Below are 115,343 nucleotides of genomic sequence, written 5' to 3'. Positions count from 1 at the left end.
ATAAACCTGGCTCGTGCACCAAATAGGTACGGGCATACGCAATAAACTGCCGGTGCCAATCCCGGAAATAGGCAGCTTCCGGAACCGGGGCGGGATCCAGAATCGGTGCGGCGTCGGAAATCGGGGAAACCTCGGAAACCGGGGCAACCTCGGAAATCGGGGCGGCGTCGCTGGTTGCGTCCGCTACTACGTGGCTTACCGCGCTCGCGGTTGTAATCATTTCCGGGTGGGTTTCACTGTAGGTAGCAAAAGCGGCGGCGGCACTAATTGCTTCGCAGACTGTCCAATGCATGCGTTCATGCACGATCGGTTTCCGATCCGGCGCGATCGTGTACACGAAACCGGGAGCACCGTCTATGTTCCATCCGTCGCGAATCGCGGTGGCAAATAATTGGTGTGCCAGCTGGGGAAGCTGCGCAAAAACCCGCGCCGGTAACTTGCCGAAGGGGGAGCCAGTATCGGCGTCACTGCGGGCCGTCCCGCTAGGTGTTGGCGCTTCGCTAGATATTGCTACTTTGTTCGACGTCGCTACCGCACCCGCAGTATCCGCGAGCGCCGCAGCCTGCTGGGCATGAGTTTCTACCGCGGCCCAGAACTGCAAAATCAACCGCGACCATTCCACGCCGTGCCCGGGCGTATAACCGTAGGGCCGGAAGGGATCGGCGGGATTATCGCGGTTGAAATCGGGGAGGGGCTGCCAGGTGGCGCTGAAATGCTCTGGAATATGCCAGCCGGTACAGGCGGCCTGCCCGAGCACGAAATTAATGATTTGTGAGGCTTTGGCTAGCCAGCGCGGGTTGCCAGTGGCGTCCCAGGCCGCCAAACTTGCCTCCAAAGTGTGCATATTCGCGTTCACGCCGCGATAGTTTTCCGATTCCGTGAACGCCCGGTCCCAAGATTCGCAGACCAGGCCGTACTGTTCTTCCCAGAAGAAATTCTCGTGTGCCGTGAAGGCTAAAGCGAAAAGTTCTTCCGCACCGGTAATTCCCGCCTGAATGCCGGAACTGGCGGCTAACAACACGAAAGCGTGGGCGTAGGCTTCTTTGCGGTCAGCGCCCGGGCCGGAAGGCAGACCGGTAGCGGCCGTGAGGCGGGAGAAAAACCCGCCGTGGGCGGTATCGAAGAAGTGCTCGCGCAAACACTTAATCCCAAAAGTTGCCAGCTGCCGGGCAGAATGCGGGCCCGGTTCCGCTTCTGCCTGTTCCCGCAAAGCTGCCAGGCAGAAAACATGCGTCATGCGGCAGTTGATCCATAATTCGAGGTCGTGGTCAGGATCTAGCTGACCGTCATAATCTAAATACCCAAACCCGAAGCGGGTGCGCGATTGGGCGGCGCGCGCTACCAAAGCACGAAACTCACTTTTTTCCCAAGCGCTAATTTCTGGGGCGGTTGGCACCATATGCGTCTCCCTTGACGATGCTCTACTAAACCGTTGTAGTACACGTTAGCACCGCTAAGTGCGTCTCGAAAAGGGGCGAATGTGCACCCGCGCCACCCCTGAGACGAAAGTCCTAGATGTTTGCTTGGGTGTGCGTACTGCTTTCTGTGCCCCGTAAAAGGTATGGTGAGGGGGTGCAAATTTGGCGTAGGCCGGAAGACATCCCGGCAGACTTGAGTGCAACAGCTGTAACGTTCGGTATCTTCGACGGCGTACATCGCGGCCATCGGGCGATTTTACGGCGGACCGTAGAAATGGCCCGCACCCATGGGTGGATGCCGGTGGTCCTCACTTTTGATCCGCATCCAGCAACAATTCACAACCCGAAGAGCAAGGTCCCGCTCATTATCAACTTAGAAGACCGGCTCAATCGCATTGCCGCCTCCGGGATCGGTGCTACCTATGTGCAGGATTATTCACTCGCCTATGCGCAAGCCTCCCCGCAGGAGTTTTTTACCCGCCAGCTGATGGGCCAATTGCGGGCCCGCGGAGTTGTTGTTGGTGAAGATGCTCGGTTCGGGCGCGGTAACGCCGGCGATACGCGTGCCCTTCTCAGCCTGGGGCAACGCTTCGGTGTGGATATCGACGTCGTGAGCGACCTGTGCGGGCCGGATGGGCAGCGTTGGTCTTCTACAAAAGTTCGGGAACTCCTCGAAGCTGGAAATGTTAGCGATGCCGCCGAAATCTTAGGGCGCCCACACCGTATCCGTGGCGTGGTGGAACATGGCGCTAAGCGGGGACGGGAACTTGGATTCCCCACCGCGAACCTTTCCGGAAGCGAGTTGGGGGAAGTTCCTGCCGACGGCGTCTATGCCGGTTGGCTGGTACGAGCGGTGCCAGGCACGCGCGCCACCGAGTATCTTCCGGCCGCGATTTCCGTGGGCAGTAATCCGCAATTCGGGGCGAAGAGCCGCACGGTAGAAGCACATGTGCTCGGACGTTCGGATCTAAATCTGTACGGCGAAGAAATTTCCGTGGAATTTATTGCTTATATCCGGCCCATGATGAAATTTGATGAGGTGAGCGGTCTGCAAGCCCGCATGGATCAGGACTTGCTAGAAGTGGCGGACAAATTAGGAGTTCCGCCTGCCGTCCGCCTCGCGCCCGGGCAAGTAACCGCGCAGTAAGCAACTCCGCTAACCGCGCAGTAAGCAACCCCCGCAACCGCGCAGTAAATGGTGGTAAATAACCGCGCAATGAGCGGCTGCGTTGCTTCAGGAATCACCTTCGCCTCACCTGAATCGTCCGCACCCTGCCGGCCTTGCTTGCGAGCAGTGTCGACCTTGCTTGCGAGCAGTACCACAAGCGGGAGGGTATGCACGGGTGCTAAGATATTTGATTGCCGTCGATCGGCCGCGGTAGCGTCATGCTCGGGAGAACAGGCCCCGCTGCTCCGCGCAACGGATACTAAAGGAGAATCGCATGTCCCTCTCTACTGAGGAAAAGCAGAAGATCATTGCCGAATACGCGACCCACGAGGGAGACACCGGTTCGCCGGAGGTCCAGGTGGCTCTGCTCTCGGCTCGTATTAAGAACCTGACGGAGCATTTCCGCACTCACGTTCACGATCACCATTCGCGGCGCGGTTTGATGCTCTTGATCGGGCAACGCCGTCGTTTGCTGACGTACCTGGCCGATGAGGATATTGAACGTTACCGTTCTCTCATTTCGCGCCTAGGACTGCGTCGCTAGGAGAAAATCGTGGGCGGCTCGGAGTAGTTCCGGGCCGCTTTCAGTATGCCATGAGGGTTTTCCAGTTTCGTCCAGAAATCTGGCCTCGTGTGCAAACACTAATAGAAGATATAGATAGCAGGAGATCCCGTGTGGTCTTCGGTGATAGCTTCCGGAGAATGCAAAGAATATATAAGCCGGCCGCAAGCGCATTGCTGCGAGCCGCTCACTCCGTGAGTTTTTACTGACGACCGCGGCGGGAAAAGATAAGAAACAAGAACAAGGAGGTCCCGTGGAGGGTCCTAACGTACATTCCGTGGAAGCCGTGATCGATAACGGCTCCTTCGGTACCCGCACGATTCGTTTTGAAACTGGGTTGCTCGCCCAGCAGGCGTCGGGAAGCGCCTTGGCCTACCTGGACGGAGAAACTACTGTCCTTTCGGCCACCACCGCTTCCAGCGCCCCGAAAGAGCATTTTGACTTCTTCCCGCTCACCGTTGATGTAGAAGAACGCCAATACGCCGTGGGCCGGATCCCCGGTAGCTTCTTCCGCCGGGAAGGGCGTCCCTCAACGGACGCTATTTTGGCTTGCCGGATTATCGATCGGCCTTTGCGTCCACTGTTTACCAAGGGGATGCGTAACGAAGTGCAGATCGTGGCAACCGTGCTTTCGGTAGCCCCGGACGATGCTTATGACGTACTCGCTATCAATGCGGCTTCGCTTTCCACTTCGCTTTCCGATCTACCCTTTGCCGGGCCGGTAGGCGGCACCCGCCTTGCCCTGGTAGATGGCCAGTGGGTGGCATTCCCGCGCTATTCGGAAATTGCCCGTTCCACCTTCACGATGGATATTGCGGGCCGCGTGGTGGGTAACGACGTCGCTATCACCACGATCGAAGCGCAAGCGCCAGAAAAGACCGAAGAAAACATTACTTCCGGCGGGATTGCACCCACCGAAGCGATCGTTTCCCAAGGTATTGAAGCCGCCAAGCCAGTGATTCGCACCCTGTGCGAAGCCCAGCAAAAGCTCATTGACGAATGCGGTAAGGAAAAGGTGGAATACCCGATCTTCCCCGATTACGCGGAAGAACAGTACGCCGCCGTCGAAAAGCAACTGGGTGATCGCTTCGATGGCATTTTGGGCATTGTGGATAAGCAGGAACGTGATAACGCGCTCAACGAGCTTACCGAAGCGGTGGTCAGCGAACTGACCAGCGGAGACGATGCTGCTTATGACGAAGAAGAAGACGCGAAGGCACTAAGCGCGGCAGTAAACGCTAGCTTCAAGCAGGTTATGCGCGAACACGTGCTTACCCAGGGTGTGCGTATGGACGGGCGCGGCCCGCGCGATATTCGGTCTCTCTACGCCGATGTGGCAGTGCTTCCGCGCGTGCATGGATCTTCTATCTTCCAGCGCGGCGAAACCCAGGTTTTGGGTGTTACCACGCTTAATATGCTGAAGATGGAACAGCAGCTTGATAACCTTTTGCCGATAACGGCAAAGCGTTACATGCACCACTACAACTTCCCGCCCTACTGCACCGGCGAAACCGGCCGCGTAGGTTCGCCCAAGCGGCGCGAAATCGGGCACGGGCACCTCGCGGAAATGGCACTCGAATCGCAGTTGCCCTCCCGTGAAGAATTCCCGTACGCCATCCGGCAGGTATCGGAAACCATGGGGTCGAATGGTTCTTCCTCCATGGCATCCGTGTGTGCCTCTACGCTTTCCTTGCTCAACGCGGGCGTGCCGCTGCGCGCCCCGGTGGCCGGTATTGCCATGGGTCTGATCACCGCCGAAATCGACGGCGAAATGCGTTCGGTAGCGCTTACCGATATCCTCGGCGCGGAAGACGCCCTGGGAGATATGGACTTCAAGGTGGCTGGCACCAAGCAGTACATCACCGCCCTGCAGCTTGATACCAAGCTCGACGGGATTCCGGCAGACGTACTTTCTAGCGCGCTGGACCAAGCCCGGGACGCACGGGTGGCAATCCTCGACTTCATGAGCGGAGCAATTGACAGCCCGGACGAAATGGCTCCCACCGCGCCGCGGATCCTTACCGTGAACATCCCGGTGGATAAGATCGGTGAAGTGATCGGCCCGAAGGGCAAGATGATCAACCAGATCCAAGACGAAACGGGCGCCGAAATCACCATTGAAGAAGACGGCACTGTTTTCATTGGCGCTACCGATGGTCCGGCCGCGGAAGCCGCTCGGGATATGGTCAACGAGATCGCCAACCCGCAACTACCGGAAGTGGGCGAACGCTACGTAGGTACCGTGGTCAAGACCACCACCTTTGGCGCTTTCATTTCCCTCACTCCGGGCCGCGACGGCCTTCTCCACATCTCGCAAATCCGCCGCCTCGTAGGTGGTAAGCGCGTGGAGCAGGTAGAAGACGTGCTCAACGTGGGTGACAAGGTAGAGGTAGAAATTACCGAGATCGATGATCGCGGAAAGGTTTCCCTCGCCGTTGCCGGGGGCGCCGACGCCGAAAGCACGGATGCCGAAAACCACGGCACGGAAGAAGAAACCGAGGAAGCATCGGAAGCTAAGGAAGCATCGGAAGCTGAGGAAGCACCGGAAGCTAAGGAATCGGCTTCCAATTCGCGCGGATCGCGGCGCAGCCGCACCCGCCGGCGCACCTCCACCCGTTCTTCTGCCACGGCCGATTCGGCTGAATCTGCACCTTCCGCCACTTCCGCGGAAGAAGCAGAAGAAAACGACGGTGAGGCTGCATCCGAAGAAAACGGTGAAGCACGGCAAGGTGGGCGCGGTTCGCGCCGTACTACGCGGGGAAGCCGGGGCAGCCGGCGTCGCCGCCGCACGCACACCAAGCCGGCTGAAGGCTAAAAACAGATTACATACGCGGCGCTACCGGCCCGCGTAAACTCGCGGTCCCCGGGTGGGCAGGGCAGTAGCCCCGCCACCCGGGGACCGCCGTGCTGTTACCGAAACTCACGGGCATCTGCTGGCGCCCCACTCCCCGGGCAACGGAATCGGCGTGTGCGGAAATGGAAACTCCCGCACCCGTGCTAGCGAACCAATACTTGTATACGTTCCGCTACATGTATGAGCACCGCTAGCGGTTGTATCTGCACCGCTAGCAGGAAAAAACAGTTAGGCTGGTCCGGTGCATTATTCGCTAATTGATCTCCCCTTGGAAACAGGGCACAGCTTAGACCTAGATGATGAAGGCGCGCGGGTGCGCCGCTCCGTACTACCCGGCGGTTTGCGGGTTTTGACTTCGGCTTTGCCGCATGTGCGGTCCACCCATGTCGCATTTTGGGTAGGGGCCGGTTCGCGTGATGAAACTCCCGGTACGGAAGGTTCCACGCATTTCTTGGAACACCTGCTCTTTAAAGGTACTGCCACGCGCAGCGCGCAAGATATTGCGGCCGAAAGTGACTATTTGGGTGGCGGTTTTAACGCCGCCACTTCCAAGCAATACACCTGCTATTACGGGCATGTAATTGACGAAGATCTGCCGCAAGCTATTGCTTTGCTAGCGGATATGATCACTTCCGCCAAACTTGCCGAAGTGGATTTCCAGACCGAACGCGGCGTGATCCTAGAAGAGCTCGCCATGTACGCCGATGATGCGTCCATGGTGGCCATGGAAAAACTACCCGAGCTAGTGTTCGGGAAACATCCTTTGGGCCGGCCAATTGGCGGCACCCCAGAAGATATTAAATCCTTAGCGCACACGGCCCTCACCTCGCACTACCACGCCGTGTACCGGCCCGCAGAGCTAGTAGTAACCGCGGCCGGGGCAGTGGACCATGAAGATTTTTGCCGCCGTGTAGTAGATGCCTTGGAAAATGGTGGCTGGAAGTTTGCGGCTACCGAAAATCCGGCCACCCGCCGGGAAAGCGACAGCATCCAATATCCGGCCGGGCAAGACGTGCGACTCCAAAAAGACGTCGAACAAGCCGCGGTACTCATTGGCATGCCGGGTTTGGATGTGCGAGATGAGCGCCTGCCGGTGCTGTTCGCCTTGAATGCGATCCTCGGCGGAGGTAGCTCTTCCCGGCTCTTCCAAGAGATACGCGAAAAGCGCGGCCTGGCTTATTCGGTCTATTCGTTCCTGAACGCATACCGGGAAGGCGGTATGTACGGTTTGAGCGCCGGGTGTGCGAACGAAAACGCGCCTGCAGTTATGGAACTTATGCATAGCGAACTGGATCGTTTAGCTCGCGACGGTGTAAGCGCCGAAGAAGTGGAATCGGCATTCCGGCGGGTGCGGGCCGATATCGTCTTCAGCGGGGAATCCGTGAACGCGGAAATGCAACGTTTAGGCACCTCCGAACTAACCCGCGGCCAGCTCATTTCCAAAGGTGAACATATTCGCCGGGCGCGGGCAGTTACGGCCGCAGATATCGCGGAATTGGCGCGCGAGCTTGCCAGCGGGCCGCGTTCCAGCGTCATCGTGGGCGCCGCGCAGTAAACAGCGTGGACGCCGCGTCATTATTCGCCCTTACAAACAACGAAAAAGAACCCGGCTGGGAATCTCGGTTGTACTAGAGATTCCCAGCCGGGTTGCAGTATTGCAATAAACGAGGTGAGCGGCCCTACCCCAGGAGAGCTGTTCTACCTACCCCAGGAGAGCTGTCCCAACTTAAGGGAAGCGGCTCTAAGTTAGGGGAGCGGCCCTAAATTCGGTTTGCCAGTTAGGCCGGTTTGCCAGTTTTAGGGAAACCGGGGAACTGGTTTTTCGCGAAACAGCTCCATGAACCCGCAGTGCTGGTTTTAGGCTTCCACGCCCTCGCGGATCATATGGTTGAAGGCGCCGAGCGCCGCGGTAGCGCCGGATCCCAAAGCGGTCGAAACCTGCTTGAAGGGACCATCGGTACAATCTCCGGCGGCATACACTCCCTCGAGCGAGGTAGCGCCTTGCTTATCCACAATGATTTCGCCAGCCCGGTTGCGTTCCACAGTATCGCCCAACCAGGCGGTTGCAGGAACCAGGCCGATCTGAACGAAAACGCCGGAAAGGTCAATTTCGTGGCGTTCACCAGAGGCACGATCATTCCAGGCCAGGCCGGTTACCTTTTCGCCGTCGCCGAGCACTTCGCTCACTGCCGCATTCACGTGAATATCAATGTTTTCCGTGGCTTCGGCCTTCTTGATGAGTACCGAATCGGCGTTGAGGTGGTCTTGGAACTCGAAGAGGGAAACGTGGCTGGCTACGCCCGCCAAATCGATGGCGGCTTCCACGCCGGAGTTACCTCCACCCACCACCGCCAGCGGTTTGCCGGCGAACATGGGGCCATCGCAGTGCGCGCAGAAGGAAACGCCCTTCGTGCGGTATTCGGATTCGCCCGGCACTCCGAGCAAACGCCAGCTCGCACCCAGCGCCAAAATTGCCGACCGGCCGCGCAGCTCCCCACCGCCGGCGAAGGTCACGTGGATCTTACCGGCATCGGTACGCTCCAAACCGGTGGCTTCTACCGATTCGTAAATATCGATCTCGTAATCTCCGAGGTGGCGTTCAATGGCTGCCCCAAAGTCAACACCTTCGATATGCGGGGTGCCGGTAATGTTTTCGATATCGGTGGTTTCCAATACCTGACCGCCGATCGTGCCGGTAGCCAAAGCCGTCTTCAAACCCTTGCGGGCAGAATAGATCGCGGCCGTCGCACCGGCCGGGCCGCCACCGATCACGAGCACGTCGTAATCATCGGCCTTATCCATACGCCGTTCCGCGATGGGGCGTAGCGTGCCGTCCGGCGTCGTACCCGAAGCATCTGCGAGCTTGCCGGATTCGGCCAGCTTCGCGATGATTTTCTCCACGCCCATGCGCCCTTGTGCGAATTCTTCCCCATTCAGGTAGATCGTGGGCACACTGAGCACACCCAAACGTTCTACTTCGGCGCGATGCGAGCTGCCTTCTACCGCGGTGTGGCGAATCTTTGGGTTGAGTACGCTCATCGCGTTCAAAGCTTGTACCACTACCGGGCAGTTTTGGCAGGTCTGGGAAATGTAGGTGGTGAATTCCAGGGCAGGAAGTTCGCGTACGGCTTGCGCTACATCCTCGTCGATCTTTACGGGATGCCCGCCTACCTGGAGTACGGCCAGCAGGAAGGACTCGAACTCCCTCCCGCCCGGATAGCCGGCGAAAGTTACCGCTACATCGGTACCGGTACGGCTAATCCGAAAAGCAGGGGCCCGCTCACCAGTAACTTCGCGCACCGTAATCTTTTCGGAAATCGCCGCGGTTTCCTCCAGGAAGGCACGCAACTTTGCCGATTCCGGAGACTCATCAGCCACGAGTTCAAGTTCGATCGGTTCGCGGATGAGCTCGAAATACTTCTTCAGCTGCGCTGTTGTTTGTGCATCCAAAACTGTCATTTAGATCTTCCCCGAGAGGTCGAAGGACGGAGTGAGGGTCTCATCGCCCTCTTCCCAGTTGGCCGGGCAGACCTGGTCCGGATGTGCCCGTACGTGCTGGGCGGCCTTGACCTTGCGGAGCAGTTCCTTAGCGTTGCGGCCCACACCCTCCGAGGTGGTTTCGATGTATTGGATGATGCCGTCCGGATCGATGAGGTAAGTGGAACGATCCGCCAGGCCAGTGGGACGCATATTGTCGAAAGCCTGCGTGATTTCGCCCTTCACATCGCCAATCATCGGGTAGGTGACCTTAGAAACGTCGGGCGAAGTTTCGTGCCAAGCCTTGTGCACGAAGTGCGAATCACGGGAAACCGAATAAACATCTACGCCGATCTCCTGCAGTTCGGGGTAGATCTCTTCCAGATCTGCCAGTTCCGTGGGGCAGACGAAGGTGAAATCACCCGGGTAGAAGAAGACGATCACCCAGCGCCCGGCAAAATCTTCGGTCGAAACATCGATGAACTTGCCGTTGTGGTAAGCCTGCGATTCCCAGGGCTGAATCTGGGTATTAATAAGCGACATGTACTCTCCTTGCTAAAAATCGGGCTTTTCGGCTCGATTGAGCCATGCGATGCGACTCTTTTCATCGCCTGTGCATCCACTATAGATGCTTTTCTGGAATGATTCCAGTCTTATCGCTGGGCGCCTAAATGTGGCGTCCGGAACGTAAAAATACAGAAGTCGGTAGGCGAAGTGTTTTCTGTCCAGTTGCGGGTAGCCCGTGTTCTTTGTGGATTGCGCGCGCTGTGGACGGCGCTCTTTGTAGCTTGCGCTCGCTGTGGACGGCGCGCGCTCGTGGGCAGGCGTCCGGGTAGGCTCAGTACATGATTAAAGTTGCGGTTGTAGGCGCCTCGGGGCGTATGGGTAAAACTGTGTGCGACGCGGTCACGGCGGCCGCGGATCTGAAATTGGTGGCCCGGCTTGACCATGGCGATCCGCTCACCGCGGAGAACCTGAACGGCGCCACAGTAGCGGTGGAATTCACCGTTCCGGATGCCACGAAGGCTAATGTGCTCGCCCTGCTCGAAGCGGGTGTTGATGTGGTGGTGGGAACCAGTGGGTGGGACGACGCCGACCTTGCGGAAGTAAAAACCCGGGCACAAGAAACTGGGCAAAGCGTGTTAGTGGCCCCAAACTTTGGGCTTTCCGCGGTATTAGCCATGAAATTTGCGGAACTGGCAGCGCCGTATTTTGAATCCGTGGAAGTGCTCGAAATGCATCACCCTGACAAAGTGGACGCGCCTTCCGGTACTGCTTTTGCTACCGCGCAACGTATTGCCCAAGCCCGGCAAAAGGCCGGGGTGCCGGCCAGTCCTGATGCGACGACGATTGATCCGGAAGGTGCGCGCGGGGCCGTGATCGATGACGTGCACGTGCACGCGGTCCGTTTGCGCGGGCTGAATGCGCACGAAGAAATATTGCTGGGCAACCCGGCAGAACAATTGGTAATCCGGCAAGATTCTTTCGACCGCACGAGCTTTATGCCCGGAGTTTTGCTGGCCGTGCGGAAGATTTCTGGCCGCGGCGGGCTTACCTACGGGCTGGAAGATCTTCTTGACCTGTAGCTGTGGAAAACTCCCGGGGCTTGCAAGTAATTAGGCGGATCAGCTGAGGTTATGGGGCGAGCTGAGGAAACGTACTGGTTATGCCAGTGCTTTACCTCTAAAATGACAGGAAGGTTGGAGAATGGATTTGTAGGATATTTCCAAAAATGAAGGATCCTATGGCTTCTAATTGGCGGCGAAGCCGCTGCGCCGGCCGATAACACCCCGTTCCCACCCCTTGGGAAACTTGGGAAACAACACTATCCCTGGGAAACAGAAACACTGTCCCTGGGGAAACACTGTCCCTGGGGAAACAAACACTGCCCCTTGAGAAACCCTGCCCCTTGAGAAACTCTCTCTGCGGCAAGAAAATCTTCGCGCATAAGCCTTCGCGAGATAGCTATCGCGGGAGAGCTTTTCCGGTAATGAAATGAACAGGAAGCTATCCCGGGAACATAGGACTTCCGAGGAAGTGTTTCCTGCGGGAAACCGCTTTTCCGTAAGGAAAGGTTTTGCCGGAAGTATTTCCAGGAAATCGGTTTTCCAACGGAAAAGCGGAGCGGGGAAAACTGGGAAGCGAAATAAACGAGGAAAAATATGAGCCAGAACGACGAATCGACTACGCAAAATGGAGCGACGCCGCTCGGCGGCATGCCTCCCTCGCCGCAATCGGCCGGTGCGCCGCAAGGCCCCGAAGTAGGTTCCGGGGCCGGCGCCCCCGGAACCGGGCAACCGCAGGCGGGTCAGCCAAATGCGTGGCAACCGCAGGCGGGCCAGCCGCAGGCAGCTCAGCCGGGTGCCGGCCAGCCGGGCGGGGAGCGGCCAGACCAAGGCCAGGCCTACCCGGGCCAGCCGCCAGTAACTGCGGGAGCCGGAACTACCGGTACCTCTGCCTTTTCTGCCCAGCCGGGGTCAACTCCTTTCTCTCCGCAACCGGGGTCAACACCTTTCTCTCCGCAACCGAAGAAAAAGAAGACCGGCCTCATTGTGGGCATTATCGTGGCGATTATCGTCATCATCGCGATAGTGGCCGCAGCTTTCTACTTCCTTGGCAAGGGCAATGGCGGAGCCGAAAGGTGGAAGCCGATCTTAGAGCTACAGGCCGAGTTTGATCCTGGGTACGACCAGGCAAACATCGACAAGGATGCCAAGTGCTTGGCGAAGGAAACCGACGGCAAGATCTCGGATAATTTCTTTGCCATGATGGACGTAGTTCTCTCGGATAATTACGACGAATCGAAGATTCCCACGGATTACAGCTTCGATCAAATGGAAAAGGACGCCCAGGAAGTTGACCGCGCCATGGTGGCTTGCGGACTGCAAGAAGAATACGACCCCGATTTTGAACAAGAAATAATCGACGGCGAAGAACCGGGTGGCGACGATGCATTTGGTAGCGATGATGCATTTGACGGCGAAGATGCACCTGGTAGCGGAGCGGGCAAGAGAAACAATTCCAGCAACTAAGAGACGAACCCAAAAACTCTGGTTTGCCTAGGAAGCAAAAGCTCCGGCCTGTCTAAGAGCCAAAAGTTCGAGCTGGTTCAGGAAACCAAAAGCTCGGATTTGCTCGGGAAACAACTCAATAGCAATAAACTAGCTGCGATGCTGGTGTGTAAGGAGTTTTTCGTACACACCGGCATCGTTTTTGCCATATGAACAATTGCCGCGTACCTGCGCGCAGCCAGCTACAATGCGATCATGCACAAGGAAATTGCTCGCCCATTTGGTTCGGTTTCAGTGGCGATGGTTACGCCGTTCAATGAAGACGGCTCGCTGGATGTAGATAGCGCTGTGAAGCTGGCGAATAAGCTCGTTGATGATGGGTGTGACGCCCTGTTGCTCAATGGCACCACGGGAGAAGCGCCCACTACCCACCAGCCAGAAAAAGACACCCTGGTACGGGAAGTGGTAGCGGCCGTAGGTGAGCGCGCACTTGTTTATGCTGGCGCCGGTTCGAATGACACCGCCCACGCCGTCCGGATTGCCAAGGGTGCCCAGGCGAATGGTGCTCGGGGGATCCTCGTCGTCGCCCCGTACTACAACCGCCCCTCCCAAGAAGGCGTGTACCAGCACATTACGGCGGTTACTGAAGCTACCGACCTACCGGTCATGATCTACGACATTCCGGGCCGTACCGGCGTAAAAATTGAACTTGATACGCTCAAACGGCTTGCGGAACACCCGCGCATTGTGGCAGTGAAAGATGCCACTGGGGACGTGGCGAGCGGTTTCGTGAAAATCGCGGAAACCGGGCTTGCCTACTATTCGGGGGATGATGCCCTCAACTTTGCGTGGCTTGCTCACGGTGCTTCCGGGGTGGTTTCCGTTGCTGGGCATGTAATTGCCGATCGCTTGCGGGCCCTGGCACAGGAGGTCGACGCCGGGGATCTGCCGGCCGCGCGGGAAGAATTTGCCGGCCAAATGCAGCTCATCCACGCGATTATGGGTAGCGGGCAAGGCGCGGTAATGGCGAAGGAAGCTCTCAAACTGCAAGGTGTTTTGCCTTCTGCCACACTCCGTTTGCCGCTAGTTGGAGCCTCAAATTCGCAAATTACCGAGCTCGCAAATGTGATGCGAGAAGAAAACCTCCTGCCTGCGTAAAGTAAATCACCCCGTAATAACCAGGTCATGAGAGAATGACGGGGTGAATAAAGATAGCAAGGGCGTACCACCCGCCCAGGATGCCGTGCGGATTGTGCCGCTCGGTGGCCTGGGTGAGGTCGGTCGAAACTGTAACATTATTGAATACAAGGGTAAACTGGTAGTGGCAGATTGCGGGGTGCTCTTCCCCGAAGAAACCCAACCGGGCGTAGATCTCATCTTGCCGAACCTTGATTACCTGGAAGATCGGCTCGATGACATTGTGGCCATCGTGCTCACACACGGGCATGAAGACCATATCGGCGCCGTACCGTATCTGCTGAAAATGCGCGAAGACATCCCGGTGGTAGGTTCACAACTCACGATCGCTTTCGTGGAAGCCAAACTACAAGAACACCGGATCCGCGCCCGCACCCAGATTGTGGCAGAAGGCGATGTGCTGGAAATTGCCGGCATGGAATTCGAATTCATTGCCGTCAACCACTCCATCCCCGATGCGCTAGCCATGTTCGTCCGCACCCCGGAAGGAAATATCCTCATTACCGGGGACTTTAAGATGGACCAGCTACCCGTGGACGGGCGCCTTACCGACCTGCGGGCCTTCGCGGCCGCCGGCGAAGAAGGCGTAGACCTATACATGGTGGATTCCACCAACGCGGAAGTGCCCGGCTTTGTCCACTCGGAAGCTGAAATCGCTCCCGTGATCGACCGCGTAATCGAAAACGCGCAAGGGCAAGTAGTAGTCGCTTCCTTCGCCAGCCACGTACACCGCGTGCAACAAGTTCTTAACGCGGCCGCAAATCATGGCCGTAAAGTTGCTTTCGTGGGCCGGTCGATGGTGCGCAATATGGGGATTGCGGAAGAACTCGGCTATCTGGATATACCGGAAAACACCGTGATCGACGTGCGGAATATGGATTCGGTAGCACCCAATAAGCGCATCTACATGTCTACGGGAAGCCAAGGGGAACCAATGGCGGTGTTGGCGCGGCTCGCCAACCGTTCCCATAATCGAATTTCCATTGGGGAAGGCGATACCGTACTTTTGGCCTCTTCTCTCATTCCCGGTAATGAAAACGCGGTGTTCCGTGTAATTAACGGGCTAATCAAGCTCGGCGCGCAAGTAATCCACCAGGGCAATGAGCGGGTACACGTTTCCGGGCACGCCGCCCAAGGCGAACTGCTCTACACGTACAACATTTTGCAACCTGCCTATGCGATGCCGGTGCACGGGGAAGTGCGTCACCTGGTAGCTAATGGGAAGATTGCGGTGGAAACCGGGGTGCCGCCCGAAAACGTAATCTTGGCCGAAAATGGTTCCGTAATCGATATGCTCGACGGCGAATGCAAACTCGTCGGCTCGGTACCTTTCCAAAACATTTATGTAGACGGAGGTTCGATCGGTACTCTCACCGAATCTGAACTCAAAGACCGGCAAGTGCTTTCTTCGGAAGGGTTTATCGTGGTCTTCGCCGTTGTAGACCCGAACGAGAAGAGTATCGTTACCGGTCCGCATATCCAAGCGCGGGCCATGGCGGAAGAAGACGCCGTCTTCGACGATATTCAAGACGACGTACAACAAGCCCTCGAAGAAGCACTTGATAAGGGCATGGATGCGTACGGCATGCAACAGGCAATGCGCCGGGTAATTGGCCGGTGGGCTTCCCGCAAGCTGCGCCGCGCACCCATGATTATCCCGACCGTTGTAGAGATATAACCGAGCTGGTGGATCTGCAGAAACGGCGGACCAATGTCTATCTAGCTAATAAATAGCTAGATAGACAATAAAGAGTGTTGGCGCCACGGGCGATGATAAAGTCGATTACTACGCGGAGAAGCGCCAAAGATCTTCCTGATCCGAACACGAAGGAGAATCGTGAATCAGAACCAAAGGCCCGAATACGGGCGGGGCAATTATCCGGGTCCGGAGCAAAACGGCGCCGGCACTCCAGGCCAGTACCCGGGCGGGCAGAATCCTGCCGGGCAGTACTCCGCGGGGCAAAACTCCGCGGGGCAGTATCCCTCCGGGCAGTATCCTCCAGAGCCATATCAGGCTAATCAATATCAAAGCGGACAGTATCCCGGCGCGCAGTACCCGACCGGACAACCCGGTGCGCAGTATCCGGGTGGGCAAGCTAGCGCGCAGTACTCGGCTGGCCAAACTCCGAATCCTGCTGGCGGTTATGGCGGTTCGCCTTTCAGTTCGCCCCAACCGGAAACGAAACGGAAGAACGGCGTCGTAATTGCGATTGTGGTGGCCGTCTTGGTGCTAGCTGTGGTGATTCTCGGCGTCGTTTATGCAATGAATAAGACTGACGCTGCAGACGACGCTACCGCCACCACCACACCGGTAGCAGAAGCAACTACGCCTGCCACCACGCCCGCCGCTACGCCTACGCCCGCGGCTCCAACCACTCCAGCAGCTACTGAAAAACAGGCCGGTGGGGCTAGCGGGGACATTTCTGCCACCACATATGACGAAGCTAAACACTTGGAAACGTGGAAGGCACTCCTGCCTTTGCTTTACCTAGGCACGGGCGAGGAATCCTTAAACGCGGCCAAGCACCCCGATTTGGTGCAGTGCATGGCAGAAAACACGGTTGGCAAGATATCTGACCATACAATCGACGCTTTCAGCAAGGTCACGGAAGGCGATATGACGGGCCTAGAACAATTGCAAAACGGAGATCCGCAATTGGAAAAGGATGGCTTGGCCATGTTAAACGCCATGTCAAAGTGCGGCGTTGACGCCTCTTCTCTCCTGCAGCAGGGAGCGGCAAACTAAAGCCGCTGGAAAGGCCGGTTGATGGGCATGTATAACGCCTGCCAACCGGCCTTTTCTGGCATTTCCGGGAGGATGTGAGGTCATCCCGAAAGTGTGGTGGGGGCGGCGGGCAGCGCGGGGCGCGGCTACAATTCGGAACGTGGCATCCCGTAACAAGAATTCTCGAAGAAGTAGAAGTGCGTCGCCGCGTGCCTCGCGGCGCGGTAGCGGCGCGGCGTCCCCAAAACGCCAACGAAACGCGGAGCCCACCCGTAAACTTCCCGCGGAAGGTGAGGAGACGAGCCGCTTGTCCGCAAATCAACGCAATGCTTTCTTCTTCGTATTCTTAGCCCTAGCGATCCTAGTGGCACTACGCGAATGGTTCGGTATGGGCGGAGTGCTAGGCGGCATCATTCATCATGCCACCGCCGGGGTAGTGGGCCTACTGTCGGTACTCGTGCCGGTATTGTGCCTGGCCATGGCGGTACGCCTCATCGTTCCCGACCGCACTAACGCCAGCCAAAGAATGGCCATTGGCCTGGGCATTATCCTCACCGCAGTAGCCGGAATTTTGCATGTTGCGATCAACCCGGTAAGCCCCGTAGACGATTTCAGCGGGATTGAAAAGGCCGGCGGCCTGCTCGGCTGGATCTCCGGCGGCATCCTAAATATGTTGCTATCCGCGTGGGGTGCAATTCCGATCCTAGTGCTCGCCATTTTATGGGCACTGCTTTACATGACTAACACTTCGATCCAGGTGCTGGCGCAAAACTTCCTCGAATGGAGGGAGCAGCGGCGGGAAGACCGTGCCGAAGCGGCTAGTGCCCACGAGGCAGATATAGCAAACCAGGGTGCTTCCGCCTCTGTACCTTACGATTCACCCGCAACGCTCGACGACGCCGAACCTACCACCGAGCTAAAACCGCGCAAGAAACGCCGTTGGGCCGCGGCTCTCTCTAAGAACTCCGGCCAGGTAGGAGACTCTACGGCAGCGGCGAGCACCCCGAGCGCGGCTTCGCCCGGTGATGCGGGCCGAGATGGTAATGCCGGGGATGCCATGGCAACGCAAGTTTTGACGGCGCAGCGCGCCGCCGCCGGAACGGAAGCTCCCACCCGCAAGCTGGACGGGCCTGCCGAAAGCGGTGCCACGCCGGGGGCGGCCACGGCTCCGGGACGCACCCAAACGGTAAAAACGAAACGCCAAGAACCTATTGCGGGAACAGAACCGGCAGGCTTGCCGGCACCGCAGGGTGGGGCGCCGATCCAGCGCACACAGCAATTGGCGCTCGATCCGAGCGTGAAATATGAACTGCCTTCCCCGGACTGTTTGGTTTTGGGTGGCAACCACGCCGAACGGACCGAAGCGAATGACGAAGTAGTTGCCGCGCTCACGCAGGTTTTCGCAGATTTCAATGTGGATGCGCACGTAGTCGGTTTTTCGCGCGGGCCCACGGTTACCCAGTATGAGGTCGAACTTGGCCCGGGCGTTAAGGTGGAGCGAATTACCCAGCTTTCGAAGAATATTGCCTATGCGGTAGCCAGCGCGGACGTGCGTATTCTTTCGCCGATCCCCGGCAAATCGGCGATTGGTATTGAGATTCCGAATGCGGACCGCGAGGTAGTGCATTTGGGAGATGTATTGGCTTCGGAAGTGGCGCATAAAGATACGCATCCGCTAACCGTGGGTGTGGGGAAGAACGTGCGCGGGCGGTTTGTGGTCACAAATCTGGCGAAAATGCCGCACTTGTTGGTGGCGGGCGCTACCGGGTCCGGGAAGTCGAGCTTCATCAACTCGATGATTACGTCCATTATGATGCGGGCAACGCCGGACCAAGTGCGGATGATTCTGATCGATCCGAAACGCGTGGAATTGACGATTTATGCCGGTATTCCGCATCTGATTACGCCCATCATTACCAACCCGAAGAAGGCTGCGGAAGCTTTGGAATGGGTAGTGAAAGAAATGGATGCGCGCTATGACGATATGGCGGCCTACCATTTCAAGAACATTACTGATTTCAATGCGGCGATTCGGGCAGGGAAGGTGCAGGCGCATGATCCCAATCGGAAGCTGGCGCCCTACCCGTATCTGCTGGTTGTGGTAGACGAATTGGCAGACATGATGATGGTGGCCCCGCGTGACGTGGAATCCTCCATCCAGCGTATTACCCAGCTGGCACGTGCGGCCGGTATCCATTTGGTGTTGGCCACGCAGCGGCCCTCTGTGGACGTAGTGACTGGTCTGATTAAGGCGAATATTCCTTCGCGTTTGGCTTTCATGACTTCCTCCATCGCTGATTCGCGCACGATTCTAGATATGGGCGGGGCGGAAAAGCTGATTGGCCAGGGCGATGCGCTATTTATGCCGGGCGGTAAGCAGCCGATGCGGTTGCAGGGCGCCTGGGTGGGCGAAGATGAAATCGAAAAAGTGGTGGAGCATGTGAAGGCGCAACTGCGCCCGCAATACCGCGAAGATTTCGAAGAGACCGTGCAAGAAGTGCGCGCCGTCAAAAAGCAGCGCGAAGAAATCGGCGACGACCTGGAAACTCTCCTGCAGGCCGCCGAAATCGTGGTTACCACCCAGTTTGGTTCCACTTCGATGTTGCAACGTAAACTCCGCATCGGTTTCGCGAAGGCCGGCCGCATGATGGACCTGTTGGAGCAATACGAAATCGTGGGGCCTTCCCTCGGTTCGAAGGCCCGCGATGTGCTGGTGTCACCCGAACGCGTGGAGGATGCCTTGGCCGTGCTCCGGGGCGAAAAGGAATCCGTGTACGAAGATGATGAAGCTGGTGGCGCGGGAGGCCCGGCTGGTGGTGCGGGTGCCGCGGGCGGTGCAGGCGCTGGTTATGGTGCCGGTGGGGTAGCTGGTGGCCCTTCATCGAGTGCCAGTGCCGACGACGCCGATTATTCCCACGGTGTTTATCCGGCCGGAAACGCGGGTGGTTCGCCGGGAAAAGCTAATGCCGGGCCAGGGATGAGCCCGGACCAAGCGCTCAGCACGCACAGCGCAAATAGCTATGCCGGTTCGTATTACGACCGCTACGCTACGGACCCGCTGGCGGAAGAAAACCAGGAACCGGTTGCCAAAAACTGGTATGACGACGACTTTGACGCTGAAGGGGAATCTGGCGAAGATGCCTGGCAACTAACCGGCAGGTAAAACAAAGCTAGCCCGCTTAGACGGTGTAGCGCTAGTGACGCATCTGAGTGGTGTGTGCGGTAACGATGGGGCCGGGCGCTGAGCTGTTAACTCGACTGGGCTGGGCTGGGCTTTGGGCTGTGCGCTGGGAAGGAAGGCCGCGCAGTTTTCGTCCTGTGGATAGGCAGTGGTTGTATACCGGGGAAGCGGCTACTCTTCGCGGTATGAAGCCTAGATTTGTGTGGCGGCCTGCCGCGTGGCGCTATGCCGCTCTTGGATTGTCTATTTTGTTTGTCTTGCCGGTTCTGGTTGGCTGTGGTTCGACTGATTCAAGCCCGCCGAGCCCGACCCTGACGGTGGTACCTCCGGAGTCGTTGCAAACTAGCGATGCCGCGAACAAGGAATCTGTGGAAACCAACAATGACGCTGATTCCACAACAGCCGTGAAGGAAGCTGGCGAAGCGGAAAAACCAGTCCCGCCGGCCGCAATGGAAAACGTCGATGCCGACGGCGCTATCGCCGCGGCTGAATATTATTTGCTACTCACCTTGTATGGTGCCACGACTTTGGAAACAGAAGACCTCGAAAAAATGTCGGGTGCCGAGTGTGCATGGTGCCAGGAAGAAATTCGGCGACTAAAAGGGTGGACTGGGTATCTGGAAACGATGCCTGAGTTCGAAATATACGAACGACAAGGATGGTATGACGCTGAACAAAACGATTTTGTCGTTGCCCTTGCAGGAAAGCGAGGCTCGAGTCAACTCAATTCCCCTGAAGGCACCAGCGAAGCACGTGCGCAAGAATTTAAGGTAGGAATGATTCTCGAGAATCATTCGGATCAATGGGTTGTTACTGACATCTATATGGAGCTCCCGGAAGATGGGATTTCGGAGGACGGTGCAGAGCAATAATGCTGGAGCATCCGAAGCCCTTAAAGAGGTGGAATAGCCATACTTATTGGAAGGTCGCGTTAGCTTTCGGTCTGCTAGCTTCCTGCATGTTTATTATCCCGAAAGTAGAAGCAAATGGTTTTGACCGTAATTGGCTAGCGACCGGGAACAAGGCTACCGTGACAATCGTGCACCGCGATGTCAGAAGCAATAGCGCCGCGGAAGCTATACGACACCACGGTTCCCCAAAGAGTTCCGGTAGTGGCCTGTGGCGTAGCGGAAAGAAACCAGGGTCTGGTTCTAGTCGCCGTGTCTACCACTTGTTACAGCCGGCGGAGTGGGAGTTGGATTCGCAGGAGCAGGTGGGGATGGCTTGGTTGGGTCGGTCGCGGTTTAAGCCGCGGGGGACTGCAGATTCTGCCAATCCAGCGGCAGTAGGTACGGAGGAAACCGCGCCGGTGATGGAGATTGATGCGGCGTCGTTGGTGACCATTGAGGATGTGGCTTCTTTGGTTACTGATGGTGGAAGTTTCGAGATTTCCCCAGCGGATTCTTGGGTGTTGATAAACAAGCCGGTGTATTTCATGTCCTCGGTGCAGGCGCATACTCGCCAGGTAGAGGTCTATGGGTTCCCAGTGGTGGTGGAACTGATGCCGGTGCGTTATGAGTGGAATCCTGGTGACGGAAGCCCGGTTTTCCACAGTACGGTTCCGGGTGATACCTGGCCGCAGGGGACGGTGACGCATACGTATTTGCGGCCCGGGATGTATTCCCCGCAGGTTGCGGTTACTTGGCGGGCACAATTCACGGTTGAGGGCTATACCTATCCTGTGGATGGGGAAGTAACTACCCGCGCGCAGGCCACGCCTTTCGAGGTGATCGAAGCCCGTGCCCGTATCACCCGCTAAGTCCGGAAAGTATAATCTCGCGCCGAGCCACAAGTTTCGCGGCTGGGCACGGTAGGCTGGGCCACATGACCGAAAAGCAAAATCAGGGCTCAACTGAAGTACCCATTGTGAATATTGCGAACGCTTTCACTATGTTACGCGTTATTCTCATCCCCGTTTTTATCTGGGCGTATTGGGAACCAACCCCAGGCCGTGCCTTCGCCGCCTGGGCGATCTTCGTTATCGCCGCTGCCACCGATAAGCTCGACGGTCACCTCGCCCGTAGCCGCGGCCTCATCACCAACTTCGGCAAACTCGCCGATTCTATTGCGGATAAAGGTCTAATCGCGGCGGCGCTTATCATGCTTTCCTGGCACGGCCGGCTCTGGTGGTGGGTCACCATCTTGCTCATCGCCCGCGAACTTTACATCACGATCGTGCGCATGACGGTCGTGAAAAAGAAAGTCATGGCCGCCGGCACCCTCGGCAAATACAAAATGGTCGCCCAATCCGTGGGGGCCGGTTGGCTGATCGTCCCGTGGGACTCCTGGTTTGCGGCCACGCCCATGCTTGCCCAAGCCTGCATGTGGGTGGGGTGGATAATCCTCGGGGTAGCGTTGGTATTGTCCATCTGGTCTGCCATTGGGTACACGCGCGACGCCGTCGCTATCGCCCACGAAGGAAACCCGAATGAAAATTGAGGCGACCGCACAACTTACTGAGACGGTACACGAACTCGAAAAACGAGGCCTGACCATTGCCTGCGCCGAATCATTAACCGGGGGAGCACTTACTGCTACCTTCGTGGAAGTCCCCGGAGTTTCGAGCGTGCTGCGGGGCGGTATATGTACTTATGCCACGGCAACAAAAGCCAGCATTCTTGGCGTCAGCGAGCAACGACTGGCACAAACCGGACCGGTTGACCAGATAGTCGCCCGGCAAATGGCGGCCGGCGCATGCCACCTATATGACGCCACAGTCGCCCTTGCCACCACCGGGGTTGCCGGGCCCGGACCTGCCGATGGCCATCCGGCCGGAACCGTGTGGATCGCGATTAGCGGGAGCCTGGGCAGTGCGGAACGCGAGCTACATTTACCGGGAGGGCGCGAGGAAGTACGTGCCGGCGCAGTGTGGCAGGCGATCCGGCTGTTGCGAGAAAAACTCGGCCTGGATCCAGCCGTGTAGACTGGGAGTACTACCATGTACAAGATGTTTTTGCCTTCGCGCATAGGTAGTTGGTAAAGCACGATACGGAAAATCTAATTGGGAGTTTTCTGGCAGACTCCCAGCAAATCTCCAGTCACAAGTGGCGTACTTAATACTGGAAGCAGAACAGATGGCTACTAAGGGAGCCATCAGGGATGCGAAAGCGCTGCGAAACTCGGGGAAACACAATATCTCAGAGATATTTCGCCAGGCGGGGAATAAAGTGCACAGCGAAGGCGTTAGAAAGTAATGATGACAGAAAATACTCGGACCGGCCTGAACCGGAAGAATAATGTTCCTACAACGGAGCAACGTGAGGCAACGCAGCCTGCGCTCCTTCGCGTGGAATTGGGAGAAGTCCTACGTGCGTATCGGCAACGCCAGGGCCGTACTTTGCGGGAAGTCTCTTCGGATGCACGCGTCTCCTTGGGTTACCTTTCCGAAGTTGAACGCGGCCAAAAGGAAGCATCCTCAGAACTGCTTTCTTCAATTTGCCGCGCGTTGAACGTACCGCTGAGTCAAGTATTGCGCTTGGCAGCAGACCGCGTAGATATTCACGAAGGGCGCATTCCAGCCCATATGCGTATCCCGGATGCCATTCCGGAAGAAATGGTCCGCCGCGAATACGCCAAGATGGGCCGCTAAAAGCCTCTTCGTAAGCAGACTACTGCGCAGGCTGGGTTGCCGGCCTGCTAAAAGGAAGCCCGCGCCCGGTGCGCGGGCTTTTCTATGCCCCACCACGGGTGGGGGTTTAGGATGAAGCGCGTGCGCGAATCAGAATTTTGGGCAAACCTGGAATGGGTTTTTGGCGACCGTGGCCATAGCGTGGCCCAAGACATGGTACTTTCCGCCCTAGACGGCCGGTCTCTAGCGGAAGCCGTGGAAGACGGCGTCGAACCCCAAAAAGTGTGGGACGCCCTGTGTGAAAACATGGGCTTCCCCGAAAAATACCGGTACCTACACCGCATAAAACCAAACGAGCGTGGTCTGCCTCCACACTAAAAAAACCTGCCGTGCTGCCGCAGATAAACACGCGCGGCCGCTGCAGACGAATATGTGCGCCGCCGCCGGCAAGTAGGTGTGCGCGAAGGTCGGCCTGGAAGTACGGGCGCCTGGGAAGTCTGGGTGGCGGGGAAGAATGGGGAGCGTGGCGCCGGGAGGTTTGGGCGCGGGTGATATTCCTCTAGCGCAACACGCCAAAACCGAGCTTCCCTCGAACACCCGTTCGGATTAGAGTGTTCCACAGGTCGCAAAAGCGCCGGCGATATCAACAGATTGGTTCGCGGCGTCTTTTTATGTCGGAGGCTGGACGTACCTTAGAAACAGAGCTTGTTCGGAGAGGGCAAGCGGAGGGCGATCGCGAAGTACCCGGAGAGGGAAAGCTTCGCTAGAAGCCTGTTCTGTAGGAATATCGAGTAAAGGACCGGGAATGGCCGAAAAGAAGGACGCCGAAAATAAGGACGAGCGGCAACGCGCAATTGATGCGGCGCTCGCGCAAATTGATAAGCAGTTCGGTAAAGGTTCAGTGATGCGGCTGGGGGACCGGCCAGCACGCCGCGTTGAGGTGATCCCTACCGGGTCCCTTGCTTTGGATATTGCACTCGGAGTGGGCGGTTTGCCACGCGGGCGCGTAGTGGAGATTTATGGTCCGGAATCTTCCGGTAAAACCACGGTGGCCTTGCATGTGGTAGCGGAAGCCCAAAAACAAGGCGGGATCGCTGCTTTTATCGACGCCGAACACGCTCTGGATCCCGAATACGCACGCAAACTCGGGGTGAATACCGATGAGCTCATCGTCTCCCAGCCAGATACGGGAGAACAAGCCCTGGAAATTATGGACATGCTGGTGCGTTCCGGAGCTATCGACGTCGTGGTGGTAGATTCCGTGGCCGCGCTCGTTCCCAAAGCCGAAATTGAAGGAGATATGGGCGATGCGCACGTGGGCCTGCAAGCCCGGCTTATGAGCCAGGCCTTGCGGAAGATTACCGGGGCGCTGTCTTCTACCCGTACCACTGCGATTTTCATTAACCAGCTGCGCGAAAAAATTGGGGTGTTCTTCGGGAACCCGGAAACCACCACCGGTGGAAAGGCACTCAAGTTCTACTCTTCGGTGCGTTTGGATGTGCGGCGCGGGGAAGCTCTGAAAGTAGGAGGAAACCCGATCGGGAATCGCACCCGCGTGAAGGTCGTAAAAAACAAGATGGCGCCGCCCTTCAAACAAGCCGAATTTGACCTTATTTACGGCGAAGGTATTTCTCGCGAAGGCGGAATTATTGACATGGGTGTAGAAGCCGGAATTATTCGCAAGTCCGGGGCCTGGTTCACCTATGAAGGCGATCAACTCGGCCAGGGTAAGGAAAGGGCACGCCAGTTCTTGGTCGATAACCCGGACCTTGCCGCAGAACTCGAAAATAAGATCCTAATTGCCGTGGGCGTGCGCGAAGATCCGGAAGCTGCCGTGGCGGAGGCAGCAGAAAAGGAAGCCGCGAGTACCGCCAAGAAGGAAACAGCCACTTCCGCGAAGGAAAAGAAGGCCGCAGCTACTACCAAAACTAAGACGGCGGAGAAGGAGCCGGTGAAAAGCTAGATGGCGAGGCGGAAAAGCCGCGGGCCTGATCTAAGTGAGCTCCCTCGGGAAGAGCAAGTTAAAAAAGCGCGAGAAATTGCCTATCGTCGCCTCGGTATGCGGGACTATGCGCGGGCGGAGTTAGGGGAGGTGATGGCCAAACGCGGCCTTCCCGAAGGAGTTATTCTCCAGACCTTGGCAGAAATGGAAGCGGCCGGCTATGTGGATGATGCCCGGTTCGCCCAGGAATACGTGCGGCGCCGACTGGCCGTCAAACCGATGTCGCGCCGCGTGCTCGGGATCGAACTACGCCGCAAAGGGATCAGTGAAGAACTGATTAGCGCCGCGCTTTCCGAACTAGCACCGGAAACTGAACTGGCCGGGGCGATCAGTTTGGCAGAGAATCGTCTGCTAGCAGCTTCAGGTAACCCGGACACTTTGGAGCAACGCGTGTATGCCATGTTGGCGCGGCGCGGCTACACCTATGAGCAGTGCACGAAGGCTCTACGTATTGCGCGGGAAAACGTGCGCGCCGAATGAAGATAGGCTAACTGAGTGATTATCGCGATTGTCGGGCCCACGGCGAGCGGCAAAACCGCTATTTCCTTAGAGCTGGCGGAAATGCTGGGTGGCGGGCGCCGAGTAGAAATTATTTCCGCGGATGCCTTCCAACTGTATCGGGGCATGGATATTGGGACGGCGAAAGCCACCCCGGCGGAAAGGCAAAGAATTCGCCACCACCTGATAGACGTGCTCGACATTAGCGAAGAAGCATCGGTGGCTGCCTACCAGAAACAGGCGCGAGCCGCACTCGCAAATATTATGCAGCGCGGCAAGATCCCGCTGGTAGTGGGCGGTTCAGGACTATACGTTTCCGCTTTGCTCGATGAGCTCGATTTTCCGGGTACCGATCCGCAAGTACGAGCCCAAGTAGAAAAAGAAGCCACGGCGGACTATCCAGCAATCTTGCGCGAACTTGCCACCCGTGATCCGCAAGCCTACGAAACGCTTGACCACCGCAACCGGCGGCGGGTTATCCGGGCCGTAGAAATAATCCGCTTGCGCGGCCACTACACTTCCCGGTTCCCGCGGCATACCTCCCATTATCCGGAGGTATATATGCATGGCATCAACCGGGAACGGGCCGTATTACACGCAGGTATTCACAAACGCGTGGAGGAAATGTTTGCGGCCGGGCTACTTACTGAAGTTGCCGAACTATTAGAACAAGGGCTGGCTAATACTCCCACGGCGCGCCGAGCTACGGGATACGCGCAAGCTATTGAAGTGCTCGCCGGAAGAATGAGTCAAAGCGAAGCAATCGAAAAAATCACGGTTGCTACCCGCCAGCTTGCCCGCAAACAAATCAGCTGGTTCACCGCCGATCCGCGGCTCACCTGGCACGACAATACTGCCGGCCAAGCCGCAAAAATAGCCGCGCAAATCTATGCTTCGCTACCGGGGCAAACACCAGCGCCCGGCAACGAGCCAGCGCCCGGCAATGAGCCAGCGCTCGGCAACACGCCAGCGCCCGAGAACTAGCCAGCGCCCGATAGGCGATAACGGCTTGCGCTACATCCTCGTCGATCTGTAAACGCTATTTGTAGCCCTAGCGGTAGGAGAGCATCCAGAAAGAGCAGCCAGAAAGAACGTCCAGAAAGCACGTTGAAAAAGAGCAGCCAGAAACGGGCCACGGGCTTAAAGCTTCGGGTTACGCGTTCTTAGCTACGGGCTACTCGCAGAATACGGAAGCCTTTCGCAGAACCGATCTTGGCGCACTCCCATCCCGTTTCGCGTAGCCAGCGAGCCAAAGAATCAGCACCCAGGTTCTTTTGCACCACCAGGAAAGCTTCCCCATCGGCGGAAAGTTTTGCCAACCAAGTACCGAGCAATTCGTGCAGAGCTGCTTTGCCAATACGGATAGGAGGATTAGACCAAATCAGCCGAATCTCCCGGTCAGCTAGTTGTGCTAGAGCATCTTCAGGAGTAGCGACATGGGCTTTCACACCGGCGGCATGCGTATTACGTTTCGTCAACGAAAGCGCCCGCTCATTCACATCCACTGCCCACAGTTCCGCTTGCGGCGCATGCGCACCCAGCGCGATAGTGAGCGGACCCCAGCCACACCCCAAATCAAGGGCGATCTGCCCGGCTTCCACCTGCGGATCGGGAACCTTGTCCAAAAACACCGAGGTGCCCTTATCAACACGGTTGCCGGCAAAGACGCCGTCGGACCCGGTTACCTGATACTCGCGGCCCCGCAAACGCACCTTCATCGGGTGTTCATGCGCCGCAGATTCCGGGTTGGAGGAAAAATAGTGCTCGCTCATACCCCTGATTTTAAAACACCAGATACTCGGCCCGCGGCAGGGGTGAGAAACCCGGCGCGCCGAGATAGCGCCGGCGAAGTACGGCGACCGGCAGACCGGAATAGTACGGCGCCCTGCAAAGTACAGCGACCGGTAAAGTACGGTGACGCGCAAAGTACGGTGACGCGCAAAACACGCATCGTGATACGTATCGTTGGCGCGCCGGCGTCTTCGTGGGAAAATGGGCAGAACAGTTAAGGAGCAGGTACGAACAATAAGCATTATTCCGCAGGCGAGGAAGCCGCGGAACACGTCCAAACAGCACCAGGAAAGGAATACAGTTTGCACAAAGAGGACCAACGGCTTACCGATTCTGCCGCGAACACCGAGAAGGAAACTCCATACCGGGAAGAAAAAACGGGGCACCAGGAAGAAATAGCAGGCACGGTTGATCTCAGTTCGCTGGAGGGAACCTCCCTACAAGAAACAGCCGAAGAACGGTGGGCATGGTCCGGGGACACTTTGGAGCGTGAACAGCGCCAAAAATTCCAGCGGGTAAGCGGTGTGCACCGCGACCTTTCTGAAGATGAAGCTCTCGAACTTGAATACCGGCAAGTCCGCTTGGAACGAGTGGTCCTGGTTGGTATCTACGAGTTTTCGCGTGAAGAAGCAGAAGAATCATTGCGCGAACTTGCCGCGCTCGCCCACACCGCTGGCTCCCAGGTACTCGAAGGGGTATTGCAACGGCGCGATACACCCGATAAGGCCACTTTCTTAGGGAAAGGGAAAGCCCATGAACTGGCCGAACTGGTTGCGAGCGTGGGTGCGGATACGGTGATTGTTGATTCCGAATTGGCGCCTTCGCAACGGCGTGGTTTGGAAGATATCGTCGACGTAAAAGTGGTAGACCGTACCGCGGTGGTGCTTGATATTTTCGCCCGCCATGCCAAATCCAAAGAAGGTAAAGCCCAAGTGGAGCTAGCCCAGCTGGAATACCTTTTGCCGCGTTTGCGTGGCTGGGGTGAATCGATGTCCCGGCAAGCTGGTGGCCAGGCAGCAGGTGGTGCTGGTATTGGGTCGCGCGGTCCGGGTGAAACCCAGTTGGAACTGGATCGGCGCCGCATCCGCTTCCGCATGGCAAAGCTGCGCCGCGATATCAAGAAAATGAAACCTGCCCGCGATACTCGCCGTGCCGAACGTGAACGCACAGGTATTCCATCCGTTGTAATCGTGGGCTACACAAATGCTGGGAAATCGTCTTTGCTCAACCGGCTTACCGGGGCTGGAGTGCTCGTAGATAACCTGCTTTTCGCGACCCTGGATCCCACGGTACGGCGGGCCCGCACGGCCACCGACCGCGAGTTCACACTTTCCGATACGGTCGGGTTTGTGCGCAATTTACCCACTCAACTTGTGGAAGCTTTCCGCTCCACCTTGGAAGAAGTGGGCAGCGCCGATGTGCTCTTGCACGCTGTTGATTCCTCCCACTCCGATCCGGTAGGGCAGATCCGCGCGGTACACGAAGTACTCGAAACCGTGCCGGGGGCACGCGAAGTTCCCGAACTCATGGTGTTCACCAAAAAAGACCTCGCCGATCCGGTAGATCTAGCTGCACTAGAAACCCGCTATCCGGATTCGGTAGCAGTTTCGGCCCTCACCGGGGAAGGTCTGGAAGAGCTACGCGAAAAACTCGACGAGATTTTGCCGCGGCCAAGCCATGAGCTCGAAGCAATCGTACCGTTTGATCGCGGCGAACTAGTGTCGCTGATTTACGAACGTGGAGAACTGCTAGCTCCCGTCGAATACCGGGCTACCGGCACCTACGTGCATGCCCTCGTACCGGAAGAACTCGCCGCAGAATTCTCCCCCGCTTGGCAAGAAGCTGCCCAGGAAGACCAGGTTTCTCATGCATGAGGAAGAACAAAACCCAGCTTCTAGCACTGAAGAATCCACAAACACCGCCAGCGGGCAATACTTACAGTCCAGTAACGAAGAATACGCACAGTCCGGTGGAGGGGAGTACATACAGTCCAACACTACGGAAACTTTAAACGTAAGTGCGGCAAGTTGTGCGCAAATCCTGCAGGAAGCCGTTAGTGAGCTAGGCGGGCAATCTCGCCCCGGCCAAGAAGAAATGGTTGCGGCAGTTGCTCGCACGCTGGAAGAAGACGGACATTTGCTCGTACAAGCCGGTACCGGCACCGGGAAATCTTTGGGCTATTTAGTGCCGGTAATGGAATGGGCCGCGCGCACGGGAAAACGGGCGATCATTTCTACCGCCACCCTGGCTTTGCAACGCCAAATCGTGCGTCATGACGCCCCGCTTGCCGCTAGCGCCACCCAGAAAATATTGGGCAAAAAACCAAGTTTTGCTTTGCTTAAAGGTTGGAACAACTATGTGTGCCTACGCAAAGTGGCCGGCGGCTATCCGGAAGATGATTCGCTCCTTTCCCGGGCGGAAGGAACCTACGGTGCCTCGGCCCTGGGGGAGGAAGTACTCCGCATCCGCGATTGGGCGAACGAAACCGAAACGGGAGACCGCGACGACCTCATCCCCGGTGCTTCCGATCGAGCATGGCGCCAGGTCTCGGTTTCTAAACGGGAATGTTTAGGTTCGCGTTGCCCTCTATACGAAAGTTGCTTTGCTTTCCAGGCGCGGGAAACCGCGGCCGGCGCCGATATCGTGGTCACGAACCATTCGATGCTCGGCGTCCAAAGTCAGGGCACGCCTGTTTTACCGGAAGCTGATGCGTACGTCGTCGACGAAGCACACGAACTAACAAGCCGGGTAACCTCCCAACTCACGGTAGGCATTTCGGCGATGCAATTGCGTAGCCTGGCCCGCCTATTGCGCCGCGAAAATGTTTTGCCCGGCAAATTGGAAGACGCCGCGGGCGGCCTCGAAGACGTATTGACCGATATTCCAGATGGCCGGCTTGCCGGTTTGCCCCCGCATTTGCAAGATTCGCTGGTCCTCGTGCTGCGCGAACTACAAAACGCGCAGGAAGATATCGCGGACCTGCCCGGTAAGGATCCGAATGATGCGGCCGCGAAATCCGTGCTGCGGGCCCGCGTGGCAGAAATCGTAGACGTTGTGGAACAGTTGCTCTCTGAACGCGTGGGCAACGGTTTGGTGCCGTGGATTGCACGCGATATGGAAGCACGCCCCACTTTGTACGTGGCGCCTTTGGATGTTTCCGGGGCGCTCGCGAATGAACTATTCGAAGATACCCCGGTGATTTTGACTTCCGCTACTTTGCAAATTGGTGGGCGGTTTGAGCACGCGGCGCGCGAGGTCGGTTTTCTGTATCCTTCGCAAGGTCCGTGGGAGGGGATCGACGTCGGTTCGCCTTTCGATCCGGCCCGTCAAGCGATTCTTTACGTGGCGAGCCACTTACCAGCTCCGGGCCGCGACGGTTACGGAAATGAGAACTTGGAAGAGTTGGTGCGGCTTATCGAAGCTTCCCAGGGTGGGGCTTTGTGTCTGTTTACCTCGCGGCGCGGCGCCGAAAACGCAGCTGAGTTTGCCCGGGAGCGGCTTGAAACCCCGGTCTTATTGCAAGGCGAGGAATCTTTGCCGGCACTTATTTCCGCTTTTGCGGCCGATGACGCAGCATCTTTATTTGGCACGCTGTCTTTGTGGCAGGGAGTGGACGTGCCCGGGCATACTTGCCGGCTGGTGATTATTGATCGAATTCCGTTCCCACGCCCCAATGATGCTTTGGTGCAGGCTCGCACGCAGGAAGCGGAGAAGGCTGGCCGGAGCGGTTTCATGGAAGTCTCGGTGGCCCAAGCAGCTTTGCTATTGGCGCAGGGCGCGGGCAGGTTATTGCGTAAAAGTGATGATCGGGGAGTAGTGGCAGTACTCGATTCCCGGCTCACCACTAAGCGTTACGGAAGTTTCCTGATGGCTTCAATGCCGCGCATGTGGACGACGACGAATCCCGAAACCGTGCAAGGTGCGCTACAACGTTTAGCCGCGGCCGGTGGCAACACTGGTACTGGCGCGGCATAAATACAGCTGCTGGTGGCGCATAACGCTGCCGGTGATGCATAACGCTGCCGGTGATGCATAACGCTGCCGGTGATGCATAACGCTGCCGGCGGGCCGCGCTATGCGCAGCAATTACAGCCGGCGCATTACCATGACAACCCGGCCCAATACCTGTGCTTCATCAGCCGGGATCGGATCATAGTTTTCATTGCGGGGAAGCAAAGTAATATGGCCGTTGCGGCGGTCGAGCACTTTTACAGTAGCTTCGCCGTCAATCATGGCTGCCACAATTTCGCCATTATTAGCCACCGGTTGGCGGCGAACTACCACCCAGTCGCCATCGCAGATGGCGGCATCCATCATTGAATCCCCGGAAACCTTCAACGTAAACAGCTCGCCGCTTCCCGTGAGCTGGCGGGGAAGTGGGAATACATCTTCGATCTGCTGGTCTGCCAGAATCGGAGCGCCTGCCGCAATTCTTCCCACCACCGGCACATTTACCGCTTCCGGTATTTCTACTTCACCTGACTCATCCACATAGGTGGCATGCGAAAGCGGAGAAACAGTACCGGTCGGAGCCGGAGAACCACCCGAAGCATATGCACCGGTTTCAGCATCAGCACCGGTCACACTACGTAAAGGCAATACCGGTGCCAACCCCGCCGCCTCGGAAGTGGCATTTCGACCGGAAAGAAAGCCCTCGCCAGGCACGGAATCACTACCGGATATCAAGCCATGCCTTTCCAGAGCGAGCTCCGTTAGTTCGATTTTGCGGGGGCGATGCGCATCGCGGGAGATATATCCCAGGCGTTCCAAAGAATCTAGCTGGTGCTTCACCGAAGAAGGGGAAGAAAGCCCTACCTCTTTACAGATTTCCCTAATAGTGGGCGGCATATGCCGCTGCGTTATCGCCTTAATGATGCAGGAAAGAACGGATGCCTGACGCTCGGTGAGTTCGGGAAGGCGGGACATTATTACTCCGTTCATCACGCGCACCAACTAATTCTGTCGGAGGTGCCTGCTGTTATGGATACATCAAGGGTAGAGCCAGAACGGAGCTCTTTCAAACAATTGTTCGCCACGCGTGTCGAACAATTGTTCTAGACAGTGCGCCGCCAAGGCGATAGTATTCGTACAGACGTTCGACGAACATGTGTTCGAATAGGATCGGGGGAGTCGCATGAGTGTTGCGGAAGTACTGCGATATGAAGACCAAGAAGCACCGGTGCGGCGCGTGGCACCAGCGCCGCAGCTCCGGCTGGTGCCACCGCTTGCAGCAGCGGATAAAAACCCGGCGGCACAGAGCTTTGCGTCAGGTAAAGCAGGTAAAGATGCAGCGAATGGGCAAGCGGTCAACAAACATGCCGCGCGCGGCCAGGTTGCGCGCGGCCAGGTGGCGCGCGGCCATAGCGAACCCGAAGATAGCGAACGCGGGCATGCAGTGCGCGGGTATGCAGTACGCAGGCGTGTAGTACGCGGATATGTGGCCCCCGGGTATTCAGTGCGCGGGATTGCGGATCTGGAACGCACGGTCCTGGCGGGCATGAAAGCTGCGCTCTACGTTTTTGTCGCGGCCGTAGTCCTGAGCATGGGGTTGCTCATCGGCTCTGTGTTTGGTGTAGAAAGCGGGGGAGCGGTCACCGTGCAGACTGGAGATACTTTGAGTTCGATCGCCGCCCAGATTGTTGATGCTCCCGATCATGCCACTGCCTTGGCGGATTTACAGCGAATCAATGGGCTTTCTTCTGAACAACTTATGCCTGGGCAAGTCTTGCAAATTCCGGCCTATTGATAACCGGCCCAATAAGAAGATACGACCTATGCCGGTTTACTGTGAGCCGCGAATTACCGCGAACTGAGAACGAACTGAGAAGCGGCTAAATACAGGGAACCACGCGGACTTTCCAGAAAGCGCGAGATAAGCACGAGATAGTATGGGTAAGCACGAGATAGTAAATGCGCGTGAGTAAAAAGCTACTAATAGCAATGCATCCGGAAACTCCTAATGGCTGTGAAATGAACAACTGTTAAATAGGGCAGCTGTTGAATAGATCTGAGCGGAGCTGGAGGCCTGGATGGTCTCGTAATGAGGCCCGGATGGTCTCGCATTAGTGCGCGCGCGTGCAAATAGTTCGCGCGCGGTTCTACATGCCCAGCTATTTGCTGATAAACATGCCGTGCTAGTAGCGTTTAAGCATGCATTGTCCATTTTGCCGGAATCCGGATTCAAAAGTAGTCGATACCCGGACCACAGACGACGGCATATCTATCCGTCGTCGCCGGGAGTGCCTCAAGTGTCATCGCCGATTTACCACTATTGAATCCGCGTCTCTTGTTGTTATTAAAAGATCGGGGGCAACGGAGCCCTTCTCGCGGGACAAAATCATTAGCGGTGTAGGTAGAGCCTGCCAAGGCCGCCCGGTCACCGAAGACCAACTCGCCCTACTCGCTTCCCAAGTAGAAGAAGAAGTTCGCTCCGCTGGCGGATCCCAAATAAATTCGCATGATGTGGGACTCGCTATCCTCGAACCTCTCAAAAAACTAGACGAGGTTGCCTACCTGCGTTTCGCTTCCGTGTACTCCAACTACGACTCCGTGGACGATTTCCAAGCTGCCATCGACGAGTTACGCCGCGAACGCGCCGAACGCGAAGCGCAAGCCTAACCCGCGGCCAAGCCAAACGCGCAAGCCGGGGGCCGGCCTAACCCGCAAGCCGGCCGGGGCTGCTAACCCACGGCGGGCCTAACACCCGCTATGGCTGGGGCCTAACACCCGCTATGGCCGGGGCCTAATCGGTGAAGCCAGCGGGCAGTTCCCCGGAGTAAACGACGCGGAGTTTTTGGGTAGGACGGGTCATGGCCACATACAGGTTGCCTGGCCCTTCCGCCAAAATCTCCTGTGGTTCCACCAAAACCACGGCGTCGTATTCGAGGCCCTTCGCGTCCACTGCGTCCAAAAGCTGAATCCTGGCCGTCACGTCAACGCCGCCGGTATCGCGCCGCCACGCCGCCAGCTCCACAGCACTATCTAACACTTCCGCAAATTCGGTACGCCGCGCACTGGCCACAATCACTGCCGCCGTACCGCCATCCTGTCCGTACAGATCATCCATATGCAGGCAAGCTTCCCGCACGGTTTCCACCACTACCCGTTGCCGGGCCGGCGCCCCGCCTTCCTTCGCCACCGGCACCAAAGTAAGGGAATCTTCGGCATCCCGGGCGGCGGTTACCGGCCGCACTTGCACTCCCGCCGCGGCCAAAACACGTTGGGCGGCTCGCAAAATCGGGGCTGGCGTACGGTAAGAAATCGTCAAATGTTCTTCCCGCACCTGCGCGGACAACCGGCCCAAAAGTTCTTTCCAGCCGCCTTCCGGTGCTCCCGCGGGGCGCTGATCCACATCGCCCACAATCGTCATCGAACGGGAAGGGTTGCGGCGAATAATCATTTCCCACTGCATAGGGGAGAGCTCTTGAGCTTCGTCGATCACCACATGGCCGTAGGTCCAAGTGCGGTCTGCGGCGGCACGTTCTGCCAAAGAATCACGATGCTGCTGATCCTTCATCCGTTCCGCCAACATTTCCGCGGTCACAATTCCGCCGCCCAGGCCCATACCTTCCATCGCATCCTGAGTGAACTGGTCAATTTCCGCTTCCGCGGCCCGCTGGGAACGCCGCTCCCGCCGGTCAATATCAGAATCGAAAACCCCTAAATGCTCGGAAAGCTCATCAATGATCGCAATATCGGCGTCGGTCCATCCACCCCCGGGCGCGTGGTACAAACTTTCCCGTTCCGCTTCCGTCAACTCGGGTGCAACCTGGGCAAGCAGAGCCGGGCGTTTATACAAACGTTCCAATAATTCGGCTGCCGAAGAAGGTAGCCAGTGCAAATTGATTTCCCGCCGCGCATCCACCGAAGCTGCCACATCGGCCACAATCCACTGGTTATCGGCTAGTTCTACTTCGTTTTCGCGGGCAATCTGCTCAGCCAAAATCGTTACCAAATGCTTCGCATAAGTATCGCGGGCCTCATTATGCGGCCGGCCGGTACGCCGGGCCCGGGCTTGTGCTTCTTGCACATCTCGCGGCCGCAAACGCACCGTCACCCCGCCGATATCAAATACCACTTGCTCCCGCAAAGGCTTTTCCAACAGCTCGGTTACCGCCCGCCGCGCAATATCACGCCACACTAGGCGGCCTTTAAGTTCCGCCAGTGCCGGTGTTTCCGTACGGGTGGCCCGCACACCCGGCACGAGCCCGCCAATCGTCGTCGAAACCACATCAGATTCGCCCAAAGAAGGCAAAACCTCATCGATATAGCGCAAAAACACGGGAGAAGGCCCAATAATAAGCACTCCGGAACGGGACAGCCGCTCCCGCAAGGTGTAGAGCAGATAGGCAGCGCGATGCAAGGCCACCGCTGTTTTCCCGGTACCGGGCCCACCTTGCACCACCAAAATGCCGTGCGCGTCGGAGCGAATAATCCGGTCCTGTTCGGCCTGAATAGTGGCCACAATATCGCCCATTTTGCCGTCACGCGCCTTGTTCATGGCGGCCATGAGCGCACCTTCCCCGGTCAGATTCAGCTCATCGTCCGCGTTTGCGTGCGTGGCGTCCAAAAGCTCATCTTCCACCCCGGTAACCGTGCGCAAACGGGTCTGAATATGGCGTCGGCGCCGCACCCCACCCGGGTTAGCGGCAGTTGCCCGGTAGAAAGGTTCAGATTGCGGGGCCCGCCAATCCAAAAGAATGATCTCTTGCGCATCATTCTTGAGACCAATCCGGCCAATATGTTCCGGAGCGCGCTCATCGGTGTAATCAAGACGGCCCAAAACCAAACGGTTCTCCACATTGCGCAAGCGGATGAGGTTGTCTTCATAGTGGGTGGCAAACGAATCGCGTTCGCTCATTTCCCCAGCCGATTCCTGGCCGGTCTGTGCCCGCACCCGATCAAGCCGCTCCTGGTAAGTATCGCGTTGTTGGTCGAGCGCAGCATACGCAGTATCGACGAAAGACTGTTCTTCGCCAATAGCGCGCTGCCGGGGGGACTGTTCAGTGCCTGTCACTATATACAACTCCTCAGGAGAGACCGCAAGAAAATGCGCAATTCTTGGCACGGTTACGCACGGCATGCGTGAACCACAAGCACGCACCGCCAGCTACAGCCGCCAGCTACAGCTGTGCACCATCAGTACGCACCCTGGTTACGCAACTCGTGGAAGCAGTACCGGCTTCGTGGAAATAACTACCGCAAGCACGCCGCGAGCAAAACGGGTGCGTGCGGAAAATGTATTCTGCACGCAAACCGCATATGATCGAAACTTCGGTGCCGAGAATTTGACATGCAATTATCGCGAAAAATCCTCGCCTCCGTTGTGTCCCAGGCCACCACGCTGGGCAGGCAAATGCGCTTGTAACGAAATCAATCAGATTTCGGGCATATGAGAAGATTGATGGCGTTGAGGCCCCTGAGGGCACGCACAGGAAGGAGATCACGTGGGCAGGTTTATTGATGCCGCAACCGGCGATTTTCCAGACCAGTTAGATACTCTGGTGGTGAACCTGACGGATCCTTTGAACGACGCCGGCTCAGTTTCGGATCTGGTCCGTTCAGAACTACTTACTTTGGATACGGTACGCGCGGCCCGTATAGATGTTGATCCCCTTTTGGACTACCGGGCCCAACGCCCCCGCGTCAATTACATAAATGGCGAGCTGGTGGGGCTGTTCCGGCCAGCTATCGACCTTTATATCGTGCGGGATATGGAAGGCCGGCCCTTCCTGCTCCTTACCGGTACGGAACCGGATTTCTACTGGGATACTTTCGCTGCCGATCTTGTGGATACTCTCCACTATTTCGGAATTAAACGGGTTTTCTCAGTCGGTTCTATTCCGGCGGGGCTGCCGCACACACGCCAACCGGATATGCTCGTGCGGTCCCACAACCGGGAGAAAGTTGCCCCGGCTTTGCAGGCAAATGTGTGGTATTCGGCTTCGTTTTCGGATTTCTTTGAGTACAACATTGCCCAGTTCGGGATGGAATCGGTGGCGCTTACCGTGCGCGTGCCGGTGTACCTGACGGGAAACCGGTATTCTGCCGGCGCGGTTTCGGGTCTTTCTATGCTGGCTTCGGTTTCTGGGTTCTCTTTCCCGCTGGGTGATCTGGAAGTTTCGGCGCGGGAAGAAAACGAAGCTTTGGAAACCATGATGAAGCAAAACGAGCAGTTGCGGGAGATAGTTACTGCTTTCGAAGAAGAATACGATAAGTCCGACGCCGATCCGGGCCTGGTACAGGCACCGCGCACGAGCGCTGATGTGCCTTCGGTAGAAGAAATTGGCCGCGCGGCCGAACAATTCCTTGCCCAATACGAAGCTTCGAAACAAAAAGATCAGGCGCGGGCTGGCGAGGATACCGAGTTTGAATCCCTGGGCGGGATTGCCGAACAGCTGGAAGCTTTCCGCCGCGCGCGTGGCTACCGTACCGGGCCTTCGCCGCGAGCTTCGGCGGCCTCGCGCGGGCAGTGGCCAGCCGTTAACTTGAACCATGCCGAAGATGCCGGGATTACGTATAGCGCGCCGGCTGCGGGGGATGGGCAGTTCGTGGCGCGTCAGTTCCCCCTGCCTCCCGGGATGGTGCAGCGTGGCCAAGCCCAGTTCCCGGGTAGCTCACAAGGGTACGACGCCGATGGCGCCCCGCAAGTGCAAACCGGCCCCGAAAATGCGCCCACCGCCGGAGACGCTGGTACGGCCCGGCCGGTGCTGAGCACAGCCGCCGACCACCCGGCCGCGGGCACCGAACAAACGGTAGCCGGCGATAACCTTCCGGCTGAGGATACCGGCCAGGCAGCATCATCACCGCAGGGCGAAGAAGCAACGGCGGCAGAAACCCCGGCGGATGAAGAGCCGAATAACGGCACAGTCGAAGAGCCAACTAATGGCACAGCTTACGACGCCGAAAACTCTTCCGAAACTGACCCCGGCCAGCAGCCGCGGCGCGGCCGGCACGCGGCAGACTAAATAAAGGCAGCCGGTACACGGCGGTCCACGGAGGCGAGTGGTGCCCTCGGAGGTGGAGCGGCGGCCCTAAGAAACAACCGGTCGCCTGGAGGCTTTCGCGTCCGGCGTCGTTCAGAAACATCGGGCCGTTCGGAAACGCTCGGTTGCTCGGAAGCTCTCGCGTCCGGCGTCGTGCTTAGGGGTGTGCTCCTGTTTAGGGGTGTGCTCCTGGCACCCAACCAACTTCGGCATCTCGGGCGGGTTGGGCACCGCGCGCCCGCGCCCGTAAGTCTTCCGGATCTACTAGCCGCGTGGGCAGGGGAAGGCTGCGCACTTTTCGCTCCAGTTCGTACAGCGGCAGTTCGTCATTAGAAGCAACAAGCACAATATTGCCAAAGCGCCGGCCCCGTAAAATTGCCGGGTCGGTAATCGCGGTTACGTATTTGAAAGCGGTAAACAAGGCGGCGGCTTCTGCGTTCAAACGGTTCAACCCGGCCGAAGCAATGGAATTGAGCAGATAAACCCCACCGGGAGCGAGGATGCGCGCTGCTTCCCGCGCGCTTTCTACCGTGCGCAAATGGCTAGGAACTTCCACGCCTTGGAAAGCGTCGCGAATGATCACGTCCCAAGCGGGGTTGATCGTATCGAGGGTGTGCCGGGCATCTTCCACGCGAATCCGCAAGCGCGGGGAACGGGGTAGATCAAACCACTGCCGGGCGTATTCGGCCAGCCGCCGGTCAATTTCGATTGCGAGCTGGCGCGAACCGGGGCGCAAGGCATCTAAAGCCCGTGCAAAGGCACACCCAGCCCCTCCTAAATGTAAGGCTTTGAGCGGCTGCTTGGGGGGAAAAACGGCGTCTACCGCGCACCGAAAATGCTGCATGTACTCAAATTCGAGGTACGTTGGATCATCCAAATCAAGTGCCGAAGATTCCACCCCGGAAAGAAAAAGAGTTACTAAAGAGGGGCGATCTCGATGTCGTTCCAGCTCGGCCACCGAAAAATCAGTCACAACAGGTTCTACAGGAAAATCAGCCACACAAATAGTTTACTAGATCACGGAAAATAATGTTATTTTCGCTCATTTGTGGCTAAAAAGCCGCCTTTCGCTCCCGCGTATCGCGCGCTCGCGTTGCCGGGTATCGCGCGCATGCGTTGCCGGGTATTGCGCGCTCGCGTTGCCGGGTATCGCGGGTTTGTGTTGCCGAGTATCGCGCGCTCCTGTTACCAAATAAAGCGCGTTTGCGTTACCCAGTACGGTCGCTTTCCGTTTCCGGGTGTCGTTGGCTTCCGTTGCCTAGTACCGTTCGCGCCGCGGATCGGCGATAATACAGGGAGGGAGGAATCCGATATGTCACGAGGACCGCGAGTCAAAAGCGCCCGGCATTCTTGGGGGACGGACGATTCGGACACCCCGATTCTCCACGTGGATATGGACGCTTTTTTCGTGGCGGTGGAACTGCTAGACCATCCGGAGTTGCGCGGTCGGCCCGTGGCCGTAGGCGGGCAGGAACGCGGCGTGGTTGCCGCCGCTTCTTATGAGGCTCGGGAATGCGGGGTCAACTCGGCCATGCCCGTGGGTTTGGCTTACCGGCGGTGCCCACAGCTGGTGATGTTGCCCGTGCGCGGCGAAAAATATCAGGCGGTTTCGGCCCGCATTATGGATATTTTGCGGCAGGTCACGCCCGCGGTGGAGCAGGTTTCTGTAGACGAAGCTTTCCTCGATGTTTCCGGAGCGCGCCGCCTCTTTGGGTCCCCGGTGGAAATCGCGCAAATGATTCGCGCGCAAATCCGTGCCCAGGAAGGAGTGCCTGCCTCGGTTGGAATCGCCGCCACCAAACACGTGGCCAAAATTGCTTCTGCCCAGGCTAAACCGGACGGGTGGATGCTTATTTCCGCCGCCCAAACCCTGCCTTTCCTGCACTCTTTACCGGTCGGCGTGCTGTGGGGAGTAGGTGATCGCACACGCGAACGGCTTGACCGGGAAGGTGTGGATACCGTGGGTGATCTGGTCCGGCTTGGCCCGGAGCGCCTGATTCGCGTGTTGGGTCAAGCTGCCGGCACCCACTTGTACGAACTTGCGATGGGGCACGACCCGCGCCCGGTAGAAACCACGCGGGAAGAAAAATCCATGGGCCGGGAGACCACATTTTTCGAACACGTGGCTGAACGTACCCAACTCCACCAGGTTTTACTCGCCCACGCTCACGACGCCGCCCGCCGCCTGCGCCAAGCCGGCCTGGCCGCGCGCACGGTTTCCATCAAAGTACGTTTCGCCGATTTTCGCACCATCACCCGCTCCGCCACTTTCGACCAACCCACCCAAGTAGCCCAAGACCTTTACGACCGCGCGGTAGAACTTCTCCGTCCCATCGAGATCCGCCCGCCCGGCTTGCGCCTACTGGGTTTGCGTGCTGAACAGCTCTGCCCGGAAGGCGAGGGTGTCCAACTTGCTTTCGACGACGACGCCCGCCGCTCCGCTGCTGAAAAAACCATGGACTCCATTCGCGCCCGGTTTGGAGATAGTGTGCTAAGCCCGGCCAGTCTGCTCGGCACCAAGGCAGACCCGCACGCCCCAGATGCTGCACGTGCGCCGGACAAGCCGGGCAGTCCAGATGGTTCGCGCGCCCCGGACAAACCGGGCAGCCCGGCTGCTTAGCGCATCCAGACCAAACCGGGAACTCCAGACGCTCCACTTCGTGCCCCTGCGGCCGGCCTAAACAAAACCGAGTAAGCGGCCGGCCCCAACAAAATCGAGTAAGCGGCCGGCCCCAACAAAATCGAGTAAGCGGCCGATCCCAACAAAACCGAGTAAATCGCGCCATAGTCTGGAAAACCACGCCTGACTCTTGAACATTTGTCGATCTGCGGCGCGGAACCGGCTATGGTTGAGCGGGACTAACAAGCTAAACTGGTACGAGACTTTTCGGTAAGGAGGCCCCATGGCTCTGTCTGATTACGAGCGCAAGATGCTCGAGGAGCTCGAGGCACAACTGGCGGATGAGGATCCGAGCTTCGCTCAGAACATGAAGCCGAAGGAAGTTCGGGAAACCGTCACGCGGCAGCTGTCCATTCGGCATCTCGTGCTCGGTTTACTCGCGCTGGTATGCGGAATCGCCTTGCTCGTATGGGGTGTGGCGGCAAGCATGCTGTGGATTTCCGGGGGTGGTGTGATCATCATGTTCGGCGGGGTGTGGTATGCGCTCGCGGGTATCACCACCCAGAAAGTAGAGCAGCCAGTAGGTGGTGATTCCAATACGGAATCACCGGGTGCCAAGGCACGCGGTTTCATGGCGCGCCAAGTAGAAGAATGGAACCGGCGGCGGCGCGATTTTGGTGGCGCCTAGCCTATTTTTGCCGGCGCATAGCCTAACTACAGCGGCGCCTAGCCCAAAATCGACGGTGCCTGGCTCAAATTCGGCGGCGCCTAGCCTACTGGCATAATGAGAACAAAATAACTGAAAGCCTAGGACAAAAGGCATATCGCGGTGGGCCCGTGGTTTTCTCCCCGAAATAACTGGTGGAGAAGACCACGGGCCCACTGTTTTTTAATCCGCGGCAATGCTACTACCGCTTTCCCACCCCGCTCCTAAAACCGCCAGATTTCGCGGTTTAGTGGGGAGGCGGCGCGCCTGGATTAGCGCTTCGATTCCGGCCAAAAACGTTTGCCGCAACGGCGTCCACGCGTTTTTTCGTACACCTTTTCGCGCGGGCGCAAACACGCCGTGAGCTATCCGGCGCCCACCTTCCTCCACCCCGTAAAACCGCGCAAATATGCTATTTTGCTTGCTGTTGGCCAGCATTTTTGAAATGCTGAGGGAGCAAAGTGGAGTATTGTGGAGTGGAGCGCCACGGGAAAGGGGGTGCGAGATGTTCCTAGGAACTTACGAGCCGAAGCTCGATGAGAAAGGCCGGATCATCTTGCCCGCCAAATTCCGTGGCCAACTGCAGGGAGGTCTGGTCATGACCCGCGGCCAAGAACACTGCATCTACGTTTTTCCACTTCAGGAATTTGCGGAAATGCAGCAAACCTTGGCTAAGGCTCCACTTACCTCCAAGGAGGCACGTTCGTATACACGAATGTTGCTTTCCGGTGCAGTTGATGATGTTCCCGATAAACAGGGACGCATCACCATTCCGGCGATGCTCCGCAAATATGCGGGTTTGGAACGGGATTTGGCAGTGATCGGTACGGGAAACCGCGTGGAGATCTGGAACGCCGAATCCTGGGCCACGTATCTGGAAGAACAAGAATCGGCATTCGCCGAACGGGAAGAAGAAGTCATTCCGGGGCTCTTCTAACCGCCACTACACCGGAAAACCAGGAAACGAAGATCTCACGCTGGTAGCAGCACACGAGGATCCTGCCTCGGGGATGATCTTCTCCGTCTGGCTCTGAGGCAATTCCCCAGCTTCAGAACCGCGGAGGGGATCTTTTCCGAGGAGGGAATGCGGGGAGGCACAAAATGAGCAACGGAGAAGGACGGGCGGCGCACAACGCCTTGCACCAGCCCGTTCTCGCCGATGTGTGCCTCGACCTCCTAGCCCCCGCTTTCTCCTCGGAAAAGCCTATTCTCATCGACTGCACGCTCGGCATGGGCGGGCATAGCGAAGCGGCGCTCACCCGCTTCCCGCAACTTACGGTGATCGGCATCGACCGTGATCCGCAAGCCATCGCCTTGGCCAGTGAACGCTTGGCACCTTTCGGGGAGCGTTTCCGGCCCGTACAGGCGGTGTACGACGCCGTCGCCGATATAGCGGCTACTTATGCTCCGGGTGGGGTAGCTGGCATCCTCATGGATCTGGGAGTTTCTTCCCTGCAACTGGATGCCACCGAACGCGGATTTTCCTATAGCCATGACGCACCTTTGGATATGCGCATGGACCAGGAGAGTGGTATTACCGCGGCCGAGCTTTTAGCCCAGGCATCCGAAAAAGAACTGGTGCGGATTTTGCGCCGTTACGGAGAAGAAAGATTCGCCCCGCGTATTGCCCGGGAAATTGTGCGCCAGCGGGCCAAGGAGCCGCTTACCCGCACCGGCCAGCTAGTGGACATTGTGCGCGCGGCTATACCGGCGCCGGCGCGGCGCACCGGCGGTAATCCAGCTAAGCGTACTTTCCAGGCCTTGCGGATTGCGGTCAATGATGAATTGGGCGCTTTGGAGCGGGCCCTGCCGGCAGCGATTTCTGCTTTGCGAGTGGGCGGGCGGATCGTCGTCGAGTCCTACCAGTCTTTGGAAGACAAAATCGTTAAACAAGTTTTGGGAGATGCTTCCCGTTCCACAACGCCGCGTGGGCTTCCGGTAGAACTGGCCGGCCATGAACCCGTGCTGCGGTTATTGACACGCGGGGCCCGCCAGGCCACCCCGGAAGAAATAGCCGAAAATCCGCGCTCTGCTTCGGTGCGTTTACGCGCTGCCGAAAAAATGCGCGATAACACGATGCGCGATGGAGGTGCACAGTGAGTCAAGCAGTACGCCGTCTCGAAACCGAGGCCCGGCCCGAACCACGCCGTGTAATTGATGGCAAACCCCATCTCACCGTGGTACCCACCCCCACCGCGAGTCGCGGTTTTGGGTGGACGATCGCGATTTGTGCGCTGCTGTTCATCGGTTCTTTGATAACCGTCTTTTCGCTGAATACAGCCATGGTAGGAACCGCCTACGAAATTCGTTCGGTACAGCAAGGCATTGCCGAAGAATCTGCTCACGAAGCAACTTTGCGGGACCAAGTGGTGGCAGCCTCTACGCCGGGCGGTTTGCTGGAGCGGGCCAAAGAACTCGGCCTGGAACCGGCGCCAAATGTGCAACACATTGATCTGGCACAGGGTCGCGTTATCACCCCGCATACCAACACGCCTTAGCAGTTATCTGCCGATCTCGACGCGATGATCGGGATCTTGGCTAGGTTGGGAAAAGGTAGAAAACTAGGTTGAGGAACCAGCAGCGCCCAGAAAACGAGTAGCGGTGGGAGGAAGGAAAGTGAAGGAAGGGTGATGAGTAAGCTTCACGGCACGGCGCGTACGGCACGGCCCGTACGCCGCCCGCTGTTTAGCAGCCGGATGCGCACACTCGTCGTAATTTTCGCGGTCTGTTCCCTCGTGCTCGGAATCCGACTTTTTGACCTGCAGTTCTTACGGTCCGAACAGCTTTCCGCCGCGGCTGATGCTTTCCGTACCCGTACCTATACCCTGCACGCCCAGCGCGGCGATATTCGGGATTCTTCCGGCGCGGTACTAGCTACCTCCGTGGAACGTTACAACATCGGCGTCAACCAGAAACTCATCGGCGATTACGTACACTACGCCACCGATGCGGAAGGCAATCTGCAACGCGACGCTACCGGTGCGCCCGTCGTTGCCGGTACCGGGGCCGCGGAAGCCGCGAAAGTACTAGCTCCGATCCTCAAAACTGACCGCGCCGAACTGGGCGGGAAAATGATCGGCGGGGAAAAGAAATCCACCTTCGTCTATATCGCCAAAGATATTTCCCCTGAAACTTGGCGGGAAATCGCTTCCCTCGGCATCCCCGGTATTGAACCCGAACAATACATGAAACGGGATTATCCGAACGGGCCGGTGGCCGGAAATATTCTCGGGTACGTGGGCGAAACTGCCGAACAACCCGAATCAGTAGGACAAGCCGGAATTGAACGCACGCAAGAAGATATTCTCGCGGGTAAAGACGGCGAATACACGGTGCAAGTGGCCGGCGGCGGGGCCGTGGTACCCAACGGTACGGCTACCCGCGTAGAACCGGAGAATGGCCGGTCCGTCACGTTAACTATTGATCGGGATTTACAAAACTCCCTCATGGCGGCGCTCGATAAATCGGTAGACGCAAACCAAGCACAATGGGGTTCTGCAGTAGTTATCGAAATTGGGACCGGGCGCACCCTCGCCCTAGCAGATTCGCATTCGCCGGATCCTTCAAACCTGGCGGGCACGAGCCCCGAAAACTGGGGTTCACGAGCGGTCCAAGCTCCCGTAGAACCGGGCTCTACCGGCAAGATCCCCACCTTTGCGGCGGCTATCGACCAAGGGTCCGTGACCCCGCTAAGTACTTTCGGCGTGCCCGATAAGATCACCATGCCCAATGGGGAAACCATTTCGGACAATGACGAACACCCGAACCGGCAAATGACGGTAGCCGGGATTATGGCGCTGTCTTATAACACCGGGTTGGTCCAAGTGGGCGATACCGTGCCGGATGAAACCCGTTTCGAATACATGAAATCTTTCGGGATCGGCACCCCTACCGGGATTGAATTGCCTGCCGAATCGGCCGGTATTTTGCGGGATCCTTCCACCTGGGATAACCGCACCCGCTACACCACTATGTTCGGGCAAGGCTGGGCGGCCACCACCGTACAACTGGGGCAAATTGCCGCCACGATCGGCAACCACGGCGTTTACGTGCCCTTGCGGATTATTGACGCGGTTTCCGATCCAGACGGCGCCCAAATACCCACCGGGCCCGGAGAATCCCACCGCGTGATTTCCGAAGAATCAGCGGCAACCATGCTGAATATGATGCAGGGGGTCACCCAGCCTGGTTCTACGGGGTGGGCGGCGCGCGTAGACGGCTACAATGTGGCGGGTAAAACCGGAACCGCGCAGGTCCCGGACGCAGCTGGTAACCTCACCGAGCGGGTAGGTACCTTTATCGGCGTCGTGCCGGCAGAAAACCCGCAGATCGCAATTGCGGGTACCGTTTACGGTGGGGCTGGGGCCGGTTACGGCGGGGAAACCGCGGCGCCCGTGTTCAAGGAGGTTGCGCAGTTCGCTACCCGGCAGCTGGGCATTCCCCCTTCGGAGGTGCCGCTGTACAAATACCCGTGGTACGCATCAGATATTGGCTAAGCAGGAAGCAGGAAGTAGGTACAGGACGTGGTACAAGAACCGCAACGGGCGCAGGCAATGCCCTTGGGCGAACTGACCGAAACGGCTCCGCGTGGCGCCAATCCACTCGTCACCGGGGTTACCGCTAATTCGCGCCTGGCCGGCCCGGGAGACCTCTTCGCGGCCCTGCCAGGTACAAAAGTGCATGGCGCCACTTTTGCGCCTGCCGCGGTAGCTCAAGGAGCAGTAGCTATCTATACCGATGCGGCCGGCGCAGAAATTATTGCGGGCTCCGGTATCGGTGCGGGTTTTAGTGCCGTTTTCGTAAACACTGCTGCAGGTGCCGGTGCTGGTTCTGATGCCGGCGTAAGTTACGGTTCTAAAAACCGCGCACGGGTTTCTGGAACCTCTGCCCAGGTGCCCGAAAACTCCACCCCGGTTCCGGTGGTGGTGGCACAGTCGCCGCAAACCCATCTGGGGGAACTAGCCGCAAAACTGTACGGCTACCCAGCCCACAGTTTCCTTTCCTGCGGGGTTACCGGTACCAACGGAAAAACGACGACGGCGTACATCCTGGACTTTTTACTTCGCCAGGCCGAGAAAAAGCCGGCCCTAATCGGCACCGTGGAAGTACGGGTCGGCGGGGAAACCGTGCCCGCGCATTTGACCACGCCCATGCCCGATGAATTGCAAAAACTCTTGGCCACCCACCGGCAGTGGGGAGGGGATGCGCTAGTTATGGAAGTTTCTTCCCACGCTTTGGCGCAAGGCCGTACCGATCCGATTTGTTTTGACGTGGCCGGTTTTACCAACTTGAGCCAAGACCACCTGGATTTCCACCAGACCATGGAAAGCTACTACCAGGCCAAACGTACTTTCTTCACCCCGCAGCGGGCGCGCCGCGCGGTTATTCGCAGCGGAAGCGAGTGGGGCAAGCGCCTGCTGCGCGAAGCTGAAATCCCGGCCACCCAGCTAATACTGCCGGGTGAAGAAAGCGTGCCCGGATTCCCCACCTGGGAAGTTACCCGCGTACAACCCGGCCATCGCACGCAGATTGCTTTGCGTAGCCCGGCCGGAGAAGAACACGTGTTTAGCACTTCGTTGCCTGGTTCCTTCAATGTGGAAAATGTGGCTTTGGCGGTGGCAATGGCCGCGGAAGCGGGCGTGGATATCCGCCCGGTACTGGCGGGCGGAGTGGATCCGGTAGTGCCCGGACGCATGGAAATCATTTCCCAACAGCCGCGCGTAGTGGTGGATTTTGCACATAATACGGCGGCCCTGGAAAATGCGATGGCGGCCCTGCGCGATACTGTTTCCGGCAAGTTTATTGTGCTTACCGGTTCGGCCGGAGAGCGCGACGCCGATAAACGCCCGGCTATGGGCCGGGCGGTGGCCGCCGCAGCAGACCTCGTGTATATCACCGATGACGATCCGCATGAGGAAGATCCGGCGCAAATTCGTGCCGACCTTTTGCGGGGTACCGCGGCGGGCCCGGCCCGCGTAATAGAAATTCCGGACCGGCGCGAAGCTATTCACGCCGCCATTTGCGGTGCGGACGCGGCCGATACCGTGCTGCTGGCCGGGCGTGGCCATGAAACTCACCAGCCGGTGCGCGGCGGAGAAGTAGAACTTGATGACCGTGTAGAAGCACGCCGCGCCCTCACGCTCCGGGAAAACCGCGCCGCCCGCCGGGAAGCTGGCGCGGCCGGGGCAGAAGGTGCTGGCACTGTGGGCCACAAAGGAGACTTCGCATGATTGAAATGACTCTCGCCCAGGTAGCGCAGGCCGCGGAAGGCTATTTAACCACTCGCGGCCACGAAAATGTGCGGGCCCGGGCAGTGGTGCGCGATAACCGGGAAGTCACGCCGGGAGCAATTTTTGCTGCCATTAAAGGTGCGCGCGTGGACGGGGCTAAGTTTGCCGGCCCGGCTCTGCAAGCGGGCGCAGCCGCCGTGCTCACCACCGATCCGGAATGTGCTACCGCCAGCGGCGCCGATCCGCGCCGCCTCATCGTGGTGGAAGACGTACCGGCCGCCCTAGGTAAATTAGCTCGGGAAAACTTGCGGCTCGCTCGCGCCGCAAACCCCCAGCTACGCGTAGTGGCAGTAACCGGCAGCGTGGGTAAAACCACCACCAAAGATCTACTGGCACGTATCCTGGTAAGCCGCGGCGAAGTAGTAGCCCCGCCGGGTTCCTTGAACAACGAGATCGGCTTGCCGCTCACGGTATTGCGGGTAGACGAAAACACCGCCACCCTGGTAGCCGAAATGGGAGCGGACCGCATCGGCAATATTTCCTACCTGTGTTCCATTGCGCCTCCCGATGTGGCAGTGGTTCTCGCGGTAGCCCGCGCCCACCTCGGCGTTTTTGGCGGTATTGAAAACGTGGCGCGTGCCAAATCCGAACTGGTGAGCAACTTGCGGCCCGGTGGCACCGCTGTCTTAAACTGCGACGATCCGCGGGTGGCCACCATGGCCAGCCTGGCCCCCGGCAAAGTATGGCGTTTTTCGGCAGCCGGCAACTCGGAAGCAGATTTCGTGGCCGAAAATGTGCGGCTCGATGAAAACGACCGAGCCCATTTCCGGCTCCGCGGCCCTGCCGGATACGGCTCCCAAGACGTCAAACTCGGCTTGGTGGGCGCGCACCAAGTCAGTAACGCCTTGGCGGCTGCGGCTGGCGCCTACGCTTTGGGTTTGGCCGGAGAAGAAATCGCGGCCGGCCTGGCCGCTCCTGCCGCCTCCCCGCACCGCATGGACGTGCAGTGGCGAAGCGGAGGCAAATACCTGGTAATCGATGATTCTTACAACGCCAACCCGGATTCCATGCGCGCTGGTATTGCTGCGCTGGGCCGGATTGGTACCGGCCGGCGCAAAATCGCCGTGCTGGGTGCCATGCTTGAACTAGGAGAAGCTAGCGCGGCCGAACACCGCGCCCTGGCCGCACCACTGGCAGCAGCCGGCGTCGACTATCTCCTCACCGTGGGTGCGGAAACCACACCGCTGGCGGAAAGTGCCCGCACACATGGCATTACCGTGGTGGAGGCGGCGAACGCTTCCGGCGCACAAGCCGAGCTAGCGGGTATGCTCAGAGCCGGCGATGCGGTTTTGCTCAAAGGCTCGCACAGTTCGGGTGTGTGGCAGATCGCTAATAGTTTCGCGGAAGATTCCGCGAGCGGGTCGAATGAAAATAATGCGGCCGGGGCGGGGCAAGCTTCGGACTCGGCCGTTACGAGCTCGAAAGAGAGGGAGAGATGCTAGCGATTCTCATCGCGTTCGCGGTGTCACTCGTGGTAACGCTGTTGGGCACGCCCCTCTTCATAAAATTCTTGGTGTCCCGGCAGTTCGGCCAGTTCATCCGGCAAGACGGCCCTACTTCGCACCTCACTAAACGCGGCACGCCCACCATGGGCGGGGTAATGATTATCTTCGCCGTGGTAGTTGCCTACCTGGTAGCCAACCTGGCCACCGGCCGCACCCCGGGAGTATCCGGGATATTGTTGCTGGCCCTGATGTTTGGCATGGGAGCGGTGGGATTCGCCGATGATTTCACCAAGATCCGCAAGAAACAATCTTTGGGGCTCACCCCGATCGCAAAAATTATTGGGCTGGCGGTCGTGGGGATTGCCTGGTCGATAGCCGTGCTCATGTTCCCCAATGAACATGGCCGCACACCTGCATCCACCGCGCTTTCGGTGATGCGGGAAACTAAATTCGACCTGGCTTTTGCGGGCGCGGTGGGCGCCGTGATCCTTTTCGTTTTGTGGGCGAATTTCTTGATTACCGCGTGGTCGAATGCGGTGAACTTGACGGATGGTTTGGACGGCTTGGCTTCCGGGGCGAGCGCAATTGCTTTCGCGGCCTATGCCGGTATTGCGATGTGGCAGTCCAACCATGCTTGCTTGGGCGTGGTCGATGCCGCCCCCGGCTGCTATACCGTGCGCGACCCGCGGGATATGGCGATTATTGCGATTGCGGTAGTGGGTGCCGTAATTGGTTTCCTGTGGTGGAACACGAACCCGGCGCAAATCTTTATGGGAGATACCGGTTCGCTCGCCCTGGGCGGGACCTTCGCGGGTATCTCTATCCTCACCCACACTGAGTTTTTGGCCTTGCTTATCGGCGGGCTTTTCGTCTTCGAAATCGTTTCTGACGTCATTCAAATATCAGTATTCAAAGCCACCGGAAAACGCGTTTTCCGCATGGCCCCGATACATCACCATTTCGAGCTCAAAGGCTGGAATGAGATCACGGTTACCGTCAGATTCTGGCTTATTGAAGCGCTTTGTGCCTGCGTGGGAGTGGGCTTGTTCTATGCCGAATGGTTGGCGATGCAGTAATGGAAAACGACTACGACCTTCTGGACACCACGAGCTTGCACATTCCGGGTGCAGAAAGCATGGCGGGGATGCGAATCGCCGTCGTCGGCCTCGGAAAATCGGGGCAAGCCGCCGCAAGTGCCCTGTGTAACACCACGCAAGCACAGGTTTCCGCGTGGGATTCCGATATATCTAAACTCGCAGCGGTAACTACTTTGCCGCTCGCCACTGCCGGTTCGGATGCGGATGCGGAAGAATTAGCAGAAAAGGTGCTCCGCTGGCGTCCAGACCTGATCGTGCCTGCCCCGGCCATCCGGGAAACCTCCCCGCTCTTCACCCTCGCGCAAGAAAACGGGGTGGAACTAGCCTCCGAAATAGAATTGGCGTGGCGTTTGCGTGCCTGCGATAGCGCCGGGCGGTGGGCGCCCTGGTTGGCGGTTACGGGTACCAATGGGAAGACGACGACGGTCACCATGGCTGCCCGTATTTTAGGGCAGGCAGGTTTGGGCGGGACCCCGGTAGGCAATATCGGCAACCCCGCAATCACCGAAACAATCCGCACGGATAACGATGCTCCGCGGGCCCTGGCCTTAGAACTATCCAGCTTCCAATTACGAACCACGAACACGGCTTCTCCGCACGCCGCGGTCTGCCTCAATATTGACGATGACCACCTGGAATGGCATGGCAACCGAGAATCATATTGGCGTGCCAAAGCGCGGGTCTACCACAATGTGCGCCGGGCAGCGATCTATCCGGTAGGGGACAAAACGGTACAAAATATGGTCGATGGGGCCGATGTGGTAGAAGGTGCCCGGGCGATTGGATATACCGCGGGCGTGCCGCAAGTGGGCCAGCTCGGCGTGGTAGACGGCATCGTGGTAGACCGCGCCTTTGGGGCTGACCGTTGGAATACGGCCACCGAACTGTATGAACTAGCCGATTTGGCGCAGCTTGCCCCGGATGCGGAAGTAGTTCCGGAACATATTGTGGCTGATGCTTTGGCGGCTACAGCGCTCACCCGGGCATTGGGGATTTCCGCGCAGTCGATCCGGGCCGGCCTGCGATCCATGCTGCCCGGCAAACATCGCATTGAAACCGTAACCGTGAAAGACGGGGTGCGATATATCGACGATTCGAAAGCCACCAATGCTCACGCGGCGCGGGCTTCTTTGCTCGCCCAAGCCGATGGGACGGTGGTGTGGATCGCCGGTGGGCAACCGAAGGGGGCCCACTTCACAAACTTGGTGCGCGAAGTGGAAAGCAAACTGCGGGCCGTGGTGGTGATCGGTACGGAACAAGAAGAATGGCATGAGGCCTTAGCGGAGCTGACCATTCCGGTGTACTACATTTCCGCGCTGGCCACCGCTCCCATGCAAGAAGCGATCACCTGGGCCCGGCAAATTGCCCAGCCGGGCGATACCGTGCTCCTAGCGCCGGCCGCCGCTTCCATGGACCAATTCACTTCTTATGCCGATCGCGGGGACGCCTTCGCCCGGGAAGCGAGGAAATAACAACATGGCAAAAACCGGTGGCACCCACGATGCCGCGACCCGTCACGATGCCCCGACCCGTGCCACACGCCGCGGGTCACGCGGCGCTACGGGCCAGGCCCGCCGCCGTACCCCGAAAGGCAAACCAGTAACGGGCGCTACCCGCCTGCCGGCAGAAAACGCCGAAAAAGTGCGTGACGTAATGCGCCATTCGATCATTATGCTCGCGGTGGCCACCCTCGTGCTCACGGTTTTGGGTCTCGTTATGGTGTTTTCCGCGGTCACGCCCGGCGCGATGCGAAGCGCCGCGGCGGGAGCTACCAACACTTTCCGCGGGGTTTACCTGCAAATTTTCTATGCCTGCGTGGGAATAGTAGTCGCGGCAATTCTGTCTCGTTTCCCCATTGAGTTCTTCCGCAAATCCTGGGCCGCATTCTGGGCGGGGGCCTTACTTTTGCAATGCTTGGTATTTTCACCCCTCGGCGTGGCAGTAGCCGGTAACCGCAACTGGGTGGCGCTAGGCCCTATCCGTATGCAACCCTCCGAGTTTTTGAAACTAGCCACGATTATTGCGCTAGCCGCCACCTTGGTCAATGTTCGCGGGGCAGCAAGCGTCAACTTGCTGCGCCGGGAAGAATGGGAAGACATAAAAAACTGGGTGTGGCCCATTGCTATCTTCCTGCTCTCCGCCGGGCTGGTAGGCCTGGGCCACGATATGGGAACCGTACTGGTTTTTGCTTTGTTCACGGCCGGAATGCTCTGGCTAGCCGGCATGGCCTGGCAATGGTTTGCGGTAGGCGGCCTGGCTGGCATCCTGGGTACGGCCCTCGCCATTGCGGTGAGCCTTTCCCGCTTGGCCCGCGTGCAAGACTTCTTCGAAAACATTTTTACTTTGCCTGCCGGGGGTTCTCCCACCCAAGCGGATTATGCGCTGTGGGCTTTCGGTTCGGGTGGCCTGGGCGGATCGGGCTTGGGCACCGGGATTGAAAAATGGCCGGGCAATCTAGCCGAAGCTCAAACCGATTTCATTTTCGCCGTCGTGGGCGAAGAGCTGGGCTTCTTAGGATGCGCGGCGGTAGTGATCCTATTCCTAATGGTGGGGATATCCCTAGTGCGTATTTGCATACACCACCCTTCCCGCTTCGCCAAGCTTACGGTGGGCGGGATTGCCCTGTGGCTGTGCGGGCAAGCCTTGGCGAATATGCTAGTGGTAACTTCCATGCTTCCAGTATTCGGGGTTCCACTACCATTCATGAGCCAAGGAGGATCTTCGGTGATCTCCTGCCTGATGGCCGTGGGAGTGGCAATTAGCGCCGCATTCTCCGTAGAGGGAGTACGCGCTTCCTTCAAACAGCGGCCCCACTTGGTCAAACGCGTGGTATCAATCGTTAGCAAAACAAGGTGAAGCAACCAGAGGAGGCAGCTATGGCGTTACGGATCGTTCTTGCCGGGGGCGGTACCGCTGGCCACATTAATCCCATGCTGGCAACGGCCCGCCAGCTGCGGGAATGGGGGCACGAAGTAACCGCGATAGGAACCGCCGAAGGTATGGAATCGCGCCTGGTGCCCGAAGCGGGAATTCCTTTCGAAGTAATCCCGCGGGTTCCTTTCCCGCGCCGGCCCAATGCGGATCTGTTCCGCTTCCCGGTGCGCTACCCGCGCGCTATCAAACGCTGTAAAGAGATTTTGCGGCGAACCAATGCGGACGTGGCGGTAGGTTTTGGAGGATACACTTCCACGCCCCTCTATGCGGCAGCGCGTGCCTTAAAAGTTCCCTTCGTGATACACGAACAAAATGCTTTGCCCGGGTTGGCAAACCGGCTCGGCGCACGCCATGCAGCCGCCGTGTGCCTAGCTTTTGCCACTACCCGTTTGCGTGCCCGCAACGGTACCACCCAGTTTGTGGGCCTGCCGCTCCGCCCTGAAATAGCGAAGCTGGCAGAAGATAATGACCGCAGCGAACGCCGGAAAGCGGCGGCCGCCCGTTTCGGTTTGGATCCCGAAATGCGCACTGTGGTGGTAACCGGCGGATCGCTAGGAGCCGCACATATTAATGAGGTAGTGGCTGAAAACGCGGAGGCCCTCGCGGAAGCTGAGATCCAGGTGCTGCATTTGACGGGCCGCGGGAAAGACGGCCCGGTACGGGAACGGGTTGCCGGCTACGAACACTATGCGGTGCTCGAATATCTCTCCGAAATGGAGGAAGCCTATGCGGTAGCCGACTGGGTGATTAGCCGGGCCGGTGCCGGAACCGTTTCGGAAGTTTGTGCGCTGGGCATTCCGGCCATGTTCGTACCGCTTCCCATCGGGAACGGGGAACAAGCACTCAACGCGAAAGACGCCCAGGAAAAGGGTGGTTCTTTGCTGGTCAAGGATGAAGAGTTTTGCGCAGAAAGCATAGCTTTAGTAGTTCGCACTCTCCACGATCCGGAGCAGCTCGAGCGCATGCGGCTCGCACAGCGCGGTATTAGCCCGCGCGATGGGGCCTACCGTTTGGGCCGTGTGATTGAAGAAGTTGCAGCAGAACGCGAGGCACAATGACAACACCGCAGTTAGCACAGGCCACTTCCGCCCGCACATCAGCGCGGCGGCACTTCCACATGATTGGGATTGGTGGGGCCGGCATGTCTGTCGTCGCCGCCTTGTTACTGGCCGAAGGGCACACTGTTACCGGTTCGGATGCGCGTGAATCAGAAAATACGCAGCGTTTGCGGGAAACAGGCGCGCGGGTAGCTATCGGCCAGCGGGCAGAAAATGTGCCGGCAGGCGCGATTGTGGTGCGCTCTACCGCGATTCACGAAGATAACCCGGAATTGACGGTGGCCCGCCAGCGGGGGCAAGAAGTATGGCACCGTTCCCAAGCTTTGGCTTTTGCCGCTGGGGCGCGGGATTTTGTGGCGGTTGCGGGCGCACATGGCAAAACCACCAGTTCGGCCATGCTCGCCATGGCTTTGCGAACTGCCGGGCAAGACCCTTCGTGGGCGATTGGCGGAAGCATTCGCGCGGCCGATGGCAGCCATTTGAGTGGCGGCCATTTGGGTAGCGGCAATGTTTTGGTAGCGGAAGCCGATGAATCGGATGCGTCTTTCTTGAACTATGCGCCGCGGGCAGCACTGGTCACCAATATTGAGCCGGACCACCTCGATTTTTATGGCACGCAGGAAGCCTTCGCGGCCGCTTTCGAGGAATTTGCGGCGCGGATCGTACCGGGCGGGCTTCTTGTTGTGTGCGCGGATGACCCTGGGGCACGCCACCTTGCCGCTGCGGCCGGGGCGCGTAACATTCGCGTGGCCAGCTATGGCCGCGGCACGCCGGCACCGGGGGCTCGCCAGCACGTAGTGGTACGCGGGCACGGCCAGTGCGTGATAGAAACACCGGAAGGAGAAACCCTGGCCCGGTTTACCTTGCAGGTTCCGGGCGCGCACAATGAACTAAATGCCACCGGAGTGTGGCTTACCGGGGTAGACCTGGGCGTAGACCCAGCGGTTATGGCTAAGGCCTTGGAAAGCTATACCGGAACCGGGCGGCGTTTCGAACCGCGCGGGGAAGTGTGCGGCATTCGGCTTTTCGACGACTACGCTCACCATCCCACCGAGGTGGCCGCCACTTTGCAGGCCGCGCGGGAAAAAGCGGGAAGCGGAGCCGTGCGGGTGCTATTCCAACCCCACCTGTATTCGCGGACCAAGAATTTCGCGGCCGAATTTGCCCGCGCCCTGGCCGGTGCGGATACGGCGATCGTTACCGGCGTGTACGGGGCGCGTGAAGAACCGATGCCGGGAGTGGAAGGTGATCTAATCACCACCCAAATGGACGGGCACGGCACCTTTATTGCCAGTAAAGAGGAAGCAGCCCGGACCTTGGCACGCTGCGCCACCCCGGGGGATCTGCTACTCACCATGGGTGCCGGGGACGTTACCGAACTCTGCCCGCTCATCGTGGAAACCTTGCAGCATCGTTTCAAGGAGGCCGGGTGAGAGGCCGCAGAAACGAACCAGCGGAGCCTACCGTTCCCGCACCGGATGCGGCGAGTGGAAGCTCCCAGGTACGCCGACGCCGTACCGCGCGCGATCTCAACCCGCGCCGCGCCGCCAGCCGGCCGCGCGGCAGCGAATCCCCGCGCGGCAGCGAATCTCCGCGTGAGCCGCGCGAGCGCGCGGGCACCCCGCGGCAGCACAAGTCGCGTGAGCCACATAAATCACGTGAGTCATACGAGCACGCGGCCGTGCCGCAATCACGCGCGGCCGTGCCGCAACCGCACAAGGGCGCACGGCAACCGCGCCCGGCGCAGGGCACAGCCGCGCACCGGCCTCGCAAAACCGATGCTCAACCGGTTACACCCACGGCTGTCACCGCGCCGGTGGTCTACGAAGATTCTTTCTTTGAACTGGCCGATATTTCGCCCAGCGAGGCGGCTGGAGAGCTACACCAGCGCCGGGAAAGCCCGAGCGGTTCGGGCACGCGGCCCCCGGATTTAGCGGAAAGACGCCGGGAACGGCGCCGCGAAAAACGCCGCGTAGTGTGGCGCAAAACCCTGGGCCTGGGGGCTGTGGTCGGGGCGGGCCTGTTCGCTCTTTGGCTGATATTTTTCAGCCCGGTCTTTGCTTTGCATGAGGATCGTATTAGCGTCTCTGAGGTATCTGCCCAAGCCGTGGTAAGCGATGCCGATATTGCAGAACTACTTAACCAATTTGCGGGTATCCCACTTACGCGTTTAGGGCTGGGGAAGGTGACCAGCACCCTCCAGGAGGAGATCCCGGAATTAGCTAGCGTGAACGCGCATAAGGAGTATCCGCATGGTTTGAGTGTGGAACTTTCGTGGCGTGAAGCCGTGGCCTGCTTGGGCCGCGGTGCGGAATGCACGCCGGTGGACGGTCAGGGGGAAGAAATGCGGGTGACGGAAGAAGCCAGGGCCGCCCTGCCCCGCATCGGGGCTGCCACCGAGACTAATCCGGCGGCAGTGAGTACGGCTTTGGAAGTTTTGCGCGGCCTGGATCCAGATATTCGGGCCCTGGTGGAGAGCACTAAATTAGATAATGCGGGCCGGGTGGTGCTGGCCTTGACGGAAGGTCGAACTGTGGTGTGGGGAGATGCTTCGCAAGGTCAGGAAAAACTCGGAGTTTTGCGCGTGCTGCTCGGCCAGCCGGGCACCGTTTTCGATATCTCCGAACCCGCCGCAGCGGTAATTAAATAGTTAGAAAGAAGGGCATTAAAGCGTGACTTTATGCGGGACTGAAAGTTGCCCGCGCGTCAGAATTGCATCACTATCATTTCGCCAATATCTTTTGCGCGAAGTCAGAGGCGTAAAACCTCAAGTTTTACTTGAGGTTCGGGAGGGAAACAGATGACGGTAAATCATAATGTCGCCGATATTAAGGTCATCGGCGTTGGAGGCGGTGGCGTAAACGCGATTGACCGAATGATTCAAGATGGCCTAGCCGGCGTCGAATTCATTGCCGTAAACACGGATTCGCAGTCGCTCGTCAAATCGGAAGCGGAAACCAAGCTCGATATTGGGCGCGATGTTTCTAATGGCCTGGGTGCGGGAGCTGATCCTTCCGTGGGAAAACGGGCGGCGGAAGAAAACACCGAAATTATTGAAGACGCCGTGCAGGGAGCGGATATGGTCTTCGTGACCGCCGGTGAAGGTGGCGGTACCGGAACCGGTGCGGCTCCCGTGGTGGCACGCATTGCCCGGGATGCCGGGGCGTTGACGGTCGGCGTCGTTACCCGCCCCTTCGAATTCGAAGGCGCCCAGCGTGCCCGGAATGCGGAAAGCGGGATTGCGGAACTGCGCAAGGCTGTAGATACCCTCATCGTTATTCCCAATGACCGTTTGCTGGAGATCAGCGAACAAGATCTGACGATTATTGAGGCTTATAACCTGGCTGATGAAGTGCTGCGTTCCGGCGTGAAGGGGATCTCTGATCTGATTACGATTCCCGGCCTGGTAAACCTGGACTTTGCGGACGTCAAGGCGATTATGAAGGATGCTGGCACCGCCCTGATGGGGATCGGCACCGCTTCTGGGGAAGACCGGGCCATGCGGGCTACCGAAAACGCGATCGCCTCCCCGTTGCTGGAAGCGAAGATCGACGGCGCCCACGGCGTCTTGCTCAGCTTCCAGGCCGGGGAAGATTTCGGCATGAAGGAACTGGCGAAAGCTTCGAAGCTGGTCAAGGAATCGGTGGATCCGAACGCGAATATTATCGTGGGGCAGATCATCGACGAATCTCTGGGTGATGAAGTGCGCGTTACGGTGATCGCCGCTGGTTTTGATGAAAACCAGGATCGCGGTGTTCCCGCGGCGGAACCGCAAGCAGTGCCGGAAGTACCGGTGGCGCAGCAGGTTCCGGAAATCCCGGTGGAAGACGCGGTACCGGCGGGCATTCCGGATACCGTGGCCAGCCCCGCCCACCCAATTGCGGGTCCGCAACACGCGGCCGAAACCGAAGCGAATCGTTACCGTTACGAATCGCGCAATGTGGAACTGCCGCGCCGCGTGGAAGAACCGCGCCGCGCCGATCTAGACATTCCCTCCTTCCTTTTCGAAGAGGACTAGTTCATGCTCGTGCGGTGGGTGTGCGAACGGGAAATCTCTGGCTATGTGGTGAAAGCAGGATTTACCTCCCGCGCTGGCGGAGTCTCTGAAAGCCCGTTTGAATCCTGCAATCTGGGCCACCACGTAGGAGATAACCCGGGCCGAGTTTCCCGCAATCGGGAGCTACTTGCCCGCGAACTAGGCACCCGCCCCGTGTTCATGGACCAAGTACATGGCACGCGCATTGCCGACGCCGCAGCCCTAGCGGAATCTGGTTGTTACGCCTCGCCAGAAACCGATGGGCTCACGTTGGCACCTCCCGCCGCGGCTAATGACGGCAAAGCGTCCTTCGCCGCGGCCGTTATGGTGGCGGACTGCATGCCGGTACTTTTGGTAGGGAAAACCAGCCCGCGCGCAGCGGCTGTACATGCGGGCCGGCGCGGTCTGCTCGCCGGTATCGTGCCGGCCGCGATCGAGCGGCTCGGCGTTCCCGTTGATGTTTATGTGGGTCCGTGCATTTGCCCGGCTTGCTATGAGGTAAGCGCGCAAATGCAGGAAGACTCCGCAGCGATACTGCCCGGGGTGGGTGCTTCGAGCCGGTGGGGCACGCCCGCCCTGGATATGCGGGCTGGTTTGCGTGCCCAACTGGCCGGAAATCCGCTCGTTGGGCAAATATACGATAACGAGCCGTGCACCTACGAAGACCCCACGTATTATTCGTACCGCCGTGCCACCCATGTAGCGCAACGCAGCGGGGAAGGTGCGCAACCTCGCACCGGAAGGTTTGCGGGAATCGTCACGCTCGAAGAGCGGGGCTAGAATTGGGGAAGTAGGCGCCGGCCTGCTTAATGCTGCATACCGGGGCAGTAGTGTTAGTTCCCTCCGGGGCGACACGCCCGCGGTACATGAGTGACAAGCAGGCCAAACTCACCTACCTTGAGGCTCAGGGAAACTGTGAAAGGGTAGCCATGGGAATGTTCAAAAGAATAGTCAACCGGGCAGCTCTCAATGATGATGAATATCTTGATGAGTTCGACGACGCCGAAGAATACTACGAGGATGACCACCACGAAGAGGAAGCAGAAGTAAGCTCCTTGCGCGCGGTGGATTCCGGACCGGATTTCTCCCGTATTATCACCGCTAAGCCGCGGGCATTCACGGATGTACGGGGTTTTGCGGAGCAGTTCCGCAATGGCTTGCCGGTAATTATCAACCTTGCGGAAGCTGACGATTCAGCACGCAATCGGATCGTCGATTTTGCTACCGGTTTGTGCTTTGGTCTGCACGGAGATCTCAACAAGATCTCTTCGGAAGTGCTGTTGATGACCCCGCATTCGGTTCGCATGGAAATGCAACGCCGGGAGTCTACCGATAGCTTCTAATGACAGTTCTTGGCACTATATTATCGCTCCTCATACAGACATACTTGTTGATCCTCGTGGGGCGAGTAATTGTAGACATTGTGGTAATCACCGCCCGAGACTGGCGTCCCAGCGGTGTTTTGTTGGTGATAATCAACCTGATTTACAAACTCACTGATCCGCCGTTGCGCTTATTAGCGCGATATATCCCGCCCTTGCGGCTCGGTGGTATCTCTCTCGATATCGGTTTCCTCATTTTGTTTTTCGGCCTGCAGATTCTCAATTCGATCATTATTCGAGTGTTCTGAGGGCATAATCCCGGGCCAGAAGCATAACTAGCCATGGCGGATATGTTCCAAAGGTCTGGGAACACGGTTAGGATTAACGGGTACTCTAGGTCCTATGGGACTTTGTCCCGAGGAATATTTAGACATATAGAAACTTCAGAGGTGAGGAATGGCGTTGCTCACGGAACAAGATGTTTTAAACATCCGCTTTAAGCGACCCGCAAGCGTTGATACGGGGTATGACGAGGATGAGGTAGATTTCTTCCTCGACGAGGTTGCCGAAACGATTCGCGAGCTAACGGCTGCCCGCGAGGATGCGGAGAACCGGGCGAAGACGGCAGAAGCTCGTGCAGCCCAGAATCAGCAAGCAGGTCTTTCTGCGAATTTGGCCGGTCCCGATCAGGCAAGCACCACGGCTTCCTTCGCGGGCCAGGCACCAAGCGAACAGGCTGGCACTTCCGCCGCGGCGGTATTGCAGATGGCGCAGGAAACCTACGAACAGTTGGTGGCCCGTGGCCAATCCGAATCGGACCAGCTTGTTGCCGAAGCCAAGGCCAAGAGCCAGCAGATCGTGGCAGATGCGGAACAAAAGTCGAACCGCACTTTGGCCAACCTGGAACAGGAACGTGGCTTGGTGGAACGCAAGATCTCCGAACTGCGGGATTTCGAGCGCGACTATCGTACGCGTCTACGCAGCTACCTGGAGTCTTTGTTGAACAACGTCGAATCCGGCGCCCAAGATCCAAACCAGACCAAGTAGTGTTAATGAAAAGCGGCGGCCTATACCCTAATGTGGTAGGCCGCCGCTTCTCCGTGCCAAAAAGAATATGTTGTTGCCCGGTAGCTGCTTGCGATTGCGAGCCGATACCGGCGAGATGCGAGCGAGAAGCGGGCGAAATGCAGGTGACAGTACCCTGGTAGTTCGGCAATAGTATCCTGGTAGCTCGGTAGTAACAGGAAGCGAAGCGGTGTCCGCCCGCAATTTCAGCGAAGCGGGCGGAGGTAGGTGGCATGATGAAGAAAACGGAAACGGCCAGTAATGAGGCGGAACCAGCCGCCGCGCCCAAACTCGCCGCACCGGAATCAGCTGGAACGAAGCCAGCCGAACCAGAAATAGCTGGAACGAAGCCAGCCGAACCAGAAATAGCTGGAACGAAGCCAGCCGAACCGGAAACGGCTGGAACGAAGCCAGCCGCACCGGAAACAGCTGGAACGAAGACAGCCGAACCGGAAACGGTTGGAATAGAACCAACCGGGCTAGATGCGCGGCTTCCGCAATGGCTAGGCGTAGCCGTAATTGCCCTCAGCATCGTGATCGTAGACCAGATTACGAAACGGGTGGCTTTAGCAAACCTGGATCCGGGGGAACGGATCCCTCTGCTTGGCGATCTGTTTGGCCTGCAACTGGTTTTCAATCCGGGTGCCGCTTTCTCTATGGGTGCGGGCGCCACCCGGGTGATTACCGTTTTTGCTTTGGTGGTTTGCGTAGTAGTAATTCCCTGGCTTCTTTCCCGGCCGGTGGGGCGGCTCACCCGGATTGCGTTCGCGCTGATTTGGGGTGGCGCGATCGGTAATGTGATCGATCGTTTGTTCTTCCCACCCGGAAAACTGGCCGGGCACGTCGTCGATTTCCTGGCCTATGCGGATTGGTTTGTAGGCAATATTGCCGATATTGCGATCGTGGGCGGCGTCGTTCTTTTGCTAATACAAGCCTTCCGGGCCGAAAACACGGAAACCAGCAACAAGTTGGCCACCGCGGATACGCCTGGCACTGGAGAACTGGAAACCAGCAGCAAGCTGGATAACGCTAGTGTGCCTACAACGGACAAAACAGAAGAAGCAACCGCAGCGCACGTTAGTGAAACATCTACGGAGAGGAGAGAAACGGAGGGATGCCGATGACGGAGCGGCGTGTCTACCCGATCCCGGATTCTTTTGACGGGGAGCGTATTGATCTAGTACTAGCCCGTATCACCGGTATGTCACGTTCTTCGATTGCACGCATTATTGATGAGGGGCAGGCGCGCCTCGACGGCCAGCAGGCGGTGAAGTCGGACGTGGTGACAGCGGGAAACGTGGTGGAAATTAATCTTCCGGCGCCGCGGCAGGTAGAACCGATCGGGGGAGTGGAAATTCCCTTGCTGTATGAAGATCAAGATGTAGTGGTGGTCGATAAGCCGGCCGGATTAGCCGCGCATCCATCTTTGAATTTTGAGGGTCCGGACGTATTAGGTGCTTTGCAGGAAGCGGGAATACCGGTGGCAAAATCGGGGCCACCGGAGCGGCACGGAATCGTGCACCGGCTTGATGTGGGAACTTCGGGATGCATGGTTGTTGCTAAATCGGAGCGGGCCTATAGCCTCCTCAAACGCGAATTTCATGATCGCATCCCGGTGAAGATTTATCATGCGGTAGTGCAAGGCCATCCCGATCCGCTTTCGGGCACGATAGATGCCCCGATCAAACGCGACCGGCGCCACCAGTGGAAAATGGCGGTGCAAAAGGGCGGGCGGCACGCCGTCACCCACTACGACACGCTCGAAGCTATGGCCGGGGGCACGCTCGTGGAAGTACATCTCGAAACCGGGCGCACCCACCAGATCCGCGTCCACATGTCTGCCCTGAACCATCCGTGTGTGGGTGATGAAATGTATGGTGCCGATCCCGTATTAGCAAAGAAACTAGGTTTGGAGCGCCAGTGGCTACACGCCACCCGGCTTGGATTCGAACATCCAGACGGTACGTGGCGTGAGTTCACTTCCCAATATCCGGCAGATCTGCAAGGCGCCCTCGACCTCATGCGCGAAGGCGTGTTCAAATAGGAACGCGCGCAAATAGGAACGCGCGCAAATAGGAACGCGTGCAAATAGGAACGCGTGCAAATAAGAACGCGTGCAAATAGGAATAGGCAAGTAAAAACATGCAAATAGGTGCCGAAACTGGAATGCAAGCGGGGCAGCGAGCCGAAATATTGCGCCGCGCCCGGGAAATCCGCCAGCAGGTTTTTATTGCAGAGCAGGGCGTTTCCCCGGAAGAAGAATGGGACAGTGCCGATCACGATGAGCGCACGATCCACCTAGTGGTCACCGATCCCATAAAAGGCCACGACGCCGGCACAGCCCGGGTGCTCCCTCCGGATGAGTTCCTCAACCGCGCGCAGTTGCAAGAATATTGGTTCGGGTTACCTGGGGTAGGGAAGAATCCGGCTAGCGTGCCCATAGTGACCGCACCCGCTGCAAACTTCGACGCCACGTGGTGCCCCCGCTCCTCCACGCTGCCGGCCACCAAAGCAGACGCGATACCTAGCACGCGGTCCTACCCGCAAGGTTCCGGTGTGCAAGCTTCGGGCGCGCAGTCTTATCCGCAAGCTTCGGGCGCGCAACCACCTACGCGAGTTTTGGTCTCGGAATCAGACGTGCAAGTACAACTAATACAAGCCGAAGTAGCTACGTTGGTTCCCGTTGTACATATTGGCCGCGTGGCAACCTGCGCGCACGCGCGCGGGCAGGGAATTGGGCGGCGCGTTATGGAGGCTGCAGAGGCTGCCGCTGTGGCTACCTGGGACCTTGGGGATGGAATACTCATTGAACTGTCAGCCCAAACCCGCGCCTTGGGGTTTTACGAAAAACTGGGCTATGTGGCAGATCCGGGCCAAGAATACCTGGACGCGGGGATACCGCATCGCACCGCCCGTAAATATTTGCGCGGCTAACTACCACTTGCGCTCTTCTGGAAACGTGAGACATGCCCGGGCCCATTAGCAGCTCTGTATGCGTGCGGTAGGATCGGCCGCATGGCAGCTCCTAAAGATTTCGCGCACTTGCATGTTCACACTGATTATTCTCTGCTAGACGGAGCCGCAAAGATTCAAAAGCTTGTAGCGGAAGCTAAACGGCTCGGGCAAAGCGCTATCGCTATCACCGATCACGGTTACCTTTTTGGTGCCTACGAGTTTTACAAGGAATGTAAAGCTCAGGGGGTGAAGCCGATCATTGGTATTGAAGCTTATATGACCCCGGGAACTTCCCGCTTCGGGCAAGATCGCGTGCTGTGGGGAACCGAAGAACAACGTGCCGATGATGTTTCTGCCCGTGGTGCTTACACGCATCTCACTTTGCTGTCCTATAACAATACGGGCCTGCACAACCTCTTCCGCATGGGTTCCCAAGCTTCCCTCGAAGGTCAAATGGGTAAATGGCCGCGCATGGATATGGACCTGCTGGAGCAATATCACGAGGGCATGATTGCCACGGCTGGCTGCCCTTCCGGGGAAGTACAAACCCGGTTGCGGCTCGGCCAAGAAAAAGAAGCGCTGGAAGCGGCCGGGCAAATGCAAGATCTCTTCGGGAAAGAAAACTATTTCGTGGAGATCATGGACCACAATAACCAGGTGGAACGCCGCGTGCGTAACGCCCTGCTAGATCTGGCAAAAAAGATCGACGCCCCGCTTATCGCCACCAATGATTCTCACTATGTAAGCAAGGAAGACGCCGAAATCCAAGACGCTATGCTCTGCATTAATTCCGGCTCCACCCTGCAAGATCCCACCCGTTTCAAGTTCGACGGCGAAGGGTACCATCTGCGTTCCACCCAGGAAATGTATGATCTTTTCGGAGATTTGCCCGGGGCCATGGAAAACACCTTGCTCATTGCCGAACGCTGCGAAGTCTCTTTCCAAACCGCGGCGGAAGGGGCGAACTATATGCCCGTATTCCCCGTCCCTGCGGGTGAAGATATTACTTCCTGGTTTGTCAAAGAAGTAGAACGCGGCCTGCATGAACGCTACGGCGAAAAAATTCCGGCAGACGTGCGCAAACGTGCCGACTATGAAGTTGGCGTGATCTGCGAAATGGGATTCCCCGGGTACTTCCTGGTAGTAGCCGATTACATTAATTGGGCTCGCGATAATGGTATCCGCGTGGGGCCGGGCCGTGGTTCGGGTGCCGGTTCGATGGTTGCTTATGCGCTGGGAATCACCCAACTTGATCCGATCAAACACGGCTTGCTTTTCGAACGGTTCTTGAACCCGGAACGAGTATCCATGCCGGATATCGACGTCGACTTTGATGAGCGGCGGCGCGGTGAAGTTATCGAATACGTGGAAGAAAAATATGGCCACGATAAGGTTTCCCAAGTGGTCACCTTCGGTACCATCAAAACCAAGCAAGCGCTCAAAGACGCTTCCCGCGTGCTCGGCTACCCCTACGAAATGGGGGATCGGCTCACCAAGGCACTTCCACCCGCGGTGATGGGCAACGATATTAAACTCTCGGAAGTTTTTGACGAAAACGCGCCGCGTTACAACGAAGCCGTAGAGTTCCGGGAAACGGTGAAGGGTGATCCGGATGCCCAACGTGTGTTTTCTTTGGCGCAAGGAATTGAAGGCCTGACCAGGCAGTGGGGTGTGCATGCGTGTGCGGTGCTGATGAGTTCGGTCCCGCTCACCGATGTTATTCCGCTTATGAAACGCCCGGCCGACGGCGCCGTTATCACCCAGTTCGAATACCCACTATGCGAAGAACTGGGCATTTTGAAGATGGACTTCCTGGGCCTTTCCAACCTGACCACGATTGACGATGCCCTGCAGAATATCGTTGATAATGGCAAAGAACCGGTGGTAATCGAGGAAGTCGATTTTGAAGACCAAACCACGATGGAGCTTTTGCAACGCGGGGAAACCCTGGGCATATTCCAGCTGGATGGGTCGGGTATGCGTACGCTCCTGCGGCAAATGAAACCCACCGGGTTCGATGATATTTCCGCGGTTTCGGCCCTGTACCGGCCCGGCCCGATGGGCATGAATTCGCATACCAACTATGCCTTGCGGAAGAACGGGATGCAGAAAATTGAGCCTATCCATCCCGAACTCGATGAGCCTTTGCACGAAATTTTGGGGCCCACCTACGGCTTGATCGTCTACCAGGAACAGATCATGCAGATTGCCCGGAAAGTGGCTGGTTTCTCCATGGGGCAAGCCGATTCCTTGCGGAAAGCCATGGGCAAAAAGAAGAAACACGAGATGGATAAAATGTACGTGGACTTCGAAACAGGCATGAAGGAGAATGGCTATTCGAAGGAAGCGGTGCAGGCTCTGTGGGGAACCATGGAACCATTCGCCTCGTACGCGTTCAACAAGTCGCACTCGGCGGCCTATGGCGTGATTTCCATGTGGACGGCGTGGCTTAAGGCCCACTATCCGGTGGAATATATGGCCGCGGTTCTTACTTCCCGGCGCGATAACCGCAATAAACTCTCGCTGTATTTGGGGGAGACGCGGCGCATGGGCATCCGCGTGCTAGTGCCAGACGTAAACGAATCGCAAATGAATTTCTCTGCCGTGGGTGAGGAAATCCGTTTCGGCCTTTCCGCGGTAAAAAATGTGGGTATCCCGATCGTGGAAGGGATTGTGCAAGCCCGGAAAGAAAAGGGCCGTTTTGAATCCTTCCAAGACTTTTTGGACAAGGTGCCGATCCAGGTACTCAATAAGCGGGCGATTGAATCACTGGTCAAGGCTGGAGCTTTCGATAGTTTTGGGTATTCGCGCCGCGCTTTGCTATCCCGCGTGGATGAGGCAGTAGATTCCGTGGCCGCTTTGAAAAAGAACGAAGCAGTAGGCCAGTTCGACCTCTTTGGCGGCACTTCGGTGCAAGAAGGCGTGGAAGTAACCATTCCGGAAATTCCCGAATGGGATAAACGCGAAAAGCTCAATAAAGAACGTGACGTTTTGGGGCTGTATGTTTCGGACCATCCGCTTTCCGGAATGGAACACATTCTGGACCGGGCCGCTGATACAACGATCGTGCGGCTGATGAATGAAGAGACCATTCCGGATGGGGCTTCGCTTTCGCTGGCCGGGCTGATCACCAAAGTAGAAACCCGGATTTCCAAGAAAAACGGGCGTATGTGGGCCACGGTGGTACTCGAAGACCTCACCGGTTCCGCGGAAATCAACTTCTTCCCGAACACCTACCAGCAAGTTTCGGGGAATCTGCAGACCGACCAGGTAGCGATCGTGCGCTGCCGGGTTTCAGACCGGGACGGCAACCTACAACTAGCCGCCCAAGAAATGACGCTACCTTCGCACGATCTCATGCCGGATTCCCCGGTTGATTTGCAGCTCGGGGAGCGGATGTGCACGAGTTCCTTGATGGATTCCTTGCGGCAAGTGCTCCAGAACTATCCGGGTTCAGCGCCCGTGCGTTTGCATGTGCGGTGCCCCGGAAAAACCGTGGTGGTACAGGTGGCGCAAAAGTTCTATGTGAACCCGGTCAGCGCGCTCTTCTCCGACCTGCGGGTACTGCTCGGCCGTAACTGCATTATGAGCTAGTTATGAAGTGAGGTACGCCGCCGCGCGCCGCCGCCGTTGCCGGTGGCCCTGGGCCGGTTGCCCGAGAAGGCAACGGGCCCAGGCGGCTGGACACGATTGCGATGGCACTAAGCGGTAGCCCTAGGTGGTAAGCCCTAGGCGCTAGGCCTTAGACGGCGGTGAGGGTTTTCCCGCCCTCGGTGGCGCCGAGTGGGCGGGCGAGGGGCGAGAGCGCTAAATCGTAGGTGCCCGGATATTCTTCTACGCGGCCATTGAGCCAGCGTTTGAACCGGATTACCGGGGCATCGGGCGCGGTTTCGTCCCAAATTCCCGAAACCGCGAAAGTGTTGTAAATATCGAGTTGCCGATCGCAGGCCCACTTGAAGGCAGCTCTTTCTACCGGGTAGTCCCGCGCGAACTGGGTGAAACGCTTGTCCATACCACCCAGAAGCAAGATCAGTTCCTGATTGCATTGGAAACCGAGGGCCGAATTGATCGGAATGTTATCCCCGTATTTTTCGTGCACTTCCTGGGCCGCGGCGATTTGCTCCGCGGTGTGGGTCAAGGTTTTATCCAATTCCGCAAGCTCGCGATCTCGCGCCTTCGTTTGTTTGCGTTCTTGCAATACTTCGATGCGTGCCAGGCTTTCTTCCCGGGTGGTTTCCAGTTGGCTGATATAAGCAACCGGGGAGAAGAAAGCCACGCAGACGAAGGAACGTTCCCGGCCCAAATGTTTCATGAGCGAAATATATAGGCGGCGGGAATCTTCCGAAATCGTGGGCATGCCTTCCACGCGGTCCGTCGTCGACTCGTGCAAACCATCCAGGTACCCGAAATCTTCGGGACCTAAGAACTTCACGGTCACCCCGTAACGGCCCTCATTGTGGAAACGCCGCCGCAAACCTTTCGCCAAAGTAGCGGTAGCTTCCTCAAAATCTAGACCCGCAATATCTTTCACATAAATAAAACGGCCCGGAATATCCCCGCGGTCAAAGAACTCAATATTCACCCGCTGGAAACCTATTTGAGAAAGCACATCTAAAGCCGGCCCGGCCGCCGGATTATCGGCAACGATCTTAATATCTTCATAGGTGTGCATATCCAGCCGTGGCGTGACCCGCAGCGAAAGCACTCGCTTTTGTTTCGCCAAATATTCACGCAAGCCGGCAAAGAAGAACTTTACGAGCGGCAGATCAGACCAGTCAATCGTGGGGCCGTACTGGATATGAGTGCGCCAGAAGAAGCGCCGCCACGGCTGGTAGCGAATCGAAGCGGCCGCCAAAACCCGCGGTTCGCCGGCCTGGCCGTCCGGGCCCGGAGTTTCTTCCACAACTCCCACAAATTCGACGCGGGAGCCAAGTTCGGTACGCGCCTGGGCGTACTCGGGTAACTGCTGCACGAAAAGGCGCGGTGCAGTTTTGACGAAATTCGTGTATTCCGAAGCGGTGAGAGGTCTGAAGCGCATCATAATCCCAGCATTATAGTGAAACAACGGAAAAGAGAATGGGTGCAGGTGCCCCCGCAGAGAGTCTACGATCTTTCGGCCACGCGTACCGCGAGCACGTATTCGCCGTCGTCAAATTCTACGACGTCGCCTCCGTACAGCTGGCGCCCCCGTTCGGAAACCGGCTCGCCGTTTACGAATACGTACCCGGCTTGAATAACTTCGCGTGCCTCTCCGCCCGTGCCCACAAAACTCGCAAGCTTGACGAACTGGCCCAGTTTGATGGGCACGCGAACTTCAATTTCTGGAAGATCTTCCTGCATGATGCCTAGTATTGCACGCTTAGGCGTGCGGTGCTTCGCGCGTTGAAGATTGTGCGGTCTGTGCCACCGTATCGGCGGTCGCAAGGTTCGCCGCCTTCGAGATTGCCGAATCGGGGTTTTCAGTTTCCGCAGTGATGCGCGCGGTAGCATCTTGGTTTTCGATGCGCTGCGTTCTCCGGTACCGCCGCATAAACACGTAGCTACCCGCGGCAATAATGAGCACCGCAATGATTCCGATGCCCCACCAGGAACCGAGGATGGCGGACCAGACGGCGGCCAGCGCGGCCATGCCCACCGTGGAATAGATAAGTGCCCAACCAACCCAACCGAAGAAAGCGGCAGCGGTAAAACGCCAGGCCCGCATGCGGGTTAGCCCTGCGCCGATAAGGATCACCGTCTGGATACCAATCGTGTAGAAGCAGAGGGTGACCAGCGGCCAGCCGCGGCGCTGGATGCGATCTGCAGCCGCCAAAGTTTTGGGATTATGGGCCCAGGACCAAGCGTAATTTGCAATGCGATTACTGGGCTCTTTTTGTTTTAGCACCAAATATGCGGCGTAGCGGCCGAGCCAAAACGTAGCGGTGGAACGCAAAGAAACCACTAGAAAAAGCACTAAATAGACGATGATAAAAGGTTTTCCGGCGAGAAAGGAGTACCCATCCATGCAGGGTACCCTAACTGAAAATTTAGCGACAGTAAACGCTTTTTTGTCTCAAGTTGTTAGTGGGTTTCGCTTAACTGGCTGGGTTTATTCCGCGTGGCGCGCCGGGCCTGTTTCAGCACGCTGTTGTTTCACGGCCGCGACTTTGGGCGCACACTTGGAGCACAGCCCAATGAGTTCCAAAGTGTGTTCCACATCCGAAAAGCCGGCCTGGGCAGCCACCCTGGTGAACCAATTTTCGGTGTTGGGCGGAATGATCTCTACGGTCTTTCCGCAGATCCGGCACACTAGGTGGTGGTGGTGATCGGTGGTTTCGCAGGCCCGGTACAGGGTTTGGCCTTCTTCGATAATGGTATCCAGGCTCCCCTCATCCACTAGCGATTGCAGGGTGCGATACACCGTTGCCAACCCGATCCGGGTGCCTTCCTCGGTGAGCTTATCGTGGAGGTCTTGTGCAGAAATAAACTGATCCGTGCCTTCCAGAACAGCGATAATGGCTCGCCGCTGGGCAGTAACACGTTGCCTCGGCGCGGTCATGGTCATCTCCTAACGCAAAAAACTTGAATACGGGCACTGCCTAAACAAACCGGTACGGGTGACGGGGTACTGGCGCTATTTGCGGCCTGCACGTAGCCCAAACCGGCTATCCCTTAGCTTAGCCGTCCCCGTTCGGGAACGTTACTGGCACCCCAGTCCGGCGCGTAGCGACTGCAGATTTTCTTCCATGCCGCTCAAATAGTCACCTTCTGCCGGGGGAGTGGAAAGAGAATCCAGGCTTGCCACTTGGGTGCCGGTTTCACCGGCTAGTTGCGCTATTGCTTCGCTGTTACCGCCTTCCGTAAAAACTGTGCCCACGTGATTGGCGTTGATCTCGAGTTTTACGTTTCGGATATCTTTTGCGGTGGGAGTGATCGCGGGGTCCATCGCCTGCACTGCTACTTGCTGTAGATGGTAACGGTCTGTCATATAAGCGTAGGCGGGCCGGTAGGTGACGACGGTGCGCGTGGCACACTGGGCTAGCCCGGCAGCATAATGCGCATCCAGCTCATTGAGCTTCCCGGTAAGCGAATCCAGTGCCTGCGCGTATTCGGTGGCATGCGCCGGATCCATATTGCTCAAAGCCTCGCGCACGGCGCCGGCCAGGCGGGTAAGTCTTTCGGTATCGTGCCAGAAATACGGATCGAGCTGGCGGCCTGCTTCTCCGGATTCATCACCGTGGTTACCGGCCAAAGCACGATGGTGGACGAGCTGCACGTGCGGGGCTAAATCAACCGCGGGCGTACTCACCTGTGCCAGATTTTCATCTAGGGCCGGCTGGAAACCCGCAACATAGAACAGCACATCGGAAGCCTCACCCAGTTGCGCCAGCTCTTCCGGTGTATAAGCATAAAGTAAAGGATCGACGCCGGCCGGGGTGGCCATGCTAACGGTGGCATATTCGCCGCCAATCTGTTCTGCCACCCAGGCAATGGGATAACTAGTGGCAGTTACCCGAATTTTCGGCGTAGCGGGGGTTTGCACAGTGTCTGAGTCAGCTGCAGGGCCGGAAGAAGAAGCAGCCGGGCTGGGCGGCGGCGTCGTACAACCAGCAAGGCTAAGCATACAAACCGTTGCAAGTGCGCTGAGGCGGCGAAGAAAAGTACTCACGTAACTTATCGTGCCGATTCACGCTAATCTTGTCAAAGCGGCAGGTGGATACCCGCGTATTTGGCACGAAGCGCGGATCGGGTGGCGGTAAAAACTCGGCACTCCGGGAGGTTTGGCATACTGCTTAGGCGGCGCAACCCGTACAATGGCCTCGCGCGCATCAGCCGGATGCGCGGGAAAGGATAATAGTAAGGTGGCGAAAAAAGCTCCCACGCGTCTCGATAACGTCATTGCCCTCGCAAAACGGCGAGGTTTTGTGTTCCAATCCGGTGAAATCTACGGGGGCTCACGCTCCGCGTGGGACTACGGTCCGCTGGGGACCGAGTTAAAGGAAAATATTAAGCGCCAGTGGTGGAAATACATGGTGCAAAGCCGGGGTGATGTGGTGGGGCTAGACTCCGCGATTATCCTTCCCCGGGAAGTTTGGGTGGCCTCCGGCCACGTGGGCGTCTTTAACGACCCGCTTATCGAATGCTTGAACTGTAACCGCCGCTTCCGCATGGACCAGCTGCAAGAAGAACAGGCAAGCAAGCACGATATTGCTGAACCGGAAAGCATCGAACTGGCAGAACTACAGTGCCCGGCGTGCGGGGTAACCGGAAAATGGACGGAACCGCGCGATTTCAACATGATGCTTAAAACCTATCTGGGGCCGGTGCAAGACGAATCCGCACTGCACTATCTGCGCCCGGAAACCGCGCAGGGAATTTTCACAAACTTCTCTAATGTGCAACAGTCTTCCCGCATGAAGCCGCCCTTCGGGATCGGGCAGATCGGAAAATCTTTCCGGAACGAAATCACGCCCGGTAACTTTATTTTCCGCACCCGCGAATTTGAGCAAATGGAACTCGAATTCTTTGTGGAACCGGGAACCGATGAAGAATGGCATCAGTACTGGATTGACCACCGCCTCGCCTGGTACCAAGACCTGGGCATTCCGGCCGAAGAACTACGCCTGTACGAACACCCGCAAGAAAAGCTTTCACACTATTCAAAACGCACGGTAGATATCGAGTTCAAATTCGGATTTGCCGGCGGGGAATGGGGAGAACTCGAAGGCATTGCCAACCGCACCGATTTCGACCTTTCTACCCATATTGAACATTCGGGTAAGGATTTGAGCTACTTCGACCAGAAGACCGGCAAGCGTTACATCCCGTACGTGATCGAACCTTCCGCCGGGCTCACCCGCTCGCTCATGGCCTTCCTCGTTTCGGCCTACACCGAAGATGAAGCGCCAAACACGAAGGGCGGGGTAGATAAGCGTACGGTACTGCGCCTCGACCCGCGGCTCGCCCCGGTCAAGGCAGCCGTACTCCCGCTTTCCCGAAACGAAAAGCTCACGCCATTGGCCCGCGAACTGGCCGACAGCTTGCGTAAATACTGGAACGTGGACTTCGACGATTCGGGCGCGGTGGGCCGCCGCTATCGCCGGCAAGACGAAATCGGCACCCCGTTCTGCATCACCATCGATTTCGATTCGTTGGAAGATAACGCAGCTACGGTCCGAGACCGCGACACCATGGAACAGGTCCGCATCCCGATTGCCGAGGTAGAAAGCTACCTGGCCGGAAAGCTCGTGGGGGCCTAATCCATATGCACATTCATGCGCCGAGCGGGGCGGCGACCCCGTTGTCAGCCGCCTCGCGCGGTCGCATCGCGAAAATCTTGGCGGCCATCGTTGTTCCGATGGCTCTCGCCACCATAATCGGCCTCATCGTTTTATGGCCGCGCGGGGAAACCCCGGTAGGATCAATTCCCCTCAATGACGAGAAATCATCCTTGGTACGCGGAAAAATTACTTCCGTAGGAACCACCGATGAACTGGGCCAAACCGAAGTCCAAATGAACGTAGACGGCATCTTCGTACCCGTACACGTTCCTGCCGAAGTAGTAGCCTCCGGACTATCCGTAGGCGATACCATCCAAGCCCGCTTCACCCCATCCATGCTGGAATCAGGCGTGGCCTACGTATTCGTAGATTTCGAACGCGGCCCGGCCATGCTCGCCCTCCTCGCCGTATATATTGCCGTAGTTTTACTAGTTGCCGGCCGGAAAGGATTCATGTCCTTGCTCGGCCTGGGAGCTTCTCTCCTCGTGGTCGGCCTGTTTATGATCCCGGCGCTCGCGAGCGGCACTTCCGCCTTGCCCGTGGTGCTTGCCGGCGGGGGCGCCATGATGTTCCTTTCGATATATTTGGCGCACGGAGTTTCTATTCGTACGACGACGGCGATTCTCGGGACGGCTTTCGGGCTGGTAATCACGGCGGGCGTGGCTACCTGGGCGGTACATGCACAGAACTTGACGGGCGCTACCGGCGATGAAGGGGCCATGCTGTCTTGGAACCTGGGCGGCATGAATATGCGTTCGCTTTTGCTGTGCGGGATTGTGCTAGCCGGGCTGGGCGCGCTCAATGACGTGACGATTACGCAAGTCTCCACAATTTGGGAATTGCATGCGGAAAGCCCGCATTCTTCCCGCCGCCGGCTGTTCATGCGAGGTATGGCAATTGGCCGAGACCATATTGCCTCCACGGTTTACACCCTGGCTTTTGCTTATGTGGGAAGCGCGCTGCCGCTCCTCATCTTGGCTTCGCTCTACGATCGGCCTTTCTTAGACCTTCTGCAAGTTGCCCAGATTTCCGAAGAAATCGCCCGCACTCTGGCTGCTTCCATCGGGCTGGTACTGGCGATCCCGGCTACCACGGTAATTGCTGCCATGCTGGCACCGGTAGCTCCCAGCCGGGAGAAAAAGAATCTGATCTAGGCAGCAGTTGGCGGCGCCGGCCCGTAGCGGTGTACAAGACCCGTAGCGGTGTATATGGCAACCATGCCGCTACGGTTAGCCGCGCCCCGCGGCAGTTTTAGCGCGCTAGGCGGGCGGCAGCTTTAGCGCGCCTAGACAGCAGTAGAAGCAGCCGAAGAAGCGGCCGAAGAAGCAGCCGAAGAAGCGGCAGTATCCGCGGCGTAGTGCGCGGCAATCGCGGCGCGCACTTCTTCGGTAAGGCCGAGAGCCGGATCGTATTCGGGACCGCTCAAAATCGTTTCTGCCGCATATTTGCAGGCCACGAAAGGCCGTTTGGCGGAAGTATCCAGTTTGAGCCCCGCAATCGGGACCAGACTGGTAGAAAGATGCAATCGTCCATGCGCGATAAGCACATAGACGGGCTCTTGTGTTTCGTTATCGACGAAGACGTCTTTCACGCGGCCAATTTTTTCCCCGGCATTATCGCGCACCGCGCGGTCTAGCAAAGCCGTGATTTCCTTCGCCGTGGCCTCCGGGAGGGCAACAATATCAAGGGGAGTGGGGGCAGGCGCAGCCGGGCCACGCTGGGTTTTTTCCGCGGCGGCGGTGGCTTCATCCGCGGCGCCGGTGGCTTCATCCACGGGGCTTGTGTTTTCGCCCGCGCAGGTGCCCGGGGTTGCTTCCGCGGCGGCGGTGGTTCCCTCCGCCGAGCCACCCGTGGTTTCTGCGGTTCCTGCTGCTGCCTTTTCCTTTTCTGCCATAGCAACCTCCACTACTGCTAGAGCTAGCGCCCGCCGGCTTTCGCGGCCCGCCAGCTCACGGATATTTCCGTGCCCGCCCGCCGAATTGTTTTAGGGCGGCGAACAGGACGGTCCTCTACTTTCAAAGTCCCTAACAAAATCCCTAATGTCTCTTTCTGACATAGGCAGACTACCAGGCGAGATATATGCGAAAGCCGATAGGCGAAGGAGGGGCAAAGTGGTTAGAATGCGCTAGCGCAGCTAAGTTTGCAGATCCGCAGTAGCTGCGGACCTACAGTAGTTGCGGACCTGCGGCAATACGGATCTACGGCAATCCGGTAGCGCAATTCTGCTAGGCAATGCTACAAGCCGGTTCTGCGGATTTTATGGGAAGGTACGAGCACACGGGAATGAGTGAAGAAAACACAGATCGGCAAGCTACTGCCGTGCCAACGCCGGGCGGCAAACACGAATTACAGATTGGCGATATTACGGTTGGTACTCCGCTCGTGTTAGCGCCCATGGCCGGTGTAACCAACCCACCATTTCGCCAGCTGGTTCGGGAGGAAGCAGAAGCTGGAGCCCGCGCGGCAGGCTATGATCCGGCGGCACAGCTGGCTAAACGTAATGCCACGCCGGGAACTTTCGCGCCAGCTGGGCTGTTCGTGTGCGAAATGATAACTTCCCGGGCCTTGGTAGAACGCCGCGAAGTGAGCTTGCGCATGATTGCTCCCGATCCGGGTGATCCGGTGCGCTCTATTCAAATCTATGGGGTTTCCCCGAAGATGACGGGCCGGGCAGTACACATGTTGGTAAGCGAAAACCGGGTAGACCATATTGACCTGAACTTTGGGTGTCCGATGCCGAAGGTCACCCGGAAAGGCGGGGGAGCGGCACTGCCATGGAAAACCGATTTACTCCGCCAGGTTTTAGAAGAATCGGTACGCGCGGCTCGGGAAGCTAGCCAGGACCGAGATTTTACTATCCCGGTGACGGCGAAGTTCCGGATCGGTGTGGATAGCCAACACGAAACTTTCCGCGACCTCGTCCATATTGCCGAAGATGCCGGTATTAGCGCTCTTACCATGCACGCCCGCACCTGCACCCAGCGCTATTCGGCAGACGCCCAGTGGGACCGTTTAGCAGAGCTAGCCGCCATGACCGAGCTACCCGTGATCGGCAATGGCGATATTTTTGAAGCCGCAGACGCCCTGGCCATGATGGAACAAACCGGGGTAGCCGGAGTAGCGGTGGCCCGCGGCGCTCAAGGCCGCCCCTGGCTGTTCTACGACATCGCAGCCGCCCTCCACGGCAGCCCTGCCCGCAAACGGCCCGGGCTGGCCGAGGTAGCCGCGCAGATAATGCGCCACGCCAAACTTGCGGTTCGTCATTTCGGTAACGAAGAACAAGCAATGCGGCATATGCGCGGGCATATGGCGAACTATATGCACGGGTACAGCGTAGGCGGCCCGGCCCGCCACGCGCTCTCGCTAGTATCTTCCTTGGCAGACCTGGAAAACATTTTCGCTACCCTCGATCTTTCCCAGCCTTTCCCCGATGCGGCGGAAGGCCGGCGCGGCCGGGGCGGTACCGAAAAACCGGCGGCCCTACCCGAGGGGTGGCTGGATTCGCGCGAACTGAGCCCGGCACAGGCCGCGAAAATAGCTTCCGGAGAAATCGAAGTGGCCGAAGCCTAACCCGGCCGGTAGCTAAGCCTGCCGGTTGCCGTGTGCCTGCCGGTTGCCGTGTGCGTGCCGGTTTCCGTTTCCGGCGGGCCAGCCATCTGCCGGCCACTCACCGTTATTGTTGGGCCGGGGCTGTGCCTAAGTCGAGCACCGAATCGCAAAGCTGAACGATAGCCGGGTTGTGCGTGGAGAGGATTACCAGCGCGCCCGCAGCGGCGCGTTGCCGCAAAGCTTGCATCACCACGTCCGAATTAGCGGCGTCGAGCGCGGAAGTAGGCTCATCCGCCAAAATCAGCTGCGGTTCTTTCAGCAGTAATCGGGCCAGCGCCACGCGTTGCTGTTCTCCACCGGAAAGCGTGTAGACCTTCGACTTTTCACGGCCCGTCAAACCCACCTGAGCCAGGGCCTGCGCCATCCGCTCCCGTCTTTCCGTTTTATGGAGTTGCCGCACTTGCAAAGGTAACCGCAAGTTTTCTGCCACGGTCCAATCCTCGATCAAACCGTAGTTTTGGAATAGAAACCCGAGCACATCCCGGAAGAACCCACGCGCCTTCCGGGAACCATGTTTAACCGCGTGAAAGCTTCCGAAGGAAAACTCGCCGGAATCAAAATTTTCCAGCAGCCCCAAACAATTCAAAAGCGTGGTTTTCCCGGAACCGGAAGGCCCGGTCACCGCCAGCATGGTGCCGGCCGGAACCGAAAAACTCACCCCGGGAAGTACCGTGTGGTTCCCGAACTTTTTCACCAAGTTCTGCACTTGCAGCACCGGGCCTGCAGTTGCCTGGCTTGCCATAATGTTTCCCCTTTCTGGTGGGCGAGATAAAGAGAGATAAAACTAAAACAGGTGCGGAGAGTTTGTTGTTGTGAGTACGGTTGTGAGGTCTACTAACGCCTCGCTAATCCCGTTTGATAATCGTGGCATTGAAACGCCGCTCATAAGCAATCAGGGTGGATACCGAAAGCAAAAGGTACAGGCCGCTTAGCCCCGCCAGGAGCAGGCAGTTGCGTACCGAAAGTTCTACGTGGGCGATACCAAAACTGCAGGCCAGAGCCAGGAGCACCACCATGATTTCCACCGCGAGATAGCTCAGATGCCGAACCGCGAAAGGATACCCGTGGATTTTGCGCAAGAAATTACGTTTCTGGAACCGGTCGCAATAGATCTCAGCGAAAATAATCGCTGCCGTTACTAGCACGAACAGGGCAAGCGCCATACTAATAAGATCTTGTTGGAGAGCCTGTTGGGCAAGTTGCACCGAAGTGGTCACGGCATCCGCGGCATTATCTATCCCTTGGAAGTTACCGCGGATCCCGGCCTGTACCAGCGCGGCATCCAAAGCCTGCGAATCTGTAAAGAACAGATCATCGGTAGAAGCATAGGAAATGTATGAGATCGGGGGCACTACCTGCGAAGCAGCGGAGGCTACGGCAATAATCGGATCTTGCAGCCGGGTAGCTGCTTGATCATCTGCCGGCTGATATTTGGTGCCACCATACGTGCTGTATGTCTGACCCGCCGGAATCCTTATCACCTGTGCATGGAGCGTGAAACACGGTTCGGGATCTGTTACCTCCGAAGCCAGCTCAGGCTTACAGTGCGAAGGAGTGAAATCCTTATTGTATTTTTCGGCAAGTAGTTCTACATCTCCGGGATAGTTTTCAGGTACCAGGAGTAGGTAGTGCCCGGTTTCGGTGGGTACGACGGCGGACGTGAGCCGCCGCCCGGAAACGTCCACCACTGTTTGGCGGTCCAAATAGTTTCCATTCACTAGCAAAGATTTGCTACCACCCCTCGCGTATGGATCGCTGGCCGGATACCCATCCATCGGTGGTTCGGCTTCGCCTATAAGCGCATAGTCGTTATATGCGACCAAGAGGACTTTGCCGTCTTGCTCGGCTTGGGCCACGATTTGCTGGAAGGCCGGCGCTGCTTCCATATCGTCATACTGGTTGCCGGTGGTAGTAAGACGCAACGCATATAGTTGGCCATTCGCGCGCCATTGTGCCGATTCTTTGGTGAGAGTGTTTACGGCGTCGATCCGGTTGCAGGTGGCCGTCGTCGTCGCAAACACAATAATGAGCGTGCCGAGGGCGGCGATAGTGGAAAACACCGCGAGGCTCCTTCCCGCACGGTCCCCTTTGAGCACGGCGACCGGAGCGCGAATACCCAAAGTGATCGTGGCAAGCACGCAAGCCAGCAGGGCAAAAACATAAAACCCCGCCCAGGTGAGAACCAAAATCTGCAAGTAGCGGCTCAGCTGTTGCAGGCTGTTATAAACAAACAAAGCGAGCAGGGTCACAAGCAAAGTTGGAGGCAAGAACAGCGCAAAAATCTTGCTCAGATCACGCACGTCCCGCCGGAGCATTTGCGCGGTGGAATAGCCGTGTATTTCTTCCAGAGCGCGGATTTTGCGGCTTTGGGAAGCACCGTATCCAAAGGTGAGAAGGGTGAGAACAAAGAGGATCGCCATGGTGGCGGAGCTGTTATTCGTACTCACCGTGAAAAGCACCAGGGCGATGGTAGGAACCCGTTGCGAAGTGCAACGAAAACCGGCCGTTTCCAAATCTGCCAGGAGAGCGGCATAGTCAGCACTGGAGTAAGCCAAAGAGGTGGCGTAAGTGCCACGCAAATCCTCCGTGGTGATCTCGCTACCGGCACGCACCTGAGTAGCGTGTTTACCGGTTACTACGGAAGGATAATCTTCGCCGCCCGCTTCCTCAAAACTAGCGGTATCACCAATAAAAGCGAAGAGGATGCGCCCCTCAAAGGAATTGTCTTGCCGATGCGCGATTTTATAAATATTTGCCTGATGTGTTGCGGCACTTTCCTGCAAGGCCTGCAAAGCTGCGGCTTTACTTTCGGTACTCACTTCCTCCACGGTGAAAGTGCTCCGCGCCCCGAGCGGCTTATAGCTATCAAGGTCTACCAGCAATTGGAAGGAGAACAAAGCCGAATAGAGGATTGCGAGCACGAGGGAAACTTTTGCGAGCCTATGCATAACCATCCTGCCCTTCTGTCGGGTGCCAAACCTTAGGAACACAACTCGAAATCAAGCAGAGAGGCACGCACGCCGGTCTTCATTGCTCCGGTACTCGTTCCGAAATAATTCTAGGCGAGTGTGAAAAAAACAAAGCTGGTTCGGATAGGAAAATTTCGAACTATGCCGGTACGGCCTGCCCGCGGCGGCGCCGAGCCGTACGGACGGAAGAAACCACCCAGGCGGCCGCGAAAACCACCATGAGCACCATGACGATAGAAGCACCGGCCGGCCAATCCCAGGACCACGAAATCCACACCCCCATAAAAGCCGCAAAACAGCCGAGCAGGGGAGAAATAACCATCATTGGCACGAGCCGGTTCGTAAGTAAACGCGCGCTTGCGGCCGGGGTTACGAGTAAGGCGAGCACCAAAATATTGCCGATCGACTGCACCGAAATCACCACGGTTGCGGCTACTAACAAGTAGAGCACGGCGTCCAAAGGCCCTTGCCGGATGCCTAAGGTCTGCGCGTAGTCACGGTCTACTGTGGAGGCCACCAGTTGCGGATGTAGGAAGGCAAGGCAGAGCAAAATTAGTGCGCCGGTAATCGCAACCGTTACCAATTGCGAATCGGAAACGCCGGTGAGCGAACCGAACAGGAAAGATTCCAGAGAACCGGTGTACCCGGGGATGCGAGAAATAATAATCACGCCCAAGGCGAAGCTTCCAGCCATGAAAATTCCGATGAGGGAATCTTCCCGAAGCTTGCGGTTTTGGGAGGCGGCCGCGATCAACAGGGCCACGATTCCACCGGCAATCATCCCGCCCGCCATAATCGACCCCTGAAGCGCGAACGCAATAGCAATACCGGGGAAGATCGCGTGTGAAAGGGCGTCTCCCACAAAGGACATGCCGCGCAAAACCACGTGCGTTCCCACAATTCCGCACACCACAGAAGAAAGCATGGCCACGATTAGCGCGCGCGGCAAAAAGGCAAGTACCGGATTACTCAGATCGTTGAAGAACTCGATGATATTCACTAGATGACCCCCAAAACACGCAAAAGCGAAGAATCGTTACCAACCTGGAAGGTTTCTTGCCAGGGTTGCGGATCGCGCAATTCTTCCGGTTTGCCGTGTGCGCGCACGGTCCGGTTGAGCATTACCAAGTCCGTACATACGTCCATGGCTTGGGGCAAATCATGTGAAGACATGAGGATTGCGCGCCCGGTGCCCACCAGGGAACCAAATAAAGTGGCCAAAGAATCTTGGTTCGGATAGTCCAGTCCGGTGAATGGTTCATCCAGAAGGAGCACGGCCGGATCGGTGGCAAGCGCCCGGGCTACCACGACGCGCTGTTTTTGCCCGCCGGAAAGCTCCGCGATAGGCCGTTCGCGATAGTCGAGCAGCTCCACGGTTTCCAAGGCCGCATAGACTTTCCGCCATTCTTCGGCGCGCCGGCGCCGCCACCGGCGTTTTTGCCCGCTAAACGAGGTAGCCACTAGTTCTTGCACACTAATCGGATAGGTCCATTCGGTAAGCGAAAGTTGCGGCACATAGCCAATCGCGCCCGGCTGCGGCCGTTTTCCGTCCAGTTCCACGCTTCCTGAACTAGCTTTCACCAGGCCGAGGATCGCACGCATCAGCGTAGTTTTTCCTGCCCCGTTTGGGCCGATCAGCCCGGTGAGTTGCCCCTCGCTCAGTTCCAGGTTGATGCCGGTAAGCACTTCCCGGCCGCCCAGCGAAACGTGCAGATCTTTCACCTTCAGTTGCATGCGAGTTATTACCCTTCCGTGCTGGGGGAGTGCGGGGCTGGCGAGCCGTTTGCCGGGGAATCTGTTGCCGGGGAATCTGTTGCCGGCGAGCCGGATGCCCGGGAGCTAGCACCGGTTGTGACGGCTGCAGCTTCGGAGCCGGCAGCGCGCGCCTTTTCTTTGGCTTGGCCGGCAAGGGCCGCGAGTTGCGCGGCTTTGCGGCGGCGGGCAAACACGATCAGTACCGCGAGCGCCACGAGTGCGATAACGACGGCGCATACCGCAATAATTCCGGCCGTGGAGTTTCCGCCGGAATTGGTGGCGGGGGTGGAAACCGCGGCGCTATTGCCAGATGTTGCGCCGGCCTTTGCTTCTTCCGCGCTGGGCAGGTTGGCAGCGGTGCCGGGCCAGGTAGCTTGGCGGGTTTCTTCCGTGGTGACTTGGTCGCCTACGGCGAAGCGCAGGATTTGGGTATCTTCTACCGCGGTGCCATCAGTGAGGGTGGCCGCAGCGGTGACGCGCATTAGATGCACGCCGGGCTGGGCGAAAACCCAGTTGGCATGGGTGTGGGTATTGAGGTCTACGTTCATGGGCTGGGAGATTTCTTGGGCCGAGTTCCACAGTTCGGTGGGGCCGGCGAAGTTACCGGCTTGCACGAAGAGATTGAAACCGCCGGGCCCTTCCATGCCGCCGTAGATGAGTTTTACTTGCCCGTTGACGGTATTTACTACTTCGGGATCTTGGGTGCTCCAGCCCAGCCACAAAACGCCGGGAACTTCTTGTTGGGGAATGATATAGGCCTCGCCGGTGGCGTTGACGAAAGCGTAATCGCTGGTGTCTGGCACGGTCATTTTGCCGGCGTCGTGCACGCGGAAAACTACGTCTTCCAGGTGCCGCCATACGGGCGTGGCTTGGGAATCGTCCCGTACCATGAGCGTCCACTTGCCGTCGATGAGGCGCGGGCCGAGATCGGCATGGTGTTCGTCGAGTTCGGCGGGTGTGCCCAGGGGCGCAACCTCTTCATCGGCTTCCAATACTTGGGTTAGTGCCGGATCGGCATTCGTGGATTGTTCCTCATCGGCAAGAGCTACCGGGGAGGCGGTGAGGGCAAACAGTGCAGCGCACAGGGCAGCGCACAGGGTAGCGCCGCCGGCGCGGATGGTGCGGATGCCGCGAGTGAATCGAGATCTTTTCATGAGATTGTTGTTCTTTCCTTTTTGTGTGTACCGGTTGTGTTTCTTTTCGTATGCGCTGGTTGTGGGTGTTTGCCCGGTGAAAACTACCGCGGCTAAACCAAAACGTGGGCGGTGCTAAAACCGCTACTTAGGCAGCGCAACCCAAATTTAGTAGGCAGCGCAGCTGATACTTGGCTGCGCGACCGGTGCTTCGGCGGTGGCACTGCAACTTAGGCGGTGGAACCAGGCTGCGGTGTTGCATAATCTGGCGGCCAGGCTGGCAGTGCCCCCGGATCCAAGCAAGATTTCAGGGTTTGGGTATTGGTTTCCACTAGGGCCACGTAGCTGTGTGCCTGCTCGGTGAGAGTATCGGATACCAGTTCGCATACTTGCGCGTTTGCGGCTTGGGCGGCCGCTTCAAGTTCGCCGCGGTGGGCGCGCGAGCCTGGTTCGGCAAATACGGCTGGTACATGCAGATCAACCAAGGTGCGGGTGAGATTGGCAAGGGCCTGGGCGGAAGGTTCCGCCGTCGGGTTAGGTGCCACAAAACCGGCCACCTGCAAATGGTAGGCATCTGCCAAGTATCCGAAACCATCATGGGTGGTTACCAGCTTCCGGTTGGCTTTCGGAATGGAACTGATCACCCCGGCAGACCATTCATCAAGCGCGCTAAGTTGCTCAATATAGGCCGCTGCATTGGCTTCATATTCTGGTGCACCTGCCGGGTCAACACGGCTTAGTTCCGTGCAGATTACTTCCACGTAGGCGATCGCATTAGAAATATCGAGCCACATGTGCGGATCGATATCTCCATGCACGTGTTTGCCAACTACGGCCTGCGCCAAAACCCAGGCCTCGCTACCCGGATGGCCCAAAAAGTTCCAGCTGGGGTCCCCCGGTACCGTGGTTGCCGCCGAATGGGGGACTACCACTACGGATTCATCCGTGCCCCAGCGCGTGGTTTGTTTTGTGCCTACTTCGCCGCGGAAATCGAGCGCGCCGGAAGTGTAGGCCGTAATATCGACGTGCCCGGAATCTATTTGGTGCTCGCGGCCGGTTTTCGCCGGGTCCACACCCACCGCGAATGTCACATCGGTTTCTCCGAGTGGGCGTGGCTCTTGCCCGGGCTCATTGAGGTGGGCTTGTAAATGCATGGTGTAAATCCCGGGGGCGGAAAACCCCCAAGACATGTGGGTGTGTGCGTTTAGCGGCAATTCGATTTCATTTTCGCTCGCTTTTCGGTCCGAAACAATCCAGGCCGTAGGCTGGCCGAAAGTACCGGTGGTGAAGGCAGAAAGCTGGCCGGGCCCTTCCGCACTTGCCGTGAGCGTGACGCTCGACTTTTGTTTGCGGGCCGCAGCCTCCGCAGTATCCGCAGCATCTGCCGCATCCGCGCCATCTGCCGCATCCGCAGTATCTGCTTGCGGATCCGTACCGCCGTGGCTGGCGGCCGCGGCGGCGTCGTCTTCCACCCGGAAACCGAGCCACACGGTAGCGAGCGAAGCATCTTCGACCAGGGCGATATGCCGTGCCCCGTACGCAACCGCAGCATCGCCAAGCGTAATGTTTCGCGTCCCTTTCGGCAGATTGGCGTCAATCGTATTCGTGAGCGCCTGGCTTTCTAGGAGCAACCCATTCGAGAAAACGACGTCTGCCCGCGCAATATCCTTCAGCGCCGCCAAAGAAGGCTCATAAGTATGCGGGTCGGCGCCGAAGGGCACGATCGAAGTGGTGTGTGCGCGCGTGCCCGCAACATTGCTAACGAGGTCAGCGATGATCGGGGTAGAGGCAGCCACCGTTACGGTATCGTCGCTGCGCGCTTCCGGGGCTGTACAACCACCGAGCGTTAGCGTTCCGAGAAGCGCCAAACTGGTTGCATACCTGCCCAGCAGTGCCGGTAACCGACGCCGCCTGGGCCGGTTCGCGCACGCGGTACGCGGTGGGCGCGAGCGGTGAATGCTGCGGAATCTCATATTGCGATGTATTCCTTCTCTGCGTTTTTACTTCGCGGGAGTACGGGCAAAGCTACGGGTAGGTAAAACTGGGCGTGCACCTGTGGTGCGTGAACCGATGGCAAGCAATGCGGTGACACGTGAGTCTGTAGCGTGTGAGCCTGTGGCGAGCGAATCTGTGGCCTGTGTACACGAAGGCTTGACGGCCTTTCGGGCGGCCGTGCCCGCGCAAAACGCGGATGGGGCCGCCCGAAAGGTGTCCAGTTCATATTTTGTGATTAGGCCTGGCGGCGGCGGTAGGAGCGATTACCAGAAATCACCGCGCAAGCACCGGCAAACAGGAACATGCCTGCCAGAACAGTAGCCGAGGTGGTGTCTGCGCCAGTGTGCGAGAGCTTGCCACCCGGACGCTTCGCCGGATCTAGTTCGCATGGTTCCCCACTGGGCGTACGACCTTCGATCGTGGTCACGTAGTACTTGCCGTTTTCCTCGCTGACCTTGGCATTTTGCGGGGCTTGGCCGGTGGTGCCGGCCGGAGCCTGAGCATCGCCCTTACCGGCGAGCCCACCGAACCAGTGTTCGCCAACGGTTTGGCCCAGGTTGCCGGAGGTGAAGACGGCGAGCGCGCCCGGCCCGTCCACACCCTGCAAGGTCCAGTGCAGTTCGCCAGTGGTTTGGCTGAGGAAATCGGAGTTCATAGTGTTCATGCCCAGCCAAGGCACGCCGGCTACCTGGGTGGCGGAAATCGTGTAGATTTCCGCGCCGGCCGGAGCGATGAATTCGAGGCCGGCTGGGGCCTTCGTCTTCGCCTTGTCACCCAAGCCGAACGTCAAACTGGCCGGATCAACCCACTGGGCTGGCTGCCGGCGATCGTCCTTGACGAGCGGTACCAGCTTGCCGTCCTTCACCGTTGCACCCAAATCGAAGTGGCCATCATTCGCATTTCCAGAACCGCCCACATTGAAAGTCAAGGTGACCGGGGTGGAAACCTTTTCGCCACTCTTCAAAGTAGCGGCAGCCGTGAAATGCACCTTGTAAGTGCCCGGCTTAGTGAAGATCCAGTTCGGATGAACGTGCGTATTGGCCGGAATCGTGTGCGAATCACCCAACTTGGTGGTGCCAGAATCAGCGGTGGTAGCTCCCTGGCTGCCGCCGGCCTTAACCTTTTCGGCCTCTTCCTTCGAAACTTCCTTCTTCACTTCCGTGGGCAAGCAGATTTCTTGCCCGCCTCCCGCAGCAGTACCGCCCGCAGCCGGTGCCTCCGGAGAACCGTTATCTGCCCCGGTGGCTACCGGAGACAGAGTGACATCACCCTGAGCTCCGCCCTGGTCGGCATCAGGGGCAGTGCTCTGAGCCCCGCCTTGATTGCCTGCCGGGGCGTTATTGCCGGCGTTATCCTTGCCGGAAGTGGCATCTGGGGAACCAGTTTGCTGCCCGGCATTGTTTTGCGAATTGTTCGTATCTGTGCCCGTACCCGGTGCGGCGGAGTTAGCGGCGTCGTTCTTACCGGCATCAGACTGGTTGCTACCGTCTTGGCCAGTTTCGGTGGTGCCCGCGGTTTCTGCCTTGACCACCTGCGCGGCGGCCAAACCTTCTTCTTCCTTCGCCGTAGCGGCAGGGTCCAAAGCACCGTTTTCCCCGGCGCAACGAACCGCAGATTCGGCAGCAGCGGTTTCCTTCGCCTGCGCGATTGCCGCATCGCCTACTGCCCAGCGATAACGGGCCTGCTCGGAATGGTAAACGTTGCCGTCTTGCGCATGTACTTCGGCATGGACCGTGAACACGTAGTCACCCGGCTTTTCAAACAACCAGTTCACGTGTTCATGAGCCAAAAAGCCCTGTTCCACATAGAAACCGTCCGTAATCTGCGTACCGCCCGTATTTAGCCGCGGGTTCAGTTCCCCGAAAGCACCGGAGCCGAAGACGAAAGCCCGGCCCGGGCCGGTAACGGTATCGAAAACGTAACGCACGGAAACTGGGTTTTCGTATTTCGCGTCGTTAGCCAACATGAGGGAATCCCAGCCCGGCCACACCAGGTTCTGGTCCTGATTGGCCGGGAGCAGATAACCGCTCGTACCAATTTCGGAGAATTGCGCGGTTTGCTTTTGGAAAGCCCCCTCGCGCACCCCAAAAATCACGTAGTTCGGGTTGCGGAAAACTCCGGTTCCGGGCTTGGAAGCATCTTCCTTGAGAACCAAGGAAATACCATCGCCGTTGACTACCGGGTTGAAAATATCGGTGTGTCCAGTTTCGAGAGTCAAAGTGTTGTGGACGGGATTGGCACATACATTCGGTGCCGTCACTCCCTTATTGAGGAGGATGGCATTGTGAGTGGCCGGTTGCGAGCTAGTTCCGGCCGCGAATGCTGGTGAACTCAGCCCCAGCCCAGAAATCGCGAGAGCAGCAAGTGCCGCGATAGTGCCCCGCGTGCGTCGCGTGAATGTAGAACGCATTCGTTGTTCTTTCTATCCTTGTAATTCGGCCCGCCACGAACTATGCGCGCGGCACCTTTGATTGCCGGAAAAGAAGGTGCTTACCGCACGGCCGCCACTGCTCAGAGAAAAGAAGCAAATAGGGACGGCACACTCTTTCCACACAACGATAATGGTAATGATTCTCATTGCAATCTCAAGCGAGGCGGGCAATTTTTCGAGAGGTGAGCGGTATTTCACGGCGCCCGCGCGTTTGTGGATACGCGCGTGTGGATACTGTGGGCTCATAACAGGTATTGCAGTTACCCTTGAGGTGTGAGCATTAATGTAAACGCGGGAAATATACCGCGTGGTTACGAAGCAGAAGATACGGAGCGCTGGGTACCAGAACCGCCAAAATCACGTTCTCGCACCGATTTTGAACGTGACCGGGCCCGCGTACTGCATTCTTCGGCCCTGCGCCGGCTGGGCGCAAAAACCCAGGTATTAGGCCCAGAATCCGATGATTTTGTGCGCACGCGCCTCACCCATTCTTTGGAGGTAGCTCAGGTGGGCCGCTCTTTAGCCAAGAATTTCGGGTGCGATCAAGACCTCGTAGAAGCGGCGTGCCTGAGCCACGATTTAGGCCACCCGCCGTTTGGCCACAATGGCGAAACCGCCCTCAATGAAGTAGCCAAAGATATTGGCGGTTTTGAAGGCAATGCGCAAACCCTCCGGATTTTGACCCGGCTGGAACCGAAACGTTTGCATCCGAACGGGCAAGCAGCGGGCCTCAATCTTACCCGCGCTACTTTGGATGCCACCATTAAATATCCTTGGGCGCGCGGGGAAGGGCCTTTGGGTCCGCTAGGCAAGCCCACCCGCAAGTTCAATTACTACGCTGATGATTACCCGGTTTTCGAGTGGTTGCATCAGCAACGCGGCAAACAGCGCGCGGTGGAAGCCCAAATCATGGACATGTCAGATGATATTGCTTACTCCGTGCATGACGTGGAAGACGCCGTCGTACGCGGATTTTTCCACCCCGAAAACTTGCGCGATTCGGAAGAACGTGCCCGCATTGCGGCCGCGTGCGCGCAATGGTACGGCTATACCGACGCAGCGGCGGTGGACGGTGCTTTGCATCGTTTGGTGCGGGAGGAAAACTGGCCGTTTGGTTTTGCCGGTTCGCACCGGGATCTAGCGGCGATGAAAGATCTTACTTCAGACTTGATCGGGCGTTTCGTTGGCGCGATTTGCCACGCTACTTGGGCAGAGTACGGACGCGAACCGCTGCGCCGCTACGGCGGGCAAATCGTGATACCGGCAGAAACCTGGGCAGAAATTACCGCGTTAAAGGGAATTGCGGTTACTTACGTGATGGCTCCGCGCGAACATGATCCGCGCTACCTGGAACAGCGGACGATTATTTTCGACCTCGTAGACGCTTTGGAAGCCAATCCGCGCGCCTTAGAACCGCATCTTTACGAACTATGGCCCGCGGCCGATGCGGCTGGCCGGTTGCGCCTCGTGGTTGACCAGGTGGCTTCCCTTACAGACCAGTCGGCACGCGAATGGCACTCGCGCCTGGTAGGTATGTTGCGAAACTAGGGTGCTAGCCGATTGACGTACGCGCCCGGGTTTTCGGTGGTACGTGTTTCCGGAGGTAGCAGGGCCGACGCCGGCAGCAGACGCGCGACACGGCAGACTCGCGACACAGCAGACTCGCGACACCGCAGACTCGTGACACGGCAGGCGCGCGATACGGCAAGCCGTAAGCAGTAACATCGCCGCGGCGGGAAGAAGTTCGTAGAATGTGTGCCATGGCCGGGCTGATTCGACGTGAAGATATTGATCTGGTGCGGGGCACTGCACGTATAGACGAAATAGTATCGCAATACGTCACTTTAAAGCCTTCGGGTATGGATTCTTTCCTCGGTTTATGCCCTTTTCATGACGAAAAAACGCCTTCTTTCCACGTGCGTCCTAATCACGGGCGCTATCACTGTTTTGGGTGCGGGGAAGACGGCGATGTTATCTCCTTCGTGCAAAAAACCGAGAGTATTGGTTTTGTGGAGGCCGTGGAGCTGCTGGCCCGCCGCTACGGTATCGAATTGCACTATGAGGAAGGCGGCCCGCAACGCAAACCGGGAGAGCCACGCAAGATCCGCCTGATTGACGCGCACCGGGTAGCGATCCAGTTTTATCGGCGCCAATTCGCAACGCCGGAAGCGGCCGCAGCCCGCCAAATGTTAGCCGAGCGTGGTTTTGATGAGGCCGCAATGAACCATTTCCAGGTCGGTTTTTCCCGCAATGAATGGGATGGGCTGACTTCGTTTTTGCGGCAAAGCGGATTTTCCGATAAAGAGATTTTGGCGGCCGGCCTAGCATCGCAAGGCAAACGCGGCCTTTATGACAGGTTCCGCGGCCGCCTCATGTGGCCGATTTATTCGATTACTGGCGAGCCGGTAGGTTTCGGCGCCCGCCGCGTGAGCGAAGATGACAAAGGGCCGAAATATCTCAATACGCCCGAAACTTCGATCTACCACAAGTCCAGCGTGCTCTACGGTTTAAATCTGGCGAAACAGGAAGTTTCCCGGAAGAAAGAAATCGTGATCGTCGAAGGCTATACGGACGTAATGGCCGCGCACCTCGCCGGTATTAAAACTGCGGTTGCTACCTGCGGTACTGCTTTCGGGGAAGGGCACATTAGAATCGTGCGGCGCCTATTGGGCGACGCCGCCAATCCGGCTGCTGGCGTATCTTTGCGCAGTGGTGGTTCCTATGGCGGTGAAGTGATTTTTACTTTCGACGGTGATGAGGCCGGTAAAAAAGCAGCTTTGCGGGCTTTTGAAGAAGATCAGTCTTTTGCGGCCCAAACTTTTGTGGCGATTTCGCCGGGCGGTATGGATCCGTGCGAAGTGCGGCAAAAAATGGGGGATGCGGCTTTGCGGGAGGTAGTGGCTTCCCGCCGCCCGCTTTTCGAATTTGCGATCCGTACCATGATTGATGCTATGCCTTTGGATACGGCAGAAGGCCGCACTATGGCGTTGCGGGCAGGTGCCCCAATCGTGGCCGGCATTCGAGACCGGGTATTGCGCGGTGAATATACGCGGAACTTAGCTGGCTGGTTGGGAATGGAAGAGCCGGTAGTACAGGCCGCGGTAGCGGAAGCTGCCCGGCAACCTAGCCAGAGCCGGGAACGCCGGCAATCTCAACTTGCCCCGGCCCGTCCGCCGCGTAGCCTGACCGGCGCCAGCCGCGGGCAGGGGGCAACAAATCTGCAAAATCAGCGAGGCGGGCAGAACTTGCCGGGCGGGCAGAACTTGCCGGGCGGGCAAAATCAGCGAGACGGCCAGAATCAGCAAGGTGATTCTAAGCCGCAAGATCAGCAAATTGCGCCTGGTTCGGAGCATCTACAAACCGCGCCTAACCCGCAACAGCCGCAAAACGCCGAAAACGCGGAATTAGTGGCAACCCAGATATTGCCCGCCCGCCGAGAAATTAGGGAGACCACAGAGCGCGTAGAGCATGAAGCTTTGAATGTCTATCTACAGCTTCCGGCTTTTGCGCGGGCCGCGGAAATGGATTCTTTGCCATCCCAGACCTTCTCCCATCCGCTCCATCGGCGTATTCACGAAGCCATCCGGGAGATTGGCGGTACGCAGGCTTGGGCCACAAAATACGAGGAACTAGTGCAAAGCGGGGCCAGCTCGGAAGCAGCAGAGAGGGCCGCAAATGCGGATTATATTGCGGCTGTCAGTGAGCAGGCCGGGCCGCAGTTGGCTCCCGCGGTATCTCAGTTAGCGGCCGAAGCCCTCCCCGAAGACAGTGCGGAAAGGCTCCCGCGCTACGTGTGGGGGATTACGCTGTCCTTGATCCGGCAGGGGATCGAAAGGCAAATTACGGAAGTGCGTAGCGCCCTGCAGCGCACTAATCCCGCAGATGCCACCTACGAGCAACTTTTTGGCCGGCTCATGGAACTCGAAGCCCAACGCCGTGCCTGCGAAGAACAAATCAGCTAGCATCGCGGAGAAGATCAGCTAGCGTCGTGCGGGTAACGTAGCCGGTAGAGTGAAGCGAGTCGCATTGCACGCCCAGAATGCGATGCGGGATGGGCATAACTCGCCCTCCTCCTGCTATCATTTTTTAGGTTCGCCCAAGCAGTGGCCGCGTAAAGCAGCCTTGCCCGCGCCCGGCGCGGTTGGTGCGAATGATTATGCCCCGGTAGCTCAGCAGGTTAGAGCAGTGGACTCATAATCCATCGGTCGCGGGTTCAAGTCCTGCCCGGGGCACCAGTTTGCGGAGAAGATGCGCGTGAACCCAGTTCGCGTAGCTTGGGTTTGCGACACAACTCAGGTAGTCTGGGACGTACGTCACGGGTGGTTCTTTTGTGGTACAGGACCGCCCACAGCGTGAGCGTACAGGGATAGCGAGGCATTACCGCTACACCAGGTGATGCCGCAAAGCGCAAGGAGGCGCCGAATGCCGGCAGTGCGTGGCCGAATTGTTTGCAAGCATGAAATCGTGGAGGACGGCGTCGTCGCCTGGGAAGCAGACACAATCAGTTACGTGGGGCCTGCGCGCCCTACCGACGCGGACCTTGCCCCTTCCGATAACTTTATTCTCCCCGGTTTAGTAGACGAACACGTACATGGCGGCGGCGGAGAATCCTTCCCAGACGCCGTAAACAAGGAAGAAGTGGCCCGCGCCGCCCACGAACACATTCGCCACGGCACCACGCGCCTGGCCGCCACCCTTTCCACCATGGAACTTGACCGCATGGAGTTCTCTGCCGGTCTACTTGCTGATGCCTGCGATACCGGGCTGATTTCCGCTATTAATATCGAAGGTCCTTTCCTCTCCACAGAACGCGCCGGTGCGCAAAACGGCTCCTTTATTACCGGCCCGGATATATCAGCGGCCGCCAGCCTGTTAGAAGCGGCGCGCGGGTACGCCTGGTCGATGACGGTGGCCCCGGAACGAGAAGGAGCCGCAGAACTCGTCCGCTACCTGGTGGAACAAGGCGTAACCCCCGGCTTTGGGCATACCAATGCCGACGCCGCCCAAGCCCGGCACATGCTCGAAATTGCGGTAGAAGCCTTTAAAGCTACCGGTTCGGATCGCCGGCCCGTCGCCGTGCATCTTTTCAACGCTATGCGGGAGGTAATGCACCGCGCCCCGGGGCCGGTACCCGAATATATTGCGGCCGCAGCCTGCGGAAACGCAACGATAGAACTCATTGGGGACGGCGTGCATATCGCCCCTTCTTTGGTGAAGAACCTGGTGGACGCGCTCGGCCCGAACCGGATCAGCCTCATCACAGACGCGATGGCCGCCACCGGAATGGAAGACGGCACCTACGAACTCGGCGGTATTTTGGTGCATGTGGCCGAAGGCGTGGCACGTTTGCGGGGCGGCAACCTGGCCGGCGGCACCTCGCACCTGCTTGACGTAGTACGAACCACCTGGCAAGCCGGCGTTGCGCTACCCGATGCGGTAACCATGGCCTCAGCCACGCCGGCCCGCGTGATCGGACTCGAAAAACACGGGGAGCTACGCCCCGGCAATATCGCCGATATGGTAATCACCAATGGGCAACTAGAACCGCTCGCGGTCTACCGCGACGGCGAAAAATTCTCTGGCTTGCACGGCTGACCAGTTGCTACGGCTGGCCAATTGCTACTGCTGACCAGTTGCTAGGGCTGGCCAGCTGCTACTGCTGACCGGTTGCTGCGGCTGACCAGTTGCTACGGCTGGCCACCTGGTTACCGGCCGCGGCTAGCGCACAGCAGATGCGGAATTGGCGGTATTCGTACCTCTAGCGGTTTGGCAATATTGGTAGTTGCCGCACTCGGTACCCGCGCTCCTGGCGCGCCGCGCGAGAGGTACGTTAAGCGACGTCGGTAACGGTACCGGTACCGACGCTGGCGATACCGGTACCGGCGGAAGGCGCACCCAGGGCAGTGGAAATCTTTTGCGCGGTAGCAATCACCTGCGGAGCAAGCTTTTCTAAATCAGCAAGCGAGTTTTCCATGGCCAGGGAAGTAAGGGACAGCCCATGCGTAATCTGACCGGTATGCGATCTAATCGGCGCGCCAATACAACGAATCCCCGGCACGTTTTCCTCATCATCATAGCTATAGCCGCGCTCGCGAATAGCTTGTAAATCTGTGCGCAAGGCCTGCGCATCGGTGTGCGTATTGGGAGTTTTTGGGCTCAAGCCCGGATCGCGCAAATACCGGCGCAGTGCCCGCTCCGAAAAACCGGTGAGCAAGGATTTGCCAATAGAAGTGGAATGCAAAGCCAAACGGTCACCAATGCCGGAAGGAATACGGTACGGCGCGTCCCCATTCACGATCGCAATATAAATAGCTTCCGTGCCATTGAGCGCGCCCAAATGGATCGTATAACCGGTAGCCGCTGATAGTTCTTCCATAAACGGCAAGGCAATCTTCGAAATGTCGATGGATTCGAAAGCCGTGCCAGCCATTCGCAGGGCGGAAGGGCCCGGCAAATATTCCCCATCGGCGGTAAGCGTTACAAAGCCATAGTTGAGCAAGGTTTGTAAAAGACGATGCACCGTGGATTTAGAAAGCCCGGTAGCGGTCACAATATCTATAAATCTACTCTCCTGCATGGCCGCAATAAGTACCATTAACGTCTTATCTGCGGCGGTGAGTTTTTCCGCTGCCATAAAGCTACCGACCCCTTCCCGTGTTACGTATCCGTAACTACATCGCCATTTCAGCTTACTCTCGTAGTCCCTTGCGCTTATCTTCTGACAGGACTAACATTCAAATCACAACTTAAATAGAACTCGGTTCCGCCCAGTGGAACCATGTCGGGGTGAAGTTATGGGTTTGTCTTTCAATAAGGTTGGAAAGGGCGATTCGAGAATTCCAATGTTGTAACGAATAACGTGCAAATAACTGTGTGAATCCGCTTAGTTTGGCCGGTAAAAGATAGGATCCACAAGAGATATATTGGCGCGCTAGGAGAGGGCGCGCCAGATAGCCTGCCGTAAGCTGGGCTGCACCGCACAGCTTACGGCAGGTACTTTATCAGCGCAGCCTGCGGGCGCGAGCTGAGAGCTTGTAGACGCGAGTTAGGTGCCTGCGGCGCGAGTTGAGAGTCTGCGGGCGTGAGCTGAGAACCACTGGAGGAAAAATGTTTGCAGGAATCTACACGCCGTCAATCACGCCGCTCCGGAAGGACGGTTCGATTGATTTGGAGAACTGGGAGAAGCACGTTGATCACCTGATTGCGGCCGGAATCAACGGCGTTTTGCTGTTTGGATCAATCGGGGAGTTTTATGCTTTTACGGTAGAGGAAAAGCAGGAAGCCATCCGTCATATGACCAAGCACGTGGCTGGCCGCACGCAACTTTTGGTGGGTACCGGTGGTACTAACCAGGAAGAAGTCATTGCGCTTACGAATTATGCCGATGAATGTGGTGCCGACGCCGCGGTGATCGTCTCCCCGTACTATTTTGGCCCTTCCGAAGAAGTTGCCGAAAAGTATTTCTCGGCTATTGCCGAGAATACGAAGCTACCGATCCTGCTCTATAACTTCCCGGATCGCACCGGTTCAGATTTGACGCCGGAACTCGTGGCTCGGCTCGCCGGCAAATATGAATCAATTGTGGGGATTAAAGACACCGTGGATAATGCTTCCCACACGCGGAAAATTGTGCAGGCCGTCCATCCGATCCGGAAGGACTTCTCGGTGCTTTCCGGTTATGACGAATATTACCTAACCAATCGGGTGAGCGGCGGCGCTGGCATTCTTACCGGAATGACGAATGTGGAGCCAGAAACCTTTGTGGCCATGCATCGCGCCTATGAACGCGGAGACTATGCGATTGCCATCCAGCAGGCCACCCGGGTAGCAAATCTAATGCGGATATACGATGCTTCCGATCTTTTTATCACGGCCATTAAAGCCGCGGTTAAAGTGAAGGGTTTGCCGATTAACACTGTGGCGAAAGAACCCGCCCTGCAAGCCAGCGCGCAGACCGAGGCCGCGGTGCGTGACATTCTGGAATCTTAGGCTGAAATCTTAGAACCATGGAGCAAAAATCCGAGATGCGTGAATAATCCGGAAGGCTGGTGCCGGCAATAGTGGGCACGGCTTTCTAGCGAGCCCGCTGCCCGCACGCGCCTGGGCCAGACTAACCGGCCCATACGAGAGCATCGCCTGGATTGCCGCTGCCCGCACGCGCCGTGGCAAAGAATGCTGCAAGGCGAAGAGGAAGGGTTGTACATGCCGTGGTTTTTCGTGCCCGCCAAATCCTGCGATAGCATCAACGCATGAGTGATAGGCCGAGTAGAGGCACTCGAAAAGGCAGGCACTTTTCCGATGATGCGGGGATGCGTCCGTGGGCAACTTACCCTTCGATGCAAGAACCCACCGGCTTGCAACCCAATCCTGGGGCCGCAGATTTTATTTCTGGTTTGACCGGGGAACTACCGGTTATTCGCCCTGAGGGGCCGGGTTCATCGGCGTCGAAGCGCCCCGCACGTCCGTCCAATAGGGTACGCCGTGCCGCTCCACCGCGCCCAATTCGTGATACGCGCGTACCGGTGGAGGAAGCCCCAGAAGATCCGAGCGCCACACGCACTTTGCCCGCCTTGCGTTACCCGGCCGGCCCGGAACGGCAAGAAACTCAAAGTTCGCGCTACCAGCCAACAGACGAAGTAACGGACGCCCAGATTGCCTGGCAACGCCGGCGGCGAGCCCAGCGCCGCGCGGCCTGGGAAGCGGCCCAACAAGAAGCCGCTGCCCGGGAGGCCTCCCAACACGCGCACGGCTACGGCGAACCCTACGCAACCACAGAGGCTTATGAATACGATGCGGACTACGCCTATCACGAGGATTACGAATACGGCGACGCCGATGCACATGCGCAAGTAGGCACCGAAACCGAGCAACCGGAAAAGAAATCCGCTGCCTATAACTCTTTCGTCATGTTTGTGGGTACTTTGGTCTCCCGCGTGCTGGGGCTGGTTCGTAGCCCGATCCTATTGGCCGCGGTAGTGGGGCTCACTAGCCAAGCCGGTAATGCTTTCAATGTGGCTAACAAACTGCCCAATCTGATCTACATGATTATTGTGGGCGGGATCGTAAACGCGGTACTCGTCCCACAAATCGTGCGGGCCACGAAACGCAGTGACGACGGCGGGCAAGCCTATATCAACAAGCTTTTGACCATTGCCATCGTGGGTCTGGGTGCAGTGACTGTCGTTATTACGGCCGGTGCACCATTCATTGTGAAAATGATGGCCGCCACGATGGACGATGATTGGTATCACCTCACCGTGCAATTCGCCTATTGGTGTTTGCCGCAAGTTTTCTTCTACGGCATGTATACCGTAATGGGGCAGGTGCTGAACGCACGGGAAAGTTTCGGGCCGTATATGTGGGCGCCGGCGCTCAATAATGTGGTGGCAATCGCGGGTTTCCTCGCCATTTTGGCGGTGTGGGGGCCGGTTACCCCGGCTGACGGGGCAGATCCGAGTGCCTGGACAGCGCAACGCGTAGGCGCGATTGGTGGCATATCTACATTGGGAATCGCCGCCCAGGCCATTATTTTGGTGTGGCCGCTGCGGGCATCAGGGATCCGTTTCCGTTTCGATTTCCGCTGGCGTGGTTCCGGTTTGGGAGCAGCTGGCCGGGCTTCATGGTGGATGGCCCTCACCATGCTCGTATCCTTTATTCCCACGGCAATTACTTCTAATGTGGCAGCCGGGGCTTCGGCCCGCGCCGAACAGGCCGGGATGGACCTGCAAACCGTGGCCGGTAACTTTGCCTATGACACCGCCTACACGATCTATTCGATTCCCACTTCTCTATTCGTGGTTTCCATTGCCACCGCCGTTTTTACCCGAATGTCTAGCGCGGTAGCGGAAGGGGAGATCATACGCATGCGGGAAGATGTGGAACGTACCTTAAAAGTTGTTTCCACCATCATGTTCTTGTGTTCGGTAGGCCTGATCGTGCTTTCCGTACCGATCTCCCGTATTTTTGCCCTCACTTCAGCCCCGCAAGAAGCTGTGACTTTAGCACGGGTAGTGGCCGCAATGTCCATCGGCTTGACCGCGATCGGCGCCGTGCAGGTGCTAGACCGCGTCTACTATGCCTTCGAAGATACCCGCGGAGCTTTCTGGGTGAATCTGCCCTTCCAGATTGCCGGCGTAGTCGGATTCTTCCTGTGCGGTTTCCTGCCCCCGCAGTGGGTAGTAGTCGGCGTGGGGGTAGTGATGTCCGCAACTAATATTGCCTGCACTTTTGTAATGTTGGCAAAACTAAGCCCGCGGGTTGGAGGCTGGAACTATCCAGATCTACTCACATTCCACCTGAAGCTCGCGGTGGTTTCGGTTAGTGCCATGCTGGGCGGGTTCTTGGTGCTCCGGTTATTTGGTCCGCTCTTCGCCCCCATATCCCTCGGCTCGGCTTTCGGAGCGCTGATAGTTGGGGGAGTTGCAATAGTGGGGATCTACCTTGCACTCATGGCTATTTTGCGGATGGACGAAGTTCGCGTTTTCTGGGATCTGGTACGTAAAATCCTCAGTAAGTTGAAGAAGAGTTAACTGCAATTCGGTTGGGCCTGCGGGCGCGGTTGGTACAGAAATAGCCACGCCACTGGCGAGCTTTGCGTATTCAAGGAGGAAACAAGGTGCGGAAGACGCGGAATATCTTGCCCGTCATCTTCGGAAACGAGATTGAGGCCTATAGCTTCGCGCGGCTATTCCATGAAACTGCGGGGCTGAAAAGCCTGGTGATCGCACCTTTCGCGCGCGGTCCAATCAATGATTCACGGATTTTGGAAACCCGGATTGTGGGCCGGCAAGCCCTGAAAGACCCGGAAAAAACGCTGGCGATTTTCGATTCCCTTTCCCGCGAGTTTCCAGACAAGTTCCTCATCGCCCTCATTAACAGCGACGAAGGGGTGGAACTGATTGCTGGGAACCGTGACCGGATTGCTTCGCGGTGGGCGTTGCCGTATGCGCCCCTGGCCGCGGTCCATACCGCCAATTCCAAACCGCAGATGGCCCGCGTGTTTAGCGAACTGGGCTTGCATGTGCCGCAAATTCGTACGCTAGAGCTTTCCCGGCCGGGCACGTGGATTGCAGAGCTTACGGAAATGATTTTCCCGGTGGTGCTCAAACCTGCCGACGGTACCGATTTGGAAGGAAACTTTGCTTCCGGGCTTGCAAAAGTGGAACCCTTCACTGATCCGGATGCGCTGGTTCGTAAGCTCGGAGAATTGCATACTGCCGGGGTGCGGGTGCCGGTTATCGTCCAGCAACTAATTCCCGGTGACGATACTACCCAGTGGGTGGTAAACGGCTATATAGATGCGTTAGGGGAGGCGACGGCGGCCGGCTCGGGCCGCGTACTCCTCGGCCTGCATAGTCCCAACTATCTCGGCAATGCGGGTCTGATTCTCACGGATACCGCCGGCCGGCTCGTGGAGGACGGAATCCGGGTAGCCCAGAAAGTGGGGTTGCGGGGCTTTTTCTCCTTCGATGTGAAAATCGATCCGCGAGATGGCAAAGAATACTGGTTGGACCTCAACCCGCGGGCCGGGCGCGGCCACTACTATTTGAAAGTAGGCGGCGTCAACCTGGCCCGGGCCGTACTAGACGATATGTTCAATGTGCGCGGCAATAGGCAGCGGATCACGCAAGAAAAAATCTTCGCCATTATTCCCTCACAACTCGCAAATGAAACGTACATTCGCGATCCAGAACTCTTGGCCCGCATCGAAACCATACAGCAGGAAGGGGGCGTGGTTGACCCGCTAGACTACCCGGCCGATCGAAATATGAAACGCCTGGCCTACCGGGCCATTCACGGGGCCCGGGAAATCAAAACCATGCGCACCTACTATCCCGAACCCACAGATACTGGCTTCTAGCGTGCCTTGATGACGCTTCTAAAACCCGCCGCGCGCCAGCAGCGAACTATTCGAGGGCACCGAGCGGGCCGGCAAGCGTCGAAAGCTCTAGGGTGTATGTGCCAATGAACTCTTCGATATTGCCGTGCAGGTTTCGTTTGTATTCGAGCACGGCGGCGTCGGGTGCGGAATCGTCGAAGATGCCAGAAACTCCGAAGGTGTTGTAAATCCGGATCTGGTTCTCGCACGCCCAGCGCAAGAGAGCCGATTCGAGCGGATAGTCCCGGTTGAATAACCCGAAATCCTTATTGAAGCCACGCAAAAGCTGTACGAGTTCATCACCGCAACGGAAAGCTAGCACTCCCGCAAAGGCAATCCGCCCGGGCCCGTAGGTATCCAGTAACTGCGAGATTTGCGCGATCCGCCGCGTGGATGCCTGCTGCTGGTTGCGCAGTTCTTTCAAAGCGCGAGTTTTCTTGCCGGTAGCGGGTGGTTCTTCCAGCTTGGCAATACGGGTCTCTAGATCCTGCAAATCGGCTTGCAACTGGGCTAAGTATTCTTCTGGATTCGCATAGGCCAAGCCAATAAAAGCTTTCTGCGGGCCCATGGTTGCCAGGAGGTCACGGTACATTTGCGCGGAGGAACCAGATAGTTCTTCCATGTCGGTGCGCTCCCGGCTCGCCTCGTATAGCTTATGGAATACATCCCAGTTTTCGGCGCCGCTAAACTCTACCTCGACGCCGTAGCGGCCGCGATGTTTTACCTGCCGGCGCATCGTGCCGCGGAGGGTATCGGCAACCTCAGGGAAACTCTTCCCGGCAATATCTTTCGTGTACAGGTAGCGGATGGGAATATCCGGCTGGTCATAAAACTCTTTCGTGGTGCGTACAAAGCCCTGGGAGGTGAGGAAATTGTGGACGGCCTGGCCTTGCTCGCTCTCCGCAGTCTTTTCAATGTCTTCATAGTAAGCTTTGGCAACCGGCGGATTTATGCGTAAACTCACCACATTCTTGCGCGCGGAAAAATGCTTTTCCAGTTCCGTAAAGAAGAAGCGCACCAGAGGTTCATTATCCCAATCAAGTACCGGGCCGTAAGTGATTATGGCGCGCCGGAAAAGCTTGCGCCAGGGTTGGTAGTACACCAGGGCAGTAGCCACAATTTCGCCGTGCGCACCGGTAGCCGGGTTAGCCGATTCGGCCGAGCCTCTTTCGCGTACCGCAAGGTATTCGATCTGTTTCTCATCGTGACGGCTCATCACCTGCCCGTATTCGGGAAGTTGCGGGAGCAGAAAACGGTAGGACCCGCGGCTTACCTGGCTGGTAACTGCGTTGGCATAGGCCTCTTCCGATAGTGATACAAATTCGAACATAATTCCTCGTTGTGTACAGAAAATCGACTAGGACTACCTTAGGGGAGTGTTGAAAGCTTGGGTCGAGGTATTGCATTTGGCGAAGTTTGCAAGGTCCAAATTTGTCCTCGTCTAAGCGGGCTATGCTGACCATATGTGCGAAAAACCTGGAAAGAAAAAAGAGCGTACGCCGCTTATGTCTCCCGAAGCGGCGCAAGCCCCAGCCATGCAAGAATTTGGCGATAAACCGGCGGGTGATAAACAGGCGGAAGAGAAAACAGAATCGAGTATGACCCCGGAGGAAATTGAAGAGATGAAGCACGTAATGCGCATGCGGCTGCTGATCGCCTTCGTGTTTGGACTAGTTTTGATGGTCTTGCTTTTCTTTGCCGGACGCATGCTACGCGAGCACATTGATTCCGCCGCTCTTGGGGGTGACCTTTCTCTCTACTCGTATGCGGTGCAGGCGAGTGCGAGCGGGGATAGCTTCCCTGGGCCGGCTCGATATGGCTAAAACGCGGCGAAAAATCGGGGTGTTAGAAAAGGGGCCTCGAAGCGGGGAGGGGTGATGCGGGCCGGAATTGCCGGTTTGGTTTTTTCGGCCACCCCTGCTAGAGTAATTACTCGTTGCGATCCCGCATAGCTCAACGGCAGAGCATCCGACTGTTAATCGGAGGGTTGCTGGTTCGAATCCAGCTGCGGGAGCCAAATAAAACCCCGGAAACACCTCGAAGAGTGCTTCCGGGGAAAATGTTTTAACCCGCAAAATGGGGCCAAAAGGTAATAGGCGGCCGCGGGCGTTTAGCAGCCGCGGCCAGGCCAGCCTCTCTTTACGGCAAAGTACCTTCTTCTTTCAAGCGGGAGATTACCGTCCGGTAGCCGTTAGATCCGTATTCCAAGCATCTGTTTACCCGGGAAATGGTGGAAGAAGAGGCCCCGGTAGTTTTTTCGATGTGGGTGTAGGTTTTGCGTTGGTCCAAGGCGATTGCTACCTGGAAGCGCTGCTTCATGGAGAGGATCTCGTTGATTGTGCACAGGTCATCAAAGAACTGGTAGCACTCTTCAATGTTTTTCAGGCTGAGGATTCCGGCGAAGAGCTTATCGAGCTCATCGTCGCGTAACTTGTCATTGTTCATCGATCCACTTCATTTCTCACTGGTCTGTCAACTGGTCTGTCAACTGGTCTGTCAACTGGTCTGCCAAAAGTATTGTCCATGCCCGCTTACATTCGGCGTCGTCGTCACCGAAATGTGAGCTCTCCGATACAGGATACCGGCGAATGGGGTTTGCGTTTCCGGTACAGGGCCGGTAACGTAACCCCTAACGCTTTAGCGAGGTGAAGCGCTAGAGCGGTACGAGATTAGAGCATAGCTTCGGTGTAACGGTACGCGGCATAGGAACCGCGGGGAAGGAAAGAGGTGAAAATCATGCAGGCACTCAGACGCGAACAGGAGCTCATGGCAGCTTACGCGGCGCGGCTGGAAGGTGAGGGATATGAACTCATGAACCTCAACCTAGTGGAGCCCTACCATGAGGAAGATAAGCTTTACCATCCTTCTACTGTGGTCTACGCACAAAGCGGGCGCCTGTATTCGCTGCGCAGTGACTGGACGTGGTCGCTCATAAAATATCGGCAGCGGTACCGCATGCGCAGTAGCCGCGTGGGATACGTGGGGCCGGTGGTCCGCGGCACGGGTTCGTATAACCAGGCCGGGGTGGAGCTGTATGCACCCGCGCCGGAGGATATTTATCCCTGCCTGCGTTGGCACGTCGATTTCCTCAAAGAGTGGACCGGGCAGAACCTGGATCTGGTGGTGGTCAATGACGAATCACTCCTCAACCTGTACTTGGAAAGCTCTGGTTTAGGGAAAGAAACCGCCGCCTTGGTTTATGAGAAGAACCTTTCCCGGCTGGCGGCTTCCCTGGGCTGGGATCACCCACTTACGCGCGTACTCAAAGGCAAAGTGAGCGAACAGTTTGCGCAGATTCGCACGGACTTTCCGGAAAGCCCGGCCCTTGCTTGGTTGGAGAAGCTACGGGATGCTTTGCGGGTAGATACGGAAAGAGTGGTACTGGATTTGTCTTTCCGGCCGCCGCAAAAGTATTACAACGGGTTCTTCTTCCAAGTAATTGGGCCGCAAGCGGAAGTTCTCATGAGTGGCGGTTCCTATCGGGACGGTTTTGGGATCGGAATTTCACTGGGCGCGCTTGCCAAAGCGGCGGTACTGCCAGCAAATTCGCCGGCGAATACCAGTGCAAGCACAGGTTTGCACGGGCCCGCCCGCGCAACCGCCCGCGCTACCGCAAGCTCGGCCCCAAGCACGGACGCCAATACGCAGGCACAGTAACCGGGAGGCACACGATGATTACGGTCGCATTATCGAAAGGCCGGCTTTTGAAAAGTTTCCTCGCCTTTTTGGAGGCGCAGGGTTTAGACGCCTACCGGCAGGCTCTAGAAAACCCGGACCGGGCCTTATACGTACAGGTCGGGCCGGTGCGATTCTTGTTCGCTAAGGCATCAGATGTGCCGACGTACGTTGAAAACGCGGTGGCAGATTTGGGGATTACCGGGTTGGATCGGATTAGCGAAAAACGCTACGACGTGCTCAATGTGCTAGAGCTGCCTTTTGGTAGGTGCCGCCTGAGCCTGGCCGGCCCGCCCGGCGTAGAAGAATTTCGCCGCATAGCCACTTCCTATGATCATTTGGCTTCCCAATACTTTTTGAATCAGCGCCAAGAGGTGCAGATTATTCATCTGAGCGGTTCGGTAGAACTGGCCCCAATTCTGGGCCTGGCAGACGGCATTGTAGACATTGTGGACTCCGGCGCCACCCTAAAAATGAACGGGTTGATCGAATACGAAACGATCATGACTTCCACCGTCTGCCTCGTAGCGAATAAACGCACCTATTACACAAAAGAAGATGAGATTTACGAGTTCATGAACCAGTTAGGAGTAATCGGATGAACGCGGCAGAATTTTTAGCCCAGTATCAGGCCACCGGTTCGGCCACCGATCTGGAAGTAATGTCTAATACCCTGGCCATTTTGGAGGACGTAAAAAAGCGCGGGGATGCGGCCTTACGCGAATATACGAGCCGTTTTGACGGGGAAGAAGTAGCGGATTTCTTGGTTCCGGAAGCCCAGTTGCAAGCTTCGTGGGAGGGGCTAGAACCGGAATTACAAGAAGCCATGGTATTGGTGCGTAACCGCATCGAAAACTATGAGCAGCAGATCCGGGAAAAGAATAAGGATCTGGGGGAGATTTCCTATGTACTTAACCCGGTGCAACGCGTGGGACTCTATATTCCGGGTGGTACCGCCCTGTACCCCTCCAGCGTGCTCATGACGGTAGTAGCCGCCCAAGTAGCCGGAGTAAAAGAGTTTTATGCGGTTACCCCAATGTTCGATACGAATAACATAACTTTTGCCACGCTGTACTTTTTGGGTATCAAAAATGTTTACCGGCTGGGCGGCGCGCAGGCTATCGGCGCCCTAGCTTACGGTACTCAAACTATTCCCAAGGTGGACATGATTGTGGGTCCCGGTAACGCCTACGTGGCGGCGGCGAAACGCATCGTTTACGGGGAGGTAGGTATAGATTCCGTGGCCGGCCCTTCGGAAGTGCTGGTGTATACCGATGGGAACGCGCAGGTCGACGACGTCGCCTATGAAATTCTGGCGCAAGCCGAACACGATGTGGATGCCCGCACGTATCTGCTCAGCGAATCTGCCGATTTTGCCGCTAAAGTGAGCGCGCGCATCGCGGATTTGGTCGGCGGGCAAAAACGGGCGCAGATTATTGCTGCCTCTTTGGAAAACTGCCACTACACGGTGGTAGACAGCCGGGAAAACTTGCTGGAAGTGGCAAACCGAATCGCGGCCGAGCACGTCTCCGTGCTGGTCGCGCCGGAAGACGCCGCAGAAATTGCGGACGCGATCACCTACGCCGGGGCGATTTTTGTGGGGCCTTATGCACCGGTGGCAATCGGTGACTATATTGCCGGGCCTTCCCACGTACTACCTACGGCGAGTGCAGCCCGATTCTCTAACGGTTTGAATGTGAATTCTTATTTGCACGGCCACGCGGTAATTCAGCTCGGCGCTAGCACCTATGCCGATATTGCTCCGGCTGCCAAACGGATCGCCCGGGAAGAGGGCCTATTCGCCCACAAAGCATCTCTGGCAATCCGTGAAAAGCGGGCTGCCGCAGAAGCAGCAGAAGCCGCAGTAGCTGCGCAAGCCGCAGAAACCGCGCAGTAGGCGCGCTTGCCACGGTAAGTTGACAACACAGTAGCGTAGGTGGTTTTCCGTGATTTCTATGGATAGGAATACTTCTCCCGTAAGCCCTTTTACGGCAGAAGATTTTTTGCGGGCCGCGCGGGAAACTCCCGTGCAGGCCTATCCGCAGGGCCAAGCAGAGCGTTTCAAAGCGGCCTATGCGGCCTACTACGAGCTTGATCCGGCCGGTATGGAACTTGCCAATGGTTCCGATGAGTGGATCCAGAAAGTTATTTTGACGCTGGGCGGGCAAGGCGTGGTGTTCTTTGCCCCGGATTTTGGCATGTACCAGCAGTATTGCGAGGATTTAGGCCGGGCCTACTATCCGGTACCTGCCCGTGAAAACTTGGCCTGCAAAATTGCGGATATGCAAGAGGTGATAGCCCGGAAGCGCCCTTCGCTAGCGATTATTTCCTACCCGCATAACCCTACCGGTGCGGTGTATTCGGCGGATGAACTAGAAAACCTGGCACAAAGTATGGCCGCGCAAGGCGGGTGGTTAGTAATCGACGAATGCTATGTGGAATTCGCGGCCGAATACCGCCGGCCTAGGGATGCGAATGTGATCTATTTGCGCACGCTTTCTAAGGTTTATGGCATGGCGGGCTTGCGGCTGGGGATCGCGTTGGGCCGCGGCCAAGCTTTCCAGCGTATCTGCCGGGTAAACCATCCTTATCCGGTGAACTCGCTGGTCTTAAATCTAGCGGCCGGATTTTTTGAAGACCCGGGGCGAGTACGCGAGTTTGTGGACTATCAACGAGCCAGCCAAACCCGGCTCAAAGAGGCCTTCCAAAAGGTAGCAGACCTGGTCAAAGTGTTTCCTACGCAGGCCAATTACGTGCTTACTGGCGGGCCGCGGGCCGGAGAACTAGCAAACTTTTTGGCCGCTCAGGGTTTCCGGGGCCGCACTTACGGTGAAGATCCTCTGTTGGCGGGGTATGCCCGCTATTCCGTGATCCGTCTAGAAGAATATCCGGCCTTAGAAACTGCACTTGCCACGTGGCGTAACACTTGCGAATAAAACCAATATGCGGCAATACAACCCGTTTCTCAGAATACAAGCCGGTAGCTGTAGCTCGGCAGCTACCCCTAACCACACAGTCCCAACCGGGCTTTCCAGTAACTACTAGCTAACTGTCCGCCCTACCAGAAGGAGAAAAAACATGAGCGAGAAAACAGCCACCACGCCTGCCGCCAACACATCCGCAGCAGGCACATCCGCCGCAGGCACGCCCGAAACCGGCGCGTCAGTAACTCGGGCGTCCGCAACCGGCACGCGCGCAACCGGTACGCCGTCGCCGGGCGTTTACTACCAAGAACGCAATACTTTGGAAACAAAAATTCAGGTGACGATTGACCTGAACCGGGATTTCCAAGAGTCAAAAATCAACACCGGCATTGGTTTCTTTAACCACATGCTCACTCTTTTCGCTTTCCACTCGCAAACTTATCTGGACGTCCAAGCCGATGGCGATCTGGAGGTCGATGGGCATCACACCGTGGAAGATATCGGAATCGTGATGGGCGAACTAATTCGGCAAATCTACAAAGATCGCGGCTCCTATCAGCGCTATGGCAGCTTCTACATGCCTATGGATGAATGCTTGGCCCGCGTGGTGATTGATCTTTCGGGCCGGCCCTATCTGGCCATGGATGCCGAGTTCTCCCGCGATACCGTGGGCCAATTCGCCACTGAACTAGTGCGCGAGTTCTTTTACGCGCTGGCGATTAACGCGCGCCTGACGCTCCACATTGACCTCCTCAAAACGGGAAATACCCACCACGAAATCGAAGCGATTTTCAAAGCTTTTGCCCGAGCCTTAAAAATTGCGCTGGCACCGGCGAGTGGCGGGGTGCCGTCTTCAAAGGGTGTGATCCAATGATCCAGATTATCCCTGCTATTGATGTTATTGATGGTAAATCGGTACGGCTACGCCAAGGCGATTATGAGACCAGCCAGGAAATGGCGCTCCAGCCGCGGCAAGCCCTAGCCTTTTACTCTCAGTTTTCGCAGGTAACTCGGATCCACGTGGTGGATCTAATAGGGGCACGCGAACGCAGCCCGCAGCAAGCTCAGTTCATTGCTGACCTGGCCGCGCAGTCTACGTTGCCATTGCAGATCGGGGGCGGGCTACGCAGCGCGGCAGACCTGGAGTATTACGCGCAGGCTGGCGTTTCCTATTTCATTGTGGGAACGCGGGCGATCACTGACCCTAAATGGTTGGCTGCCATGGTCAAAACTTATCCGGGCCGGATCTTCCTCGGCTTGGATGCGCGGGAAAACCGGCTCTACATAAACGGGTGGACGCAAGCTTCTGCACACACTTTTGAGAGCTATTTGCCGCTCGTTGAAAATCTAGATTTGGCCGGGATTATCTATACGGATATTGCTCGGGACGGGATGGAAAGCGGACCAAATGTGGAACGTACCGCCGCCTTGCAAAAACTCACCGACCTGCCGGTGGTTGCCTCCGGGGGAGTGCGTAGCCGTGCCGACCTGGAATCTCTAGCGGAGGCCGGAATAGGCCAGGCCATTGTAGGAAAAGCCGCGCATAGCAAAGAGTTTTGGCGCGAAATCCGCTAGCGCATTTCTCTGCGCAGTTTTCTGAACTACCGGCGGATTTGTAAACCACTAGCAGCTTCCGAAACCATTAGCGGTTCCCGAAACCATCAGCGGTTCCCGAAGCCATCTGCGGTTCCCGAAGCCACGGGCCGTTTCTCAAAAAATAGCAACAGTTCCCGAAGTTCCCAATAGTTCTACAAACCACCATCGGCTCCCGCATACGGAAACCGAGAGTAGAAGAAGCACTCAAAGTACTCGACGTACTTGAAGTACTCGGCGTACTGAAGCACTCGAGTCCCGAACGTACAAGGCACAAGAGGTATTAGCGTGAAAAGAAAGATTGTTCCCTGCCTGGATTATGAGGCTGGCCGAGTAGTCAAAGGTATACAATTTCAAAACCTGCAAGACCAAGGCGATCCGGTAGAACTTGCCCGCCGCTATGCCGCGGCTGGAGCTGATGAACTCGTATTCCTTGACATCACGAAATCTCGGGACGGCCACCCCTTCGCCCTGGAAACAATTCGCGCTATTCGCGCGGCTATCTCCATCCCACTTATCGTGGGCGGCGGAATCCAAAGCCTTACCGATGCGGCCGCAGTGCTAGACGCCGGAGCCGATAAGGTCTCCATCGGTTCGGCGGCGCTGCGCAACCCGGCCCTCATTACCGAAATCTCCCGCCACTTCGGCAAAGAACGCGTGGTGGTAGCGATCGACGTCGGCCCGGCACCACGCCCCGCAACTTCCGCAAATCCCGCGGCAAATACAGACAGTAGGGGCGAGGAAAACTCGAGCGGCGCAGGTGACGTGAGCGCTGCAGGTGACGTGAGCGACGCAGGTGACGTGAGCGACGCAGGTGACGTGAGCGATACAGGTGACGTGAGTGGCACAGGAAACGTGAGTGGTGTAGCAAGGGCAAGCGGCGCGGAACCGGTGGTATACCTCGGGGGAGGGACGAAACCGACCCAAATCTCTGCTCGTGCTTGGTGCCGGCAATGCGAGTACTTAGGCGCCGGCGAACTGCTCGTTACTTCCATCTCCCACGACGGCACGAAAAATGGTTTTGACCTGGAGTTTTTAGGGCAAGTCTCGCGCGAGCTTGCGGTACCGATTATTGCCTCGGGTGGGGCTGGTTCCATTGCAGATTTCGTGGACCTGTTCACCAAGACGCAATGCCAAGCTGGCCTGGGCGCTTCCGTCTTCCACAACGGAAGCATTGATATTGCCGCGCTCAAAGCTGCGCTTGCGCAGGCCGGAATCGAAACCGGGGGTGAGCCGCGGGCCGGTTTACGCCCCACTCGTGAACCCGATTTCTCGCGCGGAAACGGACTGCTCCCCGCCGTCGTACAAGATAACCGCACGAACGAAGTACTCATGGTGGGTTATATGAACGCCGAATCTTATCGGCGCACGCTAGCTGAAGGGCGGTGCTGGTTCTATTCGCGCTCGCGGCAGACCCTGTGGATGAAGGGCGAGACTTCGGGGAATGTGTTGCGGGTGCGAAGTATTGCGGTGGATTGCGACGCCGATACGTTACTTGTACGCGTGGAAGCTGCCGGCCCCGCCTGCCATCAAGGCACCGTTTCCTGTTTCGAACAGGAGTATTTCGAGATTGGAACTTTGGAAGAAACCGTGGAACAACGTTTCGCCCACCCCCGGGAAGGTTCCTACACGCAATACCTTGTGAGCGAAGGGCTGGATAAGATTCTCAAAAAATTTGGCGAAGAAAGTACAGAAGTGATTCTGGCGGCAAAGAATCAAAACCGCGCAGAACTCGTTAATGAAACCGCCGATGTTTTGTATCACTTGCTGGTGCTTTTGCGCTACCAGGGAGTTGACCTTGCCGCAATATACGCGGAATTAGCGAACCGGCACGGTACGAAACAACAATTCCAGAAACGCCGGGACATCACGCAGTGGTAGGCGCGGTACTAGACCGAGAGTGGCAGGCACGCAAAGCTGTAAACAAATTGCCGCAGGCACGCAGGAAACGCTACTAAAACAGATAAGGAAGGGATGCCCGTGATTAAGGGTGTGCTTTTTGACAAAGATGGAACGCTGCTGGAACTCACGATTGAAGAGCCAGCGCGGCAACTTGTGGAGGAGGCGATCGCCCAGGCAGGGCTAAATGAAACGGAGGCAACAAGCTTCCGAGAAAAGATGGGATTTGTGGGCGGGCGTTTACAACTCAACTCCCTGATTGTGGCCGGATCGATTGGCGAGCAGGCGGCCTGCCTCGCCCCACTCTTAGGGCGCTCGTTCGAGCAAACTGTGCAATACGTAGATGACCATTATCGGCGGGCCGCACTGGAAGAGAATATTGTGGATCGGCTTATGGATGGGGCCACTGAGGTAGTCAGGGAACTTGCCGGCCAAGGTTACGTATTGGGGGTGGTGACGAATGATCACCACGAGGCAACTAAACAAATTCTGGAGGAAACCGGTTTGGCACCTTACTTTTCTTTTATTGGTGCGGCGGATCGTTTCCCGGCCAAGCCCCACACGGCTTCCCTAAACGCGTTTTGCGAAAGTTTTGCGCTGTCTGCACAGGAGGTGGTGTACGTGGGCGATTCGGCCGTCGATATTGAATATGCACAATCTACGCGCGCGGCAATCGGCTTCGACCTCGGGATGGGCGGGCAGGAATACCTAGAAAAAGCGGATTATGTGATCACGCATTTACGGCAAGTACCATCCATCATTTCTGAACTCAATGCGCAAGAAACAGCTAAACAACACCCCTAATAGCATCAATTAGCAGGGGCGATGTACATAATTGTGGCGGCGCTATGATAGTTTTCATGCGCCGCATTTTATGCTCCACAGATATGAGATAGTGGGAGGAAATGGGGTAAATAAGCGGCAAAGCGACTTCCTCTTGCGGAAGACGGCGTGTCGCAAAAAGTGAGATTTAACCAATTAGTTAGATCGCCTTCAGTTGAAAGATCAGTTAACGAATGGCGCAAAATGGCCGCAAAACACTCATTAACGTGTACGCTAGAACTTTGGTAGGGGGTCAAGGGCGGATTGCGAGCGGTGATCTAATACCGATTGTGATAACTCTGCTACGGGTATGCTGAGCTGACGAAGATGTTTAGTAAGCAGCCCCAACGGGCTCACGCCAAAAGACATTTCGATACAGGTCATTTAGCGGAGGGATGAGACCGATGCCAAAAATCCAGGCACCGACGGTGGAGGAACATCGTAAACTAATTTGGAGTCGAATCAAGTCCGCGTTTGAGCAACTTCTCCTGGAGGAGCCATACACGCGGATCACCATGGGTGACGTCGCGAAGAACGCAGGCATAGCACGCAATACTTTGTATAACTATGTTTCGGATAAAGCGGAACTGTTCGCACGGGTTGCGGCAGACCATCTGTCTTTGTCCCAACAATTGGATCATATTGCTTTTAACGAGGAAGAAAAGGTCTCAAACCGGCTCCGCCAGATGGTGGATCTTCTGTTTGATTCCTATGCTGCCGATGCTCTTGCCAAGAAGATCTACTCGGTAGCACTCGCGAATTTGCGTACTAATCCGAATTTGCGGGACTTTCCGGCGGTGCGCCGACTCTACGGTACCGCCGTGGCAATCGTGCGGGCCGCGCAGCGCGAGCATGTGATTTCAGTAGAAGGCGATCCGGAGCTGGTAGTGCGATTGATTTCCGGTCTGCTGGTCAATGCGCTCACCATCGTGGAGGAATCTCCCGAACGCACGGACGAAGTGCGCGATGTGCTCTACTCCTTTATGGACAACACATTCTCATCGAAGCAGAGCCGCCACAGCGATGCGGCGGGCTCCGCAGAATAGCGCTCTCACCAGCGCAATTTCCTAGCTTGCTGCTTTCCGCCGGGATCCTAATACCCCGCCGGAAAACAGGAATTCAAAAAACGGCGTAGAGAGGCTCGTGCTCATCAATTTGCGAGCCGTATCCCCGTATAGAGTAACGGCCCGGGTGCTAATAACCCGGGCCATATTTAAACCGGGGCCGAATTTAAACCGCGGCCGAATTTAAACCGGGGCCGAATTTAAACCGGGGCCGAATTTAAACCGGGGCCGAATCTAAGCCGCGGCCGAATTTAAACCGGGGCCGATCTATATCTGTGGAACCCCAGCTCGCTGGCTACCAGATTTAGCCGATCGGCCTAAGAATCGTGCCCGGCTAAACCAGTTTAGCCACAAGAGCTTCCCGCCGCGCAGCGTTACTGAGCAGGTGACTCCCGGCTAGCGGCGTCGAAGAAAATAAAGCGCCGCCGGAAAGGTGAGACTGCTGCCAAGAGGAGGAAGTGCTGCCAAGAGGAGGAGTGCTACCAAGACTGGGGAGTGCTGCCAGGACTGGGGAGCGCTGCCAGGAAGATAGGCAGACCACTGTGGCCTGCACCTGGATCGCGGGCGCGGGTGTGGAAGAATAGATGCATGGCTTTTCGTGAAATTCGAGTGATCGGCGATCCCGTCCTGCGTACCCCGTGCGAAGAAATTCGCGAGATTGATGCGGGGGTAAAGCAGCTGGTGGAAGATCTGCTAGAAAACGTTGACGACGACGGACGTGCCGGGCTCGCGGCAAACCAGATCGGTGTTTCCCTTCGGGCTTTTTCCTGGAATATTGACGGCGAGATTGACTATATTCTCAATCCGCGGATCGTCGCCCTTTCCGAGGATGAATTCCAAGATGGCGATGAAGGGTGCCTTTCGGTACCCGGGCTATATTTCCCCACGAAGCGCGCTTGGTATGCCCGGGCGGAGGGGATCGATCTAGACGGAAAGAAAAAGATCGTAGAAGGCGAAGGACTCATGGGCCGCTGCATCCAGCATGAAGTGGACCATTTAGATGGGCACATCTATATTGATCGGCTTTCTAAAGAAGTTCGGAAACGGGCGATGCGGGAAATTCGCGAGTTGATTCTTTAAGGCTTACCTTGGCCCTATGTGCTGCGGCGGGTCTCCGGGCCGGCAGTACTGGGGCCTTTTTAAATTTAAGGCACATCTTTTAGGTTGCCGTAAAGAACGGCCAAAGGGCCTGTTCCATAATGCGGTTGCGCCGGTATAGTAAAAAACCAGCAGTGCCATATGCATTCCTGCAGGTCGGGTAGCAAGGGGAAAGCCACCCAGACGCAGGAGGTAACAATGGCTGAAAAACACGTCACACGAGGCGTCATATTCATTCATTCGGTAACTCCGGCCGTTCAACCGCATGTTGAATGGGCGGTTGCTTCTGTGCTCGGTTACGAGCCCCACTTCGAGTGGACGAAGCAACCGGCGCTACCCAATATGAGCCGGTCGGAGGTTCCCTGGACGGGGGAGATCGGTACCGGCGCGGTGCTCGCTTCCGCCCTGAACGGGTGGGAGCACTTGCGTTATGAGATCACCGAAGATGGAACTGGGATTTCCGAGGGCGGAAGGTGGAGTGCCACACCCGGTCTCGGTATTTTCTATGCCCAAACAGATTTGGCGGGCAATGTAGTGATCCCGGAAAACCGGGTGCGAGCCGCAATTGAAGAAGCCGGTAATGATCCGATAGAACTGCGGCGTCGCCTAGACCTTGCGCTCGGCCAGGCCTGGGACGATGAACTCGAACCCTTCCGTTATGCCGGGGCGGGCGCACCGATCCGCTGGCTGCACCGCGTGGGATAAAAGTACCGGGCGTGCACGTAACTAATCGAGCCTGCTCGGAACTAATAGGGCCTGCACGTACGCCAAACTCACCTGGCAATAAACTTTATGCGTTTCCCGATAATTGCCAGCAAAAAGCGCCTGGCAGGCAAGGAATACTTGCGAGGCAGGCGCTTCCGAGCGGGAAATGTTTACAAGAGGGATGCGTAGATCGCGCGAATATCTTCCAAAGTGGCGGGGCGGGGATTGCCAGGCGTGCAAACGTCCGCATAGGCGTCTGCGGCCAAATCATCGAGTCCCGCTTCGGTTACTCCCACTTCCGAAATCTTGGTGGGATTACCCAGCGCCTTCGTCAAGTTCGCTACCGCACTAACAGCTTCCTCCCGTACGGTTTCCAAAGGACGCGAATAAGCATCGGCAACTCCGAAAGCATCAGCAATATCCCGATACTTTTCACCCGTGTACTCCTGGTTATAAGCCATTACCGGGGCCAATAGAATCCCGTTTGCCACGCCATGCGGCGCATCGTAACGCCCACCCAAAGGATGGGCCATGCCGTGCACCAAGCCCAGGCCTACATTTGAATACCCCATACCGGCGATATAAGAAGCGTAAGCCATCTTTTCTAAGGCCTGCGAATCACCGTCAGCGGCCGGCTGCAAATTCTTGGCAATCATGCGGAAAGCCTTTTCGTGAACGGCGTCGGAAAGCTCCCAAGCACCGGGCGTAACGAAACCTTCGATCGCGTGGGTGAGAGCATCCAAACCGGTAGCGACCTTCAAGGAGCGGGGCATACCGTCCATCAGATCCGGATCCACAATCGCCATTACCGGAATATCATGCGGGTCAACGCACACAAACTTGCGCTGCTTCGCGGTATCCGTAATCACGTAGTTGATCGTGACTTCCGAGGCAGTGCCAGCCGTCGTGGGGATACCAATAATCGGAATTGCCGGATTTTTCGTGGCGGCCGTTCCTTCCAGCGAGACCACGTCGGAAAACTCCGGATTGGCACCAATAATGCCGATCGCCTTCGCGGTATCTTGCGGGGAACCACCACCGATGCCGATGATTACATCGGCCTGGGCAGCGTGTAAAGCCTCCACTCCGGCCTGCACATTTTCGACCGGGGGATTAGGAACCACGTCCACAAACACGGCGTAAGCAAAATTCGCGGCTTCCAGTTTCGTGGTGAGCTGGGCCAAAATCCCTGCTTCTTCCACTCCCTTGTCCGTCACCACGAGTGCCTTCTGGAAACCGCGCCGCTCCAGTTCAGGAACCAGATTATCGAGAGCGCCCCGGCCGAAATAGGCCGTCTGATTGAGAATCATTCGGTACGTCATAGTAGGTTTATCCTCCGCTTGAGTGTTTTACGGTGTGTCTTTGCGGTGGTGCTTACGTATGCGCACGCGTGTGCGGTGAATAAGTACGGACGACGCCGCTGTGCGCACCGCACACGTTTTCACCACGCGCACTTTCATGGTAGCTAGCACCCGCATAGAAAATCGACGGACCAAAGTAGTGATTTCTCAACTCGTGAGATTGTGGGTCAACAATTGGGATTTCGCGTGCGAATGGCAATAGCCGGGAGGTGTGTTCATCCTGGCGGAAGGCTTGTAAACAAGGCCTGTTCATTTGCAAAATTGCAGGATAAAAGTGCGGATTCGGAAATCGTATACGGTTCGAGACGATAGTTCTATTGCGATTTGATTATTTTGGGAATAGTATCCAATACATGGGATAACCCGATGTGGAGTTTATTCCATTGTGCTTATGCATTGCCAGGAACACAGCAAAGGGGCTTATATGAGCAAGATTGTAAGTATCAAAACATATGATTTTCGTTTCCCCACTTCCGCCACTCTTTCCGGTTCGGACGCTATGAATCCGGATCCGGATTACTCTTCTGCATATGTGGAAGTGAAAACGGATGCAGATGATGGCATTACGGGAGTAGGGTTCGTATTTACCATTGGCCGCGGTAATGATGTGGTGTGCGCGGCGATCGATTCCATGGCGCACAACTTGCTCGGGCAGAATACAGAAGACTTGCTCGATAATATGCGCCGGGCTTGGGATCTGTTGGTCGGCGATTCACAACTACGCTGGCTGGGCCCGGAAAAGGGCGTCTCCCACATGGCAATTGGCGCTTTGCTTTCCGCGCTTTGGGATATTAAAGCTAAACGCGCTGGGAAGCCGCTCTGGCGTTTGCTTGCAGACATGGAGCCAGAAGAACTGGTAGCTACCCTTGATTTCCGTTATCTTTCGGATGCGTTACGGCCGGAAGAAGCTATTGAGTTCCTTACCGATGGGCAGCGCGGCAAGGAAGAGCGGATTGATAATCTGCTCCGCAATGGTTACCCCGGGTATTCTACCGCGGCCGGCTGGCTCGGATACTCGGATGAGAAGATGGTTTCCCTGTGCAAAGAAGAAACGCAGGAAAAGGGCTTCAAGCTGATTAAGCTCAAGGTGGGTCGCAATGTGGAAGACGATAGGGCCCGACCCCCGGAAAGTGGACATGGGGGTGGTGTTTATGCTGCAAGGTCAAGTGTAGCTGACGCGTGTTTTTCGAAGGTGTCTGGGGCCTGG

93 protein-coding genes and 2 tRNA genes (1 of these 95 running past the window's edge) are annotated in these 115,343 nt (G+C 57.4%); 71 read left to right on the top strand and 24 right to left on the bottom strand.

Annotation, left to right across the window (positions count from 1 at the left end):
* Positions 1-1,399: the 5' portion of an AGE family epimerase/isomerase gene (locus BLT47_RS00490; protein ID WP_074660642.1), read on the bottom strand. It extends 152 nt beyond the left edge of the window; the window shows 1,399 of its 1,551 coding nt (coding positions 1-1,399); its start codon is at positions 1,397-1,399; its stop codon lies beyond the left edge, outside the window.
* Between the two features lie 173 nt (positions 1,400-1,572).
* On the opposite strand from BLT47_RS00490, the gene BLT47_RS00485 reads away from it, so the two are divergent.
* The 4 genes from BLT47_RS00485 to BLT47_RS00470 all read left to right on the top strand — a co-directional run bounded on the left by BLT47_RS00485 (position 1,573) and on the right by BLT47_RS00470 (position 7,557).
* A complete protein-coding gene (locus BLT47_RS00485) occupies positions 1,573-2,565 on the top strand; it encodes a bifunctional riboflavin kinase/FAD synthetase (protein WP_074660845.1) in 993 nt (330 codons plus the stop codon).
* 295 nt (positions 2,566-2,860) lie between these two features.
* Positions 2,861-3,130: a 30S ribosomal protein S15 gene (gene rpsO / locus BLT47_RS00480; protein WP_049618736.1), complete on the top strand. Its 270-nt coding sequence runs from the start codon at positions 2,861-2,863 to the stop codon at positions 3,128-3,130.
* Positions 3,131-3,401: 271 nt separating this feature from the next.
* Complete coding sequence (locus BLT47_RS00475; RefSeq protein ID WP_074660639.1) at positions 3,402-5,963, top strand: polyribonucleotide nucleotidyltransferase; 2,562 nt, start codon at positions 3,402-3,404, stop codon at positions 5,961-5,963.
* 280 nt (positions 5,964-6,243) lie between these two features.
* Positions 6,244-7,557, top strand: coding sequence for a M16 family metallopeptidase (locus BLT47_RS00470; protein WP_074660636.1), 1,314 nt, complete (start codon positions 6,244-6,246; stop codon positions 7,555-7,557).
* 302 nt (positions 7,558-7,859) lie between these two features.
* On the opposite strand, the gene ahpF is transcribed toward BLT47_RS00470, so the two are convergent.
* Both ahpF and ahpC read right to left on the bottom strand, forming a co-directional pair.
* The gene (ahpF, locus tag BLT47_RS00465; protein ID WP_074660634.1) at positions 7,860-9,461 is read right to left on the bottom strand and encodes an alkyl hydroperoxide reductase subunit F; all 1,602 of its coding nucleotides are present in this window, start codon (positions 9,459-9,461) and stop codon (positions 7,860-7,862) included.
* Positions 9,462-10,022 carry an alkyl hydroperoxide reductase subunit C gene (gene ahpC, locus BLT47_RS00460; protein ID WP_049618732.1) on the bottom strand — a complete coding sequence of 187 codons (561 nt, stop codon included), beginning with the start codon at positions 10,020-10,022 and terminating at the stop codon, positions 9,462-9,464.
* Positions 10,023-10,324: 302 nt separating this feature from the next.
* Between ahpC and dapB the strand changes: the two genes are divergently transcribed.
* From dapB to miaA, 15 genes are all read left to right on the top strand, one after another.
* On the top strand, positions 10,325-11,065 hold the full coding sequence (gene dapB, locus BLT47_RS00455; RefSeq protein WP_074660631.1) for a 4-hydroxy-tetrahydrodipicolinate reductase: 741 nt from the start codon (positions 10,325-10,327) through the stop codon (positions 11,063-11,065).
* Positions 11,066-11,641: 576 nt separating this feature from the next.
* Entirely contained in the window at positions 11,642-12,511 is an 870-nt protein-coding gene (locus BLT47_RS00450) for a hypothetical protein (RefSeq protein ID WP_074660628.1), read from the top strand.
* A gap of 234 nt (positions 12,512-12,745) precedes the next feature.
* Positions 12,746-13,648, top strand: coding sequence for a 4-hydroxy-tetrahydrodipicolinate synthase (gene dapA, locus BLT47_RS00445; RefSeq protein ID WP_074660626.1), 903 nt, complete (start codon positions 12,746-12,748; stop codon positions 13,646-13,648).
* 43 nt (positions 13,649-13,691) lie between these two features.
* Entirely contained in the window at positions 13,692-15,365 is a 1,674-nt protein-coding gene (locus BLT47_RS00440) for a ribonuclease J (RefSeq protein ID WP_049618728.1), read from the top strand.
* A 159-nt stretch (positions 15,366-15,524) separates the two neighbouring features.
* Positions 15,525-16,433, top strand: coding sequence for a hypothetical protein (locus tag BLT47_RS00435; RefSeq protein ID WP_074660623.1), 909 nt, complete (start codon positions 15,525-15,527; stop codon positions 16,431-16,433).
* Between the two features lie 139 nt (positions 16,434-16,572).
* Positions 16,573-19,575, top strand: coding sequence for an FtsK/SpoIIIE family DNA translocase (locus BLT47_RS00430; protein WP_074660843.1), 3,003 nt, complete (start codon positions 16,573-16,575; stop codon positions 19,573-19,575).
* Between the two features lie 203 nt (positions 19,576-19,778).
* Positions 19,779-20,465: a DUF6318 family protein gene (locus tag BLT47_RS00425; protein ID WP_143021723.1), complete on the top strand. Its 687-nt coding sequence runs from the start codon at positions 19,779-19,781 to the stop codon at positions 20,463-20,465.
* 347 nt (positions 20,466-20,812) lie between these two features.
* Complete coding sequence (locus BLT47_RS00420) at positions 20,813-21,352, top strand: PKD domain-containing protein (RefSeq protein WP_143021722.1); 540 nt, start codon at positions 20,813-20,815, stop codon at positions 21,350-21,352.
* A gap of 65 nt (positions 21,353-21,417) precedes the next feature.
* Positions 21,418-22,032, top strand: coding sequence for a CDP-diacylglycerol--glycerol-3-phosphate 3-phosphatidyltransferase (gene pgsA, locus BLT47_RS00415; protein ID WP_065414473.1), 615 nt, complete (start codon positions 21,418-21,420; stop codon positions 22,030-22,032).
* Positions 22,022-22,516 (top strand): CinA family protein, encoded by a 495-nt coding sequence (locus tag BLT47_RS00410; RefSeq protein WP_049618723.1) that lies wholly within the window; start codon positions 22,022-22,024, stop codon positions 22,514-22,516. The genes pgsA and BLT47_RS00410 overlap by 11 nt, the downstream gene beginning before the upstream one ends.
* Positions 22,517-22,789: 273 nt before the next feature.
* Positions 22,790-23,182, top strand: coding sequence for a helix-turn-helix domain-containing protein (locus BLT47_RS00405; protein WP_053093561.1), 393 nt, complete (start codon positions 22,790-22,792; stop codon positions 23,180-23,182).
* Positions 23,183-23,302: 120 nt separating this feature from the next.
* The gene (locus BLT47_RS00400) at positions 23,303-23,539 is read left to right on the top strand and encodes a DUF3046 domain-containing protein (protein ID WP_065414490.1); all 237 of its coding nucleotides are present in this window, start codon (positions 23,303-23,305) and stop codon (positions 23,537-23,539) included.
* A 427-nt stretch (positions 23,540-23,966) separates the two neighbouring features.
* Positions 23,967-25,124 carry a recombinase RecA gene (gene recA, locus BLT47_RS00395; RefSeq protein ID WP_074660616.1) on the top strand — a complete coding sequence of 386 codons (1,158 nt, stop codon included), beginning with the start codon at positions 23,967-23,969 and terminating at the stop codon, positions 25,122-25,124.
* 96 nt (positions 25,125-25,220) lie between these two features.
* Positions 25,221-25,643, top strand: coding sequence for a regulatory protein RecX (locus BLT47_RS00390; protein ID WP_176764461.1), 423 nt, complete (start codon positions 25,221-25,223; stop codon positions 25,641-25,643).
* A 15-nt stretch (positions 25,644-25,658) separates the two neighbouring features.
* Positions 25,659-26,645, top strand: coding sequence for a tRNA (adenosine(37)-N6)-dimethylallyltransferase MiaA (miaA, locus tag BLT47_RS00385; RefSeq protein WP_074660613.1), 987 nt, complete (start codon positions 25,659-25,661; stop codon positions 26,643-26,645).
* Positions 26,646-26,824: 179 nt separating this feature from the next.
* Here the strand turns inward: miaA and BLT47_RS00380 are convergent, their stop codons facing one another.
* Positions 26,825-27,433, bottom strand: coding sequence for a class I SAM-dependent methyltransferase (locus BLT47_RS00380; RefSeq protein WP_074660611.1), 609 nt, complete (start codon positions 27,431-27,433; stop codon positions 26,825-26,827).
* Between the two features lie 321 nt (positions 27,434-27,754).
* On the opposite strand from BLT47_RS00380, the gene hflX reads away from it, so the two are divergent.
* Together hflX and BLT47_RS00370 are read left to right on the top strand one after the other, a co-directional pair.
* Positions 27,755-29,326: a GTPase HflX gene (hflX, locus tag BLT47_RS00375; protein ID WP_456151697.1), complete on the top strand. Its 1,572-nt coding sequence runs from the start codon at positions 27,755-27,757 to the stop codon at positions 29,324-29,326.
* Positions 29,319-31,427 (top strand): ATP-dependent DNA helicase, encoded by a 2,109-nt coding sequence (locus BLT47_RS00370; protein WP_083329953.1) that lies wholly within the window; start codon positions 29,319-29,321, stop codon positions 31,425-31,427. Before hflX ends, BLT47_RS00370 begins: the two co-directional genes overlap by 8 nt.
* 111 nt (positions 31,428-31,538) lie before the next feature.
* On the opposite strand, the gene lexA is transcribed toward BLT47_RS00370, so the two are convergent.
* Positions 31,539-32,393: a transcriptional repressor LexA gene (gene lexA, locus BLT47_RS00365; RefSeq protein WP_256332473.1), complete on the bottom strand. Its 855-nt coding sequence runs from the start codon at positions 32,391-32,393 to the stop codon at positions 31,539-31,541.
* Positions 32,394-32,586: 193 nt separating this feature from the next.
* On the opposite strand from lexA, the gene BLT47_RS00360 reads away from it, so the two are divergent.
* On the top strand, positions 32,587-33,198 hold the full coding sequence (locus BLT47_RS00360; protein ID WP_074660607.1) for a LysM peptidoglycan-binding domain-containing protein: 612 nt from the start codon (positions 32,587-32,589) through the stop codon (positions 33,196-33,198).
* Positions 33,199-33,602: 404 nt separating this feature from the next.
* The gene (gene nrdR, locus BLT47_RS00355; protein ID WP_065415174.1) at positions 33,603-34,070 is read left to right on the top strand and encodes a transcriptional regulator NrdR; all 468 of its coding nucleotides are present in this window, start codon (positions 33,603-33,605) and stop codon (positions 34,068-34,070) included.
* Between the two features lie 124 nt (positions 34,071-34,194).
* Here nrdR and BLT47_RS00350 read toward each other — a convergent pair whose 3' ends face one another.
* Positions 34,195-36,468, bottom strand: coding sequence for a HelD family protein (locus tag BLT47_RS00350; protein ID WP_083329952.1), 2,274 nt, complete (start codon positions 36,466-36,468; stop codon positions 34,195-34,197).
* A gap of 430 nt (positions 36,469-36,898) precedes the next feature.
* On the opposite strand from BLT47_RS00350, the gene BLT47_RS00345 reads away from it, so the two are divergent.
* Positions 36,899-38,419: a PAC2 family protein gene (locus tag BLT47_RS00345; protein ID WP_074660605.1), complete on the top strand. Its 1,521-nt coding sequence runs from the start codon at positions 36,899-36,901 to the stop codon at positions 38,417-38,419.
* A 193-nt stretch (positions 38,420-38,612) separates the two neighbouring features.
* Here BLT47_RS00345 and BLT47_RS00340 read toward each other — a convergent pair whose 3' ends face one another.
* Positions 38,613-39,437: a spermidine synthase gene (locus BLT47_RS00340; protein ID WP_074660603.1), complete on the bottom strand. Its 825-nt coding sequence runs from the start codon at positions 39,435-39,437 to the stop codon at positions 38,613-38,615.
* Between the two features lie 312 nt (positions 39,438-39,749).
* Between BLT47_RS00340 and dinB the strand changes: the two genes are divergently transcribed.
* The 23 genes from dinB (at position 39,750) to dnaE (ending at position 67,559) form a co-directional block, all read left to right on the top strand.
* A complete protein-coding gene (gene dinB, locus BLT47_RS00335; RefSeq protein ID WP_083329951.1) occupies positions 39,750-41,057 on the top strand; it encodes a DNA polymerase IV in 1,308 nt (435 codons plus the stop codon).
* Positions 41,058-41,340: 283 nt separating this feature from the next.
* Positions 41,341-41,745 (top strand): DUF3040 domain-containing protein, encoded by a 405-nt coding sequence (locus BLT47_RS00330; protein WP_074660601.1) that lies wholly within the window; start codon positions 41,341-41,343, stop codon positions 41,743-41,745.
* 523 nt (positions 41,746-42,268) lie between these two features.
* Complete coding sequence (gene mraZ, locus BLT47_RS00320; RefSeq protein WP_049619063.1) at positions 42,269-42,700, top strand: division/cell wall cluster transcriptional repressor MraZ; 432 nt, start codon at positions 42,269-42,271, stop codon at positions 42,698-42,700.
* A gap of 164 nt (positions 42,701-42,864) precedes the next feature.
* Positions 42,865-43,863 (top strand): 16S rRNA (cytosine(1402)-N(4))-methyltransferase RsmH, encoded by a 999-nt coding sequence (gene rsmH, locus BLT47_RS00315; protein ID WP_074660597.1) that lies wholly within the window; start codon positions 42,865-42,867, stop codon positions 43,861-43,863.
* Complete coding sequence (ftsL, locus tag BLT47_RS00310) at positions 43,860-44,261, top strand: cell division protein FtsL (protein WP_049619061.1); 402 nt, start codon at positions 43,860-43,862, stop codon at positions 44,259-44,261. Before rsmH ends, ftsL begins: the two co-directional genes overlap by 4 nt.
* A gap of 132 nt (positions 44,262-44,393) precedes the next feature.
* Entirely contained in the window at positions 44,394-46,259 is a 1,866-nt protein-coding gene (locus tag BLT47_RS00305) for a peptidoglycan D,D-transpeptidase FtsI family protein (RefSeq protein ID WP_074660595.1), read from the top strand.
* Between the two features lie 27 nt (positions 46,260-46,286).
* The gene (locus BLT47_RS00300; RefSeq protein ID WP_074660593.1) at positions 46,287-47,993 is read left to right on the top strand and encodes a Mur ligase family protein; all 1,707 of its coding nucleotides are present in this window, start codon (positions 46,287-46,289) and stop codon (positions 47,991-47,993) included.
* Positions 47,990-49,495, top strand: coding sequence for a UDP-N-acetylmuramoyl-tripeptide--D-alanyl-D-alanine ligase (locus BLT47_RS00295; RefSeq protein WP_074660591.1), 1,506 nt, complete (start codon positions 47,990-47,992; stop codon positions 49,493-49,495). Before BLT47_RS00300 ends, BLT47_RS00295 begins: the two co-directional genes overlap by 4 nt.
* The gene (gene mraY, locus BLT47_RS00290; protein ID WP_065415167.1) at positions 49,489-50,574 is read left to right on the top strand and encodes a phospho-N-acetylmuramoyl-pentapeptide-transferase; all 1,086 of its coding nucleotides are present in this window, start codon (positions 49,489-49,491) and stop codon (positions 50,572-50,574) included. The genes BLT47_RS00295 and mraY overlap by 7 nt, the downstream gene beginning before the upstream one ends.
* Positions 50,574-52,067 carry a UDP-N-acetylmuramoyl-L-alanine--D-glutamate ligase gene (gene murD, locus BLT47_RS00285; RefSeq protein ID WP_074660836.1) on the top strand — a complete coding sequence of 498 codons (1,494 nt, stop codon included), beginning with the start codon at positions 50,574-50,576 and terminating at the stop codon, positions 52,065-52,067. The genes mraY and murD overlap by 1 nt, the downstream gene beginning before the upstream one ends.
* Positions 52,068-52,071: 4 nt before the next feature.
* Positions 52,072-53,451, top strand: coding sequence for an FtsW/RodA/SpoVE family cell cycle protein (locus BLT47_RS00280; protein WP_256332472.1), 1,380 nt, complete (start codon positions 52,072-52,074; stop codon positions 53,449-53,451).
* Between the two features lie 20 nt (positions 53,452-53,471).
* Positions 53,472-54,587 (top strand): undecaprenyldiphospho-muramoylpentapeptide beta-N-acetylglucosaminyltransferase, encoded by a 1,116-nt coding sequence (gene murG / locus BLT47_RS00275; protein ID WP_074660589.1) that lies wholly within the window; start codon positions 53,472-53,474, stop codon positions 54,585-54,587.
* Complete coding sequence (murC, locus tag BLT47_RS00270; protein WP_074660587.1) at positions 54,584-56,020, top strand: UDP-N-acetylmuramate--L-alanine ligase; 1,437 nt, start codon at positions 54,584-54,586, stop codon at positions 56,018-56,020. The genes murG and murC overlap by 4 nt, the downstream gene beginning before the upstream one ends.
* A complete protein-coding gene (locus BLT47_RS00265) occupies positions 56,017-57,237 on the top strand; it encodes a cell division protein FtsQ/DivIB (RefSeq protein WP_074660585.1) in 1,221 nt (406 codons plus the stop codon). Before murC ends, BLT47_RS00265 begins: the two co-directional genes overlap by 4 nt.
* A 150-nt stretch (positions 57,238-57,387) precedes the next feature.
* Complete coding sequence (ftsZ, locus tag BLT47_RS00260; protein WP_065415165.1) at positions 57,388-58,605, top strand: cell division protein FtsZ; 1,218 nt, start codon at positions 57,388-57,390, stop codon at positions 58,603-58,605.
* A 3-nt stretch (positions 58,606-58,608) separates the two neighbouring features.
* Entirely contained in the window at positions 58,609-59,403 is a 795-nt protein-coding gene (locus tag BLT47_RS00255) for a purine nucleoside phosphorylase YfiH/LACC1 family protein (RefSeq protein ID WP_065415164.1), read from the top strand.
* A 155-nt stretch (positions 59,404-59,558) separates the two neighbouring features.
* Positions 59,559-59,966 carry a cell division protein SepF gene (locus BLT47_RS00250; protein WP_231583043.1) on the top strand — a complete coding sequence of 136 codons (408 nt, stop codon included), beginning with the start codon at positions 59,559-59,561 and terminating at the stop codon, positions 59,964-59,966.
* Positions 59,966-60,253 (top strand): YggT family protein, encoded by a 288-nt coding sequence (locus tag BLT47_RS00245; RefSeq protein ID WP_049619052.1) that lies wholly within the window; start codon positions 59,966-59,968, stop codon positions 60,251-60,253. The genes BLT47_RS00250 and BLT47_RS00245 overlap by 1 nt, the downstream gene beginning before the upstream one ends.
* 148 nt (positions 60,254-60,401) lie before the next feature.
* Positions 60,402-60,992, top strand: a complete 591-nt coding sequence (locus tag BLT47_RS00240) for a DivIVA domain-containing protein (RefSeq protein WP_065415163.1) — start codon at positions 60,402-60,404, stop codon at positions 60,990-60,992.
* Between the two features lie 251 nt (positions 60,993-61,243).
* Positions 61,244-62,134, top strand: coding sequence for a signal peptidase II (gene lspA / locus BLT47_RS00235; RefSeq protein WP_083329950.1), 891 nt, complete (start codon positions 61,244-61,246; stop codon positions 62,132-62,134).
* A complete protein-coding gene (locus BLT47_RS00230; RefSeq protein ID WP_049619050.1) occupies positions 62,131-63,054 on the top strand; it encodes an RluA family pseudouridine synthase in 924 nt (307 codons plus the stop codon). The genes lspA and BLT47_RS00230 overlap by 4 nt, the downstream gene beginning before the upstream one ends.
* Positions 63,055-63,152: 98 nt before the next feature.
* A complete protein-coding gene (locus tag BLT47_RS08835; RefSeq protein ID WP_218122527.1) occupies positions 63,153-63,944 on the top strand; it encodes a GNAT family N-acetyltransferase in 792 nt (263 codons plus the stop codon).
* Between the two features lie 81 nt (positions 63,945-64,025).
* Positions 64,026-67,559: a DNA polymerase III subunit alpha gene (gene dnaE / locus BLT47_RS00220; RefSeq protein ID WP_074660583.1), complete on the top strand. Its 3,534-nt coding sequence runs from the start codon at positions 64,026-64,028 to the stop codon at positions 67,557-67,559.
* Between the two features lie 148 nt (positions 67,560-67,707).
* Here dnaE and BLT47_RS00215 read toward each other — a convergent pair whose 3' ends face one another.
* The 5 genes from BLT47_RS00215 to BLT47_RS00195 all read right to left on the bottom strand — a co-directional run bounded on the left by BLT47_RS00215 (position 67,708) and on the right by BLT47_RS00195 (position 71,613).
* Positions 67,708-69,006 (bottom strand): lipid II:glycine glycyltransferase FemX, encoded by a 1,299-nt coding sequence (locus BLT47_RS00215; RefSeq protein ID WP_083329949.1) that lies wholly within the window; start codon positions 69,004-69,006, stop codon positions 67,708-67,710.
* 62 nt (positions 69,007-69,068) lie between these two features.
* Entirely contained in the window at positions 69,069-69,305 is a 237-nt protein-coding gene (locus tag BLT47_RS00210) for an RNA-binding S4 domain-containing protein (protein WP_049619047.1), read from the bottom strand.
* Positions 69,306-69,324: 19 nt separating this feature from the next.
* Positions 69,325-69,969: a DedA family protein gene (locus tag BLT47_RS00205; protein WP_065415160.1), complete on the bottom strand. Its 645-nt coding sequence runs from the start codon at positions 69,967-69,969 to the stop codon at positions 69,325-69,327.
* A gap of 84 nt (positions 69,970-70,053) precedes the next feature.
* The gene (locus BLT47_RS00200; RefSeq protein ID WP_176764460.1) at positions 70,054-70,503 is read right to left on the bottom strand and encodes a Fur family transcriptional regulator; all 450 of its coding nucleotides are present in this window, start codon (positions 70,501-70,503) and stop codon (positions 70,054-70,056) included.
* A 141-nt stretch (positions 70,504-70,644) separates the two neighbouring features.
* Positions 70,645-71,613, bottom strand: coding sequence for a metal ABC transporter substrate-binding protein (locus BLT47_RS00195; protein WP_143021720.1), 969 nt, complete (start codon positions 71,611-71,613; stop codon positions 70,645-70,647).
* 145 nt (positions 71,614-71,758) lie between these two features.
* On the opposite strand from BLT47_RS00195, the gene BLT47_RS00190 reads away from it, so the two are divergent.
* On the top strand, positions 71,759-73,204 hold the full coding sequence (locus BLT47_RS00190) for a glycine--tRNA ligase (RefSeq protein WP_065415182.1): 1,446 nt from the start codon (positions 71,759-71,761) through the stop codon (positions 73,202-73,204).
* Positions 73,205-73,209: 5 nt separating this feature from the next.
* The gene (locus tag BLT47_RS00185; RefSeq protein WP_074660574.1) at positions 73,210-74,379 is read left to right on the top strand and encodes a YibE/F family protein; all 1,170 of its coding nucleotides are present in this window, start codon (positions 73,210-73,212) and stop codon (positions 74,377-74,379) included.
* 131 nt (positions 74,380-74,510) lie between these two features.
* Here BLT47_RS00185 and BLT47_RS00180 read toward each other — a convergent pair whose 3' ends face one another.
* Complete coding sequence (locus BLT47_RS00180) at positions 74,511-75,119, bottom strand: PRC-barrel domain-containing protein (protein ID WP_074660572.1); 609 nt, start codon at positions 75,117-75,119, stop codon at positions 74,511-74,513.
* A gap of 389 nt (positions 75,120-75,508) precedes the next feature.
* Here BLT47_RS00180 and dusB point away from each other — a divergent pair, with 389 nt between their 5' ends.
* Positions 75,509-76,795: a tRNA dihydrouridine synthase DusB gene (dusB, locus tag BLT47_RS00175; protein ID WP_083329947.1), complete on the top strand. Its 1,287-nt coding sequence runs from the start codon at positions 75,509-75,511 to the stop codon at positions 76,793-76,795.
* 103 nt (positions 76,796-76,898) lie between these two features.
* Here dusB and BLT47_RS00170 read toward each other — a convergent pair whose 3' ends face one another.
* From BLT47_RS00170 to BLT47_RS00140, 7 genes are all read right to left on the bottom strand, one after another.
* Positions 76,899-77,576 carry an ABC transporter ATP-binding protein gene (locus tag BLT47_RS00170; RefSeq protein WP_218122526.1) on the bottom strand — a complete coding sequence of 226 codons (678 nt, stop codon included), beginning with the start codon at positions 77,574-77,576 and terminating at the stop codon, positions 76,899-76,901.
* A 103-nt stretch (positions 77,577-77,679) separates the two neighbouring features.
* Positions 77,680-79,782: a bacteriocin-associated integral membrane family protein gene (locus tag BLT47_RS00165; RefSeq protein WP_143021719.1), complete on the bottom strand. Its 2,103-nt coding sequence runs from the start codon at positions 79,780-79,782 to the stop codon at positions 77,680-77,682.
* 160 nt (positions 79,783-79,942) lie between these two features.
* Positions 79,943-80,803 (bottom strand): anchored repeat-type ABC transporter permease subunit, encoded by an 861-nt coding sequence (locus BLT47_RS00160; RefSeq protein WP_074660566.1) that lies wholly within the window; start codon positions 80,801-80,803, stop codon positions 79,943-79,945.
* Positions 80,803-81,537 (bottom strand): anchored repeat-type ABC transporter ATP-binding subunit, encoded by a 735-nt coding sequence (locus BLT47_RS00155; RefSeq protein WP_049619038.1) that lies wholly within the window; start codon positions 81,535-81,537, stop codon positions 80,803-80,805. The genes BLT47_RS00160 and BLT47_RS00155 overlap by 1 nt, the downstream gene beginning before the upstream one ends.
* 8 nt (positions 81,538-81,545) lie before the next feature.
* Positions 81,546-82,712 carry a choice-of-anchor M domain-containing protein gene (locus BLT47_RS00150; RefSeq protein WP_083329946.1) on the bottom strand — a complete coding sequence of 389 codons (1,167 nt, stop codon included), beginning with the start codon at positions 82,710-82,712 and terminating at the stop codon, positions 81,546-81,548.
* 209 nt (positions 82,713-82,921) lie between these two features.
* The gene (locus BLT47_RS00145; protein WP_256332471.1) at positions 82,922-84,559 is read right to left on the bottom strand and encodes an anchored repeat ABC transporter, substrate-binding protein; all 1,638 of its coding nucleotides are present in this window, start codon (positions 84,557-84,559) and stop codon (positions 82,922-82,924) included.
* A 362-nt stretch (positions 84,560-84,921) separates the two neighbouring features.
* Complete coding sequence (locus tag BLT47_RS00140; RefSeq protein ID WP_074660564.1) at positions 84,922-87,096, bottom strand: choice-of-anchor M domain-containing protein; 2,175 nt, start codon at positions 87,094-87,096, stop codon at positions 84,922-84,924.
* A gap of 294 nt (positions 87,097-87,390) precedes the next feature.
* On the opposite strand from BLT47_RS00140, the gene BLT47_RS00130 reads away from it, so the two are divergent.
* From BLT47_RS00130 to BLT47_RS00110, 4 genes are all read left to right on the top strand, one after another.
* Positions 87,391-88,665 carry a deoxyguanosinetriphosphate triphosphohydrolase gene (locus BLT47_RS00130; protein WP_074660561.1) on the top strand — a complete coding sequence of 425 codons (1,275 nt, stop codon included), beginning with the start codon at positions 87,391-87,393 and terminating at the stop codon, positions 88,663-88,665.
* A gap of 212 nt (positions 88,666-88,877) precedes the next feature.
* Positions 88,878-91,079, top strand: coding sequence for a DNA primase (gene dnaG, locus BLT47_RS08830; protein WP_083329944.1), 2,202 nt, complete (start codon positions 88,878-88,880; stop codon positions 91,077-91,079).
* 196 nt (positions 91,080-91,275) lie between these two features.
* Positions 91,276-91,352, top strand: a tRNA-Ile gene (locus BLT47_RS00115).
* Between the two features lie 187 nt (positions 91,353-91,539).
* The gene (locus BLT47_RS00110; protein WP_074660559.1) at positions 91,540-92,712 is read left to right on the top strand and encodes an N-acetylglucosamine-6-phosphate deacetylase; all 1,173 of its coding nucleotides are present in this window, start codon (positions 91,540-91,542) and stop codon (positions 92,710-92,712) included.
* Between the two features lie 235 nt (positions 92,713-92,947).
* Here BLT47_RS00110 and BLT47_RS00105 read toward each other — a convergent pair whose 3' ends face one another.
* Positions 92,948-93,751: an IclR family transcriptional regulator gene (locus BLT47_RS00105; protein ID WP_074660556.1), complete on the bottom strand. Its 804-nt coding sequence runs from the start codon at positions 93,749-93,751 to the stop codon at positions 92,948-92,950.
* Between the two features lie 473 nt (positions 93,752-94,224).
* On the opposite strand from BLT47_RS00105, the gene dapA (BLT47_RS00100) reads away from it, so the two are divergent.
* From dapA (BLT47_RS00100) to BLT47_RS00090, 3 genes are all read left to right on the top strand, one after another.
* Complete coding sequence (dapA, locus tag BLT47_RS00100; protein ID WP_074660554.1) at positions 94,225-95,106, top strand: 4-hydroxy-tetrahydrodipicolinate synthase; 882 nt, start codon at positions 94,225-94,227, stop codon at positions 95,104-95,106.
* Positions 95,107-95,366: 260 nt separating this feature from the next.
* Positions 95,367-97,646, top strand: coding sequence for a murein biosynthesis integral membrane protein MurJ (gene murJ, locus BLT47_RS00095; protein WP_256332470.1), 2,280 nt, complete (start codon positions 95,367-95,369; stop codon positions 97,644-97,646).
* 86 nt (positions 97,647-97,732) lie between these two features.
* Positions 97,733-98,977: a carboxylate--amine ligase gene (locus tag BLT47_RS00090; protein ID WP_074660551.1), complete on the top strand. Its 1,245-nt coding sequence runs from the start codon at positions 97,733-97,735 to the stop codon at positions 98,975-98,977.
* Between the two features lie 46 nt (positions 98,978-99,023).
* Here BLT47_RS00090 and BLT47_RS00085 read toward each other — a convergent pair whose 3' ends face one another.
* Positions 99,024-100,325: a lipid II:glycine glycyltransferase FemX gene (locus BLT47_RS00085; protein ID WP_074660549.1), complete on the bottom strand. Its 1,302-nt coding sequence runs from the start codon at positions 100,323-100,325 to the stop codon at positions 99,024-99,026.
* A gap of 133 nt (positions 100,326-100,458) precedes the next feature.
* On the opposite strand from BLT47_RS00085, the gene BLT47_RS00080 reads away from it, so the two are divergent.
* Positions 100,459-100,818, top strand: coding sequence for a hypothetical protein (locus BLT47_RS00080; protein ID WP_143021718.1), 360 nt, complete (start codon positions 100,459-100,461; stop codon positions 100,816-100,818).
* Positions 100,819-100,937: 119 nt separating this feature from the next.
* A tRNA-Asn gene (locus tag BLT47_RS00075) sits at positions 100,938-101,012 on the top strand.
* A gap of 122 nt (positions 101,013-101,134) precedes the next feature.
* Here the strand turns inward: BLT47_RS00075 and BLT47_RS00070 are convergent.
* Complete coding sequence (locus BLT47_RS00070; RefSeq protein ID WP_049619025.1) at positions 101,135-101,440, bottom strand: YerC/YecD family TrpR-related protein; 306 nt, start codon at positions 101,438-101,440, stop codon at positions 101,135-101,137.
* A gap of 291 nt (positions 101,441-101,731) precedes the next feature.
* Here BLT47_RS00070 and BLT47_RS00065 point away from each other — a divergent pair, with 291 nt between their 5' ends.
* From BLT47_RS00065 to BLT47_RS00015, 11 genes are all read left to right on the top strand, one after another.
* Positions 101,732-102,652, top strand: a complete 921-nt coding sequence (locus BLT47_RS00065) for an ATP phosphoribosyltransferase regulatory subunit (protein ID WP_141670149.1) — start codon at positions 101,732-101,734, stop codon at positions 102,650-102,652.
* A gap of 14 nt (positions 102,653-102,666) precedes the next feature.
* Positions 102,667-103,272, top strand: coding sequence for an ATP phosphoribosyltransferase (gene hisG, locus BLT47_RS00060; RefSeq protein WP_065415145.1), 606 nt, complete (start codon positions 102,667-102,669; stop codon positions 103,270-103,272).
* Positions 103,269-104,567, top strand: coding sequence for a histidinol dehydrogenase (gene hisD / locus BLT47_RS00055; RefSeq protein WP_074660544.1), 1,299 nt, complete (start codon positions 103,269-103,271; stop codon positions 104,565-104,567). The genes hisG and hisD overlap by 4 nt, the downstream gene beginning before the upstream one ends.
* 58 nt (positions 104,568-104,625) lie before the next feature.
* Entirely contained in the window at positions 104,626-105,606 is a 981-nt protein-coding gene (locus BLT47_RS00050) for a pyridoxal phosphate-dependent aminotransferase (RefSeq protein ID WP_065415176.1), read from the top strand.
* A 142-nt stretch (positions 105,607-105,748) separates the two neighbouring features.
* Positions 105,749-106,468 (top strand): imidazoleglycerol-phosphate dehydratase HisB, encoded by a 720-nt coding sequence (gene hisB, locus BLT47_RS00045; protein ID WP_083329943.1) that lies wholly within the window; start codon positions 105,749-105,751, stop codon positions 106,466-106,468.
* The gene (locus BLT47_RS00040; RefSeq protein ID WP_074660543.1) at positions 106,465-107,169 is read left to right on the top strand and encodes a 1-(5-phosphoribosyl)-5-[(5-phosphoribosylamino)methylideneamino]imidazole-4-carboxamide isomerase; all 705 of its coding nucleotides are present in this window, start codon (positions 106,465-106,467) and stop codon (positions 107,167-107,169) included. Before hisB ends, BLT47_RS00040 begins: the two co-directional genes overlap by 4 nt.
* A 306-nt stretch (positions 107,170-107,475) precedes the next feature.
* On the top strand, positions 107,476-109,068 hold the full coding sequence (hisIE, locus tag BLT47_RS09225; RefSeq protein WP_176764459.1) for a bifunctional phosphoribosyl-AMP cyclohydrolase/phosphoribosyl-ATP diphosphatase HisIE: 1,593 nt from the start codon (positions 107,476-107,478) through the stop codon (positions 109,066-109,068).
* A 99-nt stretch (positions 109,069-109,167) separates the two neighbouring features.
* Positions 109,168-109,890, top strand: coding sequence for an HAD family hydrolase (locus tag BLT47_RS00030; RefSeq protein WP_176764458.1), 723 nt, complete (start codon positions 109,168-109,170; stop codon positions 109,888-109,890).
* Positions 109,891-110,312: 422 nt separating this feature from the next.
* Positions 110,313-110,954, top strand: coding sequence for a TetR/AcrR family transcriptional regulator (locus BLT47_RS00025; RefSeq protein WP_049619020.1), 642 nt, complete (start codon positions 110,313-110,315; stop codon positions 110,952-110,954).
* A 606-nt stretch (positions 110,955-111,560) separates the two neighbouring features.
* The gene (gene def / locus BLT47_RS00020; RefSeq protein WP_049619019.1) at positions 111,561-112,052 is read left to right on the top strand and encodes a peptide deformylase; all 492 of its coding nucleotides are present in this window, start codon (positions 111,561-111,563) and stop codon (positions 112,050-112,052) included.
* Positions 112,053-112,268: 216 nt separating this feature from the next.
* Positions 112,269-112,775, top strand: coding sequence for a DUF3145 domain-containing protein (locus BLT47_RS00015; RefSeq protein ID WP_049619018.1), 507 nt, complete (start codon positions 112,269-112,271; stop codon positions 112,773-112,775).
* 170 nt (positions 112,776-112,945) lie between these two features.
* Here BLT47_RS00015 and fucO read toward each other — a convergent pair whose 3' ends face one another.
* Positions 112,946-114,097 (bottom strand): lactaldehyde reductase, encoded by a 1,152-nt coding sequence (gene fucO / locus BLT47_RS00010; protein ID WP_074660540.1) that lies wholly within the window; start codon positions 114,095-114,097, stop codon positions 112,946-112,948.
* A 463-nt stretch (positions 114,098-114,560) separates the two neighbouring features.
* Between fucO and BLT47_RS00005 the strand changes: the two genes are divergently transcribed.
* Positions 114,561-115,343: enolase-like domain-containing protein (locus BLT47_RS00005; RefSeq protein WP_320753523.1), on the top strand; the 783-nt coding region annotated here is incomplete at its 3' end.

Origin of the sequence: Actinobaculum suis (assembly GCF_900102025.1) — a bacterium.
GTDB lineage: Bacteria > Actinomycetota > Actinomycetes > Actinomycetales > Actinomycetaceae > Actinobaculum > Actinobaculum suis.
This window is presented reverse-complemented; position numbering and strand designations above follow the sequence as displayed.

Excerpts from the sequence above, each read along its gene's own strand:
- rpsO (WP_049618736.1), top strand. The coding sequence starts at position 2,861 with ATGTCCCTCTCTACTGAGGAAAAGCAGAAGATCATTGCCGAATACGCG.
- ahpF (WP_074660634.1), bottom strand. The coding sequence starts at position 9,461 with ATGACAGTTTTGGATGCACAAACAACAGCGCAGCTGAAGAAGTATTTC.
- ahpC (WP_049618732.1), bottom strand. The coding sequence starts at position 10,022 with ATGTCGCTTATTAATACCCAGATTCAGCCCTGGGAATCGCAGGCTTAC.
- dapB (WP_074660631.1), top strand. The coding sequence starts at position 10,325 with ATGATTAAAGTTGCGGTTGTAGGCGCCTCGGGGCGTATGGGTAAAACT.
- BLT47_RS00450 (WP_074660628.1), top strand. The coding sequence starts at position 11,642 with ATGAGCCAGAACGACGAATCGACTACGCAAAATGGAGCGACGCCGCTC.
- dapA (WP_074660626.1), top strand. The coding sequence starts at position 12,746 with ATGCACAAGGAAATTGCTCGCCCATTTGGTTCGGTTTCAGTGGCGATG.
- BLT47_RS00425 (WP_143021723.1), top strand. The coding sequence starts at position 19,779 with ATGAAGCCTAGATTTGTGTGGCGGCCTGCCGCGTGGCGCTATGCCGCT.
- BLT47_RS00420 (WP_143021722.1), top strand. The coding sequence starts at position 20,813 with ATGGCTTGGTTGGGTCGGTCGCGGTTTAAGCCGCGGGGGACTGCAGAT.
- pgsA (WP_065414473.1), top strand. The coding sequence starts at position 21,418 with ATGACCGAAAAGCAAAATCAGGGCTCAACTGAAGTACCCATTGTGAAT.
- BLT47_RS00410 (WP_049618723.1), top strand. The coding sequence starts at position 22,022 with ATGAAAATTGAGGCGACCGCACAACTTACTGAGACGGTACACGAACTC.
- BLT47_RS00405 (WP_053093561.1), top strand. The coding sequence starts at position 22,790 with ATGACAGAAAATACTCGGACCGGCCTGAACCGGAAGAATAATGTTCCT.
- recA (WP_074660616.1), top strand. The coding sequence starts at position 23,967 with ATGGCCGAAAAGAAGGACGCCGAAAATAAGGACGAGCGGCAACGCGCA.
- BLT47_RS00390 (WP_176764461.1), top strand. The coding sequence starts at position 25,221 with ATGCGGGACTATGCGCGGGCGGAGTTAGGGGAGGTGATGGCCAAACGC.
- BLT47_RS00380 (WP_074660611.1), bottom strand. The coding sequence starts at position 27,433 with ATGAGCGAGCACTATTTTTCCTCCAACCCGGAATCTGCGGCGCATGAA.
- BLT47_RS00370 (WP_083329953.1), top strand. The coding sequence starts at position 29,319 with ATGCATGAGGAAGAACAAAACCCAGCTTCTAGCACTGAAGAATCCACA.
- lexA (WP_256332473.1), bottom strand. The coding sequence starts at position 32,393 with ATGAACGGAGTAATAATGTCCCGCCTTCCCGAACTCACCGAGCGTCAG.
- BLT47_RS00360 (WP_074660607.1), top strand. The coding sequence starts at position 32,587 with ATGAGTGTTGCGGAAGTACTGCGATATGAAGACCAAGAAGCACCGGTG.
- nrdR (WP_065415174.1), top strand. The coding sequence starts at position 33,603 with ATGCATTGTCCATTTTGCCGGAATCCGGATTCAAAAGTAGTCGATACC.
- dinB (WP_083329951.1), top strand. The coding sequence starts at position 39,750 with ATGTCACGAGGACCGCGAGTCAAAAGCGCCCGGCATTCTTGGGGGACG.
- BLT47_RS00330 (WP_074660601.1), top strand. The coding sequence starts at position 41,341 with ATGGCTCTGTCTGATTACGAGCGCAAGATGCTCGAGGAGCTCGAGGCA.
- mraZ (WP_049619063.1), top strand. The coding sequence starts at position 42,269 with ATGTTCCTAGGAACTTACGAGCCGAAGCTCGATGAGAAAGGCCGGATC.
- rsmH (WP_074660597.1), top strand. The coding sequence starts at position 42,865 with ATGAGCAACGGAGAAGGACGGGCGGCGCACAACGCCTTGCACCAGCCC.
- BLT47_RS00305 (WP_074660595.1), top strand. The coding sequence starts at position 44,394 with ATGAGTAAGCTTCACGGCACGGCGCGTACGGCACGGCCCGTACGCCGC.
- BLT47_RS00295 (WP_074660591.1), top strand. The coding sequence starts at position 47,990 with ATGATTGAAATGACTCTCGCCCAGGTAGCGCAGGCCGCGGAAGGCTAT.
- mraY (WP_065415167.1), top strand. The coding sequence starts at position 49,489 with ATGCTAGCGATTCTCATCGCGTTCGCGGTGTCACTCGTGGTAACGCTG.
- murD (WP_074660836.1), top strand. The coding sequence starts at position 50,574 with ATGGAAAACGACTACGACCTTCTGGACACCACGAGCTTGCACATTCCG.
- BLT47_RS00280 (WP_256332472.1), top strand. The coding sequence starts at position 52,072 with ATGGCAAAAACCGGTGGCACCCACGATGCCGCGACCCGTCACGATGCC.
- murG (WP_074660589.1), top strand. The coding sequence starts at position 53,472 with ATGGCGTTACGGATCGTTCTTGCCGGGGGCGGTACCGCTGGCCACATT.
- murC (WP_074660587.1), top strand. The coding sequence starts at position 54,584 with ATGACAACACCGCAGTTAGCACAGGCCACTTCCGCCCGCACATCAGCG.
- ftsZ (WP_065415165.1), top strand. The coding sequence starts at position 57,388 with ATGACGGTAAATCATAATGTCGCCGATATTAAGGTCATCGGCGTTGGA.
- BLT47_RS00255 (WP_065415164.1), top strand. The coding sequence starts at position 58,609 with ATGCTCGTGCGGTGGGTGTGCGAACGGGAAATCTCTGGCTATGTGGTG.
- BLT47_RS00250 (WP_231583043.1), top strand. The coding sequence starts at position 59,559 with ATGTTCAAAAGAATAGTCAACCGGGCAGCTCTCAATGATGATGAATAT.
- BLT47_RS00245 (WP_049619052.1), top strand. The coding sequence starts at position 59,966 with ATGACAGTTCTTGGCACTATATTATCGCTCCTCATACAGACATACTTG.
- BLT47_RS00240 (WP_065415163.1), top strand. The coding sequence starts at position 60,402 with ATGGCGTTGCTCACGGAACAAGATGTTTTAAACATCCGCTTTAAGCGA.
- lspA (WP_083329950.1), top strand. The coding sequence starts at position 61,244 with ATGATGAAGAAAACGGAAACGGCCAGTAATGAGGCGGAACCAGCCGCC.
- BLT47_RS00230 (WP_049619050.1), top strand. The coding sequence starts at position 62,131 with ATGACGGAGCGGCGTGTCTACCCGATCCCGGATTCTTTTGACGGGGAG.
- BLT47_RS08835 (WP_218122527.1), top strand. The coding sequence starts at position 63,153 with ATGCAAATAGGTGCCGAAACTGGAATGCAAGCGGGGCAGCGAGCCGAA.
- dnaE (WP_074660583.1), top strand. The coding sequence starts at position 64,026 with ATGGCAGCTCCTAAAGATTTCGCGCACTTGCATGTTCACACTGATTAT.
- BLT47_RS00215 (WP_083329949.1), bottom strand. The coding sequence starts at position 69,006 with ATGATGCGCTTCAGACCTCTCACCGCTTCGGAATACACGAATTTCGTC.
- BLT47_RS00210 (WP_049619047.1), bottom strand. The coding sequence starts at position 69,305 with ATGCAGGAAGATCTTCCAGAAATTGAAGTTCGCGTGCCCATCAAACTG.
- BLT47_RS00205 (WP_065415160.1), bottom strand. The coding sequence starts at position 69,969 with ATGGATGGGTACTCCTTTCTCGCCGGAAAACCTTTTATCATCGTCTAT.
- BLT47_RS00200 (WP_176764460.1), bottom strand. The coding sequence starts at position 70,503 with ATGACCGCGCCGAGGCAACGTGTTACTGCCCAGCGGCGAGCCATTATC.
- BLT47_RS00190 (WP_065415182.1), top strand. The coding sequence starts at position 71,759 with ATGGCCTCGCGCGCATCAGCCGGATGCGCGGGAAAGGATAATAGTAAG.
- BLT47_RS00185 (WP_074660574.1), top strand. The coding sequence starts at position 73,210 with ATGCACATTCATGCGCCGAGCGGGGCGGCGACCCCGTTGTCAGCCGCC.
- BLT47_RS00180 (WP_074660572.1), bottom strand. The coding sequence starts at position 75,119 with ATGGCAGAAAAGGAAAAGGCAGCAGCAGGAACCGCAGAAACCACGGGT.
- dusB (WP_083329947.1), top strand. The coding sequence starts at position 75,509 with ATGAGTGAAGAAAACACAGATCGGCAAGCTACTGCCGTGCCAACGCCG.
- BLT47_RS00170 (WP_218122526.1), bottom strand. The coding sequence starts at position 77,576 with ATGGCAAGCCAGGCAACTGCAGGCCCGGTGCTGCAAGTGCAGAACTTG.
- BLT47_RS00165 (WP_143021719.1), bottom strand. The coding sequence starts at position 79,782 with ATGCATAGGCTCGCAAAAGTTTCCCTCGTGCTCGCAATCCTCTATTCG.
- BLT47_RS00155 (WP_049619038.1), bottom strand. The coding sequence starts at position 81,537 with ATGCAACTGAAGGTGAAAGATCTGCACGTTTCGCTGGGCGGCCGGGAA.
- BLT47_RS00150 (WP_083329946.1), bottom strand. The coding sequence starts at position 82,712 with ATGAAAAGATCTCGATTCACTCGCGGCATCCGCACCATCCGCGCCGGC.
- BLT47_RS00140 (WP_074660564.1), bottom strand. The coding sequence starts at position 87,096 with ATGCGTTCTACATTCACGCGACGCACGCGGGGCACTATCGCGGCACTT.
- dnaG (WP_083329944.1), top strand. The coding sequence starts at position 88,878 with ATGGCCGGGCTGATTCGACGTGAAGATATTGATCTGGTGCGGGGCACT.
- BLT47_RS00110 (WP_074660559.1), top strand. The coding sequence starts at position 91,540 with ATGCCGGCAGTGCGTGGCCGAATTGTTTGCAAGCATGAAATCGTGGAG.
- BLT47_RS00105 (WP_074660556.1), bottom strand. The coding sequence starts at position 93,751 with ATGGCAGCGGAAAAACTCACCGCCGCAGATAAGACGTTAATGGTACTT.
- dapA (WP_074660554.1), top strand. The coding sequence starts at position 94,225 with ATGTTTGCAGGAATCTACACGCCGTCAATCACGCCGCTCCGGAAGGAC.
- murJ (WP_256332470.1), top strand. The coding sequence starts at position 95,367 with ATGAGTGATAGGCCGAGTAGAGGCACTCGAAAAGGCAGGCACTTTTCC.
- BLT47_RS00085 (WP_074660549.1), bottom strand. The coding sequence starts at position 100,325 with ATGTTCGAATTTGTATCACTATCGGAAGAGGCCTATGCCAACGCAGTT.
- BLT47_RS00080 (WP_143021718.1), top strand. The coding sequence starts at position 100,459 with ATGTGCGAAAAACCTGGAAAGAAAAAAGAGCGTACGCCGCTTATGTCT.
- BLT47_RS00070 (WP_049619025.1), bottom strand. The coding sequence starts at position 101,440 with ATGAACAATGACAAGTTACGCGACGATGAGCTCGATAAGCTCTTCGCC.
- BLT47_RS00065 (WP_141670149.1), top strand. The coding sequence starts at position 101,732 with ATGCAGGCACTCAGACGCGAACAGGAGCTCATGGCAGCTTACGCGGCG.
- hisG (WP_065415145.1), top strand. The coding sequence starts at position 102,667 with ATGATTACGGTCGCATTATCGAAAGGCCGGCTTTTGAAAAGTTTCCTC.
- hisD (WP_074660544.1), top strand. The coding sequence starts at position 103,269 with ATGAACGCGGCAGAATTTTTAGCCCAGTATCAGGCCACCGGTTCGGCC.
- BLT47_RS00050 (WP_065415176.1), top strand. The coding sequence starts at position 104,626 with ATGGATAGGAATACTTCTCCCGTAAGCCCTTTTACGGCAGAAGATTTT.
- hisB (WP_083329943.1), top strand. The coding sequence starts at position 105,749 with ATGAGCGAGAAAACAGCCACCACGCCTGCCGCCAACACATCCGCAGCA.
- BLT47_RS00040 (WP_074660543.1), top strand. The coding sequence starts at position 106,465 with ATGATCCAGATTATCCCTGCTATTGATGTTATTGATGGTAAATCGGTA.
- BLT47_RS00025 (WP_049619020.1), top strand. The coding sequence starts at position 110,313 with ATGCCAAAAATCCAGGCACCGACGGTGGAGGAACATCGTAAACTAATT.
- def (WP_049619019.1), top strand. The coding sequence starts at position 111,561 with ATGGCTTTTCGTGAAATTCGAGTGATCGGCGATCCCGTCCTGCGTACC.
- BLT47_RS00015 (WP_049619018.1), top strand. The coding sequence starts at position 112,269 with ATGGCTGAAAAACACGTCACACGAGGCGTCATATTCATTCATTCGGTA.
- fucO (WP_074660540.1), bottom strand. The coding sequence starts at position 114,097 with ATGACGTACCGAATGATTCTCAATCAGACGGCCTATTTCGGCCGGGGC.